Below are 115,343 nucleotides of genomic sequence, written 5' to 3' on the forward strand. Positions count from 1 at the left end.
ATCAACGTGAAACCATCAGCCATTTGCTGCAGGCAACCGCCTTCACCGGGTTGAGGTCTTGACGGCACGGCCGAATCTCGGATCTTGCGCCGGTGGCTTCGCCGTGACGAGGCGAGGCGAAGTGCCTGCTCGATCGATGCTGTCCCCGCTCACCCGGCGTCGCGTGACGGGCCGCTGCCGGGATGGAGTCAGCGCCTAGGTCCCGACGTTCAGAAGCCAGCGCCGGGGCCGCGGCTGCCAGCGGCTCATAGCGCCCGCCGGTCTCGGGTCACCCGACGCGCTCCCCTCGAAACTGTCGGCACGGTATGGGATCGTCTTGTGGTATGGAGCTCACGGGCCGAGACTTCGACCGGATTCGCCGGGAGAACCTGCATGTGCGGGTGAGCGAGTTTGCGCGGCTGTGGTTGACGGCTGAGCGGCGCGGCGATGCGCTGAACGCTGGGGGTCGGGGCGATTGGTACCTCGCGGGAGTGCAGGTGACATGCCAATGGTTGGCATGCGCGATCACGACCTTCAATCTTCCGAGCGGGCCGGTCCGTGAGCGAGCGTACGCGCCGATCACGCGCACGCGGGAGAAGGCATACGAGGAGCTGGTCGAGCAGGAGACGCAGGCTGCTGATCGGGCGGTTGCCCGGGGTGGGCTGCCAGGTCGGCCGGGCTTTGCGGAGGGTGCGCTGGCGACGTTGGCGTGGGCGTGGCGTCGGTCGGGCGTGCCCCCGATCGAGGTGGAGCAGACACACGCCAGGTGAGCAAAACCACGTGGGAAGGGCCTCAGGAGCCGCTATTGGCTTCCTGAGGCCCTTCTGGTCTCGGAGTTGATGGTGGGGGGCTAGGCGGGTCGTTGCCGGGGCTGGCGTGCGCCTGCGGTGAGCCCTGAGGTGATGGTGCGCCCGGCTTCGATGAGCGGTAGGCCGATGCGACCGGCGGCGGACAGGAGTTCGTCGCGGGCCGTTGCTTCGTCCAGGAGGTGCGCGCCGACGAGCTGGCCAAGCGCGAAGGCGGCACGGTTGAGGGTGTCGTTGCGCTGACCGGTGGTGGCGGCCAGGACTTTCTCGAGTTCCCCGGCGAGTGCGGCCAAGGTGTAGCCGCTGGTGTTCTTCAGCTCGGGAACGGTTCCCGTCGGCCCGGGGTACGGCGTGCTTGCGTCGAGTGCGTCGGTGATCCAGGTCGGCAGAGGTTGCGGTGCGGTGGTGCTGGTCGCCAGGTACCGGCCATGGGGGGTGATCGAGCCGGCGCCGACGACGTAGCCGCCGTGGCCGCGGGTGTCGATCTTCCATCCGATGCGGCCGGCGCTGTTGCCGAGCTGGCTGGTGATGGCTTGGCGGAAGTACAGGTGCTGCCCACGTGAGGGTGTGGTGACGGTGTAGGTGTCGGGCAGGTCCACCGCGTGGTCGGTGGCCACCAGTGCGAGTACGTCGGCTCCTGTGGTTGCTCCGCGTCTTCGCCATGGTTCGCGTGCCAGGTCGGTGGGGTTCTTGGGCTGGTCGAGGTCCACGACGAGGAGGTTGGAGGGTCCGGCGGCGACGCCGATGTTGTAGGGCGCTTCTCGCCAGGTGCGGGCGATCGCGAGGTGGTTGGTGGTTGCCGCGTGTTCCCAGTCCTTCTCCACGGCGGGTACCTTGCGGCCAGGGACCAGCGGGAAGACTGCCATGCCGTGGTCGGCGTGCCAGTGCGCGGCGCGGCTGAGCGCCTGGTGGTCCGTGTCCAGGACTGGCCTGGCGCGCCGCGTGGTGGTCACGGCTCGATTCCTGTCCGGTCGGGTTGTACTCGTTCGCTGCGGACTCGTTGCTTGTCCCGGGCTGCGGCGGGCTCGCGGAGTTCGAGGTAGACGCGGACGCCGAACGATCCGCGGTTCGAGTAGGCGCGGTCTGCGCCGGCCACCTGGAACTGGTGTCGCAGGTGCTCGACCAGTCGGGCGATGTCGTCGGGTTCTCCGGACAGCCGGACCTTGATCGTCATCAGTCGTTTCCTGTTCTCGAGTCGGCGTCAGTGCTCGGTGTGGTGGGTGGGGGAGCCGTAGTGGGCGAGGGTGGGGATGCGTAGATGCGGCCAGTGCCCGGCGGCGAGGAGCGTGTCGGCGTGGCGGTGGCCGGCCGCCCAGTCAGGTGCGGTGTCGCTGCCGGGCACTGGTGTGGTTTCGCGGGCGTGCTGGTAGAGCTGGCTGGCCAGGTCGCTGCCCCAGGCGTCGGTCAGGTCGTCGTTGTTGGCGTTGTCGTGGGCGAATCGGACCGTGATGGTCAGGTGTTCGGGGTGGGCGGCCCGGGTCTTCGGTGCGCAGCTGCTCGAACCGTGCCCGCACGGTGGCGGCGAACCGTTGCTGGTATGCGTCGCGGTCGTGTTTCTCCAGTTCGACAAGCTGTTCCTCGATGTCCTTGATCTGCTCCAGCTCGTCCACGGTCAACCTGCCGCGAGAGCGGCTCCATCGGTTACCGAACAGTGCGCGGCCGATGTGATCGCTGCTGGCCTCGTAGGTCTCGTACATGCCCAGGTCGTCCAGCTCGTAGACGCTGTTGACCACAACTTCGATCGGTTCGGTGCGATAGGTCAGCAGGTACTCGTCGTTGTGCCCGACGGTGCTGCGCAGCAGGTCGCCCACGCCGGCGGCTTCCCACGATCCTGGGCGCCCGGCGGTCAGTGCGTCGCTGCTGCCGAGGTTCGCGGCGACCGTGGCGAGCAGGTGCGCGATGAACTCGGCGCCCTCGCCGCGGCGCTGGTTGTTGTTGATGGCGCGGATCGCGCGGGTGACCGCAGTCACGGCCACCTGGAAATCGGCCTGCTCAGCGGCGGTGGCGATGTCGTTGGTTGGCGTGGTCATGAAGCTCTCCTTGCGATTTCGGGGGGATGAGGGGGCGGGCGGTGTCGCCCGCCCCCCGGGTGTGCATGCGGCGTGGAGGTCGGAGAGGTCGTGTCGGAGTGCTTCGGCGACGGCGGCGATCAGGTCGCGCGCGGCGGGTGGGGTGACGGCGTTGCCGAGCTGGCGGACCTTCTCGCGCTTGTTGCCCAGCACCACGGAGCCGTTCGTGAACGCCATTCCTGCCGCTACCTCGTGCGGCTCCAGCATCCGGAACAGGCAGTCCTCGACCGCGATGGTCTGCGGGTCGAGCAGCGACTGGTGCCCTGCGGTGGTGAGGGTGCGGAGTGTCTCGGTGGTGGTTGTGCACATCTCCGCACCGTCGTAGCGGGAGCCGTTGTTTCGCATGACCAGCGCGTACCGGTCGCGGGTAGTGAACGTGCCGTGCGGCTCGCTCGTGGCGCGGCTGGTGGCGTTGCCGTAGTACGGCATCAGCAGCCCATGGTGGTTTCCTGCGGCCGCGAACGTGTCGAACGGCTCAGTTGCCCGCTTGGTCGTGTTGTTGTTCCGCAGCGGCACCACCAGCGCCTCGGACTCCCGCGTGGTCCTGGTCCGCATCACCTCCGCCAGCGTGGTCGCGGTCTCGTTCCAGGTGCCACCGGCCGGGACCAGCAGCCCGGTCTCGTTGCGGGTCGTCATCGTGCGCATCGCCTCCGACAGCGGAGCGGCGGTCTTGCCGTCGCGGCCCTCGACCGGCACCAGCAGCTCGGGCTTCACGTAGCGGGCCAGCCCGGCCCGGATGCGCTGCATCGTCTTGTCGGCCAGCGGCCGGGCACGGTCCCCGATCCGTTCCCCGGTCAGGCTCCAGTCGATCGCGGCCGCCGCCGGGAGCCAGCCCGGCTCGACGACCTGGTTGCGGCAGGCAACGTTCGGGCAGCGCCACACGTACTGGGCGCGGTAGCGGCCCCAGGTCCGGTCCGGCTTCGTCCACGCCTGCATCGCCCGCACCAGCTGGCCGCAGCCCTTGCACCACGCACGCGGCCGGGTCCACCGGTTCAAGTCCGGGCAACCCGACGAGCGCAGGTGAGCCACGACGTACAGCCGGTCGCGTGACTGCGGCGCCGGGAGGCCACCGGCCTGCGCGTGCATGCTGTTCAGGTACACCACGTGCACGCAGTAGCCGAGCGCGTCCAGACCCGAGCGCCACACCGGCCACAGCACCCACAGCGCTGCGTCCACGACGTTCTCCACTACGATCGCGTCGTAGCGGTGGTGCTCGGCGAACCGCACTACATCCCACATCGTGGCCCGCGACCGCTCCGCCGCCTCGTCCGGCAGCGTGTCCCCGAACAGGTCCGGCATCGCGTCAACGTTGCGCTTCTTGCCCTTGGCCTGCGAGTGGTTCGTGCACTCCGGCGACGCCCACAACACATTGGTGCGCGGGTACCGGCGAGGCTCGACCTGGGACAGGTCCGCACAGTCGTGGTCGGTGGCCGGGTGGTTGCTGTTGTGCGTCTCGACGGCCAGCTTCCAATGGTTCGCGGCCAGCCGCACCGTCACCCCCGGGACCTGCACAGCGACGGTGCTCGATCCCCGGCACCGCAGAACAGATCAGTCATCGTCAACGTCATCGGTCCTCAACCCCTTACTCCTGGTTGGTGCGGGGAGGCGCCGCGGGTGCGTGATCCTTCACCACGGCCCTCCCCGAGTTCGATGTCAGCGTTGGGGCTTCGGCGAGCTGGACGGGCGTGCCGGCCGGCCGCATCCGACCTGGCGCCGCCGGGTGCACCACGCCGGGCAGTTGGTCTGTTGGGTGCTGGTGGTTGTGTTCGGCATCGTCGTCCCCTGTCGCTGGTGGGCTTTGTGTGACGGCAGCCCCTTGGGGCCTGCCGGCTACTGCCGTCTGCCGGGCCGCTAGAGGCTCCGAAGTCAACGGGTTCTCGGCTGGTGGACAAGGAAATACGCGAGCGCAGCGAGCGCCGCCGTCCTCCAGCCGAGAACCCCTTGACTTCGGAGGGGGCGGTCTGGCACCTGCCCACCAACCCCAGCCACAGAAGGGCTTTCGTCCCGGCCGGAGGCCGGGGTGCTCTCCCGCCCGCCAGGGGCGGGAGAGCCACCGCGTGGTTAGTCGTCGTCGCGGCCCAGCTCCATGACCGGGCCGGGATCGGCTACGTGCTCAGTCGCCGTGGTCGTTGTGATGTTCGCCTGGTCGGCGGCGGTGTCGTCGGCGTGCCATTGGGCGAGTTGTTCCTCGCGTGCGGCCTCGGCCGCTTCGTCGTCGGCGTGGCGTACTTCTGCTTCGCGGCGGTGCTGAATCTCGATCAGCGCCCGCTGCGCGCGGCGTACGGCTTCGGCGGTCTCGTCCGGGGACGGCACCCGCGGCGCGTCCGATTCCGCGACCGGCTCCTCCCCAGCAGCGATCTCGCGAATGTCGACCGGCGCCTGGCTCTCCAGCACCGCACGATCCTCGGCCGTACCGTCGGCGGCCTCCCGGGCCGTGGTGTTGTCGTCGGCAACGGTGTCCGCGTCGGGGATCTCGTCGGCGGCTTCGTCCACTGGCTTCTCGGTGGAACTGGTGAGCTGGTCGTTGACCAGTTCGGCATCCACGAACTCGTCACCTGGTACGGCTTCCACAGTGTCGGTGTCACGTTGCTCGGCGACGTCGGTGAGCTCGTGCTCGGCCGTGACCTCGCGGTGCTCGTCCTCAGCAAGCTCGTTCGCATCGAGGCTGTCGAGGCACTCCTCTGGAGTGGGGCCGTCGTCGCTGTTGTCGATGCCGCGGGCGTCGAGCTCGAACTCGGCGCGTTCGGCGGCGGCCCGGGTCTCGGCGGTGTGCGCCCACCAAACGGCGCGGGCGTCGTCGGCGATCAGGAGTTCGGCTGCGCGCGTGTCGAGCGCCTGCGCCAGCGCCGTGGCCTGTTCGGCCTCGGCGCGCAGCCGTTCGCGCGTGGCCTCGTCGCCGGTCGCGGCGGCTTCGGCAGCCCGCAGGGCGGCAGTGCGGCGTTCGCGCTCGGCGGCTTGCCGGGTGCCGGCTAGTTCTTCTCCGACGTAGGGCGGTGCCCACGCCTTCTCGCGTTCGTAGGCGCGGACCCGGACGCGGAGCTGGCCGGTGGACATCTCGGCCTCGGCGCGGTCGGCGTCCGGCCGTCCCAGGGCGCGCCAAGCGGCTCGCCACGAGGCGTACTGCTCTACCTGGCCGGGCTTGGGTGGTTTGCCCAGGGCGTCGTCGCTGGCTTCATGGCCGATGACCTCGCGGTGCGCGGCGACTGCTCCTGCCCGGGAAATCCAGGCATCGCGGTCGCGGCCGGCCTCGGTTGGTGGCTGACCGAGCGCCTCGATGGCCCACTGCGGCTGTTCCGCGGCAACCTTCGCGCCGAGCTCGTCGGCGCGGGTGTCGGCCTCGGCGGCGAGGTTTGCGAGGTACGCCGACCACTGCGGGTCGTCCACCTGTGGGAGTCGGGCGGTGTAGGTGTCACCCACCGAGTCGAGGTCCCCGATCCGCTTGATTCGGTCCTGGACGACGTGGCTGATCCGGCGTGCGTCGTGCAGGGAACGGCGCTGGATCGCGTCGGCGAGCACTTGGCGGGGGTCGTCCCCGGCCAGCTCGATCTGCCGTAGCAGGTTCGCGAGTGTCCCGGCGCCGTCCTCGACAGCCAGGGCGGTGCGCTGGTCCGGGGTGAGGACGCCGGTGTCGGTAAGTTCGTCCAGCCATCGGGCGGTGCGCCCGGCGGTGGCGAGCGCGATGCCGTCGGCGAGCAGTTCCGCAGGTGTACGGAGCCGGTTGGCTTCGGCGGCGGACTCGGCCGCGGCCTGCAACGCCGACAGTTGCGGGTCGTCCAGGTCGAACGCTGCGCGCAGCACTGACAGCGGCGAATGCTTCGCCGCGTCGGTGGTCTCGCCGTACTCGGCCACGGCGGCCAGTGACTGGGTGACGACGTGGGCGGTGTTCGCTGCCCGGCCGCGGGTCATCGCGACATACAGCGCATACACCGACGTGTTCTGGGTGGCGACCAGGTGGCTGGAGTCCACCGTCAGGCCTTGGGAGGAGTGGACGGTGGCGGCGTACCCGAGCGCGACCCACTCCCGCACGTAGCTGGCTGGCAGGACCATCGTCTCGCCCTCGACAGGCTGACGGGTGCCGCGGATCAGCGGCGCAACCCTCAGGCCGCCGTCGTCCAGGACCTCGGTCACGAGGAATTCGTCGCGGTTCAACGCGGCGCGTTTGTTGCCACGATAGCCGTGAAGGTGCCAGGCGTTGAGCCGGGTCTGGATCAGGTCACCACGACCGACGCGGTTGCCGGTCGAGGCAAGCCAGGCGGTGCGTTCGTCGTCAACCAGGCGGTAGTCGACCAGCCGAGCCCGCAGCTGCGCGGACAGTTCGGCGGCCTGATGATTGGTGTCCACGATCAGCAACGTGTGCAGCCCGGTGAGGTGGTCGGCCAGCCAGGCGTCGGCCGCGGAGCGCTGTGCGGCTTCGAGATGGCCGCCGTCGAGGATTCGGCCCTGCCGGTGGTACTCCTCGAGCACCGACTCGTCGCCGTCGCGGAGCCGCAGCGATGCCGGGCCTTCCCAACCGGCCTGGAAGCGCCGGGTCTCGGTGAGCTCGTGGGTCAGCGCGTTTGCGGTGACCAGTTCCATGCCGCCGCCGGCACCGACGGCGGCGAGCTGGCGGTGGTCACCGACCAGCAGCAGCTTTGCCCCGGCTTGGTCGCAGTAGGAGTGGATGTCGGCCAGGTCGCTGGTGTTGGCCATAGCCGACTCGTCCACCACGACGAGATCACCCTGGCGCAGCGCCCATGCTTGGTCCTCGGTCGAGGCGGTGCCGTCGGCGATGGATTGCTGGATCATCAGCCACCGGGTGATGTTCTTGGCCGTGACGCCGTCGGCGGCCAGGACTTCGGTGGCGACCTGCGATGCGGCCAGCCCGACCATGCGGTGTTGCTGCCCGTTCCACAGGTGAGGGTCTTGCCACGCCTTGGCCAGGGCACCGACGACGCGGGATTTGCCAGTGCCGGCCGGGCCGATCAGCGTCTCGACCTTCGCGCCGGAAGACAGGAGGCCGCGTACCGCCGCGGCCTGGTCGGCGCCGAGCTCCAGCCCGGCCGCGGCCAACTGCTTCACGAACGCGTCGGTGTCGGCGGCGGTCATTGCGACCGCGCCGCGAGCGTAGCCCGCGTTGGCGAGCTGACGCTCGGCCTTCAGGTGGTCCGGCGTGACGTACCGGGTGGCGCCGGGCGCGGAGTAGGCCGACGTGCCGTCGGCGCGTCGCAGATCGTCGGGCAGCACGGCAGTGTCGGCGCTGGTTTCGCCCAGGTGGCGGGAATCGACTCGTTGCGCCATGGCGACACCGCGCTCGGTCAGTTTGTCCAGCAGCCGGGCGATCTTCTCCGGCTTCATGTTGCCCAGGTTGTCGGGCAGGGCGTTGCTGACGGCGCGGGTCAGGTCCGCGGCGCGCCAAGTGGCGTGCTTGGCCTGCACTTCGGCCAGCGCCATCTCGAGCACCTTGGCCATGTTGACCCGGCCCGGAAGCCACTGACGCTGCTGCAAGGCGAGCACATCGCGGGCGACCTTGCCGAGGCCGCCGCGGACCTCGGCCCGCAGCTGCGCGTCCCACCGCTGCAATCGTTCGGCGACCGTCTCGCCATTGTGGGACTTGGCCTTGCGGGTTGCCAGCGTCGCGGTCTGCTGCAGCCGGGCGAGTTCCAGGTTGTTCGGCTCGCGGCCGAACTGGGCCTCGAACTCGCGCACCAGTACCGCGGTCTTCTTGGTGATCGCTCGCCGGCGCGACGAGAACAGGTCCATCGCGGCCTGGTCGATCCCGACGATCTCGCGGGACTTGCCGTCGGGGCGGGTCTTGAACTGCACCCCGAGACTCTTGACGAGGTGCTGTTCCATCACCCGCTCCCCGACCGACGCAGCGGCGGGCTGGACCCGGTGCAGCGCCTTGGAGTCGATCGTGCGCCACATGCCGTCCGGGGCTTGGACGCGGTTGAGGATCGCGTTGTGGATGTGCAACTGCGGGTCGTGCTCCCTGCTGTCGTGCTGGAAGAACGACGCGATCACCCACTCGTGGGTATCGGCCCACCGGCCAGCGGCACCGCCGTGATGACCGACGCGGGTGTAACCCGCCTCGTCCTGCAGGTAGTTCAGCGCGGCGTGGTTCCCGGCCCAGATCGCATCCTCGACCGCCTGCCGGTGCTTCGACCAGTGCACCGCCTCGGCCTCGGCGCGGTGCACCGCAGTGCGGTGCCGGTGCACCGCTGCGGCATCTCCGGTGCGGCGCGCCTCTTCGCGTGCATCGCGGGCCGCCTCGGCAGCGGTGCGGGCCTGCACCTCCTGGGCCTCGAACGCAGTGTGTAGCACCGTCACCGACTTCTGCGGGCTGAACGTGGCGTCGTGGAACGAAACGTTCTTGCGCACCGATCGCCCCGCTTCGGCGCGCAGTTCGGCCCGCCGCTCCGGCGATGCACCGGGCTCCTTGGCCAGCGCATCGGCATACACCTGCTCCTCGGTCTTGTACGCCCGCCCGGTGTGGCCGAGCGTGTCGGCCTCGTCCCACCGCGACGGATCGCGGAACGCCTCGTCGCGCGGGTCGATGAACCGCTCGTAGAGCGCGGTCATGTCCTGGGCATCGACCTCGCCGGACAGACCCAGCTGTTCGGCGCCCTTGCCGAACCAGCGGCCCGGCGGCTCGCCGGCCGCCACGGCGCCGGTGTAGTAGTTCTCCCGGCCGGACGCGACCGCGCCGGTCAAGTAGTCGGCCCGGTGGCCGCTGCGGATGCTCATCACCGCCATGCCGCACCCCCCACCGCGGCCCCGAAGCGCGCCCATCGGGGCGCATCAGCCGACCGACGACAAATGGAGTCGAGGCTCCACTTGATCGTGATGCCTGGGTGTGATCTGAGTTCTTTGATCCTGCTGCTGCCTACTGGCTGCTGCTGAATCATCAGATCGTTCGGCAACTGCATCGTGGTTGCTGCGAGTCGATTGTTGCTCTGGTTCCTGCTCGCTGAATTCGTACTGTGGATGCTCATCGGCTGCTGCTCGATTCGAGTTCGCTGCTAGTGGTGGTGTCGTCGGCGTTGTTGTCGGGGTTGTTTTCACCGGACTCGCTGACGAGTTGGAGTTGTCCCCGCACCTGCGGAGCAGGTGACCGAGTGTCGGTGTCCTCAGGGGCGGTGGACTCGGCCCACCCCGCCAGCTCCTGGAGGCGCTTGGCCCGGCCAAAGCCGACCGGCCGCCCGAACGCCTCCTCGGTAGCGCGGCGGATTTCGCGCTGCCCAAGGGGCGCACCGCCGTGCTCCGCTGCGTGGCGCACCACCGCATCGAGCAGTTCAGCGTCCGACGGTGCCGCTGTCTTGCCCGGTGCGGTGTCGGCGGCCTCCTTGCGCTGATCGGTGCAGTGCGGTGTGTGCACCGATGCGGGTGCAGCGTTCGGGGCGGTGCCGTGCACCGGTGCACCCGGCGCGGTGCGGGTCTGTCGGTGCACCGGTGCAGCAGCGTGTGCGGGTGCAGATGCGGTGCGAAGTGCACCGATCAGGTAGGCCAGGAGCCAGACCGGTGCACTCGGCTGGTCGGTGCGCGCGGCGGTGCTCGGTACCTCAGTGGCGGTGGCCTCATCCGCTGTGCTGGGGTCGGTGAGACCGAGAGCGGCGGAATCGACCAAGGCGAGCAGTTCGCCGGGCGTCACCCGTCCGCCGGCCGAGAGCAGCGCAGCGAGTTCGCCGGCCGACAGCAGTCCGTCGCGGATCGTCTGTAGCGCGGCCGTCCGGGCGGCCCGAGCGGCATCCAGTGGCCACACCCTGCGGCTCGGGCACAGCGTCGCGAGCCGCGACGCCATCCGCATCACCTGCTGGACCAGCGCCCGCGCGGCGACCGGGTCGTCGATACCGGTGCGTGACAGGTGCAGCCACACGCGGGTGGTGATCACCGGGGAGGTGATCCAGGTCAGCGCCGACAGCCGCGGCTTCGCGGGCTGCGCGAGCCGCAGGTGCAGCCGCAGCAGGTGGGCGAGCATCTCGACCAGAACGGCGTACGCGAGGGGCGCGAGCGCGTGCGCGACGGCGTCGGCTACGCCGTTGGCGGTGTCGATGTTCAGCCACACAGTGCCGCCGATAAACACGTACGTGGTGACCAGCGCGCCCGGAATTCGCCACCCTCGGGTCAGGGCGGCGAGCCGGAGCGCGGTGCAGGCGACGATCATGCCGTCGGCAACCAACGGCACCAACGGGCTGTGGAACCTGGTCGACACGGCACCGAACGAGCGGGCGCCACCGATCCCGGCCACGCCGAGCGCGGCGATGACCGCCACGGTAATCAGCACCCGTCGCGTCGTGAGCCGCCCGGCCTCGACGGCGGCCGTGACGCTGCGGACCGCTCGGCGGGCGGCCCAGATCAGGCCGGTGAGGACGGCGGCGAGGATGAGCAGCCCGGCGACGCCGGCGGCGATCATTGGCCAGGTGACCCTGCCGGGGTCGAAGACCTCGGGCAGGTTGATCGACAGGGTGGTCATCGCTGGCCACCAGCGGTGTCGGGTACGGCGGCCATGCCGCCACGGTCACCGCGGCGGCCGGCCTTGATCTGCTCGGGTGTCGGTGCCGGGCCGTTCTCGTCGCGGCCGGTGGCCCACCAGGTCACGAACGGATCGGCGTCGGCCGCGAGCGGCACCGTGATCGCGTGCTGCCCGGCGGCGTCGCGGTGGGCGAGCACGTCGCAGGCCGGGGCGTACTCGCCGATGCGGCGGGTGACGCCGGGGCGCTGCCTGTCGTGCCAGTCACCGACGAGCTTGTTCGACGCTTCATCGCCTTCGTAGGCGGCGGTCCAGGCGTCCATCAGCCACAGCAATTCCTCGACGATCTCGGGGTGCCACAGCCAGCACGGCGGCAGCGTCTCCCGCGCGGTCGCGTATCGCAGATAGGTGGATTCCATCCACGGGAGCAGTTCGCTCAGCACGGTCTGCGCCGCGGCCTCGTCCTGCTCCGGCATCCGGAGCCACGACCGCACAGGCTCCGCATCGGGCCCGCCGTCGGCGCCTGTCCCCTGGGCGCGGGCGGTGCTGGGCTTGGCCGCGAGCCGGGTCAGCAGATCTTCGAATGAGGCGACTGTGTTGCCGAGCGAGGCAACGGTGTCGTTTAGCCGTGCGACGGCGGTCTTGGAAGCGGTCTGCTTCAGACCCGCCTTCATCGCGGATACGTCGCGGGTCAGGGCCTCGACCGAGCGGGCGAGCCCGGCCACCGCGGCGAGCGCGGCGCTGCCGGGGTCCTTCTCGTCGTCGTACTGCATCAGTCATCTCCCTGGAGCAGCTCGTCCATGTAGTCGTCCAGCCAGTCGCAGAACTCGTCGGCGTTGATCGCGACCAGCCCGGTCGGGTGGCCGTGCTCGTCATAGGCGGGCACGGCGCTCAGGCCGCGTCCCTCGACCTCGGCGCAGCCGTAGTAGGCGCGCAGTTCGGCGGCCGGTGATCCGTTGGTTGCCGTTGGCCACTTCATCGACGGACCTGCCGATCGATCGGTCGCTGACCGCGGCCGGCGAGCCGGGCGCGGGCCTTGCGCATCGCGCCGGCCAAGCGGAGCCGGGCGACAAGCTCGCGAGCGGGGTCGTTGATCTCGAGCCAGGTCAGCGCGACGTCGAGCTGGGCGACGGCGCGGTGGGCAACAGGCCCGGTGATGCGGCGACGGGTAGTGCTTGCGCTGTCGACTGTCGCGATGAGCTGGTCACGTAGCCAGGCGGTGTCGGTGAGCAGCCGGGCACCGGCCCGGTTCTCGAGTGCGGCGACCTGGCGGGCCGTCCACCGGACGCTGCGGCGGTTGTGGAACCGTTCCATGCGCAGGTCGCGGCGGTTCCAGGCCATCTTCACGCGCCCGATCGCGGGCGGCATGCCGCGGGTGATGATCAGCGCCTGCCCGGCGCGTAGCTGCGCGACCTGGCCCGGGGTGAGGACCGGGACGCGGCGGTCGCTGATCGACACTCCGCCGGTGGTGCGGTCGCGGGTCGCGACCTGCTCGAGGCGTTCCCCGCACAGCGTGGACCAGAACTGCAGGTCGTCGTCGTCGCTGGTGCCGGCCAGCACGACCTTCGTGGTGACGTTGGTCAGCAGCGCCCCGGTTGCGGCCTCGCCGAACCGGTCCCGCAGCTGTGCGCGGGACTGCGCGGAGATGTGCAGCGTGATCCCCCGGGACCCGAAGTCTCCGGTCCACCGGTCCAGTGGGATGAGGCAGATCAGCGCTGCCTCGTCCAGCACCATCGTCAGCTGCGGGTCCAACCTGCGGCCAGGCGTACGGACGGCGAGGGTCTTGGCCTGGCGGGCGATGTGCGCGGTCAGGGCAGTGACCAGTGGCGCGGTCTTCTTGTCGTCCGCGCCGAGCAGGTACACGGTGCCGGTCTCGGCCAGCAGCCGCGCCACGTGGAACGGCACGCCACCCGGTGCCGCCGCAGCGGCCGCAGTCGGGACCGACAGCCACGACAGTGCGGGCATGATCGTGGTGGAGATGCTGGAGCGGGTGCGCTCGTTGTTGGTGAAGAACTGCAGCGCCTGCTGCTCGAACCCGGTCGCGTTCGCGGCCCGCAGCTCGTACAGCACGTCGTGCTTGGCGCGGTCGTCGGGGTGCGCGATCCACCGCTGAACGTCGGCCATCGTGTAGCCGCCGAGCGCGGCGGCGTGCATCAGCGCCGTCAACGCCTGCCGGGCCAGGTTCAGCCAGTGCTCGGCGTCGTCACTCTTGGCGCCGACCCCGTCGAGCAGGTCCGACGCACGATCCATCACCACGCCCGGGTCCGTGCAACCGGTCAGCGGGTCGAACGTGATCGTCGACCCGTCACCTGTCAGGCCGTCGGGGTCGAACACCCAGACCGGGCCATGCTTCGCACGCTGGCCGCGGGTGATGTCGAGAATGTCGGTCTTCGTGCTGGTGGCGATCACCGCGCCCGGCGCGTCCAGCAGGTGGTTCATCATCAGACCGGTCTTGCCTGCGCGCGGACCCGCGACCGTCAGCGTGTGGTCCTCCGCAGAGGACCGGACCTTGACCCAGCCGACCGTGGCCACGGTCGCGCCGATGTGCGTGAGTGGCACGAACCGCCGCTTCCACGCGGGCACCTCGGCCAGCGACGGGCGCACGATCTTGGCCTTCTTGCGCAGCATCCGCGCCGACGACACCCGCCGCACATCCCATCCCGACGCCAGCCCGTCGGTCAGCCGCCCGGCGCGGCCCAGGCGACGCAGCAGACCACGCGAGCTGGACCGCGACCGCAGCGTGAACCCCGCCGTACCGAGCAGCACCACGCCGGCGGCCACGAGGAGCTGCCACCAACGTTCCGAAGCCTCCACAGCCGGGGGCAGGGCGTGCAGCGCGACCCCGGTGTACGCGAGCCAGAGAGTCGCAGCGAGACCGCTGCCGACCGGGCGGTTCACCGCCACCAGGCCCAGGGTCACCAGCAGCAGAAGGCCGGCGCCGATCACCCAACCCGCCGCGTCGCCCGGCGCGCCGAGCCGCAGCCCGATCGCGCCGACGAGCAGCATCCACAGCGGCGTGGCGATGAGCGCACCGTGCATCAGTCTCCAGAACAGCAGCCCGGCGGTCGCCAGTCCGACCGCACCAGTCGCGGCGGTCCAGTAGCCCAGCTCAGTCAGCGCGGGCGTCTTGTTCCATGCGATCGCGGCAACGCCCGCGGCCAGCAGCGCCACCATCGCGAGCGTGAGGTTCGGAACCATCACACCCTCGGTCCGGGTCGGCCGCCGCATCATCGCGCACCACCGATCAGCACACCGGCCACAGCCAGCACAGCACCGATGCCCGCGGCGAGGACCGACACCCGCGCCAGGCGGTGCTTCGTCCACGCGATCTCCGCGAGCCGCTTGGAGTGATGCGCGATCGCCTCCAACGGCTCCGCTACGCCGTACCTGCTGCTCGCGTTGCCCTGGTTAACGATGTGCTTGCGCAGCTGCTCGATCGACCGCACCCGGACCGCGCCGAAGTACAAGAACTCCCCTGGCACCAGCGCATGAGCCGGGCGGTGCAGCCGCGGCACCACCACCAGCAGCGCCGAGCCCAACGCCACCGCGAGGGACACCAAGGCGACACCGAACGCCATCCGCGCGCCAAGCGGCGAGCCGTGCGATCGCGACACCAGCGTCAGCACCACCGCCGCCAGCGCGGTCTCCACCGTCGCCGCGAAACCTGCCTTCGTGTCAGCCTTGTCGATCGCCGCAGCGGCAGAATCGTGCATCCGCCACGCCAGATCCATCTCCATGCGCTCGCTCATCGCACTGCCCCCGCCACCGGAGCGGACGCGTCAAGCTCCGATACCTGTTCGGGCTGCACGTTGTTCGCGTACGACATGTGCGCGGTGTGCGCGGCCATGGTGTCCCTCGAGATCGCGAACGACGTGATTTCGACAGGACCGAACCCAGTGGCCACGGCGTAATGGCCGTTGTGCAACTCCGGCGCGACACCGAGCACGGCACCGAGCTGATCGACCTCGCGGCACGCCGCTTCAAAGTCCTCGTTCCGTCGCGGCCAGAACACAACCCGCACCGACGGCACCGGCAACTCCGGGTGATCCGCTACAAGCGCAGCCACCTCGAACAAGCCCCTGATCACCGCCGCCTGCTCCGACGGCAACTCCTCCAACATCCCAATCGCCGGCACCCACTCCGTGCCAGCCTGTACCGCGTCAGTCATGCTGTAGACCTCTCGAACTCGTTCCTGAGTGATGGGAGAACCGGCCCTGTTCTGGTTGGCGCCTGTGCGGGGCCGGTCTTGATTTGTTGCTCGGTTGTCGGGTCTTGCGCGATGAGCGGTCTCAAGAGGCCTCGATGTGGAACTCGCTCGCGGACACGACCCGCCCGGTCGTCACCGCGGCCTCGGCCATCTGGTCAAGGACCCTGGCCGGGATGATGAGGCGTCGGCCGATGCGCACGGCCGGAAACGCACCCGCCGCGATCGCTCGATAGAGAGTCATCTCGGCCATCCCCAGCTCCGTCGCAACCTCGGCGATCGAGAGCCACCGCCGCTTGAAATCCGTGGTGTTCTGCATTGCTGCTCCTTTCAGAAGTCTAGTCTTGACTAGACTAGACTAGCTAACTAGAACCTACAACAGTTTGCCGCTAGACATGACTAGCTGACCTAGCGCGGACTACCGTTCAGCTATGAAGTTGGAGGAGACCTCAACCAGCGCCCCCTATCTCCAAGTCGCGCACGCCATTCGCGAGTCGATCGCGTCCGGCGAGCTGAGACCGGGCGACAGACTTCCAACCGGCCCCAAACTCGCGAAGCAGCTCGGTGTGGCCACGATGACGGTGCGCCGAGCGATCGAACTGCTTCGCCGCGAAGGTCTGCTGCGGAGCACCCAGGGTGTTGGGGTCTTCGTTGCCACCTCAGATAGCAACGTTTCGGAACCGCCGGATCTGGAGCAGCAAGTCACGGACCTGCGTGAACGCGTTAGTCGGCTGGAACAGTTGGTAGCGGGAAAGGACGGTTCATCGGAACCTGAATGATCCGCAGGGGCTGTTGTCGCTCTCGTTTCCACGCGAACTAGTGAATACTGATGGTGACCAGTGAGGAACTGACTGCTAGTGCGGGTTTCAGGGCCTGCCAGCTCGACGGGGAGGCAGCGGACGCGGTGGTGAGATCGCGAACCCTGACCGGCATGCAGGGTTTCCCAGAAGGCCCGGAAATCGGGGTTGTTGCTGGGTTCCTGCTGAAGCTACTCCGAGGCTCGCTCGGGCTCACTCAGGTCGAGCTGGCCGAGGAGCTCGCCGTCGATGACAGCACCCTTCAAGGCTGGGAGAGCGGGCGCCGGCCGCTGTGCGCGCTAAGGGGATCCGAGCTGCTCCGGCTCGGACGCGCGCTGGCCGCGCTCGGCGCACCGGTGAGTGCTGTGTCGATGTTGTCGCTCGCGGTTGAGGCTGACGAACTCCTTGCCACGTGCATCAACGCCGCCGGTACACCGATGTCGGTTCGCGATAACCCGCTCGGCCACGCCGTACACCGACGGGACTTCGTCGCCTTCGCCACGTGGCCCTTCACTGGAGTCGCACCGTCCAGCGTCCGCGGCCTCCCCCTTCCGAGGTCCCGCGGCCCTGTTGCGGACAAGCCTCAGTTGACCGATGTGCAGCGGCAGTCATTCTTCGACCAGATGTTGGTCTCTGCCGAAGCCGCCGACGACGGAGCGCAGCTGATCCGTCGGCAAGCGACGTACATGCTGGGATTCGATACCCGATCGTCGTCGGCCATCTGGCTAGCAGACCAGCATCGGCGCATCGCTGTCCGAGCGCTCGACGTGCGCGACGTGCCAGGGGGTATCGCGACTCGATCTGCGAGCCTGGCTCTTGCCAGACAGGGAGACGTGGAACCAGTCCGCCACTTCATCCAAGGGACGCTCTCAGAGAACAATCAACTCCTGGGGGCGCTCACGTACTGGGCGTACTGGCTCGGCGAGATTCCGGAGACCTACCCCGACGATGAGGCGATGTTGACCTCCGGATCTGAACTTTGGTCAGGCCGCCGACTAATCGAGCATCTGATGAGCCACCTCACGGATCCGAAGAACGCCGAGATGAACGTCCATAGCCTCCTAGGTCTCGTCATGGCTCGCCGCGACCTCCTGGAAGCCAGTTCGGCCCTCCGCGCGCGGATGTTCGAGGTCCTCGACCAGGCCGACACCCCGGCCCTCAGCCGTCACGCTCGTACGGAACTGGCAAACTTACGATTCGCGGCACAGTTGGCTGGCCGCTAGCGACGAAGGGCGATCACATGAGCGAGTCGTACGACCAGGAAGCGACCGGCACCGCGGCGTTCGCCTACGAAATGGGCGTTCTCAAGCGACTGCGGCGCTCAGGCTGGTGGCACGCCGGCATCCGCGACCCCGAGTCAGTCGCGGAGCACAGCCTCCGGGTCGCCCAGCTCGCAGCGCTCATTGCTGCCGAGGAAGGAGGCGATCCGGCTCGGGCGGCGTACCTCGGGCTGTGGCATGACTCCCAGGAGACCCGGATCGGAGACATCCCCCACAGCGCAAAACCTTACGTGCGTGCTCAGCCGAACGAAGCGATCACGGCCGATCAAGTCGCCAGCCTGCCAAGCAGATCAGCGCAGTCCATCATTGATGCGGTTTCCGAGTACGAGGCCCAAGCAACGGTCGAGGCGATCTGCGCAAAGGACGCCGACAAGCTGGAGTGCCTGATCCAGGCCGTCGAGTACGGCGACATTGGCGCGAAGAAAATCCAGGACTGGATCGACTCATCACGCGCGGCACTCAAGACTGAGTTCGCAATGCGGGTTGCGGATGCAGCGTTGAACACCTCCACTCTGGCCTGGCGCGAACAGTAGGCCCGCGCCTGGCCACACCATCCCCAGAATGCCGAGGCGCTCGCGTGCGTGCCCACTTCGTTCCACAACCTCGCGGATCAGATCGATCTGGCCAAAGGTTCGACGCTGAGGCGACAGGTCGGGCCTGGCGGCCAGCTTCCATGCGCGGTAGACCTTCGGACAGGCCGTCGGGGCGCACTAGCTCTCGTATAGCGAACAAGTCGGAAGCTGCAGGCTGAGGGATGGGACCAGAATCTGAGGAAAATGGCGTCGCCCCGAGTACCGGCGAGCGAGCCGCCATGGTCGGATATTCCGGACAGTACTATCTTGCTGCACGGATCATTCATTCCCGGATCCCCGTTTTGGATTGGATACGGTGCGCCGATCCGAGCGCGGGCGTCGCTGACGACTTCCAGTTCAAGGCGGGGTCGCGACGACACGCGATACAAGTGAAATGGTCACAATACCCGACTTCTTTTCAATGGAGCTCCCTTGTCAATCCGGTCGGCGAGGCGCCGGCGCTGCTGACTGAACTGGCAAGGGCCTGGGTGCGTTTGCGCCAGGACTGGACGGGGCCACTAACGATTCACCTGTGCACCAATGACTATGCGTCCACAGCATCGCCTCCGAAAGGCACCCCCCTCTCGACCGCGAGTGTCGATCCACCGCGCCACTTCGCCGCCTTTATCTCGCGCTCGTGGGAGCCACTTAGGAGGCACCTCGCTGAACACGATGCGACCTGGTCGGAGTTACAGACGCTTCCCCTAGTCGGCCAATGGTCCGATGCCTGGGATTCATTACGCACCGCCAGCGCACTCTCGAACGAACAGTTCGTAGACTTTCTTCGGGACTTCTCCCTCAGCTTCGTTCCGCACACGGGAACGGGCCTTACGCAATTAGATACGGAAACGGCCGCTGACGTAGCGAGCTTAGCAGCGGAACTGCAGGCAATCGTCGCAGATCCATCGCGACCGGTGGAATTGTCGCGCGAGCAAGTCCTGGAGCGGCTCGGCTGGACAGACAGGCTTCGATATCGGCATCCTCACAGGTTTCCCGTACCCGAGACGTACACGGCCAACGCGATCGGGCGAACAGCTCTGGAGGAGCGTCTGCGGACCTTGGCGGGTGGCTATATCGCCTTGGTGGGACCAGCTGGCTCGGGCAAATCAACTCTGCTGGAGAGTTCTGATCTTCCGGGCCGGGTCGTGCATTACTACGCGTTCGTGCCAGACTCACCCGACCCGCTCAGCGGTCGCGGGGAGGCCGCAAGCTTCTTCCACGACCTCTCGCTGGCGCTCGAGGAAGGCGGTCTGCACCGGCAAGGCTACGGCAGCGACCTCCACGGCCAGCGAGCAGTGCTACTCGCCCAACTCGACCGAGCTGGCCGCAGGTTCGCGGAGCGCGGCGAGAAGACCATCATTGTGATTGACGGGCTCGACCACATACCACGAGAGCAGAGTCCGACAAGATCGCTGCTTGACGAGTTGCCATCACCAACCGCGCTGGACGACGGCGTGTACATCATCCTCGGCAGCCAGACGATTGACATCCTTCCTGCGCCGATCGAGACAGCGCTCAACGCTCAGAATCGCACGGTTGAGTTGCCCCCATTAGCCAGCGACGAAGTCCGGAAAATCGCGGAGATTGCTGGAGTGTCGGCCTGGTTGCTTCCGGGGCAAATCACGGCACTGGTAGCAGCAGCCGAGGGACACCCGCTCGCCCTAACGTATATTCTTCAAGATCTCTGCGCTTTGGAGAGTGAGCACGATGGAGGCGACCGGCGCCTGCTTGCCGACTCCACGCTTTCGGACGCATCCTCATATGGCGGCGACATCGAAGCGCGTTATCGCGGCTATCTCGGCTCCATACTGGGCGATTCGGACCTTGTAGCTCTGGTGGGCGCCGTCTCCCGGCTCCGCGGTCCTGTGAATCTGGATTGGCTCGCAACGTGGACTCAGCCTGCGGCTCTCACGAAGTTCACGGAAAGGGCGAGTACCTTTTTTCACCGTCACGGTCGGGAATGGCGATTCATTCATAACAGCTTCCGCAGATTTCTCGCGGATGAGACCGCGCGAATCGCGGGTCAGATTAGCCCAGCACATGACCAAGCCCTCCATGCAGACCTCGCGGATCGGTGCGCCGAGAGCGGCAACTGGCCCGCGTACCGCGATGAGGAGTTGGCACATCGCTTTCTCGCCGGCCAGTACGATCGCGTACTCGAGGCCGCCACTCCGCAGAGGCTCCGTGCAACGCTGGTCGACGCGCGACCGGCTGCCACCGTTCGAGAACACACGTCGCTCGCCTTACGAGCCGCCTCTGAGTCGGAGAACTATCCGGCGCTTCTAAGAGGGGTGCTCTTCACAAACGAGCTGGCACAACGGGAGCTCGTGCTAGAGCCGAAAGAACTAGCACGGGCCGTCGCAGCGACTAATCCCGAAGACGCGCTGGAGCATGTTGTCCGAGGCGGTGCGCTACGGCTCGAGAGCTCAGACGCGCTCGAGTTGGCCGCCAACTTTGCAGCCAGTGGCGACGTTGACGCGGCCGGTGAGATCGTCCGCGCCGCAGGCAGTCTGCGCGGACTAGTTGAGGAGCTCTCTACCAGTGGTCGAGCCGGCCATGAATGGGAGGGCAGCATCGCAGACTGGGCTGAGGTGACATGGCACCGATCCGGTCTGGATCGGGTGCTGGACGAACTGAATCATCTTCTGCCCCACCCGTCGTCAAATCCAGTCGAACCTGAAACACGGGAACACGTCCGCGACGGTCAGGAAGATCGTCAACGCGGGCGAAGACTGCGCGAAGCTGAGGAGAGAAGAGCATCTGTCATTGCAGCGCGAAATCTCGCCCACGCACGCTGTTTCGACCTTGCGGACGCCGTGCGTGACGACGAGACACAGGCCCAACTGGCAGAGGTGATTGACGCGGAAGCCCCTCTCGGGTGGCGCGCACGTGTTCGCGTGGTCCGCGCTGTGTCCGCCCTAGCCGATGGGCAGCCTGCGGAGGTCCTGCGTCAGGTGCAGGACATGCTCAGCCTCCAGCAAGCATCCAATCCTGCACAGGTCGAAGAAGAAGACGAGGACGACGCCCCTGTCGCGGCTGCAACAGAGGCTAGCTACCTTCCCCTGTCGCTGCGGTTACAGGCGGCGGAGGCGCTCATCCGCGCCGGCCTCAACGACGCTCCTGAAGTCGACGCGCTCGTTCCACCTGGAACCACTGCACCTTGGCCATCTGCACCGACCAGTCGGAAAGGACTAGAACCGTTCCTAAGCGCCCTCGCGCTTGACCGTCTGCGCCGTGTCCATCCGGATCACGTGAAACCGAACCCGGACACCACTCCTCCATCTCACTCAAATGACTTCGACCGAGGTGCAGGGACACGTCGATTCAAACAAGCACTGTCCGCACTCGCCGACCTTGAAGGACAGGCCGTTGCGGCGGCGATTGGTCAAGGCGAGCCTCCCACAGTCGCTGGCGGTGCCAACGTCATCGTGCGGTTGCTGGAAGTTCCACCGCAACAGACCCTGGACTGGACGGGCTGGCACGACATGCGCGAAGCGGCACCGGCCCTGTTCGCTCGATTGGTGCGGCTGTGCGCGCGATGTGGCCCCGACCAGTTTCGGAAGCTCATTGCCATGTTCGAGGAGGCCTGGCGAAGCCAGGATCGCGCGAAGTATTGGCCACCTTCGCGACGGCAAGCGGTATTGACCGCGATCCTCGAGGCCGACGCCACCTCTGCCGATTGGGTAGTCGCAGAACTCGGCCGGCTAGATGCAGAGATTGACCAACGCACCTTCGACCCTTACGACCGCGTCTCTACATGGCTGAAGCAGTCCGAAGCCTGGGGCCTCGCCAATAACCAGGCCAGTGCGCGCTCAGCACTCAAGCGCGCCGTGCAGGCATCGTGGGGCCCAGGCCAACATGACGACGACAGGCAGCTCGCGACCTGGCTCGACTGGTTACACGCCTCCGCGGATCACAAATACCTCGACACGGATCATTTCCTTGCGGAGTGCCGAGACTACGCATCACGGCTGTCCGTTGCTTCCAACGAAGCGGACCATCACGCCTCCACCGCCAGTCAGCAGCTAATCCAAATTGTCTTCAACAGCGACGCCGCACTGGCTTGTACTCTCGCAGAAAATCCCTGTGAGCGCGGTGTCATGGACGAAGCCCAAATGATCGAGTCCGTGCTGAGCGGCGCTATCCGCGACACACGAGTGGATCTCGGTCTGGTGGTGAAGCTCTATACGCAGCTTTTCATGCCTATAGTGCCGTCCACGTCGAGCGATCTCCGTGACGCAATCCGCGACCGCGATTCAACCGGCGAGATAGCAACGCTGATCGAACGCGCCGAACTCCTATGGGAGGTTCCGGCCGGCGATCGATCGGAATCCGGAACGTCGGGCAGTGACACAACTCCTGGCACTGCAGGAACGGCTGAAGAGGCGTCACCAACCAGCGCGGCACTGCTGCTAGCAGACATGCGCCAAGCATCCCCAGAGGACATCCCGGAAGGTAACTTGCGCCGTTGGACGCAAGCCGCCGACAGGGAACGCGGCCGTACGAGCAGAATCGTCGCCGCAGCCATTCTGAGCGAGGCCCGCCGTCTGCAACTGACCGGCGCGGCCATGGGCGCGGTTTGCGCTCTTGCCGCAGAGGCAGGCGACGTCGGCGGTGCCGAAATAGCAATTGGCGAGGTGCTGGCCCGAACACCTGCGTACGGATGGATTCGGCATTACGACGGCGGCACTCGATTCGAGCTGTTCCGGACCGCGCTAAGCGGACGCCACCCGGCGTTAATCAAACTTGCGGCCCGGGACCTGGCTGGCGCCATCAGTGGCGGATCACTCCTTGGTCAAATCTTCCCTACCGATCTGAGGCGGCTGACCGAGCTAATCGGCGGCGTCGACCTGGTGGCGAGTGCGTGGCCCGACATCAGGGCGTACCTGGACGAATACGCACCCGTTGGCCCCGAACATCTCGACCAAGGGTTACAGACTGCTGCGTCACCAGCCGAAGCCTTGCTGCGGTGGACCTGCACCCACCTCGGTCACCCAGTGAGGCCAATGGACTTTGGCGCACGAGAAGTCTTGCAAACTGCGCTGGAAATCTACCCTGAGGTATCTCAGCTTGTGCTGGGTGAGGCCATAGCCACTGGAGGTTGGACAGCTGAGGCCGCGCTGCTCACTCTAGTCACGGCATCCGGTCGCCCCGACGCGATGACCGTCGACCTGCGCGATGCCGTGGTCACGGCCGCGTCGGACGGTGATGCGATAAACCGGTCGATTGCGGCGAGGCTATTGAAGCTGTATGACACAACCCCGCCACGGCCACCCGCGCGCCCCCTTCTAAGTGCTTATCGGATCACCCTCCCGCCACTCGCAACCAGATCCGCCCCAGAACTCGACCGAGAGGGGGTTCCGCATCTGGACAGACACGACCCGCGACAGCTCGTTGCGCCGTTCGACTTACCACTCGTCTGGCTGGCAGAAGCGAGTGATCTGTCGCCCTCGGCACTGATCTACCACGCGGCCGCATTGGCAGCCGCAGATACAGGTCCTTGGACATCCGGCGGCCACCGAGCGCAGGCCAGCCGGCAGAAACGACGAGGAAACCGGCATAGCTACCGTCCGTGGGCCTACATGGCCGGCCGCCGAGCCCTGGCCCAGGTCCTCGGCGACCTCGTCGACGCGGAGTTGCTCACATATGGACCGTTCCCCGCCTACGAACTCGGATTCGTGGACGAGAAACTGGTAAACGTACAACTCGATCCGCTTGACGGCACCACGCCTCTACCATGGCGCCCTGAGGGGACGAGCTCGTATGATGTACGTGGATGGTCCGAGGAGACTCAGGACGCCGCGGATGCCTACGTAGCCGCACGACCGCAATCGCCCTACGTGCTCGCCGAACTGAGCGAATGGTGCTCGCTTGAGTGGGGGCGACCACGAGAAGTCCGGAAGGTCAAAACACGACATCCGCAGCATGCGGGGCCTATCGTCTCGCTCCCAGCGCCCGCCTGGGAAGATACCTACAGCGGCGCGATGAACTACCCCGCCCGGATGCACCTCGACTGGCACGCCGAGGAACTCGTGATTCATGCCTACGAGGCTGATACTGACTCGAGATTCCATGAATGGCTCGCGGTGCACCCACATGCCGCGATTCAACTTGGGTGGCAGACTGCCGACGATGAACCTTTCAAATGGATCGGTCCAGACGGAGCCTGGCGAGCACGGACGGTGCGAAGAGTACGCGGCCTACTGAGCCACCAACCGCCGGTTCACACGTACTGTGCCGAGGTCTGGCAGGTGGTCCTAAGCGACGTCGGCAGAGACGAACTAGTCGCGAGGTTTCCGTCAGTGACGCGAACACTGCACCTGGAGAGGACGCTTCCCGCGAGCCGACGTGAGTCGCGACCACATGATGAGGTTGCTAGCGCGCGAGTTCGGATCGATCCATAACGGCGTCGAGTTCCACTCGCAAGCTTCTGCCGTGCCGCCGCCTTGCCGCCTAGAGTGGTAAGCAGTTTGGAAGAACGGCAGACGCCCGCTCGGTGCTCCTCCCTGAGCGTGGATCGGTTATCCGTGGGTGACCGGGACCGACCCTCAGTTCAGCTGGGAACGGCCTGGGAACGAAGCTGTGTCGACTGGCGTCGCCTGGAGCTGGTAACGGCCGAACTCATGTTGCCCCGAGACGCCTGAAGGGGCGCATGTCGGCATGGCACGTCGGTTTTCTAAACCGCACGTCGTGCCCCAGGAAGGTCGGCGTCGCGACCCTTCGTCGTGCACGACTTCCCGCAGAGGCCCAGCCTCGATATCGCACCGCTGCGGCGCTCCTCGGCCGTGCGCTAGGAGCGTCGTCTAGCGAGTAGTGCCGGCCAACTGATTGGCGTATTGGTGCCTAACGACAAGCGGCGAGACACCGAAGTGCTGAGCAACAGACTCCAGTCCAAGGTCTCCGATTTCGCCAACGGCATCCAAGGTCTCGCGTATGCCCGCCGCGGGTGCGAGCAGCTCTGCCGCAAACGCTCCTGCCACTCGCTCGCTGTATCCGCGCGCTGCTGACAACACAAAGGAGTGCTGATCTGGCCGTGCCAGCGCGTGTCCAAGCGCACGGGCGCGACGAAAAGCAGCTCCAGTCCTGCCGATAGGCGGTCCCCCGAGGGCAACTCCACAATGATCATTTTGGACTGCGACAACGCCCTGCAGACCATACGACGGGGAGGTCGTGACGCTGGATCCAACCCACGGGAGCGTGTCGAACGGCTCCGTGGGCGGACTGTTGAGTTGCTCCCGCACACTGCGGGCTAGGGCGTACCCAACCTGCCACGGTCGTTCGAAGACGTCCGTTGACGTAGCGGATGCCACCTCGTACAGCGGAATGAGGCTTGCATCGGCTTTCTTGGAAGCCCGGGTGGCGAGGCCGAGAGCGCGTGACGTCCACCGCGCGGCATCATTTAGCGCGTCCACGTCCGCGCTGTCAAAGAAATCGGCGACCAACTCAACAGGTAGGTCGGATGCGACGCGCACAACGTCCGCAGCCAGCTCGTCCGAGACCGAGTACGGGTCCCGGCCCAGCCGGGCGACGGCGCGACAGAACTCCTGTTCCTCCGCGCTTGTAGATGCGATCGCTTGCCACTCTTCCGCGAGCCACGTCTTAGGGAGCCCCGCCTCTGTCAACCGCTGTAATACGTTGTCAACAAGCCTTGCTAAGCCTTCGATTGCTTCATCGCCGGGAAGGAACGCACTTCCGCCAGACACGAACCGAATCGACCCATAAACCTGATCAACGTCCGGTGCCCAGACCGCGTGCGCCACCGCTCCTTCGAGGACGAGAGTGAGGTTTGGCCATGCCATGCCATCGCCGGCACCCCTGAAGTTGTGTGAGCGGAGCCAGTTGTGGACTCGAACATTGCTCCAAGTCCAATATTCCGACTCGATCGCCGACGGTCGAACGTGGGAGGTCAATACCCACCAGTTCGACGCTATCCACTCGGCCAGCGGGTAGAGGGAGCCGAAGACAGACCGTCGAAAGGTGCCGTCAGCCGCCTCAAGCTGAGTTGCGCATCGGTTTCCAACCCAAACCTCGTATCGCGCCCACGTCGCAGCAAGTTCCGGGGTGCTCACCTTCGGTGCGTCGAGCCACTCGATACGAATCTCAACGCCGCCGCTCACGGCAGCCACCCCGGAGCCTCGACGTCCAGAATCGGATACCCCTTGTATTCGCCTGAGCCAGAATTGCTCAGTCGAGCCTCGTAGACCTGACCCTCAATCCTCGCCCACGCATACCGAGGGTAGTCGCCGTCGAGTGTTGCACTGACGCAACCCTTGCGAACGGCCTCGCGCAACCAATCCTCAACTAGCCCAAAATCGAGCCCTCTAGGACAGGCCGTAGCATCGCTACGAAGTCGCCCCGGGCCTGCGCTAGTCATGTAATCCTTATGCTCAGGACTGATTGTGTACCTGACCCTGTCAGCCATGACAGACAAGGCTCCCTCAGTTACTCCTTGCAGGCGGTCGTCCTTACGGGGGCGCCGACGTGACGTAGCTCTCATCACACCGCCCGAACGATTCTGGGAGGCGACGGTCGATCGGTCACCCTACGAGGGTAACCCGGCGGCCTCGACATGACTGCTCCAGGCCGTGTCTCAGAATGTCGTGGATGACCTCGCAACCCTCAGAAATGTCAGCTGGAAGCTAGGAGAGCCGGCAAGGCCCGCAAGCTCTTCGAGCGCGCACTGGCGGCTGTTGATGCTGAGGGGCGGCGAGCTCGCCCGGCGTGCGTTCGCGTGCCATGGTTCGTGCCATGAAACAGCGTCTAGGAGAGTTGCGTGAGTCGCTCAGAGGGGCCGCAACAGCAAGTCGTGCCGACTGGAGTCGGCCAGTGTGGCAAGTGGCATGGCTCTCATAATCCCTGGGTCGCGGGTTCGAGTCCCGCCCGCCCTACAAGAAGAACATGCAGGTCAGCGCCATGATTGGGTCATGAGCTGAGGGTCGAAACGAAGGGCGTGGGGCCACTCGTGGTGCCGCGCCCGAAAAATCGCCACCGTGGGGCCATGGGGAACAAGCCTGTCGGCAAGCAGCGCGGCGAACTGGAGACGCTTCCATCCGGCTCCATCCGAGTGAAGGTGTACGCCGGCAGGGACCCCGTGACCAAGCGCCGGCTCTACCTCACCGAGACCATCGCGCCCGGCCCGAAGCAGGAGAAACTGGCCGAGCAGCTTCGGACGAGGTTCTTGAACGAGGTCGACGAGAAGCGCAACCCCAGGACACGAGCAACGGTCGACCAACTAATGACGAAGTACTTCGATGTGCTTGACGTCGACGCATCAACCAAGCGCGGCTATCGCTCGAAGTACAACATCCACATCAAGCCGCTCCTCGGCACGACGAAGCTGACGAGACTGGATGTCGAAGTGCTGGATTCGTTCTACGCCGAACTCCGGCGCTGCCGGTTGCACTGCCGAGGGAACAAGTTCATTCAGCATCGAACCACACGCCCCCACCAATGCGACGAGCACGAAGGCAGCCGATGCCTGCGCAACAATCCGCAAGGCTGCCGGCGATGCCGACGGATGTGTAAGCCCCACGTTTGCAAGGGCCTCGCCGACTCCACAGTCCGACAGATCCACTGGATCATCAGCGGCGCTCTTGGGCGCGCCGTTGTCTGGAAGTGGATCTCCATAAACCCAGCGGAGCACGCCGACAAGCCTGGCCTGCCGGCACCAGACCCACGGCCGCCGACTGTGGACGAAGTCGGTCGGTTGATCACAGCAGCGTGGGAGGAGGACGACTAGGGAGCCTTCCTCTCAACAAAGACGACGACTGGCAGTAGGCGCGGCGAAATGTGCGCACTGCGGTGGAGCGATCGCGATCGCGGAGAAGGCGCAACGTCCGTCCTCGGCATCAGACGCTCCATCTTCGTAAACGATGCTGGCCAGCTCGAGGAGAAGGACACCAAGACGCACCAGCAGCGTCGCGTTGTCATCGACTCGGAGTCTGACGCGGTACTGGACGAGCACGAAGGGCGCTGCCGCCAGCGAGCGTCGGACGGAGGAGTCGCGTTCGACCCGAACAGCTACATGTTCTCGCCCGTTCCCGATGGAAGCGTTCCACACCATCCCGACACCATCACGAAGCGGTACACGCGACTCGCGGCACGTCTCGGCATCCACACCACCCTCAAGAACCACCGTCACTACAATGCAACTGAGCTGATATACAACGTGCGCGCCGCGGCCGGGCGCCTGGGTCACTCTGGCGACGGGACAACAACGCTGCGGGTATACACGGCCTGGTGGTCGGAGGCCGACCAACGAGCCGCAGGGTCGACGCCCACCCGAATGCCTCCCAGACCGGCAAACACGACGACAAGCCAGATGGCATCGTCTCAGGCGCCCAGCGCCACAGACGAAGACCTCCAGCCGTATCAGCGGATTGCCGCAGACCTACGGGGCGCGATCGACTCCGGCATCCTGTGCCCCGGCGATCCCCTGCCGAGCGAGAAGTCTCTGGCTGAGCGGTACGCCGTAGCGCCGAGCACCGCGCACCGCGCTGTGGCTCTGCTCGTCGCAGCAGGATTGGTCACTGCCTCGCGCGGCCGTCGCGCGACCGTGCATCTCGGCGGCGAGGCACCGCTTGCCGCCGCCGTGATCGAGCTTGTGCGATCCACCCAGTCATAGCCTTTGACCGCCGGACCCGGCCGCTAGGCTCTCGTGGGCAACCTTTGTCAGCTAGGCCGCAGGTCTCTCCCGCCTGAACCCATCCGACCTTGTTACCGCGTTGCGGACCTAGGGCTGGAGTCCATCGAGAGCCCTCCGCGCCCTCTCTACGAGCGGTAGAGGACTCGATTTCGCGTTGCGAACCGTGTCACCCCGCAGCAGTGCCGCCGATGCTGAAAACCCACTGTGCGAACTCAGTCAGGGCCGCCGGCTGCGGTTCGCGCACCGTCGGATAGTACGGCTTGTCAGAGATACCGGGGAATAAGTCGGCAAGTCGCCGGTCCATTTCGGCCACGAGAGTGTCATCGATGACGCTCTCACGCAGGTAGCCCCGGTTGACGGTCATGTGTCGTTGTTGTAGACGACATACAGCGAGCGGTGTCCGGTCCTGGGCGAGTATGGGTAGTCGAGCGAGACCGACGCCGAGTTCGGGTTGAGCCGGATCGACGCTCCTGGTGTTCTCGTCCAGTTGTCGAGGATCTCCGCGAGGCGATCCCTTGACTCGGGTGGGCACGACTCCAGAAACCCAGTGACGGTCCGTGTGCTCACGTTGCCGACGACCTGGATCTCCGCAAGCCAGGTGTTCGGTCGCGATACGACCTCGGACCTGGGCACATAGTGGCCACCGACCTTCTCGACGGCCAGATTCACGAGGAAAACGGCGATGCCCTTGTTAGGCCCGAGTTCTTCGTACGCGCTATTGAGGTAGTCGGCGACCGCCACGAACTCGCGGCGGTGATCCTCGGCGATCACAACGAGCGCGCCAGCCTCAAGCCCTACGGCGTAAGCCAGGCCGCGCGTGAGGTGATCATGGTCGGTCTTGCTGAACTGATTCTCGATCGCAACAAGGGTGTTGGCCGGCGTGCGGGCAAGAATGTCGAGGCTCCGCCCCACATCCGGGATCGGCACTTCCACACCAACCAACTCCAGGGGCCCTAGCCCCAGGACGTCGAGCCAGTCGAGGTTGTCCTTCAGCCAAGGAGTGAAGTCCGTCGCCTCGCCAATCCATACAGAACGGACAGCGGCGGCCTCAGGACGGACAATGAGATCGATTGGCCGCGGCTCCGTGGTCATGGCACCATCATCGCCCATACCACCGCTGCGCAGGATGGAGAACTCACCGGCGCGCGATGCAACCGCACTTCGCCGGCCGGGTCGGAGCCTAGGTCAGGACTCCGACCGCCGGTCGTCTGCGGAGCGCGAGCGCTTATCACGAGCCCTTGCGAGTTGGAGTTGGCGACCTTCTCATTACGAGGAAGAACGACAGCGTCGCATCCGCTCTCTACCAGCGCTTCTAGCAACACGGCCGCCCCCAGCGAGCGCGAGATTCCCCACGCGTATCCGATGTTTCGTGCCGCGGGTGACGCCACATCGTGGACTGCAAATCGATGCGCGGCGCCACCGGCGAGGCTGAACAATCGATCAGGGGACGTCATGACTCACGTAGCTGAGGTGCCACCGCCGTTCTCTCCCGGCCGGCCGCGTTCACAGCGGTTGCTTGTCAACCTGTGGCCCAAGGGAGTAGGTCAGTCCTATGTATGCGGTCCGCGCGGGTGCCTGCTTCGACGGTGAACGGTTCGTGGCGGGAGGCGCCACCGTGCTGGTCGACCGCGGCCGCATCCTCGGGGTCGAGGCCGCGGCGTACGACCTCCCCGACGGCTGCGCGCTGCACGACCACGGCGACGCGACGCTGCTACCCGGCCTGATCGACACTCACGTGCACCTGGTTGCCGACAGCGGGCCGATGGCACTGGACCGGGTGGCCGGTTACAGCGACGAGGAGATCGAGGCCGTGGTGACCGAGGCGCTGCGCCGGCAGCTGGCCGCCGGGGTGACCATGGTGCGCGACCTGGGCGACCGGAACTTCAACGTCGTCGACAGGCGCGACGCGCAACGCGCCCGCGACGATCGAGCGCCGTGGATCGTCGCCTCGGGCCCGCCGGTCACGACACCCCGCGGGCATTGCTGGTACCTCGGCGGGGAGGCGGCCGGGGCCGACCAGCTGCTCGCCGCGATCCGGGAGCGGGTCGAGCGGCGGGTCGATGTGGTCAAGGTGATGGCCAGCGGGGGCATCAACACGGCCGACACCGACATTTATGCGCCCCAGTTCGCTCTCGAGGACCTGCAGCTGCTCGTGGACGCGGCCCACCGCGCGGGGCTGCCGGTGACCGCCCACGCACACGCGGCCCTGGCCATCGATCAGGCGGTCGCGGTCGGCGCCGACGGGCTCGAACACGCCGGCTATCTCGTGCGGTTGGGCGACGCCGCCGCACCGGGACTGGCCGCGCTGCGCGACATCTCTGCCTCCGCCGCGCAACTCCAGGCGTTGGCGGAGAGCGGGATGGCCGTGTGCCCCACCGTCGGTGGCTTCACGGTCGCGGCACTACGCCGCGCGCCGGAGGCGTTGCAGCAGCGGATGCGCGAGGCCGGCGTTACCCCCGAGGAGTTGGTCGAGAAGCGCCAGAGTCTGGTCCAGCGGATGCATGCGGCCGGGGTCCGGCTGGTCGGCGGCGCTGACGCCGGGATCGGCCCGAACAAGGCCCACGGACTGTACGCCGAGTCGGTGGTCGAGCTAGCCGCGGTGGCTGGTGTGGTCGACTCACTGACTGCGTCTACCAGCATCGCGGCCCAGGTCTGCGGACTCGGAGAGCGCAAAGGGAGACTCGCCCCCGGCTACGACGCGGACCTGGTCGTCGTCGCCGGCGACCTGGCCCGGGACGTGACCGGGCTGCGAGAAGTACGCCAGGTCGTGCTGCGCGGCCAACCGGACGGGTGATCAGCACGGCAGGCCGATCGCGCGCGTCGACATCTTCCTGATCAGTGAGGAGGGCGATGCGGTACGGCGGCTTCTGACGGGATCGAGAGCTGAAAGCGGCCAGGTCATGTGTTGCCTGACCTGGGGTTTCTTGGTGCCGCGGAGTGGAGCCGCCTGTCGGAATCGAACCGACGACCTTCTCATTGCGAGGAGGAAGGTCAGCGTCACGTCTGCCGTCTTCAGGCGTGATTCGTTGCAAGGAACCTATCTCCGGTGCCCGTATTTTTCATCCGTATCGGGCAGTTCGCTCCACGAATGGCTCCACGCCGCCGCTACAATTCCCCCGTCCGCTGGCCCACTCCGACCCACGATCAGGGGCGGTTTGCACCGCCGCCGGTGTCAACCCCGACCACTACCGGGTCTGGGTGCACGAGGGCCGGAGGCGATCGCGCCGGCCACCGCCGGCTCCCAGTCGCAGTGACGAGTTGGGCGGTGTACCGGCTGCCACCCCGCAACCTGGAGGCGGTCCTGGCGCGCGAGTTGGCGCACCGCCTGGCAATGCCCCGTACGCCGTCGCTGCTGCTGTCCTGGCTCGCTGTGCCCGCCCGCATGATGGGTCGGGCGATCGACTTCTGTCTGAAGCATCGGGTGTTGTCGATCTTGGCCAAGATCGTGATCGGGTTCCTGCTAATCGGTGTGCTCGGAGTGTGGATGTTCCTCGGCTTCAGCCACTACGTGGTGTTCATGTTGAGCCCTTCCTCGCGCCGTTCGTGGTGCCGTGGGCCGCCCGCACTCAGGAACGACTCGCCGATCGTGCCGCCGCCGAACTCGGGTACGGCGTGCTGCTCGCGGAGGTGTTCACGGGTAGGGAGTTCGACAGAGCTCAGCAGTGGCAGGCTGCCCTTCGCCAGGACCTGAAGGCGTCACAACAGTCGGATTCGACGCGCCTGCGGGCACTGGAGAAGTACCTCGAGTCGTCGCCTGCGGTTCTCGTTGAGTGAGTGACCACCAGCTTCCGCCCGGCGAGCCCGAGGACGACGCCCCAGCCCGCCCGCAGCTGTTCGCCCACCGCTCGGCCCGGCGACAACAACACCAACACCGCGCCAAGAGATGCCACTTCCAGCGACGACTAAACCGCGACGGATTCGGCGGGTTGCGTCCCGCGGAGTGGCGCCAACCGAACTCCTCACGGCATGATCAGCACCACTCGCTGACCCGCACACGGTGACGACCAACTTCCACCACTCCGCGGGACGCAACCGGAGGCGCTGGTGGTCGAGTTCCTCGCGGAGTTCGGCCAGCGGGATCCATCGCGGCGCCGGGTTGCCATGATCGGCGAACATGACCCGCATGTCATAGGCGTCGCGCATCGCTCGATGAAGACTCGCCTCGAACTGCGCCCGTGACGTCTCGTCGGTATTGCTCTCGCGGTCGGCGTCGCGCCCCGCGACGGTCTGAGGCTTCTCGTCGAACGAACCTGTCGGCAGCTCGATGTCGTACAGCAAGGCGTGTTTGCGGATCCTTTTGTGCAGTTGCGGCCGGTGCCAGAGCCCTTTGATCTGGCTCCTCGCGAGCAACAACTCCGCGCCCACCTCGGCGACCCCTTCGCGTCGCTGACACCGCCTCGGGTGGCAACCGCGTCACCCTCGCGGACTCCACCCACCACGCCGAGGACGCCTACGCCACTGCTGTGATACCTCTTGGGTGCTTTGACCTACCCGAAAGTGAAAACGTAGACCTCCGCCCCGGGTTCGAGAAACATGATCTCCAGCGTCCGCTCACGAACCTCACCCTGCTCCCGCACGAGCTGGTAAAGGCGCCCGTCCTCGAGCTCCCCCTGACCGTCCGCGGACACATCTACTCCGTGCGACGCCCCAGGCGCCCGCCCATCCACGAGGACCCGGAACGGAATCGGCCCACCCTGTCCCCCGGCGAGCACCACGTTCGCATCGCGAGCGTGGAAACGGAAGGCGATCCGGCCACGCGGTCCCGCGAGCACGGCCCGCTCCTGCTCGATCGTCCATTCGCCGGCAAGCGCCCAGTGGTTGAGGCGCAGCCGTTCGGGGAGTTCATAGGTGCTGCGGCCGAACGTGGTTCCACCTGGTGAGGCGAAGTGAGCGCTTTGGCCGTCGCCGACGTAGGTCTCGGGTGACCGGAGGTGTGTCCAGTCGGCGGGTGCCTCGATGCCGACGCTGTCGATCGTTGCCTGGTCGCGTTCGATGTCGAGGAGGCGCTGGATCACGTGTTCGGATTGTTCGTAGCGGCCTTCGCCGAAGTGGGTGTCGCGGATCTGTCCGGTCTTGTCGACGAAATACAGGGCGGGCCAGTAGTGGTTGGCGAACGCGCGCCAGACCGCGTAGTCGTTGTCGACCACGATCGGGTAGTCGAGCCGGCGTACCTTTGTAGCCCTACGTATCCCCGCGGTCTCGTGCTCGAAGGTGAACTCGGGGGTGTGCACCCCGATCACGATCAGGCCGTCGTCTCGGTAGGCCTCCGACCACGCGCGGACATACGGCGCCTGGCGTAGCCAATTGATGCAGGTCAACGTCCAGAAGTTCACCAGGACGACGTGATCCCGTAGCTCGCCGGGACCGAGTGGGGCCGAGTTGAGCCATTCGGCCCCGGCGAGCGAGGGCATCGTTGGATGTGTGGTCATGGGCTAGTCGCGCAGCGAGCGGAAGCCCGTGCGAACCTCGTCGCAGAACAGCGCGGGCTGCTCCCAGGCTGCGAAGTGGCCACCCTTGTCGACCCGGTTGTAGTGGATCAGCTTGGGGTACGCGCGTTCTGCCCAGCTGCGTGGGGCTTGGTACAGCTCGTTGGGGAAGACGCTGACGGCGACCGGGACGTTGACGCCCCGGGCGGAGAAGAACGCGCCCTTGTTCTCCCAGTACAGCCGCGCGGCCGACACTCCGGTGTTGGTCAGCCAAAAGTGGGTGAGGTTGTCGAGGACGTCGTCCGGGCTCAGGCCTTCCGGTACTCCGTCGACGCTGCGGGCGATCATCGCCAGCGACGCCGCGTCGTGGTCGAGCATGAAGGCTGCCAGACCGGCCGGCGAGTCCGCGATGCCGGTCAGCGACTGCGGGCGGTCACCCATGAAGTAGGCGTAGAAGACGTGCTTGTAGAAGAAGCCGAGCTGGTCGCACGCTGCCTGCTCCTCCTCGGACAGACCGGCGGGTGCCTCTCCCCCGCCGGCCAGCGCCGCGTCGATCTCGGGCGGGAACACCCCGGCCATGTTGACGTGGATGCCGGCCAGCTCCGGCGGCGCGTCGACGCCCATCAGTTCGACGACGACGGCACCCCAGTCGCCGCCCTGTGCCACGAATTTCGTGTAGCCGAGCTGGCGCATCAGTTCGATGTACGCGCGGGCGATTCGCTCGGCGCCCCAGCCGGTGCCGGTCGGCTTGCCCGAGTAGCCATAGCCGGGCATCGACGGAATCACGAGGTGGAAGGCGTCCGTTGCGTTCCCGCCGTGCGCGGTCGGGTCCGTCAGCGGTTCGACGATCTTCAGCTGCTCAACCACGGAGCCTGGCCAGCCGTGGCAGACGATGAGCGGCAGCGCATCCTCATGCTTCGACCGGACGTGCAGGAAGTGGATGTCCAGTCCGTCGATCTCGGTGAGGTACTGCGGGAACGCGTTCAGCCGCGCCTCGCACCGGCGCCAGTCGTACTCCGTGGCCCAGCGATCGGCGAGCGCCCGAACAGTCGCCAGCGGGGTGCCCTGCGATTGGTCGTCGACGGTCTCCTTGTCCGGCCAGCGGGTGGCCCGGAGACGGGCCCGCAGATCCTCCAGCTCCGCGTCGGAGACCTCGATCCGGAACGGCCGGATCGCAGTGCCGGGTTCAACGGTGATAGCCATGGTGTGCCTCCTGGAGGGGTTGGGGTGACACCCAAAGCCTTCTCCGCGCGGCCCACCGGCACGCCGGTCGAAACCCTGGCCCTGTCCCTGGTCTCTACGGCTCGTACCCGGGCATGACGGTGTGCAGGGCGGTCCGCGAGGTGATCCCGAGCTTGTCAAACACCTTGCGCAGGTGCCATTCGACCGTCCGCGGGCTGAGGAACAGCTCCGCGCCGATCTCCTGATTAGTGCGCCCGTCCCGGGCCAGCCGTGCGATCTGCTCCTCCTGCGGGGTGAGTTCGGCGCGCTGCTCGCCGGCTCTCCTGCGCAGCTTCTCGCCCGTCGCGGCCAGTTCACGGCGTGCTCGCTCCGCGAACGCCGTCATCCCGATCGTCGTGAGCAGTTCCTCGGCCGTCCGCAACTGCTTGCGCGCATCGGTACGACGACCCGCGCGCCGCAACCACTCGCCGTACAGCAGATGGGCGCGGGCGAGTTCCGGCCGGAGGCGGGTGCGCCCCAGCCGTTCGATCGCCTCCTGGTACAGGTCGTCGGCGGCTGCTCCATCGCTCAGCAGCGCCGAGGCGCGCGCTCGGATGCCGAGTGCCCAGTCGGTGCCGCACGGACGCGTCGCCTCGTCCAGGCGTTCGAACGCGTCGATTGCGAGCGCGATGTCGTCGGTCCGCACCGCGGCCTCGACAAGTTCGGGCAGGACCCACATCGAGATCCACAGCTCGAAGGTGTGCGACGCGGCCTCCCGGGCCTCCGCCACCGCCTCCGCGTATCGGCCCAGCCCGTTGTGCAGCACCGCGAGTCCCCAGAGCCCCGCGGTGACCGCGATGCCCTGCCCCCACTCCTCGGCCTGCCGCATCGTGGCCGCGATCACCGCGACGGCCTCGTCCTCCTTGCCCTGCCACGCAAGGAGTCTGGTCAGCCCGTGACCAGCGAACCGGGTCCCGGTCGCCGCCGCCACGCTATCCGACTCCGCCATCAGCGCGGCGGCCCCGACGAAGTCACCTGTGAACATGATCGCCAGGCTTAGTGACGTGAGGTGGATCGGTAGCTCCGCGAGTGCGCCGGCCGCCCGGGTCAGCTCAAGCTGCCGGGTCGAGACGGCGAACATGCCTTCCTCGTCCCAGACAGCGTTGGGGGCGCACGTGGCGGCCCAGCCCCAGCGCAGGACGTCGGTCACTGGAAGGTCGCTGACCGCCTTGGTCGCCGTCTGGAGCGCCGGGATCGCGGCTGCCCGGCCGTCGGTGGTGTACCGGGCGAGGCCATCGAGCAGCAGATCGAAGGGGCGGGGCGACTCCGGGGGTGGAAGAGCGCGAATGGCGCGACCGATCCGCATCAACGCATTCGACTGCTCGAAATGCCCGCGGCTCGTCGCGGCGCTCCACGCGTACAGGTAGGTCTCGCGGGCCAACTCCAGGTCGAACGCCTCGAGCCGCCCCGCCACATCCAGCAACCTCGCCGGGGCGTCGACGAGGCTTCCGGATGTGTAGCCGGCTGTAACCCGCACGAGCTCGGCCCTGGCGCGCTGGAAGTCGTCGAGTGGTCCGCCCTCCGCCACTCCCAGCATTCGGAGAGCGGCGTCGAATGCGCCCGCCGTCAGACTCAGCTGCGCCGCGCTCAACGCGCGTTCCGACCGGCGCGCGGGGTCGACCGTGAGCGCGACGGCACGTCGCAGAAAGGCGGATGCCGCGGCAAAGCCGCCGCGGGCCTGCGCCCGGCCGGCCGAGCGTTCCAACTCGGCGGCCACCTCCTCGTCGGGACCCGCCGCCGCAGAGGCCAGATGCCAGGCGCGCCGGTCCGGGTCCAACTCGACATTGGTGGCAACCGCGAGAGCGCGATGGACGCGACGTCGATCGTCGGCCGTGGCCGACCGATATGCGGCGGCCCGAGCAAGCGGATGCGCGAACTCCACGCGCTCGTCGACCTTGAGCAGCCGGACGTCCGCCGCGAGATCGAGCGCAGCCAGGTCGAGGCCGAGGCCTTTGGCCACGGTCTTGAGCAACACCGAATCACCCGTTGGGTCAGCGGCCGCGACGAGGAGAAGTAGCTGGGTGTCGGGGGGCAACCGCAGCAGGCGGCGTACGTAGCTGTGCTCGATCTTGCCAATCACCGCGGTGCTGTCCGGCAAGCCGTATCCGCCCGCCAGATCCGCCGAAGTCCAGGTTCGCGGAAGCTCGAGCAGCGCCAGAGGGTTGCCATGACTCTCGGCGATGATCCGGTCGAGAACCGCGGCATCCAGGGAGCCGTGCATGGTACCCAGAAGCAGGGCGCGTGAGTCGCTCTCACCGAGCCCACGGACGACCAGGGCGGGAAGACCGGACACCATCTCGTCGCCGACAGGTGAGCGGGCCGCACACACGACGGCGACACGTTCGGCGAGCAGGCGCCGGAAGACGAACCCCATGACCTGCGCCGATACCTCGTCGAGCCACTGGGCATCGTCGACGACACAGATCACAGGGCGCCGCTCGGCAAACTCGGCGAGCAGCGACAAGACCGCGAGCCCGACCAGAAAACGGTCCGGCGGAGCGCCCGAGCTGCGGCCGAATACAGTCGCAAGGGCTTCGCGCTGCGGCGCAGGCAGCCGATCCATGCGCTCAAGCATCGGAGCGCAGAGCTGATGCAGTCCGCTGTAGGCCAGCTCCATCTCCGACTCGACGCCGGTGGCTCGGGCGATCTGCCAGCCCTCGAGCTTGCCATCCAGGTACCCCAACAGTGCGGTCTTTCCGACGCCGGCCTCACCGCGCAGCACGACCACCTGGCTGCGACCGGCGCGCGCGTTGGACAAAGTGAGGTCGAGCGCCGCACATTCTGCTTCGCGCCCGAAGAGTCCGGGCGATCGTCCTGCAGCGGTATCAGCCACGCCGGCTCCCAGCTTGTCAGCGCGATCCTACTCTCAGACCGCGACGCCGATGATCCCCTCGTCGAACGCCGTACTGCCTCTTCTTGTTGTTCCTTCACGGGTGTCGCGGACCCTGATGATCTCGTCGCGAAGGTCTGCCTGCCCATATCCGTTTGGCCGAAGGCCTTCGCGCGGGCATTTTGAGGACGACGTTCAGCGCGGGTGGAGATCCGGCTCGTCCTCGATCCGACCGCCAGCCCGATCAGCGGCAAGGTCGCAGTTGTCGCTGATGGTGGCGCCGTAACTGAGGCAGAGCTCCCTCCGACCCTTGAGAGCGGCCCGCCGGTCGGCGGCGGTGATCCGCCGCGGTCGAGGTCGTCAGCGATGAACCCGACTTCCTCCCCAATGGTGCGCCACAAGCAGTCATAGGTGTCGGCGCGCACCGGGTCGGAGACGGTCTCGGCGAGAACGCGAACCCGGTCGAGCCGCACATGGAACTGTGCGAGCTCCAAGGTCCACCCGCCGCGCCTCGACCGGCCGGGTCGAGGCGCTCGACAAGAGCCTAGATCCCCGGCTCGCTGGCCCAGAGCACCGCGATCGCCTCGGGCACCTCACGCAACTGCCGGGTGATCAACGCCGACATGACCCCACGCCGACGATGCGTCGCCTTCACCCCGACCCCGGTCACGTGCGCGGCCGCCACCACCCCACCCGGCACGGACAGCTCCCGCGTCAGCGCCCTGGTGGTGCCGACAGCCTCCGCACCGTCCGTCGCCACCAGGGCCCGCTCAGGCTCGAACAGTTGCCGCCCCAGCTCACTCGGCGACGGATCGAACATCATCGCGCCCCCGAACAGCGCGGTCAGCTCCTCGTAGTCCCCGGAACCCCCACACGAACCCCGATCTCGGTCACAGTCGCATCCTCACACGCCCCACCGACAAACGGTCAACAACAAACCCGCACCGATCGCCATCATGCGTAGTGGGAGGGATGGTGCGAAATGATCAAGGCACTCGGAACGACAGCGGCAGCTCTGCTCGTGGCAGGGGCTCTGGTACCGACCACGGCGACGGCCGCACCAACCGCGAGTTGCGCCCTGGGAGCAGGATCGGTGACCGCCGGCGGTGATCATCACGCGCGGATCGTCTTCGCGACCAGGCCGCCGACCGCAAGCGGGGTCGGCGTCTACGCGAGCCGCTTCTACGGTCCGGGGCAGGTGAAGGTCAGTAGCTCGATGGAGGTCATGGACGACGGCTTCAGCGGGGTCGCTGTCTCTGGTTACGTCATCATCGGCGATGGACTGTACCTGACCGGATACACCGCGGCGAACAACACCGTGAACGGCGGAAACACCCGGATCGGGGGCGGTTGGGCGACCTTCGTCGCGTTGGAGGGGGCGGAGTATCAGGGCCCGACCGAGGCAGGCATCTCGCGACGGAACACCTACGGGCTCCGCAGTGACGGCACGCTCTTCCGCTGGACCGTCGACACCAGGGGCGTCTGGCGGAACAGGGCATCCGCGCCGGGGTTCGCGGCGGTGAAGTCGATGGCGTTGATCAGCAAGTCCCGCACCTACGACACGTTCCTCGCGAACACTCGCGGCGGCGCGCTCTACACCATCCACATCCCGACGACGGCGCCGATGAAGCCGGTGGTGAAGCAGGTTCGGGCGAAGACCTGGCAGGGGTTCGAGGCGCTGCTGGCGCAGAAGTGCGGTCAGTACGGCACGATCCTGCTCGGCATCGACAAGGACACCGGTAGCGGCTACATGTACGCCGTTGGCCGCGCCAACGGCACGGCCACCGTCATCCAGTCGCAGGGCAAGGTGCCGGTGAGTTTCGGCGACCCGGTCTACTTCCGCTGGAAGGATGATCCGGGGTCCCCGCTCACCGGCGAGTGAGCGGCTGGAGTGCAACCGCTGAAACCCCGCAGGGGCCGCCGTAGGTGGGCGGTTGCGCGGAGGGCGTGTCGGGTCAGAGTGGAGTGCCAGGAGGGGGAGAGAGCCCTTGAGCAGCGCCGACGTACGTCGGCTCGTTCCCGCGGCCGCAGGCCGGCTCGATCGTGTCGGTGACCTCGGCTCTCGATCCTGCGGCGGCCGGAGTCGGGTTCCCTGATTCCGACCCCGGTCGCCACCGCGGCCGGACACCGGTGATCAGTCGAGGCCGGGAGATTCGTCCGGCTCGACTGTGGGCTGCGCGAGCTGCTCGGGAGAGACGGCCGGCTGGCCGGTGATCCTCAGCACGGCCGTGCTGGGTGGGACGCGGCCCGTGTCGTGCACGCGTCCGTCCCCCTCTCATATGGGTCGGTTGCGTTTGGAATTCAACCCCCTCTCGAGCCCTCACCCCAGGGTCAGTGGGAGGTGGACCCAGTCGTGCTCACTGCTGCTGGCGGAGGTGTGTCAGCCAGCCGGTTCCTGCTCGCCGGTCGCCCGCAGGTCACACCGAAGACGGGTTTTCCGGTTCCGGTCGGCCGCGCCGCGAGCGGCCGGACTTGTAGTCCGGCCGGCAACGGATCAACCCGACTGTCATCGACCGTGAACGCGGACATGCGGCGGATCTCGTCCTGGGAGATGATGCTGGCCGTACCGACAGGTGGTGGTCTCGAAGCGCTGCACGAAAGCGCGCGGGCCTGGGTGCGTGGGTTGATTCCGGCGGCATCGCTGCTGGTGTCCGTAGGCCGTGGCAGGCTGGCAGGCATGTGTGGTCGATACGCCTCAGTGGCCAGCCGCGACGATCTGCTCGAGCGGTTCGTCGTCGACGAGAGCAGCGCCGACGAGCTACGGGGTCAGGACTTCAACGTGACGCCGACGAAGGACAACCCGGTGGTGATCGCCCGGGTTCCTGATGACGCCGGCGAGGACGCTGAACCGGTGCGGGAGCTCCGGGCGTTTCGCTGGGGTTTGCTGCCGTTCTGGGCGAAGGAGATCAAGGTCGGCGCGAAGATGATCAATGCGCGTGCGGAGACGGTCCACGAGAAGCCGGCCTACCGCCGCGCGTTCAAGTCGCAGCGGGCGCTGATCCCGGTCGACGCGTTCTACGAGTGGCTCGAGACCGACGAGGTCGGCAAGTCGGGCAAGAAGCTGAAGCAGCCGTTCGCGCTACCAGTTAACTGCACCAAGCGCGCCCAGCCGGGGCGGTCGGTGAGCGAGGGGACTTGGTGTGATGCCGGACTGGGGACGGTTGTTGGTGGAGGGACGAGTCGATCCGCCCAGGATCGGTGAGGTCGTCGCCACTGATCTGAATCATCCGCCGTACGTGGTGTTCGACCGCGACGGTCGCGAGGTCGAGCCGGCGAGCGTGTTTCTGCGTGACTTGTCGCTGAGCGACGTAAGCGTCTTGACATGCCGGAGCTACGGCTTCGACCTTCTGCGTTGGTTCCGGGTGCTGTGGCTGTTGGACGTGGTGTGGGATCGCGCCACGGCCTATGAGGTCCAGGTCCTGGTGGGGTGGATGCGATCTGGGCGCAATCCGCAACGCGGCCGCGCCGAGTCGTCGTCCAGTCGACCTGGCGCCGTCAACGGCCGCACGGGCAAGGCCTACCTGTCGGCTGGATACGCCCCACGGACCATCAACCACACCCTCAGCGTGATCGGCCGCTTCTACAGCTTCCACGCTCAGTACGGACGGGGACCGGTGGTGAGTCCGGTGCCGGCGGCGCGGGAGCGGCGCGCGGTGGTGGCGCACCGCAACCCGATGGAGCCGCCGAGGACGGGGCGGCGGGCGCCGTTGCGGCAGAAGGTTCCGAAGCTGGAGCCGCGGGCGCTCTCGGATCGTTGCTGGGACGAGTTGTTCGCCGTGTTGCGCTGCGATCGCGACAGGGCCCTGCTGGCTTGCTACGTGTCGAGTGGTGCGCGTGCGTCGGAGCTGCTTGGCATCGGTTTGGAGGATGTCGACTGGGCGCGGCAGGTGATCTTTGTGGTTTCGAAGGGCAGCCGGTTGCGGCAGGCGGTGCCTGTGTCGCCGGAGGCGCTGCGCTACCTCGTGTCGTACTTGGCCGAGGCTGGTCCGCCGGCGCCGGGTGAGCCGTTGTGGAGGACTCGGCGGGGTGATCCTCGGCCGGTGACGTACTGGGCGATGCGGCGGGTGCTGCAGCGCGCGAACGATGCGCTGGGGACGAACTGGACCCTGCACGACCTGCGGCATACCGCGGCGACGCGTTTGGCGCAGGATCCGTCGATCACGTTGCCGGAGGTGCGGGCGATCCTTCGGCATGCCGACATCAACACCACCGGCATCTACACCGCCACCCGTGTGGAGGACCTGTTCGACAAACTGCAGCAACACTTCTCCGCGCAGCGCCCGGCGCAGCGGCTGGCCACCGGGTACGACCCGGCTGACGCTGCGGTGGTGTTCGGTGCCTAGGCCGCCACTGGTCGACTTGCTCCAGGAGCCCTCGGCGTTGCTGCCTGGCGGCATCATGCCCGCTCCGGCGTCGACGTCTGGGTCACCGCCGGGACGGTTCGGTGATCTGTCCAGGGCGAGTGCAGCCGACCTGGTTGGCATGGCCGGGACGGTGTGGGACACCGATCCAGATCAGCAGTCGATGCGACGAGTTGGAGTACGGCTGCTGCTTGAGCACCTGGAGCAGTACGACGGCGACACCTGGACCGACCGGTGGAAGTCCGGAGGGTTCGACGGCGGCGGACGACCGATCGCGGACATAGGTGGCGCTGCTGGTGGTAAGAGCACGCGCCGGATGCGGATCGCATCAGGCTTTCGCAGCCTGGTGTGTCTGCGAGTGATCCAGCCGACGCTGGTGGCGTTGCGGTCCAACAAGGTAGTTGACCTGGCTCACGCGCTGCAGGTTGCGGAGAACGATCCGCTGCTGAACCGCTTCGTTGCCGAGGTCAACAGGATTGGGCGGAGCTACTCGCTGCGCAAGGCCGCCTTGTATGACGTCGCCTGTATGCTGCTCAGTCAGCGAATTGCCCTGCGGGACGTGACCCCGGAGGCGTTGTTGCACTTCTCGATCGACTCCGCCCGCTACCGGTCCGCGGTCGTGAAGGCCGGTACGCCGGGCCGCCATCGGGGGCGGCTGGTGTGGGACGTGCTGCACGGGATGGGGCATTTTCCGCCCGGTGCGCCGCACTCGCTGCAGGCCTGCCTGAACGGGGCCACACTCAGCGCGGCTGAGCTGGTCGATCGCCACGAGCTGCGCAACCGGGGTGTCAGGGATCTGCTGGTCGACTACCTGAGCAGGCGGCAGCCGGAGGTCGACTACACGACGCTGACCGGCCTGGCCTACAACCTGGCCGCGGTCTTCTGGAAAGCCGTAGAGCAGATCAACCCAGGGCAGCGGGACCTGCGGCTGGGACAAGACACCTACGCGCAGTGGCGCGCCGGGCTCAACGTCTGCGCCGACGGCAGGGTCCGCCGGCACCCCGAAGATGTGCTCAGCCTGGTACGCAGCTTCTACCTGGACCTGCAGAGCTGGGCGATCGAGGAGCCCGAACGCTGGGCGCACTGGGTCGTACCCTGTCCCATCTCACCTGTGGACGTGCGCGGGGAGCGGGCCCGCAAGCGGCGGGTCAACGAGAAGATCACTGACCGGATCAGGGTCCGCAAACCGCTGCTGCCGATCCTCGTCGACCACCTCGAGCAGCGCCGTACCGAACTCGGTGAGCTGCTCGACCTAGCTGGTCGCACGGCGCTCGGGCAGGCGTTCACCCATCGCGGGCGGCGGTACCGGCGCACCGGTACCAGCTACGACCAGCAACTGGTCGCCGCCGGCCAGCCCACTGTCCGGGTAGTCGACGAGGCCACCGGGCGGATCACGAGCCTCACGCTGGAAGAGGACCCGGCGTTCTGGCTGTGGGCGTGCGTGGAGACGATGCGCCACACCGGGTCCGGATCGAGGAACTGCTGGAACTCACCCAGCTGAGCATCCGCCAGTTCGAACGCCCAGGCGGCGAGCTGATCGGGCTGCTGGTGATCGCGCCGTCGAAGACCGACCGCGAGCGGGTGGTGCCAATGTCGGCCGAGCTGCTGCACGTCCTCGCCGCCGTCATCTTGCGTCTGACCGCCGGCGGCCGACCAATCCGGCTGGTCCGCCGCTACGACCCATACGAGCGGGTGTGGTCGCCGCCGATGCCGTTCCTGTTCCAGCGCAGCATCAGCGGAGACGGCGTGATGGGAGCGGCGACCGTGCGGGAGATGCTGCAGCGGGCCTGCGCCGACCTCGCCGCTACTCATCGAGCCTTCGCCGGCGTGACCTTCACCCCGCACGACTTTCGGCGGCTGTTTGCCACCGAGCTGGTCAACAACGGCCTCCCGATCCACATCGGCGCGAAGCTGCTCGGGCACCTCGACCTGCAGACCACTCAGGGCTACGTCGCGGTGTTCGAGGAGGACATGGTCCAGCACTACCAGGATTTCCTGGCCCGGCGCCGCGAGCTGCGGCCAGCCGACGAGTACATCTACGTGACGCCCCGGGAATGGACTGACTTCGAGGAGCACTTCGACAAGCGCAAGGTCGAACTCGGCTCCTGCGCCCGCCCCTACGGGACACCATGCCAGCACGAGCACGCCTGCGTGCGATGCCCGATGCTGCACGTCGACCCGCGCATGCTGCCCAGACTGCAAGAGCTCGAGGACGATCTCATGGTGCGGCGCCGCCGCGCCGTCGACGAAGGCTGGCTCGGTGAGATCGAAGGCATCGATCTGACCCTGCGGCTGCTGCGCGAGAAGCAGGCCGGTGCCGACAAGCTCACACGCCGCACGGTCGAGCTTGGGATGCCTGGCTTGCGGCCCAGCTGAGCCCAGTAAGGGAACAGATCGTCCAGATACAGAGCCAGAGCCCCCGAGACGGGTGCGCATCAGGTCCGCGTAGCTCATGTGGGCTGCTGCGGCGACGGCTTGGCCGGCGATGGCCGAACCCAGCGTGGAGTACGCGTAGTGGCCGCGTCCGCTCAGGGTCTGGTTCGTGGCTTCCTTGGTCAGCTGCGCGCCGTCGGCGGTCAAGAAGTTGTGGCCCAGCGGCGCTTTCCAGACAGCGCGGCGCACGGTTGCGGCACCGAACTCGGCGTACCCAGAGGTGTGAGTGACGAGCTCGTGCATCGTGGCGGTGCCGGCGAGCGAGCCCGCTAGCTGGGGAAGATAGGTGGAGACGGCCGCGTCCATCCGGATCTCTCCGCGGCGTACGGCGTCTGCGATGACCAGCCCCGTCATCGCCTTAGTCATCGACCGACCTCCATCGAGGTGGTCTCGTCGGCGCCGATCCCGGCCAGCTGCACCGGCTGGGCCGCGTTCAGGTCGACCTCGGCGACCGCGACGCTGTGGTAGCCGGCGAGCATGCCCAGGCCGGCTTGGTGGTCCAAATGGGCCAGGACCGTCGCGTCTCCGTTGCGGGCATCTGCCAGGTTCGGGGACAACACCCACGACACGACCGCGACGGTCAACGCTCCGATGAGCACGGTGATGACCAGGCGGCGCGAGGCGAGGTAGCTCACGGCCAGGACGACCAGCATGAGCAGCGCTTTCCAACCGTCCTCGGCGTACCGCCCGTACCGGCCGCCGAGACGCCGCAGCCCTCGGTGCGCGACAAGACCGGTGCAGCATGTTCGGGGCCCTGCCTTCGCCGCGATACGTGATTCCGCCGGGATGGAGCCGAGGGCCGCGCGGTAGGCAGGAGGCGGTGGAGCAGGAGCCCAGTCAGTACGGAGAAGGCCAGGGGGCAGTGACCTCAGGCTCACGTCTGCTGGCGCAGAGGGAGCCTGCGGGTCATGTTCAGCCGCACCTCGCCGTAGGGGGCGACGTGGGTCCAGAACAGCGGGGTGAGGCAGCGGTGATCGACATCGGTCATCTTCTCGGCCCACTTGTCGTCGGCCAGGACGTCTTGCACCATCAGGGTGTTGACGTACACCAGTGCTGACTGCAGCACCCGCAGGCACAGCACCGACAGTTCCTGTTCTTCGCGACGGTTGGAGGCGATGTCGCTGCCTTTGCCGAAGAAGATGACCGAGTTGCCGCCGTTCCAGGACTCGACCACGTTGAGGCCTTCGTTGATCTCGCGCTGCAGGTCCCGGTCGCGCGGGTAGCGGGCGACGAAGAGGGTCTTCTGGGCGCGGCCGAGCTCGATCATCGCCTGGTAGGTGGGATGGATGGAGTTGGCCTTGGTGAAGCGGCGCAGGATCGCCTCGGTCGAGGCGGTGCCGGAGCGGATCGCGGTGGCGTACTGATCATCTGGTCGTACTGCTCGCCGATCACGTCCCACCGGATCGGGCGGGTCAGCGCCGCCGCCAGCCGCGGGTAGGCATCGGGTTCGCCGGCGGCCGGCCGATACAGCTTGACCACGTCGTATCTGTAGGGGTCACGCTCGGCATCAACTGAACGGGCAGGCAGTGACCTTAGCGGCATGCCGATCACGTGTCGCGTTTGGGATCCGCATGCGGGACGGAATGGACCAGAGCATCGAGCGCAGGGCGGCCAGCGCTTGACAGTCATACGCGGCGGTATGGGCCCGAGCGACCGGATCGCGGCTGAGCATGCGTTAGCAAAGGTTGCCGCGACCCGATTACGCGTCGAGCAGGACGCTCAAATCGGACCATGGGTCCGTCACGACCTTCACCTGCTCCGCGACGTGAACGCCATCGGGAAGCGTGACATGGACGTGCGTGTACCGAGTCTGATAGCGCGTCGTCGTACCCCTGCGCCGCACTCAGCGGCGGGCCGTGCGGCTCCGCTTCAGGCCGATCATGAGGACTGCTAGGCCGACCAGCAAGGCTGTGAAGACCGCAGAGTCGGCGCCTTGCTCCAAGCCGAACCCGATGAGTAGCGCGAGGGCGAACGCGACGACCGCGCCGACTGCCGCCTGAGTTTTGGTGCTGGCGGGTCCGAAGATGCTGGCGCGCAGATTCATGACCACATCATCACAGAGGTAGGGGAAGCGGTGCTGGCGGGTTTCGGACGTGCAGTTGGCGGTAACAGCTGGCCCCTCGCGGTGGACTCTTCCCGAGCGCTACTTGATGGATGGGATGCCGGACCGAAGCCTTTGACCAAGAGCCAGACAGCCAAGGCCATCTCGTGGAGAGCGATGGGCAGGATAACGAGCGTGTAGCCGGTGACCGGATTGTCGCTGAACAACGCCAGCAGGCAGGCAGTCATGAGCAGAACCACGCCTGCCATGCCCCAGCCCGAGAGCCACCGGGGAACGAGTCTTGATCGGTAGAACAACGCGTAGTAGCTCAGAGCGCCCACGTTGAAGGCAAAGACCGCTGCCAGAGTGGCATGGTCGCGGATGCTGAGGAGTGAGTCCGCAATTGCCTGGATCGGCGCAAGACTGTCGCCTGGGCCCGCCGCAAAGTGTTGAGCGAGGGGCATGAGAGACAGCAGACTCACGACGGCGGTCGTGAAAAGAACCGCTTCGATGGCTCTGAACACAACTGCTCCCAGTGCCAGGCCAGCGTTGAGCTTTCTGAGTAGTGGGTAGAGCGCGATGGCGATGCCGACGCTTGTGCCTGCCGCCACGAGGTAGAGGAGCGCTGAGACGGCGAGTCGGTTGGGATGGTTCGACGACTGCGGTCAGGTAGCCCGTTCCGGTGAGGGTCGGGTCGAGCGCAGCTGCGCCGAGTGCCGCGATGGTGGCCAGGACGAGGACTACTCCCGTTGCGGTCGAGGTTCTTCGAGTTGAGTAAGCGCGGATCTTCCGAAAGGCACGTGCAGGCCTCCACTCGCTCCGACTACGCGGACTCACGCAAGGGGATCCCGCTCGCGGGACGAATGGGACAAGTGCGTCGAGCGCGGCGGCCCGAGCTTGACAGTCATACGCGGAAAGACTCACTACGCGGCCAGCCTCATGTCGGCTGCCGACCAACAGATCCCCGACGACACCCGCGTGGTGTTGGAGGAACTGATCCCGGAAACCGGGCGTTGACTGGCGAATATCGGGATGGACAACGGCACCCAGCTCACCGCACACGCGATGCGCGGCTGGCGCCGCATCTCCTTGACGAGACCGCGTTCATCGAATCCTGCTTGCTTGGCGAACGGCTTCTCCGAGTCCTTGGACGGCGGCTTCAGTCCCCCACCCGGCCGGTGTCGTAGGCCCACATCGCGATCTCGACCCTGTTCCGGGCGCCGATCTTGGCCAGCAGGCTGGCGACGTGGGTCTTGGCGGTCGTCAGGCCGATGAAGAGCGCGTCGGCGATCTCGGCGTTCGTGCGGCCACGGGCGACCAGCGCCAGCACCTCCTCCTCGCGGTCGGTGAGCGGCTCGATCGGTTGGGTACGTCGTTTCGACGGTTCCCTGGCGGCCAGGGTGGACAGCAGCCGCCGGGTGATGTTCGGCGCGATCATGGCATCGCCGACGGCGGCGGCATGCACGGCCTGGACGAGCAGCTCCGGCCCGGCGTCCTTGAGTAGAAAGCCTCGGGCGCCAGCACGAAGCGCGCCGTGGACGTACTCGTCCAGATCGAAGGTCGTGATCACCACCACCGCCATCGGGTCCGGGACGCCCCGCCCTGCGAGGAGCTCGGTCACCTCGATGCCGTCGAGCCCGGGCATCCGGATGTCGACCAGGCACACGTCGGGGTTGAGCCGACGCGCCAGCTCGACAGCGGCGTGGCCGTCGGCGGCCTGACCGACGACCTCGATGCCAGGCTGCGCGTCAAGGATCATGGACAGGCCGGTACGCACCAGATCCTGGTCGTCGGCCACCAGCACGCGCACCGTCATCGGCGTACCTTCGTCGGCAGCTCGGCGTCGACCGCCCACCCGCCCCCAGGCGCCGGCCCCGCGAGCAGCGTGCCTCCCAGCAGCTGCACCCGCTCGGTCATCCCCAGCAGCCCGAAGCCGTGGCTCGCCGGCCGCACCGGGTCGATCTGTCCGTCGTCGGTCACGCGCAGCCGCAGCCTTCCTCCACCCTCGACGACCCGGATCTCCACACGCGAGGCGTTGCGGGCGTGCCGCAGCGCGTTGGTCAGCGCCTCTTGCGCCAGCCGGTAGACCGCCGCGTCGACCTGGAGCGGAAGTTCGTCCAGGTCACCCGGCACCTCCACGTCGACGACCGGGACCGGGTCGCGGCGGGCGAGGGACACCAGGTCGGCAACGCCGGGCTGGGGGGTGTACTCCGCCGGCGCTCCGTCGCGCAGCACCCGGACCATCGCCCGCATCTCCGCCAGCGTCCGCGACGCCTCCCCCTCGATGACCGCCAGCGCCTCGAGCCCCGCTTCGGGTCGCTGCCCGGCCATCGCCCGGCCCGCCTGCGCCTGCACCGCGATCGCCGAGACGTGGTGGGCGACCATGTCGTGCAGCTCGCGCGCGAGGCCAACCCGCTCCTGGCTGCGGATCTGGTCCAACGCCCGCCGCCAGCTCTCGGCGCGGTAGCGGAACGCCGCTCCGCCCGCCGCCGCCGCCGCGGTGATGCCGAACCCGCCGATGACGTCGGACGGGCCGGTGTAGTCGGCGACCGTACCGATAACCGCAGCGACCAGCACCACCGCCAGCCCGATCACGATCTCGCGCCCTGAGCCCCAGCGGACCAGCGCGTAGACGAGCACCAGGACGTAGATCATCGTGGTGAGGCCGATATGGGTGGGCCCGCCCACCAGGGTCGCCAGCCCCAACCCCATCGCGGTACCCCAGGCCACCACGACACAGGCCAACGGCCGGGTACGCCGCCAGAGCAGCACGGGCGCGAGCCCGACCGCCACGATCGTCGCGACCGGCCGCCAGGCGACGTCGGCCCGGAGGACTCCCTCGAGCAGCGCCGTCACCATCAACACCCCGACCAGCACCCAGTCGCGCGACACCCGTTCGGGAACGTCGGTGGCGCGGGGCTCGGCCCACAGCGAGCGCAGGGCGTTGGTGATCACACACCCAGCCTAGGGACCGCCGAGGCCTCGGGGACCGACCGAAAGAACGAGACCCCGCTCCTCCCAACGGCCGAGGCGGGTCCGGCCTCGACGCCGATGTGCGCACGCCGCGACGCGGCGAGGGTTGTCACATGATCACTGTTGAGTCACTGACCCGGAGGTACGCCGGCGTCACCGCCGTCGACAACGTCTCCTTCACCGCCAAGTCCGGTCGCGTCACCGGTTTCCTCGGCCCGAACGGCGCCGGCAAGTCCACCACGATGCGCGTGATGGTCGGCCTGACCGCCCCGACGTCCGGCACCGCGACCATCAACGGAGAACGGTTCGCCGACCTCCCCAACCCCGGCCTCGAGGTGGGCGTCCTGCTCGACGCCTCCGCCCAGCACGCCGGCCGCACCGGACGCGAGATCCTCACCATTGCCTCCGACACCATGGGTCTGCCCCGCACCCGGGTCGACGAGATGATCGAGCTGGTGAGCCTGACCCCCACCGAGGCCAAGCGCCGGGTGCGCAACTACTCCCTCGGGATGCGCCAGCGGCTCGGCATCGCCACCGCACTCCTCGGGGACCCCAAGGTGCTGATCCTCGACGAGCCCGCCAACGGGCTCGACCCCGCGGGGATCCGGTGGATGCGCGACCTGCTGACGGGCTTCGCCAGCCAGGGCGGCACCGTGCTGCTGTCCTCGCATCTGCTCCACGAGATCGAGGTCATCGCCGACGACCTGGTCGTGATCGGCAACGGCAAGATCGTCGCGTCCGGCACCAAGGAAGAGCTGCTGGCCGCGGCCGGGACGCTCGCCCGCTCGACGTCACCGCGCGACCTCGCGCACGCCCTCGAACAGGCCGGGATCCCCAGCACGCTCGCCGGGGACGGCTCGGTCCGCACCGATGCCGACCCCGATCGGGTCGGGGCCGTGGCCTTGACCGCCGGCATCGCCCTCACCGAGCTCCGGTCTGCCGAGGGCGCCGGGCTCGAAGACATGTTCCTGTCGCTCACTGCCGACACCCAACGCGAAGGAGTTGCGGCATGACCGCCACGATCGTCCCGCCGGCCACCACCACGGAGGCCGCACCGGTCCGCCGGACCGCCCGTCCCATCCAGAGCACTCGGCTCGTCAAGGTCGAGCTGCGCAAGATGTTCAACACCCGCTCGGGATTCTGGATGCTCATCAGCATCGGCGCCCTGTCGCCCATCTCGGCCGGGTCGCTCCTCGTCCTCGGCCACAACAGCGACGTCACCTACCAGAACTTCGTGAGGGCGAGCGGGTTCCCGATGTCAGTGATCTTGCCGATCATCGCGATCCTGGCCGTCACCAGTGAGTGGAACCAGCGAAGTGGGCTAACCACGTTCACGCTGGTGCCTAGCCGCGGACGCGTGATCGGCGCCAAGGCGATCGCGACCCTCCTGGTGGGCCTCGGCGCCGTCACCGTCGCCTTTGCGGTTGGCGCCCTCGGCAACCTGGCCGGGTCAGCACTCGCAGGCGTCGACACCGCGTGGGACATTTCGTTGTCCATGGCACTCCAGACGGTGCTCTACAACCTGGTCGGCATGGCCTTCGGCTTCGCACTCGGTGTCGTGCTGCGCAACTCCGCGACCGCGATCGTGGGCTACTTCGTCGCTTCACTAGTCATGCCCGGCATCCTCGCGCTCCTGGCTCAGGTGCGTTCCTGGTTCGAGGACCTGCAGCCGTGGATCGACTGGCACTACACGCAGGTGGCGCTCCTCGATGGCGCCACGAACACCGGTAAGGAGTGGGCGATGCTCGGCTCGACCACGATGATCTGGATCGTCATTCCCCTCGCCGTCGGGCTGCTGTTCCTGCGCCGCTCCGAGGTCAAGTAGTCACACACACGGGCGGCGGTATCCGGAACTCATCTGTGCGTTCCGGATACCGCCGTTTCGTGGTGGATCGGCTCAGCTCCCGCGGTCATGACGTCGCCTGGCGACGGGAAAGGAGACCACAACCATGACCACCTACATCCCACCAGCTGAACCAGGCCGCACCGCTTCACGCAGGAGCCGCCCGGTCCCCCTCGTCATCGGCATCCTGCTCGCGCTCGTGGGCTTCCCGCTGCTGCTCGGAGGCCTGGGCCTCGGCTGGGCGATGGGCACCCAGCGCGACGACGCCGGGTTCTTCAGCACCGCGACCGAGCGGCTCACCACCGAGACGGTGGCCCTCTCCAGCGAGGTCGTGAAGTTCGGCGAATCCGGCCCCGACGACTGGTGGGCCGACCGTGACCTCGCCACCGTGCGGCTGAGCGCCCGGTCCGCGGACGCATCGGCCGTCTTCATCGGGATCGCACCGAGCGCCGACGTCGCGGGCTACCTGGGTAGCGCGTCCTACGACGAGATCAGCGACCTGCGCACCGACCCGTTCGACTACGCGCTGACCCGGCGTGGCACCGGCGGTGACCTGAGCGCGGCTCCCACGGACCAGGGGTTCTGGACCGCGCAGAGCAGCGGCCCCGGCACCCAGGCGCTGACCTGGGACCTCGAGCCCGGCACCTACACCGCCGTGGTCATGAACGTCGACGGCTCCCCGGGGGTCGCGGTCGACCTGTCCGCGGGCGGACGCCTCGGCTGGCTCACACCTCTGGCATGGAGCCTCGGCCTGCTGGGCGGCGCCCTGATCCTCGGCGGCGCACTGCTCGTCGTGTACGGCGCCCTGCCGCAGGGACCGCGGGTCCCCCGCCAGGCCACGCCCGGTCAGCCCCCGGAAGCCGTCCGGCCCGACACCCCGGTGACCCTGGTCGGCGCGAAGGACCCGCAGCTGAACCGTGGGCTCTGGCTGGTCAAGTGGTTCCTGGCGATCCCGCACTTCGTCGTGCTCGCGCTGCTGTAGCTGGTCTTCGTGGTGCTCACCGTGGTGGCGTTCTTCGCGATCCTGGTCACCGGCCGCTACCCGCGTGGCCTGTTCGACCTCAACGTCGGCATCCTGCGATGGACCTGGCGGGTGCAGTTCTACGCGACGGCTGCGATCGGCACCGACCGCTACCCGCCGTTCACCCTCGACCACACCGACTACCCGGCCGACCTCGACATCGCCTACCCCGAGCGGCTCTCGCGCGGGCTGGTGCTGGTCAAGTCGTGGCTGCTGGCGCTGCCGCACCTGATCGTGCTGGGCGTGGTCGCGGGCACGTGGCAGTTCGGTGACGCGGACGGCTTCCAGTTCGCCGTCGGCGGTCTGATCGGCGCGCTGACGTTGGCTGCCGGACTGCTGTTGCTGTTCACCGGCCGCTACCCGGCGCCGTTGTTCGACCTGCTGGTCGGCCTGAACCGGTGGGTCTACCGGGTGACCGCGTACGTCGCCCTGATGACCGACACCTACCCGCCGTTCCGGCTGGACCAGAGCCCGGCGGACCCCGGTGGCGTCGCGCCCACGCCGAGCACCCCCGACGCGCCGGCCACGACCGGTCTCGGCTGGCCGGCCGAGGAGCGTCGTCCTGACCGTGAGGTGGAGGTGTGACGATGCCTGCCGTCTCCGCGCTCCCCGCGAGCACCCGGCCGAGCGGTGCCGGGTCGACGGAGTCGTCGCGGCCCTCGTCAGTGCTGGCGATCCTGCTGGCCCTGCTGGTGCTCGGCGCGATGGCCACGCGTGGATGATCCGTCGCTCGGTGAAGCGTCCTTTCTTGCGGCCGGACTTCGCTGCCACGACCCGACGCCTGCCCCTCAGTTCAGGCTCGTCGAGGACCTCGACCGAGACGACCGGCGGTTCCCTTTGGCCGGCCCTGCCCCCGGTTGGTGGTGGACACCAAGACGGAGAGGATGGTCATCATGGGAAGGCAGCGGAGGGCGTTCACGACTCGTTACACGGACGAGGCCGTGTAGTTGGTGATCACCACCGGCCGCCCGGTGGGCAACGTGGTCCGTGAGCTCGGCGTTGGCGAGCAGACCCCTGTTCTTTGTGGGCCACACCCGGCGGTAGTTGAAGTCGGAGTTCAGGGGTCGCGACGAACGACTCGGCCATCGCGTCGTCCCTGCAGCACCTGGTTGACCCGCTCCGCGATCGGACAGATCAGCCCAGCCTGCTTAACACCAGAGACCTGGAGGCGCTGGATCCCCACTCCCGCTGTACCCGCTTCTAAACGTTGGACGTCTGCCGCACAACCGTCATCCCGCTCCGGTGCAGCGAGCGCTCCTGCCTGCAGGCTGCGAACTACTGGCCTCACTGCTCCAACCCCGGACGTACACAACCATCACCACCACTGCGACCGACGCCGCCGACCTGCAGCTCGTCCGGGCAGCGGCATCCAGCTCGCTCAACGCGTGACGGCGCTCGCACCTATCATCCAGAGCTTCGTCTTCAAGGTCGACTGATCATCGCAACCTTCCAGCGACTGGCAACGTCCGTACCTGCCAGCCCACTGCCCGCGCCGCGGCTGAGACCGCGTGAACTGAGCCGGTCGCGATGGGGCAACCAACGCCCCGACGACCCGGGCTACAACTTGACTTGGTGCAGAGAATCCGGCCGGTCGACGGGTCGACGCTGGCGCTGGCTGGGTTGTACGAGGTCTGGTACGACAAGTCGCTTCGCGACGACGACCCGCACCGGGTCGTGCCGACGTACACGATCATCACGACCACCGCGACCGACAGCGTCGGCCGGATCCACGACCGCATGCCGATGGCGATCACCCCGGACGCGTGGGCAAAGTGGCTCGACCCTCGCAACCACGACATCCACGAGCTCCGCTCGATGATGGCGCCGCCAGTCGACGGCAGCCTCGACATGTACGCCGTCTCGAAAGCCGTGAACAACGTCAAGAACAACGGCCCGGAGCTGCTCGAATCTCTGCCTGCCGAGCACTGACCTACGACACGCTGCCTGGCCTTCGCGTACGCCGGGTCGGTCACTCGGGCCTGTCGCGTTGTAACTGCGTGAGGTTCAGCGAGGAGCCTTGCCCAGCGACCACACGCGCACGGTGTCCTCGGTAACCTCGTACAGGACGCGGTAGTCGCCGAGGTGGAACCGGTGGAACGAGCTTCCGCTGAGGTGGACACTGCCCGGTGGTTCCGGGTCGGGTCTCACCCGGTCTTTGCTGGGATTTGACCCTCCGAGGACTGTGCCCTGGCCTTGGGCGTACCTCGAACCTATTCCGGGCCCCCTGTTCGCGCAGGGGGCCCGTGGTCGTTCTCCCGCTCGCTCTTGTGGAACTTGAGCGAGTTGGTCAGTTCGGTGACCTGATCGAGACGCCACGACGTGACAGATCTTCCGTCCGGCATGGATCACGCCGAACCGGGAGCCGGGCTCCCTGCGGGCCGCCAGTTCCGCTACGGCCGACCGACGGCCGCGCGATCGAACAGCTCGTCGTCGCGGCGTACCGCGGGCCGGCCTCTGCACCGGAGGACCGGCGACGAGCGCCAGCAGCCCGCGGAGCTGCCGGACCAGGTCCGCGCCGTACGGATTTGGTTCGGCGTCGGGCAGGTACGTCTCGTCGGGCTGGTACCTGCAGCGTCGTGTCACGGATCCACTCCTCCTCTGAGGGGAATCGGGGTCACCTCCGCGGCTGTTACAAGCGCCTGGGCGAGACGACGATCGGGTCCGGTTACGGACCTTTCTTGCGCGGTTGCTTCCTCGCGACGGCGCGGGACGAGAACGCTCGCCAGGCGGGTCATTTCCGCCACGAGCTGCAGCGAGTGCTTGCGCCCGGCCGCGTCGAGCTTCTGCGACCGTACGGCGACGACCAGGACCGCGAAGACGAGCAGAAGCATTGGAAGGGCGACGATCGCCAACGCGATCAGCCCGACGGTCAGCACGATGACACCCGGTAGAGTGCGGCGGGATCCTCCTGGATGGCCGGGCGTCGCCGGCACGTCGTACTCTTCACTTGAGTTGCAGCCTCCCATGGCGTTGCGCTTCCGAACGGCTCTCTGCTGGCACAGGGGGCCGTTCCTCGTTGGTGGGCGCTGGCACGTCCCACGTAGAAGACAGTAGGAAGAAGCGCCCCCAATTCCCCAGCCGCAAACCTGCAGGTCAGACCGCAAATGGGTGTATAGCCATAAACCGCGTTCGAGGTAGCGTCAAGGAATGCTTGACGGCGAGATCCGCGACATTCAGCGGCAGCTCCGGACCGCGATCGACAAGGCCGGCCGCGCCATCGCACGCGACAGCGGAGCTTCACAGGCCCCGTCGAGGCACCTGCAGAACGTCGCGGGCGCCCGCCTGGTCCTCGATCTTTTGGAGGACGAGGTCGCCCGGTACGTCGAGGAAGCGCGATCCGCCGGCGCTTCCTGGGCCGCGATCGGCAAGCAGTTCGGCGGCGTGAGCAAGCAGGCAGTCCACGAGAGGTTCGGCGCGGGCAGGGGTACGGCTCGTCGTCGAGCCCGGTAGATCGCGCGCACAGGTATACGGCCTGGCGGTGTGCGGGCAGGGCATGGCCCGGCCACGCGGTTCCTACGTTCATGGGTGAATTGCCTTTCCTTCGATGCATCTGATGTTGTTGTCGGCCGGCGGACCGACCTCCGGTCCCGCGGGACTGTCCCGTCCCTAGAAGGCATAAATCTGGGGTGGTTTGTGACGATCTCGCCCCGAGTTTCCGGGGCGCTCTCGTACAACAAGCCGCGCTTCGTGAACCGCCGACTGGCAGCCTGCATCAGCCGCGCGGTTAACGTCGCGTCGAGCGCGCTGAAGATTTTTCGTCAGACCGGCCGTAGTCGTGTGGGACGCGGCCCGTGTCGCGAACACGGGCCGCCCCCTTTCCATATGGGTCGGTGGCACTTGGAATTCAACCCCCGACCCGCGGCGCCCCAGGTTCAGTCGAGATGTCTGCGAGCCGACGCAGTCGTGCTCGCTGGTGCCGAGCAGGTATGTCCGCCGGGCGACTCCTGCTCGCTTGCGTAAGGCGTCTAGCCCACCTGCTCGACCGACCGCTGCCCGCTCGCCTGGCGCCGACACCGGTCGCGTCGCCTCGGCCAGGCCGCTCTCGCTGCGGACAGATCCTGCCCTCGCAGGACTAGATGCCGTCGATCAGTAGGGCGCCGCCATACAGTCGCCGTACAGCGGCGTCGGAGTCTGCACGTTGGCCGTGGCGCCCGTCTGCTGGGAGTTGGGTCAGCCGTGCCCTGCGTGCTCACCTGCAACAGAGGCGACCTGGCACTGGTCGCGCAGAACGGTCACCGTTCTCTTAATAGGAGTGTCAGCAGAGCCGTTCGTGCTCACCGCCGACTCCGGTGACCGAAGACTGCTCGTGTCACCAGGCCGTCGCGCCGGGTAGGACCTAGGGTCGATGATCGTGAACGACTACATGCGCGAGGTCAGTTCCGCCGCCCGGGCCTGGAGCGACAGCTTCGACCAGGGCAGCGCCGGCATGAATGTCACTGACCTGGTGGTGCGAGACCCGTACGACGAGGAACCCCCGCTGGAATTGCAGCTGAGGGAACTGGTCAGCAGCGAGCTGCGGTACGTGCTGCGCGCGGACGCCGCGGCCCGCGCCGGCGCCGACCCGGTCACCCGGGACAGCCACTACGCTGCCGAGCCTGATGCTGGCGAAGAACTCCGTCATGCCGCGACCCGGCTGGACCAGTTGACCAACTCGGGCGAGTTCTTGTTGAGCGGCATCGACCGGGGCTGGCCGGCCGACGCGGCCGCCGCCCTGCATGAGGCCTCCCGGGTCAGCGAGCTGCTAGCCGACCTCGTCACGTCCGCGGTCGGGCCCGTGACCGACAACCTCAGCCAGGGCAGCGTCGTCGCTCTACCCGCAGCCGGCGCCAAGGATGTCCCGAACCAGGCCGCGGTCGCCGCCAATCACCGAGGGGCGGCCGAGACGATCGCAGGACTGCTCGGTGAGGCCGCCACGAAGCTTCAGGAACTGTCGGGGCAGATCGCGCAACTGCAGCACACGACTACCGCCGTACCGGGGGCCAGTCAGCACGATGGCCCGACCCTGCACTCTGAGGTCGTCTTGGAGTGGCGGATGCCGGACAAATTCAACGAGAGCCGGTTCCACATCCGGGTGTTCCGTCCCGCCGGCGAACTGCCGGTCGTGGTGATGGGCGACATGGGCGACAACCACTCCCAGTCGATCACTAACGCCGTCGAGGAAGTCGCTGCTGTCGTGGCCGAGGAGCTGCTCGACGGCGCGGCCCACGACGCGTTCCGGTGGGTCCAGTTGTACCCGCCGGGCCAGTTTCACGGTCTTGATTCGGAGTCCGGCCAGATCCGGGCTGTCAGGTTCGAAAGGCCGTACGGGGCGCCAAAGTGGCGGTACCGCACCCATGCCGAAACTCGAGGAACTCGTCGGCGGCGAAGTACGCAGCTGGCATTCCCGGGACTACACCGTCCCGGTCATGACCAAGCGAGGTATCCCGATCATCCATCCCGAGACCAAGCGCTACCGCCCATGGCCGGACGACCCTCAACCCGACACGAGCCGCCCTTCGCCGGCCCCACCATCACCTAGCGGCGAGCCGCCCAGCAAGAAGGACCCTTGGTGGCGCCGCTGGCGCGACCGGTAGAAGGCGCCCGCGAAGCCAGGCGATCGAGCAGCCCGTCGTCACGGCGTCCCGCGCCCGTCCCACGGGCAGGAGGCCGCCGCGGACTCATTCCGGGTTCTCGGTCATGGCACCAGCGTGCGCTGGAGACCTAGCTCATGTCGCCGTACGGCGGTCGCGGCCGCCTGCTGGACTTTGATTGCGTCCCCGGATCACTTCACCCTGCGGCTGGTCACAGCGTTCTTACTAACACCCCTTCTCCTGCGCCCACGGCTTCACCGTCCTGCCGAACGGGCACCCCTAGACCTGTACGTCGTCTTCGGCATCGGTAGCGGCGTACTCCCGGAGCCGGGCGAACAGACCTTCTACTACAACCGCAGGGACTGAGCGACGGGGAGCTGTCGGACAGACGTGGCAGGCTGGCGGCATGGATGGACTCTGCGGCCAGGGCTCTCGCGTGCCGACGGACGCCGGCCTAATCGGCTGGCCGGTCATGCGAGCTGTGATGTGAGCGGCGTCGATTGGCAAGGTGTCGGACGTGACACCTTCAACGAGATCGTGGACATCCTGCTCGGGCGTGAGTTCGGTAACCGGGGCCACGCTGTGAACGGTCGAGGCGGGGACGAGGGGATCGACTATGACGTCGACGACTCGAGGATCATCTTTCAGTACAAGTACTTCTGCGACGGCTTCCCTGGCAACGGCTCCCGGCGCACCCAGATCAAGAGGTCGTTCAAGAAGGCGATGACCCACGATCCGGAGCAGTGGATCCTCGTAGTGCCGGCCACGGTCACACCGCACGAACGGCTCTTCGTCACCGGCCTGGGCAAGGGCAAGCGGGTCCAGATCTCGATCCGCGACCAGGTTTGGCTCAACAACCAGCTGATCGAGAACCGGGATGTGGCCGAGCACTACCGCTTCAACTCCGACATCGACTACATCTACGCGAAGGGCGAACGGTTCAAGCACAACCCGATCGTCCGCGACACCAACGACGTGGCCGAACGCATCCGCGGCTTGCAGGACTCCATCGAAACCGCAGACCCGAACTGGACTCTCGACTTCTACTCGACCGGCGACCAGATCACCCAGGTCGTGCGGCCCAAGGACCCCGGCGCCCCAGACCGGTCGCCGATCAAGATTTCCTTCACCACCGAACTTCGGACCGACAGCCCGGAGGCGCACGAATTTGAGCAAGCCGACGCCTTCGGCTACACCAAGCCCATCGTGTTGCCGGGTGACATGGTCAAGGACTTCACGGTGACCGGCCCACGCCTACTGAGCCACGACGGCGGCCCTATCGACCGACTGGTGATCCACCCTCTACCCGACGGCGACGTCCCCTGGACACCGTCCGAACTGATCGTGAACGACGACCAAGGCGAGCAACTGGGCATCTACCTCGCCGAGACACGGCTGCTCGGTGAAGGCCGAAAAGGCTTCACCCTGCAGGTCAAGGTGGGGCGCCACATCGAGATCACCTTCCGATGCCCCACCGAGGGCGGTACCGGTGGAGCCGACTTCATCACCCATGACGTCAGTGGCGCATCGGCAAGCGAGGTCTTCGAGACCGCCGACTTTATGGTCCAGCTCGCCGAAGCCTCGACACTCGAGATTCGCGCGGAGGAGAACCGCATCGCCCTCATGGACGTCAGCGGACGTATGTCCGAAAGCCAGTTGGCGGAGGGCTTCGACGAGATCCGGGCCACCGCCGAGGACCTGCGGGCCATCGAGACCGCCACGAGAGCGAGATTTCGGTATCCCCGTGAGCTAGACGTTGTCGAGCGCATCATGATCCGCAACCTCCGACTGATGCTGGAGGGCCACTGCGTCGTGCATCCAACCGCCACCCGCTTCACAGTGACGCTTATGGGCGACTGGGACGACAAACTCGATCAGGTCCTCACCACCCAGCTCGGCTGGATGATGTGCGTCCAAGAGCGCGGAGAGCTGACGATCCTCGGCCGAACCATCCGCCTCCCCAACCTGGGCGCGGCCGCCGCCGTGTACCTCGAACAGGCCGACGTCGACGACCTGAGAGCTGCCTTCGCGAATGGAACAGCAGCAGGGAAGGTAGCCAACTTCCAAGTCCGCCCTGGCGATCGGGTACGGCTGTACTTGGCCGACCGGATCGCCGTCGACCAGCCGGTCGACGTCACACCCTGGAACCTCAACGGCGTGCCCCAGAAAGGTCTCGGACCTGACGGTGAACCGCTGAGCGCCTGATCTAGCACGCGAAGGACCCCGGGCACGTTTGCCCCGTGTCTGGTAATTCGCCGGACCCGGATCGAGACTGAGCCCGGGGGTGGGTTCGGATGGACGTAGTGGGGGCCGTGTCCGGGGATGCAGTCATCGTCATCCCGGGCATCATGGGGAGTTCACTGGTCGACGTCGAGACGCGGGATGTCCTGTGGGGGCTCGACGACGCGAGTTGGTGGGTCAGCGCGTGGACGACGGGGAGAGCGCTCAAACGCCTCGCGGTCACGGATGAGGAGCGGGCCGGCCGGACCGGCCGCGTTCGCGCCTCCGGGCTGTTGCGGTTTCCGGCGTTCGCGCCGGTGCTGAAGGGCTTCGAGCCCTACACGAAGCTGCTGACCGGGATCGGACCGGTACTCGCACATCCGGACGCCTTGCGCGAGTTCCCGTACGACTGGCGGCTGTCCGTCGAGCACAACGCGGCGGAACTCGGCCGGGTGGTCGACCGGCACCTGTCCCAGTGGCGTGCGCACCCCGCGGGCAGCGCGGACGCGAAGGTCGTGCTGGTCGCGCACTCCATGGGCGGACTGGTCGCCCGGTACTTCAACCACGTGCTCGGCGGCGCATCCGACGTCCGTACGACAGTCACCCTCGGCACGCCGTACTACGGCTCCGTCAAGTCTGCGTACATCCTGAGCTCGGGACAGGGCATACCGATTCCCCGCAAGCGGCTGCGCAAGCTGGTCCAGCACATGCCCGGGTTGTACGACCTGCTGCCGTTCTACCGATGTGTCGACGACGGTGCGTCCGCCCGCTGGCTCCAGCCCGGCGACATCGCGGCGATCGACGGCGACCGGGAGCTCGCGAGCGAGTCGCTCGAGCGGCACAACCGGCTGATGGCTGGGGAGGCCGGCAGTCTGCGGCTGCTTATCGGCGTCGAACAGCCGACGATGCAGAGTCTGTCGGTGCGCGACGGCGTACTGACACCTCTTATGCACACGTGCATCACCGATGAGGCCGGAGTGGTCAAGGAGCGGGTGGATCTGGGTGGCGACGGCACAGTGTTCCGCCGGTCGGCCGCCGGGTTCGGCCTCTCCCCCGGCACGCTCCCGCAATCGCATGGCGCGGTCGCCGCGACCGAGGAGGCCATTTCGCATGTGCGCGACGTCCTGACCAACGACACCGCCGGACCGCCGCTGGGACCCGGGGAGATCGGGATCGACGTACCCGACATCGTCTCGGCGGACGCGCCGCTCACGATCACGGTGACCGGTGCGGACGCGATCGGTACGACGTGCCGGGTCGTCGACGCGTTCACCCGTTGGCAGGTCGCGGTGCCGCCGTTGCAGCGTCGCGACGGGGTGCTGACCGCATCGGTCGTGCTCGGCGAACCAGGGGTCTACCGGGTCGAAGTGAAGGGCGGTGGCGCGTCGGCGGTCACCGAACAGGTGCTGGCGGTCCCTCCTGAGGAGGCCGGCCAATGACGGATGCGACTTTCACCATCTACCCAATCCCGATCGCCGCCTACAGCACCGAAGTACGACGGCCGTTCGCACCGATCCCGGCCGACGACGACGCGCAGGCGATCGCCGACCTGCTCACGCCGTACGGCGGGGTCGTGCATCACTGGACTGAAGGTCAGCCGGACGCCGCCTGGGTGCAGCGGGAGCTGGGCGCCTGGGCCGATCGGGACGGGCCGCGGAGTTCGGTCCTGGTCTGGGTCGGCCACGGCGAGTCGGACACGGAGGATGCCTGGCTGGCGTCGTACAACAGCGCCCAGCGAAAGAAGGGCACCGGCCACCACGCGCAGGAACTGGCGAACCACGTGGCCGACGAATGGGCCAGCAGGAGCGATGACCCCGGGGCGTGGACCTTGGTCGTGATCGAGGCCTGCGGCGCCGAGCGGTTCGTCCAGCGGCTCGCGATCGAGGTCCTGTCCAGGTCGAATCCGGCCGGGTCCTTCGCCCTGCTCGGCGGTGGCGGCACCGGATCGACCTTTCTGAAGGCGGTGCCAAAGGCTCTCGACGAGGCGCTGAAGTCCTTTGCGCCCAACGACGAGGTGATCCGGGTGGACGACCTGGTCGGCCGGCTGGAGAACCGGCTGGCGTTCGGCCAGTCGATCCGGGTCGGGCTCGGACGGGCCCGGCCGTTGACCCCGCCGCCGCGGCCGCTCGGTGCGGGCGTCACCGCCCCACAGGACGTCTATGTCGAACTGGAGGAGTTCCTTGCCGGTCTGCCGAAGGACCAGCGCAAGTTCTTCGTGCCCAAGGCGCAGGGAGCGGAGCTCGGTGAGCCGGCCTGGTACTTCGAGGGGCGTGGCCGGGAGCGTCGGGAGATCACCGAGTGGCTGCGCGCGAACAGCTCCGGACTGCTCGCCGTCACCGGGCCGGCCGGCTCGGGTAAGTCCGCTGTGCTGGGCAACCTCGTTGTGCACACCAACCCCTCACTGCGCGAACTGCTGATCCGCGCCGGCCGGGTCGAGCGGCTGGCCGCGCCGGAGCAGCCGCCGGACGACGTGTTCGACACCTCGGTCCTGCTCACCGGTCTGACGACCACCGACGTGATCAACCGGCTCGCGTCCGACCTCCAGGGGGAGCCGGATGTCTCGTCGACACTCGACGGTTTGCGCACCGCAGCCGAGGGCCGGACAGTCATGGTCGATGCGCTGGACGAGGCCCAGGATCCGCTCGGGACCGCCGACGTACTGCGGCAGCTGGCCGAGGTCGGCGGATGCCGGGTCGTTGTCGGGACCCGTCGTTCGACCAACGAAGGCCCCGACATGCTGAAACCCCTCGACACCGACCTGCTCGACGCGCTCGAACCAACCACCACTGTGACGGTGGACCTCGATGCCGAAGCGGTGACGAGGTACGTCGAGCATCGGTTGAGCTCGCTGCCGATCGACGCCGAAACCGCGGCCGCGGCCGCCCGGAGCGTCGGCGCGCACAACCGGCACTTCCTGTACGCGCGGCTGGCAGTGCACGAGATCCTGGCCCGTCCCGAGTTGCTCGCCCCGGAGGCGCAGCCTCAGCTCGCCGCACTGCTGGAGCAGGACCACCGCGGCCTGTTCGCCATGGCAGTCAGCCGGCTGACCGTTGCCGACCGCAACTTCCGTCCGTTGCTGGAGGCCCTTGCCCATGCCCGGGGCCGGGGCCTGCCGCGCGCCGACGGCATCTGGGCCACGGCCGCCCGCGCGCTCGCGGCCGTCAGCCCCGGCGAGGCCGACCTGGACAACCTGCTGGTCGCGGCGGCGCCGTACGTCATGCTCGACGGGGAGCACGGCCAGAGCACGTACCGGCTTGCGCACCAGACCTTCGTCGAGCACTTCCATGCGCGTCCGGACTACGCCGCCGGCCATCGACGGATCGCGGAAGCGCTGACCCCGCGGCAGCGGACGGCCGGCTGGGCGGACGCCAACTTCTACGTCGTTCGCTACCTCGCCGAACACCTGGTCGCCGAACCCGACCGGATCGCGCCGGCGGCCGCGGCGGTCGTCGAGCTGGTGACCGATGCCGGCTGGCTGACTCGTGCGGTCGACCTGCTGGGCGTCGACCAGACCGACGCGGTGATCACGATCTTGGTCGACGTGATCGTGCGGGACGTTTGGCACGACGATGTCGACTCGACGGTCCAGTGGGTGACCACGTTCCAGGCTATCGACGTGATGGGACGGGCCCTGCGCCGGAGCCGGACCGCTCTCACCCGCGATCCCACCCAGCTCGCGGGTCAGCTGCACGCCCGGCTGAAGGAGTACCCCAGCGCCTCGATGACCGGGCTGGGCGACGCGATCGGGCGGCTCACGACCGTTCCCTGGCTGCGGATGGTGGAGGGCAGCCTCGACTGGAGAGCGGATCTCGAGTCGACGTACCGGACGACGGGCAAGGTCCGTGGTCTCGGCTTCGGCCACGTCGACGAACTCCCCGTGGTCGCCATCGCGGTCGACACCCGGATCGAGTTGTGGGATCCGCGGACCGGTGTACCGGATGTCACGTCGATGATCACGCTCGGCCACCGGGCGACCGCCGTCGCGATGTCGGTCATCGACGGACGCCCCGTCGTCGTGACCACGGCCGGGTACGACGGATTGCTCGAGGTGTGGGACGCCCGTAACAAGGAACGGCTCGCCGCGGCGGACATCGGCTTCGGCCATGTCATCGGCATCGGCCGGATCGGCGGACGGCAGGTTATCGCCGGCGTGCCGTTGGAGGGCGTGCTGAAGCTGGTCGACGCCGTGACTTTGGAGCCGCTCGCGGTCCCGGCGGCGATCGCGGCCCTGGACATTCGCGGTTTCGGGGTCGAGAACGACGAGGCCCTGCTGCTCCTGGCCGTGCAGCACGAGCCCGGGCCGGTCCGGGCCCGGGCTCGTCGCATCCTGCTGATCGACCCCGCCGACGGCCGGGAGATCTGGCGGACCGATCCGATCGCATCCGAATTCGGCAGTCTGGACGTGATGACCGCGGCGCGGATCGGGTCGCAGTTCGTGGTCGCGGCCGGGATCGAAAACCGGTTGTGGTGGTTCACCGGACACGCGAAGGTGCAGGTATCTCCGTACAGTGAGCGCACCCGGGCTATCGCGGTCGGCCTGGTCGGCGGACGCGCGATCGTCGCGCTGTCGCCCGACTACGACAACACCGCCTTGGTGCAGTTGCAGCAGATCGAGGACGACGCCGACGGCCACGGCGTCTTGCTCTCGCGGACCGTCGGTGCCAGCGCGGCGCAGCCGTGGTTCGAGCAGTTCGCACCGGTACCGGTTCCGAAGGGGCTCGGCGACCCGCCGCCGTGGGGCCAGGGCAATCCCCGGCCGCTTGACCTGGACCGGCCCGAGAGCTGGCCGCAGACGGTCGCGGCGACGGGCGAGGTGGACGGCGTGCCGGTTGTTGCGACCGGATCGGTCGACGGCGCCGTGTGGATCTGGGACCAGCGGACGCTGGCTCCGGCGCAACGCCCGCGCGCCGTCGCCGGCCCGTTCGTCCAGCTGCCGCCGTACGTTCTCGAGCAGGGCTGGGACCTGCTGCACGTCAAGCCGAGCCTCGACCTTGCGACATCGGTGGCCTTGGGCAACCTTCCTGGGCACGGCGCGGTCGTCGCCGCGGCGTGCGGCGGACAGGCGCGGCTGTACACGATCGCGGACGGGACGCGGATCGAGAACCCGGCGGACCGCGCCTCAGCGGTCCAGTGTGTGGCAATCGGATCGCTCAACAGGCGGACCGTGCTGGTCACCGGATCGACTGGCGGCAACGTCGCAGCGTGGGATCCGGCGGCTGGCACCCGGGTGGCCGGGCTGTACATCGACGACCCGATCACGAATGTGGCCGTCGAATCCGACCGCGTGCTGGTCCGGACGGCCACCCACGGCGACTACGCCCTCGAGCTTAAGGAGCCGTGACCATCCAGAGGTGTCCGTCGGGATCCCGAATCTCGTCCCGGCCACGGACGTCGCCACCATCAGCAGCTGCACCCGGGGAGTCACGGCGTCGTACGAGGCGAGTCGTCCGAGTGGTCTCCGCATGCCCATTGGCCGCGGACGTAGATCCAGCCATGGTCAGCGAGCCACCGATCAGCAGCGTCGGGGACGTGCGCAAAATCGTCGGATGCGAGCTCCTCGCCGAGCATCACCGTTGCACCGCACAGGCCGCACATGACGATCCGCGCCTGGTGAGGCTGGCAGCGTTCGCAATGCCACCGCTCCACCACGGCTTCTGAGCTGTCTGGGTCCGGCAGTAGCCAGACGGTTTCGAGGCCTTCGCGATGCAGCTGCAGTTCGTGCTTGCTCGTCGGCCGGTTGCCGCAGGTCGGGCACGCCGTCGCCCTTGGCGGGGCCGGCATCGGCCGCGGGCCTGTCACCGCGGACCGATCTTCAAGCACGACACCGGGCAGCGCCGCCGGAGCGGCCGCGAGAGTGAGGGTCGGCTTGGCGAGCCCAGGGACGTACTTGTAGATCGTCGAGCGACTGACGCCGAGCAGCTTGGCGACCGAGGTCACCGAGTGATCGGGCTCGGCGAGGAGTGTTCGAGCCGAGCGCACCTGATCTGGTGTCATCGCCGGAGGCCGGCCGAGCCGTGTGCCCCGCGCTCTCGCCGCAGCGAGGCCTTCGTGTGTGCCTTCCACGATGAGCTCGCGGATGAATTCGGCGAGCGCGGCGAAGATGTGAAACACGAGCCGGCCGCCGGGAGTCGTGGTGTCGATCGCCTCGTGCACGGATCGGAACCCGACACCGCTGCGCCGAAGGTCCCCGACGATGGTGAGGAGGTCCTGCAGCGACCGGGCCAGCCGGTCGAGGCTCGGTACGACGAGCGTGTCGCCCGGGCGCAGGTACGCCAGACAGGCGATGAGCTCGGGCCGGTCGGCATCGCGGCCCGACTGCTTGTCGGCGAACACCTTGATGCACCCCGCCTCGTTCAGCGTTCGAAGCTGCCGGTCGAGAAGCTGACCGTGGGTCGACACCCTGGCATATCCAACCGAGGCGCCGGTGAGCACCGCGGGTTCAGCTGCGAGCAGGTCGGGTGCGGTCACAGAGGTCGCCATGACCGCGACTGTAGGAGAAAGGGGTAGCGACAAGTTGTTGGACACTCCGACTTCGCAACACGTTTCTCGACACTCAGAGCCTGCGTGTCGGCTGCCGAGCCGACGCAGGCGGGTGGTGTCGAGAAAACGATCGATTCTCAACACCCTCTCGGCGACTGGCTGGCCCATGATGTGTGCTTCAGCCGTGTATCACCCAGTTGCATAGTCGGCCATAGGTTCAGTAAGGATTTCGAGACACACGAGGTAAGACTGATGTGTACGGGACTGTGCGCCAGGCCGTGGGACCGCCGGTCGAGGAGGGCCGATTGATCCTCGACGCCGCCACCATTGGCGTAGTAGGCCTGTTCGGATGCGCCAGCCACACACTGATGAGCCCGGTCGTACGACGCTGGCGGATCAAAGCGAACCAGGCGCTCGAAGAGGAAGGGCCGGTGACGCTGGAAGAGAACCAGCGCGAGCGCGAGCTGGTATGGATGACCGTCGGCATGAACATCACGGCTGTCGTGGCCGGCGCATACGCCGGTATCGGTGGCGCGCTTTTCGTCGATAACGGCACGCTCCATTGGCCAAAAGGGTCCGACGGCATAGCCATGATCGCCGGCGCCGCGATGCTGGTCCTACTCGTCGGGATCATCGGTCTCGACCATCTGACGCGCCCCTGGCACCGTTGGATCGACGAAGCGGGCGCCCTGCGACAGCGACTGCGGCAGATGTCGACCAATCCCGAGCTGGACCCGCACGAACTCCAGATGGCTGAGGCGACCCTCCGGCGGCTACGGCATAAGCACTTCCACAGTCGTCGGTTTCGACTGCTACTCCGTCTTGGCGTAATCGACCCCGAAGCCGCCCGGGACTGGCGCCGCTCCGACGGCCGCAGGTGGGATCCTGCTCGACTGAGCAGAGGGCAGGTTCTCCGCTTCTCCCTTGTGGGCGGGACATCGTCCGGGTACCTCGTCTTCGCCCTACTCTGGCTAGCCGCAGAGAGCTGGTATGCATTTCACAACCTGGGAGACCACTGGTGGATAGCCTCCGTGGCATTTCTCGTGTTCCTCGCCGTGCCTTGGTCAATCACCCTGATATCGGTGTGGCCAGAGCTCGTTCTAGAGAACCGTCGATTCGCACGCGAGCGAGTGTGGCTCGCTGAGTGTCGCCAACGGCTACACGCGTTGCAGGTCCAGGCAGCTGGGCCAGCGCCAGCGCCACCAGCACCCACCGATCGTGTCTGGATCCAGGTTGGGTCGTGGCTATTGGTTCGACGGAGAGGAAGCAACCGCAACACCTAACAGCCCCGCGGGAGCGATGGATCTCGGTTACGTGTTGCCGCGCATCCCGGCGACAGGGGCGACCGATCATCACCGAACTAAAGTAAGTAGTGAAATCTCCGGTGATGCCTGACATAAGGTGCGCTATCGGCGCCGGTCGGAGGTGCCAACGTCGGTGGGAGAGCCTTCGCCAGTGCAGATGGCGTGGGGCCAGTCGTGGGGCCACCTGGAGTCAAATACTGTTGGCAGAGGGGGCAGATCGGGTCGGAATACGAACTCCCGGAGCCTGAAGTCGGCCCGTGTGGCAACGGCCGCCGGACTCATAATCCCTGGGTCGCGGGTTCGAGTCCCGCCCGCCCTACTGTGTATCTCCGCAGGTCACAGCCGCATTCGGCTGTGACCTGCGCCTGATCCAGCACCGCTCGCGACATGTCCCCCTCGTGATCGATGTTCAGGCTGTAGAGCCGGTCGTTTTGGGGCAGCTCCAGCGGTGCGAAGGTGTGGTGCGTCCAGTTTTCGATGTTGCCGCTTACGGTGCGGTAGTGGTGGGCGACCGCGGGAAGCTGAGTGATGGTGTCGCGGGATGCCCGCCAACACAGACATCCGTCGCCGGCGACGGCATTCGGGGAGTCGGTCGCAACGTCATCGAGTCCGGCACCGAGTCGTACCGGCTCACACATCCCCTGACCTGACCGCTTCGGGCGGGTCTACCCCGCCCTGCCTCCCGCGAATCCGTAGCTCTCGTGACCTCGCGGCTTGACCTGGAGCGCGCTCCAGCAACGAGGCTGGAGCGATGAACACACCCACGATGGCCCTCGGGACGATGTACTTCGGCACCAGGGTGGACGATCGGAGCGCCTTCTCGATCCTCGACCGGTACGCCGAACTGGGCGGAGACTTCATCGACACCTCCGACAACTACAGCTTCTGGACCTCCGAGACCGGCTTCGGCGGCCAGAGCGAGGCGCTGCTGGGCCGCTGGCTGGCGTCCAACTCCGGGGTCCGCGTCCGCCTCAGTACCAAGGTCGGCGCCCAGCCCACGCGGGTCGGCGGGTTCCCCGACCACCTCGAAGGGCTGAGCGAGGACGTCGTGCGCGGAGCCATGGCACAGAGCTTGGAGCGGCTGGGCGTCGACGGTGTGAACCTGTACTGGGCGCACGTCGAAGACCCGACCGTTCCGGTGGAGGACCTGGTCGAGACGTTCGGCGGCCTGGTCCGTGACGGCCTGACCGCTCGCTGGGGCGTGTCGAACCACCCGTCCTGGCTTCTCGAGCGGATCCGGGCCACCGCCGAACGCACCGGCCACCCGCAGCCAAACGCGTACCAGGAGCGCTACTCCTACCTTCAGCCCGCCGGCGGCATGGCCGTGGAGGGCCAACCGATCCCGCTGGGAATGCTGTCACCGGACGGCCTCGACTTCCTGCGGCGCAACCCGTCGTTCGACGGCTGGGTCTACACCGCCACCCTCCAGGGCCGATACGACCGCAACGACCGCCCACTCGAGACCGAGTACCGCCACCCCGGCACCGAACGACGGCTGGCGGCGCTGACCCGCATCGCCACTGCGCGCGGACTCCGACCGGGCCAGGTGGTACTCGCGTGGCTGGCCTCCGGGAGCCCGGCGCTGACCCCGATCGTCGGAGCCAGCAGCGTCGAACAGATCGAGCAGGCCGTGGTAGGCGCGTCCACCATCCTCACCGAGGATGAACTGGCGGCGCTGGACGGCGCATAGGCGACGACGCGCGGACAGCCCCAATGCCGGAGTGGGTCAGGACGTCGCATCCCCCATCCGGCGGAGTTCCCCGCGGTACCAGTCCGTCTTCTCCTCAACCCGGGTGAGGATCGCATCGAGCTCGGCCATCCGCGCCCGGATCGAGGCGGCGTGCTCCTCGAGCAAAGCGACTCGCTCCGGCATCGTGGTGTCATCACGGCTCAACTCGCCGTACCGACGCAGCTGCTCGATCGACATACCTGTGTCCCGCAGGCAACGCAGGAATCCGAGCATCCAGAGATCGCCGTCGCTGTACACACGCCGCCCACCAGCGCTGCGCTCGATGCGCGGCAGAATACCTTCGCGCTCGTAATAGCGCAGCGTATCGATGCTGAACCCGGATTGTGCGGCTGCCTCGGCCGGCGAGTAGGTCGCCATCACGAGAACCTAACAGCTTGCCTGGAGCCAGCTCCAGATCAGACCACACAAGCTCGCCGGTCAACCACCGCACCGTAGCTCGGAGCCATCGTCGATCAACCGGCCACAGGCAAGGCCCCTACTTCACAACTGCCGTCCGACACTCAGGCTTGGACCGTGCACAGCATCGCCAAGGCAACCTCCGTGCGCAGGTTGTCGAGCGCGCTGGCGTGCAGTGCTCCAACGCACCTCGACAGCGATGATGCTGGCATGGCTCGCCGCGACCTCCTGGTCGCCGCTTAAGGCGGGTGTGGTTGTGGCTGCGCCTCGCGGTTTGCGGGAGGCTGGGGCTGCCGCCGTCGGCGGGCGTGGGGGCGACGCCCGGGTTGGCGGTCATGGAGGCACGTGGATGTCTGAGGATCGTTCGTCGGCCGAGGCGTTCGGCCGGCTGTACATGGAGTTACAGGACGTCGACGGGGTCGAGGAGACCCGTCGATGACGCGGTTCAGTTGGCGTTGGAGCGGTCTGGTGGAAGTACGCCTCGGTCATGCTGGCCACACACGGCCGCCCGGAGATCATGGCGCGCACCAATCCAAAGCTGTACCAGGAACAGATCTGCGCCGATGCACGCCGCTGAGATCGCGATCCAGCAGGACCGGCACTGTTGATTCCGGACGTGGTCAGGTGGCGTTCAGGAGAGTGGTGAGGTAGGCGTCGAGGCGTCGTTCGGCGGCTTGGGTTGTCAGGTCGGGTCTGCCTGCTGCGCGCCAGGCTTGGGAGATCAGGTCGATGTCTTCGGACAAGGCGAGGGCGTCGCGTACGAGCCAGTACTGGCGTTCGGCCGGATCTGCCGCGAGGGTGCCGCCGGCGGCTTCGTAGGCGGTGACGAACTCGAGGCCCCAAGCAGCGCCGTGGAGTACGGCGAGGTTGGTGGCGCAATGCGCGACGTCCAGGTCGGCCGGACCCCAGCAGGGACTTGCCCAGTCGACCACGCCCGTGAGGGCTGTGATCGGTCCGTCGAACAGGACGTTGCCGGGTTGGAAATCCCGGTGCAGGTAGCGGCCTTCGTACGACGGCGCCGGCCGGCGGATGATCTCGATCGCGTCGGACCATGCCTGAGCGTTGATGCCGGGCGGAGTGACGACCGTGTCGGCGGTCGTCAGAGTCCCGTAGACGGGAGGCTGTTCGATGGGCTGGATGGTATGGATCGCCACGAGTTCACGGGCCAGCAGCGGGATACGCGCCTCCACTCCCTTGTCCTCGAGGACTGCCCGACCCGGCAGATGCGTCATCAGCAGCGACGGGTACTCGCACTCCGCAGCGAGGGGATCGACCCCGACCAACTCGGGAGCCGTCACCTCTGTTGCCGCAAGCATCGTCAGTGCGGCGGCTTCTCTTGTCAGTGCTTCGTTGGCATTGCCCACGCCGACGTACGAACGCAGGACCAAGGTGCGGGTGTTTCCGTTCAGACTGCCGATGGTCAACCGTCGCATCTCGGCGGTAATGCCGCCAAGCAGAACATCGGCGCGAACGATCCGCTCACCGGCGGCGAGGTAACTGGCCGCCCAGGCGAGAGTGTTCGGTCGGACAGCGGTGTGGTCGCTCACGCCACCACCTCATCATTCGCGCGGTCCTGCGCGGAAACGGTTTTCGGTTCACCCGCGGCTCCTCCGCCGAACGGACAACGCCAACTCGTCGTGGTGAGGTGGCGTCTGCTCGGGTGAAATTCCGTCGGCTTGCGTCGATGGATCGCCTATTGTCACGTGTCATGACCGAGACGTTCGTGACCTCCGGTCCGCTGCGCTTGTGGACCGAGCGGATCGGAAACCCCGATCATCCCGCCGTTCTGCTGATCGCGGGCGCGTCGGCTCAGGGCATCACCTTCCCCGACGCGCTGGTCGACCGCCTCGTCGTTCGCGGCGTGCAGGTGATCCGGTTCGACCATCGCGACACCGGCCGCTCGAGCATCATCGACTTCGACCGGCATCCGTACGGCCTGTCCGACCTGGCCGTCGACGCGCTGGCCATCCTGGACGCCTATGAGCTGCCGTCCGCCCACGTCGCCGGGGCATCGATGGGCGGCGTGATCGCGCAGTGGCTGGCCGTTCACGAACCGGCCCGCGTACGCTCCATGACCCTGCTCTCCACCACCCCCATGAGCCACGATCCCGGTCCGGTTTGGCAACGAGCCATGGCCGGGCAACCCGCCAACCCTGACGACCTGCCTCCGCCGACCTCGCGTTTCCTGCAGCACGTGGCCGCCTCGGACGGCACCCCGCCGGGCGTGGAAGCCGACATAGCCATCTTCCGGGTCATGAACGGCGACGTCCGCCCCTTCGACGAACCGGCCGTCAGAGCGATGCTCCAGCGCTGCTGGGCGAGGGCCACCGACCCGTCCGCCGCCGCCCACCACGGCTTGATCGGCCGGAAGAAGGGCCCGGACCTGCTCATCCCCCTGTCGACGATCACCGCCCCGACCACGATCGTCCACGGTGACCAGGACCCGATCTTCACGCTGGCCCACGGCGAGGCTCTGGCCGCTGCCATCCCGGATGCACACCTGCACGTCATCCCTGGCATGGGCCACGTCTACTTCTCCCCCGGCCTCCCGGAGCAGCTCGCCGACCTGATCTCCGTGGATACCCCGTAGCCCGGCCACTAGGTGCCCGAGCTGTAGGCCTTCGCGGCGACCGCCGGCGTGCTCGCCCGGAGCGGCGCGCACTGGATCACCCGCGAGACGGCTGGCCGGGTGGTTTCCTGATCGACAACCCCGCTGGGCCGGCGGCCGACCAGAATTTCTGGGACGGTCGCCTGCCCAGCGCCCTCCGCGCCGTCGCGGAGCGGCTCCCTCGCGGTGCTGCTGCCCTGATCAGGTGCTGATCTTGAACTTCGCCGACGTCACCAGCTCGGCCAGCTGGCGGGGGGTGAACACCGGTTGTGTCAGCGGCGATCGCTTCGGGTGGTCGCTCTGCTTGGCCTGTGCGAAAATCACGACCGTGCCGTCGTCGTGCCGGTAGGTGGCCCACTGGTCGTAGCTGCCGTGCCCATTGGTGGTCACCACGCCGACCTTCTTGCCGCCAACGTCCACGATGGTGCAGCGACCGGTCCCACCCCAGAACGTCTGCGCCAACTTGCACGGGGCCATCGCCGGTTTCCCGTCGGGCGTGGTCGACTGCACCAGCAACTGGCCGACCCGGTCGTCCTTCTGCACCGGAATGGAGGCCTTGTACTCCCAATAGTCCTGTTCCCCGGCATTGGACGCGTACTGGCTCTGCGGCCATCTCATCGAGCGACCGTCCGGGTACTTCAGGTTCGGCGTGCTGAACCCCGGCGGCACCGACGAGCTCAGTTCGTTCATCAGAGTCACGGACCGAGCGGCGCGAGGACCCGCGGACGCCGTGCGGTCTACCTGGCCCTCCGGCCACGGGTCGCCTGTCTTCCGCGTCGTCGGCGTCGTCGGCGTCGTCGTGGAGACCGGCGACGGCGTAGACACTGGCTGCGTCGTCGGGCTGGTGCCGCCCGCCACCATCTGGCCCGCCGACCGGTTACCGGTGTAGTTCGCGATCAGTGCGGGACCGGCCCCGACGCCAACCACCAGCGGCACGACCGCGACCGCGGCCCACGCCACCCTGCGCCGCCTGCGCGCCCGGCGGCCCTGGTCAAGCGCGAGCGCAGGATCCATCGACGGCGGCGGACTGCTGCGCACCATCACGTCATGCAATGCCTCGTTGAGATCCTCTTCGTTCATCGAACCCTCTCCTCTTCAAGCAGACCGCGCAGCGTCGCCAGCCCGCGCGCGGCCTGGCTCTTGACAGTTCCCGCCGAGCATTCGAGCAGCGCGGCCGTCTGCTCGACGGACGCGTCCTCCCAGTACCGCAGGACCAGAACGGCGCGTTGCCTCGGCGGCACCTTCGCGAGGGCCTCCAACAACACGAGCCGTTCGTCGGCATGGCCGGACGACGGCGCCTCCCGATCGGTCGGCCGAGACCCGACCGACTCGTACCGGAACCACCCCCGACGCCGCTCAGACAGGAACGTGCGTACGAGCGTCTGCCTCGTGTAGCTGTCCATTGCCTCGTGCCGCTGGATCCGGCGCCACACCAGGTAGATCTTCGTGAACGTCTGCTGGACCAGGTCTTCCGCGCGATGCCAGTCGCCACACAACAGGTACGCCGTGCCGCGCATGGCGTCGGAACGTGCAGCGAAGTACGCCTCGAACGCTGCGTCCCGATCACTCATCTGTCCTCCTCATCCTCGGTACCGGGTTAGACACGCCTACGAGGGTGAAGTTGGTTGCATCCGCGTTGGAGCGCGCCCTAGCAGTAGTCGGCGGTGAGTGTCGGCCATCGGTCGACGGCCCAGGCCAACCAGGTCGTCCACTGTTCGGGCGGACAGGGACTGTCCACGCCGGCGAGCTCGGCGGCATCGGGTGCTTCGAACTGGGTACGCCACGTGGCAACGTCGGCCTCGGGCATCGGGAAGGTCTGGGGGGTGGTGGCCTGGCGATGCGCGATACGGGCGAGTTGGGCGTCCAGGTCGACGGGCAGATAGACCACCTGGCACGACACCCCGGCTTGGCCGGCCAGCCAGCGCAGCGCCGACCGCTCGTCTCGGCTCCAGAGCCCGAAGTCGAGGACCACGCTGGTCCCCAGCCGCAGAGTCCGCAGCGCCATCGTGATCAGCCAGCCTTCCAAGAGGTCACGCTTGCCGTCGGCCCTCAGCGAGGTGCCGAACAAGGAAAGGTGCCACTCGTCCGGAGTCAACCGCAGCGCATCGTGTGACCTCGCCAGCTCTTGAGCCCGGGTGGTCTTGCCGGCGCCGGGAAGCCCGACCATCAAGAACAGCGTGGCGACAGACATCGTTAGGTCTCCTCGAACATGACGCGGGCGTGAGCCTCCGCGACACCGAGACCGTGTCCGGCCCCAGCGCAGCAGCAGTCACCGTACTTCGAGACTCGGCGCAGCAAGCATTGGCGGCTGGTCGAGATGGACACCGGCCACTGGCCGATGTTCTCTCAGCCGCGCGAACTGGCGCAGATCTTCCTCGAAGCAGCCGGGGACTGACCGCAGTCCCTCCGCGCCCAGGTGGCCCCTCGAAAGCGCCGCCGAATGGCCCACCGATCGCGGGCCACGACTGCGTAGGGTCGAGTCGAACCAGCACAACAATCACTGCGAAGGATCTTCATGCGTGCCATCACTGTCCGGGACCGCGAGGCCGACGGCTTCGGGCTGTCCCTGACCGAGCTGCCCTACCCCTCCGCCGCCGAGAACGACGTCATCGTGCAGGTCCACGCCGCCGGCTTCCTCCGCGGCGAGCCGGACTGGCCCGGGACCTGGATCGACCGCGCCGGCCGCGACCGCACGCCAAGTGTCCTCGGCCACGAGCTGTCCGGTGTCGTCGTCGAGCTCGGCTACGGCACCACCGGTCTCACCGTCGGTCAGCGGGTCTTCGGGCTGACCGACTGGCGCCGCAATGGTTCGCTCGCCGAGTACGCCGCGGTGGAGGCCCGGAACCTGGCTCCGCTCCCCGCCGGCGTCGACCACGTCACCGGGGCCGCTGCGGTGATGCCCGGTCTGACCGCCTGGCAAGCGCTGTTCGACCACGCTCACCTGCAAGCAGGCCAAACCGTCCTCATCCACGGCGCCGGCGGCTCCGTCGGCTCGGTCGCTGTCCAACTGGCCCGCGAGACCGGAGCCCACATCATCGGCACCGGCCGGGCCTCCGACCGGGACCTGGCCGGCACCCTGGGCGTCCACGAGTTCCTCGACCTGGACAGCGACCAGCTCGAGGACGCCGGCGAGGTCGACGTCGTGTTCGACGTCATCGGCGGCGAGATCCGCGACCGCTCCACCACGCTGTTACGCCCCGGCGGCACCCTCGTCACCGTCGCCGATCCGACGACCATCCAGCCCCGCGACGGCCGGGCAATCTTCTTCGTTGTCGAGCCCAACCGCGAACAGTCCGCGCAGTTGGCCGCTCGCCTCCGCGATGGGCGGCTCACGCCGCTCGTCACGGCCGTCCGCGACCTGGCTGTCGCCCCCGCCGCCTTCACAGAGCACACGCGCGGCAGGATCATCATCACGCTGAAATGACACGGCTTGTCGGCACCCCCGGGATATACCGGCGGGGCCTGGTCTGAGTCAGCGCAGCGGGACCAGGCCGTACTGCGTCTGGTCGACCGAGTTCCCGTCACTGTCCGCCGCGCGCACCCGCACACCGACGGCCGTTGCCTTGCGCAACTGCTTGGCCGGAACGCTGACCGCGTAGGCGCCGTCGTGCCCCTGGTGGACCTTCGCCGGATGCCACGAGTGACCGTCGTCGCTCGTCCACGACACCACGGGTACGCCGATGTGCGCCGTACTGCTCGATCCGGCGAGATGACTCACCGTCAGGTCGAAATGCAGGTCGCGCCAGCGGGACGCCGTACCGGATCCGTCGACGTCCGGACCGTAGTCGACGGCCAGCGCCGGCGGGGTCAGACCGTAGTGGATGCCGTCGTTCGGAGGCTCCGAGGCGAACGTCCAGACCGTGTTCGTGTCGGCCCGGATCGCTCCCACGTGGCGACCGATCTGACTGACGACCCGGAAGTCGGCACGCTCGTCGGACACCTCGAAGTCCCAGGCCGCGGTCTTGGCCGTCCCGACCTGGACACCGTTGCGGTACAGGGTGGTGCGGACCGAGTCGAGCTTGTGGTCGTCGACACGTCCGGACTGGTAGCCGTCGCTCAGGCCCGTGGTCACGGAGATCAGGCCCCGCGCCTGGTACGTCTCCCCCGCAACCATGTCCCCGTGCAGGCCGCGACCCTCGTACATGTCGACGTGCTCGCCGGGGTGGTACGACCGATCCGGCTGGCAGATCACCGCTGCCGCTTCGTTCGGCGGTACGACGCACTCCCGGAACGTGCTCCGTGGATCCGCGGTCACCAGTTCGGTCTCGTTCGACCCGCGCTCGACCTCCCTCCAGATGACCGAACCGTCGGGGTTGTACTGCGTGGACGCCGCGACCTGGATCCCGACCTTGCCGGCCGACGACGCGTAGCGATGATGCACCACCTGTGCCATCCGGTGCAGCTCGCTGTTCGTCAGGATCTTCGGGCCTGCGGGCACGTGGTCCTGGACGTCGAAGACCAGATAGGAGTCCGGCGCGGAACGACCCCCGAGTCCGGTCGGCTCGAGTCGCCACAGTGTCGCCGTCTCCAGGACACCGGTGGAGACCTTCGAGGTGGGCGTGACATACACGTCACCGGACCTGACCTGCTCCGCGGTCGCCTGCATCTGGTTCTGCCAGCCGACCACACCGGTGTTGGTCCGCGAGACGGTCAGCGTGAAGTCCACTGCCTGCGTCCGCCGCCCTTGGACGACCGGCGGCGTCACCCGCCGCCCGGCCCGCGCGTCCAGCACGAGCGTCCTGTCGCCGGCGAGCACGAAGTCAGGCTCGACCACCATCGTGATGGTCTCGCGGCGACCGGGCGCGGGCGGTGTCACGACGCGCACCAGCGCCGACCAGTGCCCGTTCGGCAGCGTCAGCTCGCCGCGCCCGTCGCCGTCCGTCGTCACCTGCGGAGATCCACCGGTCACCGGGTCGACCAGGAGGACTTCGCTTCCGGGCAAGGGCGCGCCGGTCCGGTCGAGCACGGTGATCCGCACGGCACTGGACTGTGGCTGATCTGCCTGCGCCGGGGCAGCGGCGACGGTCACCAGCACAGCGGCGGTCGCAGCCGCGGCGAAACGTCTGAGCACGAAGAGTCCTTTCGGCAAGGCGGTAGAGGTCACCTGCGGGTCAGCGTGACCGCCACCGGTGTCACGTCGTACGGCGTATCGGTCGCGAACGCGAAGCGGGCGGCGTAGGCACCGGCCGTCGAGGTGGCAGCGGGATCGAATCGCACGCGAACTGTCACCGACCTGCCGGGCGGCACCGTGAGCTGCGTGCGGTCAGTCGAAAGCCATCCCACATCGGAGCCGGTCACGCAGGCATCCTGGCCGGGCAACTGCTCGGCGTACGGCGATGCGGTGAAGGAACCGATCGAACCGCCGATCCGGCTCAGCCCACACGCTGCACCGCCACGGAACATGGTGTAGGTCGCGTTGGGCAGAGCCGACCACGCACCGCTCGCGGGGTCGAGTTCGACGGCCTGGTTGGTGATCGAACCGCTGGTGATGCCGCCGACGAGCTGCAGCTTGCCGCCGCTGCCCGAGGATGCCATTCCCCAGACGGGATAGGGCAGGTCGGCGATCCGGGTCCAGGTGTCCGAGCCGGCGACGTACTCATACGCGCTGGCAACCGGGAACTCGTGCCACGGGTCGTCCGACGGCACCAGACCGCCGGCGCAGATCACACTGTCGGCCGAGCCGGTGCAGCCCTGCATCACCACGTGCTCGGGGTACTCCGCCAGCCGCGTCCAGGCGTCATGGCCGGGGTCGTAGCGGTACGTGGGAGCCGTCTCGGCGCAGGCCACGGTTTCGCAGCCTGCGACGACGTACAGCTTCCCGCCGGCGACGGCGCCTGCCGCCGCACTGCTCGGCGACGGCAGATCCGCGACGCGCGACCACCGGTTCGCCGCCGGGTCGTAGACGTAGGTCGTCGAGGTCAGGTTGCCCTGCACGTCCCAGCCTCCGGCGACGTACAGCTTGCCGCCGGCGAAGCCGCCGACGGCGTTCTCGCGCGGCTCAGGTAGGTCGGCGATCCGCCGCCAGGACTTGGCCGTCGCGTCGTACGCGTGCCCGGCACCGGTCAGGCCGTTGTCGGTTGCTCCGGCGACCGAGTAGACGATGCCGTCGTACGCGGCGACGACGTTGTCCATGATCGGTGTCGGGTAGTCCGGGAGAGCGGACCACGCCGGGTTCTCCGAGACGTCGCGCGACGGTGCGGGTTCGTGTCCTTTCCCGTGCTGCTGGGCGAACGAGAGCGGCGCAGCGTCCACCTTCTCCCGCCGCAGCGGTGCACCGGGCGACGCCGTACGGCGCTGACCGCCGGCCGGCGTGAATCCGCGGTCCTGTTCGACGATGGTCACCTCGGCCGGCTCGGTGCCGTGGTTGGTGAACGTCACGGTGCGCGAATCCACCGGCCGTCCGCCGGTGCTGACCGACATCGAGTGTGGGGTGACAGTCACCTGCCCCGCCCGCAGCGACCAGTCCTGGCGGGTCGTCCGATGCGCTGCGACGGCCGCAGTGGCGGCAGCCGACGCATAGCGACGCCCCGAAGCGGTCAGCGGGACCCGGCCGGCGTGATTGCTGAACAGCCAGTAGTAGCCGTCGCCGAGCTGCGCGTCCTCGGGTGTCGACTGGCTCACGGCCGGCGTCCCACCGGAGATCTGTACGCCGGTCAACGCCGCGCCGGTGTTGTGGTCGCGCACGAAGCCGGCGACGAGTCCACCGGGCGTCGCCTCGCACGAGCGAGTGCCGACGTACACGTTGTCCAACTCCCAGTAGTTGTCGTTCTCACCACTGAAGCGGAACCGAACCCGGACGTCCTTCGCGTTCGCGGCTTGCGGAACCGGGACCTCGACATGGCCCTGGACGAACGCATCTGGCGCGCGCCAGACGGTCGCCCAGGTCGCCCCGCCGTCGAGGCTCAGGTCGACGTACCCGTCCTGCGTGCCGAACCCGTAGTCGTAGTAATAGGTGTCGAAACCAATCACAGGCTTCGACTGCCCGGCCAGGTCGACGGCCGGACTGGTCAGACTGGTGTCGTTCCGATCGACGGGCGACGTCCAGTTGTCGACGACGGCGAACTGGCCGCTGCCCCCGGTGAGGTTGCCCTTGGCACCGGGATCGCCGAAGGTCCAGGTCTTGCCGGTCCCCGCGGCGTCGCTCACCTGCCAGTTGTCCTGGGCGTCCGACCATCCCTCGAAGCCGGTGCCGGCGCCGTGGTAGGAGTACGCGTACCCCGCCGCGGTACAGGACGAACCGTCGACGGACAATGCGACGTCCTGCACCAGCGATCCTCGCCCGTTGCTGACGGCAACGGTGCTGTCCGCCGGCGCGTAGCCTGGCATGTCGACCGCCTCGACGTGCAGCTTGTACGTCGTACCGACCGGGAGGTCGACGCGGTAGCGGCCGGTGAACGGGTCGGTGTGGACGGCTCCGTTCGGATCGCCGTCGACGGAGATCTTCGCGTACACCGGCCAGCCCTGGCCCGACCCGTCGGTCACGGTGCCGGTGACGGTCCGGCTGGCGAGGGCGGGCAGCGTGAGGTTCTTGCTGGTCGTGGCGCCCGCGGACACGGTGACCTGATCGACGGTCGCGTCGGCGTACCCGAACTTCGAGGCAACGATCCGGTAGGTCCCCGCCGCCACAGCGAGGCTGTAGCGACCGTGGTCGTCGGCCACGGTGTGTGTGGCATAGCCGCTCGCGTCGGTGAAGGTGACGGTCGCGCCGTCGAGGGCGTGCTTGCCCGATCGCACCGAGCCGGCGATCTGCCCGTGGGCACCGAGAGTCAGTGCCGAGACACCGTTGGGCGTACCAACGCCGGTCGGACCGTCCCAGCCCGGACCAGCCGTGCACCGGATGTCGCCACAGGTGCCGTCGGCTCCTTCGGTGACGTCGTGCAGCGAGATGTTCTTGCGGTAAAGGTACGTCGCTGGATTGCTCCCAGGGACCGGGGTCCCGGCGAGCGCGTACATCGCCGCGACGAGCGGTGAGGACAGGGACGTCCCACCCCACTGCGCCCAACCGTCTTGCCCGAGGGTGTTGTAGACGGCGAGCCCGGTCTCGCTGTCGGCGTCGGCCGCGACATCGGCAGTGGCTCGCTTGCCGGCGCAACCGGTGTCGAGATGTTCCTGGAACTCGGGTCGCGACTCGTAGAGCGAGCAGCCGCTGCCACCATCCACCCAGGCGGTCTCGCGCCAGCCGCGCGTCGTGGACTTGTCCCGGGTGAGCGTCGTACCGCCGACGGCGATCACGTTCGGCGAGGTAGCCGGGTAGCTCTGCACGTTGCCGAGGTCTCCGGACGACACTGTGACCGCGACGCCGGGGTGGTCGTAGTAGTGGTCGTAGTACGACTCGAACGGCAGCTCGCCGTCGATGCCGTACGAGTTGGAGATGGCGACCGCGCCCAGCGACGCCGCAGTGTCGACGGCCTGGCCCAGATCCGGCGAACTGTTGCTGTCGGCCTGGACGAGCAGCATATGGCAACCGGGACAGGCCGACGAGACCGCGTCGAGGTCGAGGGCCGTCTCGATGGACCAGTCGGGATCCTCCCGCGGAAAGCCGGAGCCGCCGCGCTGGTCGACCTTGGTGAAGCAGCCGTTCTCCGTCGTACAGGGCGCGAGGCCGTAGTGCGCCCGGAAGACGGCGAGGTCGGACTCGGCGTTGTTGTAGCCGAAGGCATCGACAATCGCCACCGTCCGGCCTTCGCCGCCCTCGGGCAGGTCATACGCATCCTGGATCTGCGCCGGTCCCAGCGAGGTCGGCAGCGGCCCGTCCTGCTGCTGCAGCAACGCCCCCCGCTGGTCGGCGCGACCTACCGCGTAGCAGCGAGCCAGCGGCGTGGTCGCGTCGGACGAGATCTCACCGACGTTGCATCCGGCCGGAACGGAGTAGCTCCCGTGCGGGGCACCCGCCGTGTCTGCCGTTGGTAGAACCGCCGCTACCGCCGTGGTCGCTGTCGCTGTCGCGGTCGAGATCGCGAGCACGATGACCGCACACGCCCGGAACGCCCGCCCTCTGTGGATCCTGCGTAGCACGCACTCGCCCCTTCAGCCACTGCCCCGACACGACAAACCGCTGGATCATGTCACCCGGTCCGGCCGGTGACAATGCAGTTCCAGGCGCCTGTTCCTGCCACCTGTCACCTTCCTGACAGGCGATTCCCGCGTCTCCCTCGAGCTCATTGGTGCCCGGCGGCCGACGGGCGGTCGCCGGGCGGGCATGGCTCAGACCAGCACGTTCTTGTAGAAGATGCTGGAGCGCCGGTGGTCCTTCTTGCCGGTGGCGAAGCCAATGAAGAGGCGGACCTCGCCACCATCGGTTTTATAGATCGCCAGGCCCTCGGGCTCGCGGTACCAGAGCTTGCCGCCGGCCTTGGTGAGGACCGGCTGTTCCTTCACGGTGCCGGTGTTGATGTTGATGCTGCTGATCTTCGCGTTGCCGTCGCCGTTGGGGTGGCCGTCGCCGGGGTACGGGTTGCCCGTCAGGTAGTACATGTACGAGCCGTAGAGGGCGTAACCCTGCGGAGTGCCGGAGATGCTCGGCTGCTTGAAGTCGACCAGCGGCACACCGAACTTGCGCGAATTGAAGGCGGAGAGGGGAAACACGGCGATGCGCTTGCCGTCGTAGCTCTGGTAGCGCACGATCATGCGCTGGTAGACCGGATCGACGGAGCAGGTGTACTCGCTGGCCCCGGGGATCGGGTGGTAGGCGCCCGAGCCAGTCGGCCAGCTGAGGGTGGCGTTGGCGACGTAAGCGATGGGGGTGAGCCCGGTGCCGAACCCGTTCTTGTTCTTGGCGCACTCGATCCACAGCTCGGTGCCATTACCGCGCGGCAGCGCGGCGAAGGCGACGCCGTGGCCGAAGCCATTGAGGTGCATGTACGACTTGTAGTTCCCTTGGAAGTCCATCTTGCTGATGCACAGGTTGCCGTCGGACTCGGCGGCTCCGACCCGCTTGGTTGCCACGAACAAGTACTTGTGCACCCAGTCGAAGGCGAAGCTCTGCTGGACCCGCGGACCGTGCGTCCGCGCGGACCGGAACAGGTCGTACGACGGCTGCGTGAGATCGAACCGCTTGGTGGTAGTCACCGCCGCGGAGGCGGCGTGCGCGCCGGCGCCGATCCCGAGCGCGGCGAGCGAGGCGCCGGCGCCCGCGCGGATGAGGCCACGGCGGGAGAGGAGGAAGCCAGGGGCGTGGTTCATGCGGACTCCAAGGGTGTAGATGGGGGGACACATGACGCTATCCATCGCAGGGGGCGGCAGGCGGTCGCCGTTCGCCCCCGTCTGCCTTGGGCAGAAAGTCAACCGGCTCGAGCGCAGCCGCAGCTACCTACGCGCATCTGTGAGCCGCACCCGAATGTGATCTACGTCTCCCGCCTATGCCTTCAAGTAGACGTCGACCTCGGGCAGTAGCTCGGAGAGCGGTCGGTGCATGTCCAGCTGGAGGTAGTCGTCCAAGGGACGTTGAACACGGTCCATCGAATCGCGGAACAGCGCCTCCCCGTCCACCGGCTGGTCACCGAGGTCCAGCGACGGAAGGTCCACGCCGCGACGGTGGCTTCTCAGCCGCGGCCGCCGACCGAGCCTCTCGTCGAGGAGTTTCAGATCACGAACCTGGCACTCGATGTATCTGTACCTCGCATCGTGCGCCCTGGCGATTTCCATGCCCTCGTTCAGGATCCTCGGCCAAAAACACGGACTGTCCATGACCACTGGATGACCCTGGCCGAGCACATCACGAGCCAGCGCGTACATGACCTCGTACGCCGCCTTGGCACTAGCGGCGACGTCGAAGCCCGCATCGAGAACAGCGCTCCTGATGACGTCGTAGTCAACGGCAACCGCACCATGCGTGTCTGCGACGTGGGCGGCGACAGTGGACTTCCCGGAACCCGGAACGCCCGACATCTGAAGCAGGAACATCGCTTCCAAGCCTCCACTCGTCGCTGCTGCAGCGCCCTACATGCCTTGTGGCGAGCCACCCTAACAATGCGGTAGCCGCGGCCCATCTGCCTGCGGATGCTCAGATCGCGTCAGGACAAGGGCAAGGACGTCCGGCATGCCTCGATGTTGTGGAGCCGGATGTTGTCTCTGCGTCGCTGTTCCCAGTTGTCCCGGGTCAGTCGCCACCGGTTGAGCAGGGCGGGTTCGCCCTGCCGTGTGGCCCAGTCTGAACCATTGGGCTCGTAGCCGAGAGCTCGCGAGATCGCATTGGAGCCATGGTTGTCCACGAAGGCGTCGCTGCTCGCTTCCTTCGCCCCGAGCCCGTCGAACGCCAGGTGCAGGATCGCTGCTCGCATCTCATGTCCGAGCCCGCGCCCGCGCTGATCGTCAACCAGCCACGAGAAGCTTGTGACTGTGCCGAGCGTGGAGAAGTTGACCCCGATGAGGTCCTGCATCCCGACCGCGCGCCCATCCACGACGACCACGAAGTAAAGCCGCCAGGCGTCGGGCTCGACCTTCCCTCTGCCGCGCCAGATCGCCCGTAGCCACTTGGCCACGCGCACGTCAGGATCTGGCTCGTAGAACGAGATCGGGTCGTCGTACGGCGCCGGATCGGCGTGCATCTTGCCATCGCGCACCGCATCCGCGAGCTCGTCCAACAGGTTGTCGGTGGCGCCTCGCAGCTCCAGAGTCGGCGTACTGACGCGCACATCAAGAAGTGGATAGCTCTTCATGCTGCAGTGCTCCTGCCTTCCGGGCTTGGTGGTGGCCGACGAGGTCAGCTCGTACGGCGGAAGTCGGTGACGTCCGGAAGCTTTCGGAAGCCGGCCGAGGCGTACGCCGCTACGGCGCCGACGTTGCTGCTCGGTGTGCACACGGTCGCGCTGGAAGCCCCCAGCTCTCGCAAGGCGGCGGCCGCCGCCAGGGAGATGGCGGTGCCGTACCCGTGGCCGCGGTGATCCCGGTGGACACCCAATGGCTCGAGCAGGCCAGGCCGTCCGCGCCCGGCCGACCAGACCGTCACCACGGCGACCGCGGTCTCGTGCGCGTCGTACCCGATCAGGCACCGGGCCCGGCGGTACGGCGAACTGGCGGCCATCGTGTTCCAGCGCTCGAGGGTGTATGTCGAGTTGACGAACACCGCTCGCTGTACGGCGACCCGCACCGGCGCGGTGCGCACGTCGACGACCTCTACCCGGAGGTCGAAGTCCTCCACCTTGTCGGTGAGGTCACGGCGCAGCGGCGTCCACGGCTCGTCCGCGACCCAACCGCTCTGGCGTAGGAGTTCTCGAAAGGCAGTGCCGGACCTGGCCTCGACACTCGCGTTGCCGGCGGGCAGCACTCCACGCACCGGGTCCGACAGATCGGCTAGAAGCTGGGCGGCGAACGGATCGTCTCGATCGACGCTTGGTGCGATGCCCATACGGATCAGCCCCGCATCCTCGACGAGGCCAACGGCCAAGATCTGCCGGTCGCGACGCCACACCCGAACGGCCTCGGCCAGCGCCTCGGCGCCCATGCTCCAATTCCATCCAAGGTCACCCGGATGAAGCTGGACCGATCCGCCATCCTGCTGCCAGGACGCTACCGCCTCGGCCACCTCGTCCAACGAGGCGACAGTCGCGGTCTGCAGCGTGATCGCCATGCGCCGATCTAACTCCACCCGCCCGCGACGGCGCACATGGTTTTCACCACCATGCTGCCCGCCCTCCGCCGAGTGCGGCACGGTCGCCTTCACCGTGCCGCACTTCGGCCAGTTCGACTGGCTACGCCTCAGGTGCCGCTGATGATGTCGAAGGCACAGTTCCAGGGCTGCCCGGACTGGCCGTCCTGGAGGCAGTTCACGATCTTGACGTCCGCGCTCTCGCGCACGACGTCCTGAGTGACGATGACCAGGGTGCCCACACCGGTGCCCACGTAAATCTTCGGGAACTTCTTCCAGGACCCGTTGGCCTGCTTGACCTCGATCCACCCCGCGACACCGTGCGAGTCCTTCTCGGTGTCGTAGACCTGAACCTTGTCACCATCGTCGTGGTAGCTGGTAAAACCTCCCGCGCCGAAGACAACGCCGGTGTCCGCCTGGGAGGACGGTGCGGCGACGGTGATGGCGCACGCCGCCGCTGCCATGGTGGTGATGGCCGTGAGGATTCGTCGCTTGGACAAGAGAAAGCCCCCCTGCAACTATGCGATGAACGGCGCCCGATCTGGACCGCCCGTGCGCTGACGAGTCAGGAGCATACGGGGCTTCGAGCGGTCGGCGTCGCCGCCAGGCCGTCCGCCGCACGCAATCCAACTAGCAGATCGAGCTCCTCCCGCGGTCCGGGCCGACCCGCCTCACGCCGTACACCCTCACCAACCCAGGCACAAAGGAGAGGCAGTCCCCAGCCGAGTGCTACAGGCTGAAGGCGATTGAGCGGAGGATCAGGGCAGCGATGAAGACCGCTGTGAAGGCCAGGTCGATGGCCAGCCCGCCGACGCGTACCGGGCGCAGGACCCGCCGCACGCGCCCGATCACCGGCTCCGTCCAGGCATGCGTCAACTCGCGGGCCCGACTCGCCCACTGAGGTCCGTTTGCCAAGACACCCGACCAGTCCAGCACCATCCGGGCCAGCAACACCAAAATGAACGCCGACAGGGCGTACCCGACCAGGGCTCCGATCAGGCTCATGATCAACTCCTCCTTGGCGGCCACACTGGCCGTCTTGCCAGTATCAACGTTGCCGCCCACCTAGGAATGTCCGCGCCGCCATCTTCTTAGCGGACTATCAGGCAACCAGGGCCACGCCGTAGATGTCCGACTACCTGATGCGCACCCAATCGTCCTCAGCGTCCGTCCGGTGCGCACCGACGATCATCGTCGGCGGTACGTCGGCCGCATCGAGGGACCCGCCCCACTGCGAGATCGGCTGACCGTCACCGTCGAACAAGACCGCCTCCGGCGGATCCGGCGGCACGTACACCGTGACCTGTCGAAATGCTCTGTGGGGCAGAAAGGACGAGCGGGGTCAGGTTTGGTTCAGGGGGGTGGCGTAGAGGACCAGGTTTTGGGTGTAGTGGTGGGTTTTGTGGTTGTAGGGGCCGGTGCAGGTTATTAGGGCCAGGCGGGGTTTTGCGGCGCCGTGGAAGAGGTCGGCGGGTAAGGCCTCCTGGTTGTAGATGCGGCGGGCGACTACCTGGTAGCGGTGGGGGCGGCCGTCGCCGGCTGTGACGGTGACCTTGGTGCCGATCGGGACGTTCCACAACGGGGCGAAGACGCCGTTGCCTTGGCGGGCGGTGTCTACGTGGCCGACGAGGACGACGGTGCCGCCGGCTGAGCCGGGGCCGGCGCCTGGAGCCCACCAGCCCACAGAGGTTGGGGACTTCGGGACCTGGAGTTGGCCGTCGGGGGCGGTTGCGACGGGGGTTACCGAGGCGTTGACGAAGCCGGGGAGGGTCAGGTGGGTTGGCGGGATGGCGGCTTCGCGTTCTGCGGCTGCGGGAGCGGCTTGCGGGACCTTGCCGGCGTCGCCGGGCGGCCCACTGAGGAGCAGGGCGGCGCCGACGACGAACACCGAGAGGCCCAGGAGGTGCCGGCGGGCTCGGATCGGTTTGCCGGCGAGGAGGAGGATCCCGAGGCCGAGCAGGACCAGACCTGCCAGCGAGCGTATCGCCTGATTGTCAGCCATTTGCCCACCGTCGCCGGTGGGCACTGTCGGGGACTGGGTCCCGACGTGGCAGGGACCTTTCACCATGTCCTGATGCATCTGGATCACCGGCTGGGCGCCTTTGGCCACTGACTTGACGGCGGGCTGGGTGCCGTTCGCCAGCTCGGCCGTGATCAGCGTCTGGTACTGCTGGTGCCACTCGCGCTGCAACGCCAGCCAGGCGTCGTCGTACCCAGAGGTCCCGGCCTTGGCCGCGAGGGCGTCGAGTTGTTGGCGCTGTGCCAGCGAAGGGATGGGGACCAGCCCGACCCCGAGTTGGCTTGCGGCCTCGAGCTCCTGCGCGGCCAGCTTGCGATGGTCGCGTTCCAGGATGGCGCCCGCCTGCCGCACGCACGCACTCTTGCCTTGGGTCTTGGCAGCCACGCTGGCCTGGATGATCGTCAGATTGATCTGGTGGGCAGAGTTGAGGTAGGTGACATCTTGTTGCGTCGTCGTCGCAATCGCCGCCTGCGCCGTTCCGAGCACGCTCGCCACGACAAGCAGCAGGAACGCCGACACGCGGGCGATCGCCAGCCGTCGGGAAGAAGCCGAGCCTGCGTCCTGCCGCTGAGGCACCCCTACCTCCCAGCGCACTCAGACGTCGGCGCCTGGGCCGACACCTCCAGCGTGATTCGTCGTACCCAAGACAGTAAGGCGGTGCGCAGTCCCGGTCCAGCTATCCGCGAGCCAACGGCCTCATTCCACGGTGCGCAGAGCGCCTGGGGATGAGCCGGTGGCGGCCTTGATGTGGCGGCTCAGGTGGCTGACCGAGTCGTAGCCTGTGAGGTCTGCGATCGCCTGCAGGGGCAGAGTCGAGTTACGGATGTGGCCCAGGGCGTGGCGCAGGCGAACGTGCTGGAGTGCTGCGCGCGGGCTCGTGCCGCGGAGCCGGGCGAAGGACGCCCGCAGGCCGGACGGCGAGATGCCGAGTTCGGCGGCGACAGTGGCGATCCGGATCCGCGAGGCGAAGCGTTCCTCGAAGATCCGTTCGGCTTGTGCGATGAGTTGCTCCGCCGCGGTCACCGGCGACGTCGCCGCGCGGCGCAGGAGGAGGTCGAGTTCGGCGAGCAGCAGCGTGCAGAGCCGGTCGCTGTCGTCGGATGGCTGAGTACTTTCGCGTACGAGTGTGTCGAAGACCCGGCCGAGACTGCGGTCGCCGTCGTCGAAGCAGATGCGTGGCCACGGCGAGTCGGCGGCGGCGTCGACCTGCAGGAAGCGATTGGCGTAGCCGGTGCGGCTCAGCTCGGCGTGCCACGTCCGCGGAGGGGTGAGCAGTACGGTCCCCGGCGTGGCGGCGTACGTCGCGTCGCCGACCGGGCAGGTGATCTGCCCGCGCACGTAGTAGACGAGCTCCCACGAGGTGTGCGCGTGCGACGGGTAGTCCTTGCCCGGCCCGGCGGTATGGATGCCGGCGCCGAGCAGCTGAAGCGATTCGTGCATAACCACTGTCGCCTTCTGCATTGTTTCGCGGGCACGTCGCATCGATGCTGGCATCGATTCGTGCATCTGTGAAGGAGTGCTTGGATGGATATGACGACCGCATTGCGCGACCTCGGCGTGACCGGCGACGTACTCACGCAAGACGAGAAGGACCGTCTGGATCGCGACGGATTCCTCCCGCTCGAGGGTGTCCTCACGCCGGAGGAGGTGTCCGGATTCAACAAGCGGCTGGCAGAGCTCACCGCCGCCGAGGGCGACCGGGCCGGCCTGGAGGTGCACCAGGAGAACGGCACCGACCGGCTCGCCGACCTGGTCAACAAGGATCCGAAGTTCGAGGTGTGCTTCAGCCACCCACGCGTGCTGGCCGCGATGAAGCACGTGCTCGGCGAGTTCAAGTTGTCATCCCTCAACAGCCGCGCGGCACATCCGGGTCAAGGGCACCAGGGCCTGCACGCCGACTTCGGTCACCCGGTCGAGCCCGGCGCGTACGAGGTGTGCAACTCGATCTGGCTGCTCGACGACTTCACGCCGGAGAACGGCGCGACGCGCGTCGTACCCGGGTCACACCGGCGCGGGACCATGCCCGGCGACGAGATGGCTGACCCGGCCGACGAGCACCCGGACCAGATCCAGCTGACCGGCAAGGCCGGAACGGTCGTGGTGTTCAACAGCCACTTGTGGCACGGCGGCACCCAGAACCGCACCGACAAGCCGCGCCGGGCGATGCACTCCTATTTCGCCCTGCGTCACCTGCCACAGCAGCTCGACCAGCAGGCCTACCTCCGGGTCGAGACCTACAAGCGGTTGAGTCCCGCACAGCGCTTCCTCCTCGACGTCACCGGCACCGGCTGAGCACCCAGGCATTTCCAACCGGGTACCTCCGGCGTAGCGTCCCGAATAGCTGCGTGTTCCCGCTGAATGAGGCAGACATGAAAACCTCGGGACGACCACTCTTCGTCCTCGTCGCGGTGCTGGCGTTACTCGCCCTGGCGACCGGCTGCGGCGGCTCGGACAGCGGCGCGAGTCCATCGGCAACCGCGGCGCCGCCGGCGACCAGTGGTTCGGCCACGACCAGCGGTTCGGCCACGACCAGCGGCGGATCGACGGTTGAGATCAACAACTTCATGTTCACGCCGATGAGCCTGACCGTCCCGGTCGGCGCCACGGTGACCTGGAAGTTCGACGACTCGACACAACACACCGTCACGGCCGATGACAACTCGTTCGCTTCGGCGCCGATGGGGAGCGGTCAGACCTTCACTCACACCTTCACCACCGCCGGCACGGTGCCGTATCACTGCTCCATCCACCCGTCCATGACCGCCACCATCATCGTGAAGTAGGCGGACCTGCCTGGGTGGCAGGATGCGCCTATGCGACTGTCTGTTCGGACCCATGGACCGCTCGACGCTCAGGCGATGGTGCTGTTGCATGGCCTGACATCGGATGGATCGTCGTTCGACGCGGTCGTCGGGACGCTTGCTCAGAATTGGCGGGTGTATGTGCCCGACCAGCGGGGGCACGGTACGACGGGGCCGGCGGACGCGTATGCGTTCGAGCTACTGGCTGCGGACCTGGATGAGTTCCTCCAGGAGCGCGGACTCACTGCGCCGGTTGTGGTCGGGCACTCGATGGGCGCGGTCGCGGCGTACCTGCACGCGGCTCGGCGTCCGGACCGAATCGGCCCGCTCGTGCTCGTCGAACCACCGCCGCCGTTCCCGCAGCGCCGGCCCGTGCCCGAGCGGCCGGACGAACCGCTCGGGTACGACTGGGACGCACGGGTCGCCCTTGTCGGACAGGTGAACTCGCCCGGTCCCGGCTGGCTCGGTGAGCTCGCCGAGATCCGCGTCCCCACGCTGGTGCTCGGTGGCGGGCCGGCCAGCCCTTTCCCGCAGGATCAGATGCGCGCGATGGCTGACCGGATGCCTCGCGGTTCTTTCCAAGAGATCCCGGTCGGTCATAGCGTCCATCGAGAGGCACCTACGGCCTTCCTGGCGGCCGTCACCACGTTCCTCAACACTGCGATCTGATGATGACGTTCTCGGTAGCCGAAGTGAGCCAGGCACTGGGTGTTCCGGTGGTCGGCGTCGACGTGGTCGAGACGTTCACGGCGTCGTCGGCCGAGGTTGCCCGGCTGCGCCTCCGGTTCGCGGACCGCCCGGACCTCAGCGTGATCGGTAAGCACGCGACCGGTGCCGGTGCGGTCGGAGCCCGTCGCGAGGTCCGGTTCTTCGAGCAACTCGCGCCGCGCTGGGATCATCCAGCACCTCAACTGGTAGGCGTCAATGACGCCGGCGAGGGTGGACGCATCCTGCTGCTGAGCGAGGACCTGACCGCGGCCGGCTATCGCCTGCCAGGCGTGACCGTGTCAGAGGCGCAACTGCGCGGCACGATCGAAGCGCTGGTCGATCTGCACGCGCGATTCTGGAACGACGTCCCCTTCGACGTGCTCGACGCCGCGCATCCCGAGCCGTCCGCGACCAGTGTGGCGCAGGCCTGGCCGCCCGAGGTGATCACGCAGCATGCGGCAGCCGTGCGGGCCGAAGCTACGAGCTTCTTTGCCTCGACCAATGAGCTCGGCGCCGCCGACCACTCACGGCTCGACGAGGTTCTCGACGCCTGGGTGCGGCAGTTCCACGCGCGGGTGGCCGACGGCCGCGCGATCACGCTGATCCACGGCGACTTCCACTTCCTCGGCAACGTCTTCTTCGCGCCGAACGACGTACGCCCGAAGGTGATCGACTGGTCGGAGGCGAAGCCGGGCCTCGGGCCGCATGATCTCGCGTACTGCCTCACCGTGGTGCCCGCCGACGACCGGCTGGCACGGGATCGGGTCCTGCTGCGGCGCTACTGGGAAGGCCTGCGCGGTGCGGGTGTCGACGACTACAGCTGGGAGCTCTGTGAGTGGGACTTCCGGTTCTCGGTGTTCTGCAATCTCTTCCAGTCGGTCTTCCAGCGCAGCGTGAAGTGGTACCGCAAGTCGCTGGCCGCGATCGACGCACTCGAGGCCCGCGCAGCGCTGGCCGAACCGCCCCCGGTGGGCTGACCCCCGGGGGCGGCTCGCAGCTGTCGCTACGGCTGAGTGACTGTGTCGACGATCAGAGAGCCGCTGCCGACGGTGACGCCGGCGTCGGTTTGGACGGACAGGGTTCCGGTGAGCTTCCGCCCGGCGCCCGGCTCCGCGCCGACGATCAGGGTCGCGGTCGGCGACCAGGACGAGCCGGATGGGTGGCTGGCGTCGACGTCGTTGCTCGTCAGCGAGCCGAGGGCCGGCTGCACATACGAGTCGACGAGGTCGTACGCCGTACTGCCGCTCGGCACCGAGAACCCGTCGACCTCGATCCGGTACAGCGCCGCCACCGGGTTGGTGAGCGTCACCTGCTCGACAGCCGTCGACCCACCACTGGCTCCCACCAGCACGCACGCCGGCGCGCAGCGGAAGACGAGCAGGTCGATGTCCGCGCGCAGGTCGGCCGCGTTCCCGGTCCGGACCGTGTACGACGTGACGCCCGCCGGCACCGTGACATCGAACGTCTGCGATGCCAGGTTTCCGATCGTCGGCCGCTGGGTCTGCGTACTGGCCAGCGCTCCGCCACCGACGAGCCGGCCCGTGAATCCAGCAAGCTGGTTCGAGACCGTGTAGTTGCGGGTCAGCGGCGTACCGATGGTCGCGGACGACACGACGTCCGGGTTCGGCGTGATCGCCGTACCGAGGACCGTCGCCGTCAGGCCGAACCGCGCCTCCTTCACGTCAGAGGTACGGCGTGCCTCCATCACGAGCTCCCAGACACCCGGCTCCGGGTTCACGATCGTGCGGCTGTGCGCCGTTCCACCGACGCAGCCGGCACCCGCGTCCGGGTCGTAGCAGCTCGTGCTGGCGTTGCTGTCCAGCGGCAGACCCTGAGGGGTGTACCGGATGAACCGGATCTGCCCGGCCCCGGCCTGGTCGCCGCCGCCGGTCATGTCCACCTTGAGCGCGCTCGCGCCGACCGGCACCCGGACGAAGTAGCTGCGGGTGGCGTCCCGGCCGACCTTGCCGCTCGCCTGGAACGTGTACGCGTTGGCCGCCGTGAGGTCGGTCGGTACGAACACCGCGTTCATCGTCATCAGATCGACGCCGGGTGTCTTCGGGTCGTCGAACCGCAGCACCGCGGAGTGTGCGCCAGCGCGGGACGGATTGACCTGTACGGCGAACGAGACCGGCACGTTCAACGGCAGCTTGACCGTGTGCGCGGACTTGAATGTCCCGTCGTTGCCGGTCCACCGCACGGTGTGCGTCACCGTCTTGGTCGACCCGCTGGTCCGGGTCAGGGTGTACGTACGGGTGTACTTCACCCCGCGTACGACGCCTTCGCGATCGTGAATGCCGACACCGACGTTCGGCGCGGCCAGCTGGTCGCTGAGCACCGTGCTCACCGGCACGCTGGCGACGATCGTGTTCGGCCGCTGTCCGGCGCGAAGCTCCTTCCAGGCCGAGCTCACCTGCACCAGACCCGCGCCCTGCTCGTACGCGCCGACACCACGCAGGTACGACGCGCTCGACCGGATCGCACTCCGCAGCGCGGCCGCGGTCGGCCGGACACCGAAGGTCGCCTTGTACGCACTGACCAGCAGTGCACCGGCGCCGGTGGTCTCCGGGGCGGCCATCGAGGTGCCGTTCAGCATCGAGTAGCCGGGCGGCAAGGTGTAGGTGCCGGTCACCGGACCACCGGGCTGCCAGAGCGGCGTGGTGGAGATCGCCGCGCCGGGCGCGACGACGTCGGGCTTGAAGCCGCCGTCCTCTCGTGGACCGCGCGAGGAGAACGGGTGCAGGCCCTTGCTGTTCAGCGGGTCGGAGCCGTAATTCGCCAGCCAGGTCGCCCGGGTGATGTACGACCCGACGGCGATCGAGTTGGTGGCCACGGCGGGATCGCCGACCGAGTTCGCCCCGGCGCCGCTGTTGCCGGCCGAGAGGAAGATCTGCATGTTGAACTCGTCGATCGTGCGGTTGTAGAGCAGTGCCCGCGCGTTGTTGCCGTCGTTGAGCCCCGGCAGACCGCCGATCGAGATGTTCACGACGTCGGCGCCGTTGTTCGCGGCGTACAGCACGCCGTCGATCAGGCCGCTGCTGGTGCACGAGGTGGTGGTCAGGCAGACCTTGACCGCCATCAGTTGCGCGCCCGGTGCCGCACCGCTCATCTTGCCGCCGAACAGGCCGTTGGCGGAGGTGATGCCGGCGACGTGGGTGCCGTGCTGCGCGCCGGCGATGCCGATGTTGACGACCGAGCCCGCATCCGAGGCCGGGTCGTACACCGATCGGTCGGTCACCACGACGAACGGGACGCTCTCCGTGACCGGGGTCGCCGGGTTGTCGGTGCCGAGGTGGCCCTCGTCCCGCTTCACCTTGAAGTCGATCATCGGGGTCTGGTCGGTGAAGTCGCCGTCCTGGTCGGTGTCGACGTACACCTGCTTGGTGGTGCGGTCCTGCAGGACGCCGATCGATTCGCCGGTCACGCCGTCCCGGTCGATGTCGCCGCCGAGCTCGCCCTGGGCCAGCTCGCCAGCCGCCTCACGGAGCAGACCGAGGGCGTACGGCCCGCCGGTCGCGGGTGCGGTCCAGGTCCGGCCGCCGGATGTGAAGGAACCGGTGAAGCGTCCGGTGGTGCTGATCCAGGTCGCGTCACCCGAGGTCGGGGAGTTCGCGTTGTACCAGTCGACGACCTTCGGCAGACCCGTCGTCGTCTTCTGCAAGGCAGGTACGTCGAGGTCGATCCCGGAGTCCAGGATCGCGATCTTGGTGCCGCGGCCGTCCCACTTCGGGTTGGCCAGGGCGAATTGGGCGGCCTGGGTGTCGCCGGTGGGCAGGTACGGATTGATCCGCGGCGTACTCGCACTGGGCGGCGTCTGCGGGATCGGCAGCTGGGCGCCCTGCGGCTGTGGATCGTCCATCGGAATCAGGCCGTCGACGTCCACTGCCTCGACCGCGCTCAGCTTGGCGGCCTGCTCGGCCTTGCCGGTGGGCATCTCCACCTTGAGGTAGTCGACGGCCGCGTCGGACTTCAGCACCACTCCCCCGAGAGCGCGGAGCTGATCCGCGGCGGCCGACGACCGGTCGCGCTCGGCCGCGACCAGCAACGTCACGGTCTTCTTGCCCGCGGCCTGCGCCGCGGCGATTCTCGACCGGTCGGCGTCGCCGAGGTCCTGATCGGATTTCGGATGTGGTTGGGTCGCTGCCGCGGCGGCGCGGTCGGTGTTCCCCGGTTGGGCGGAAGCCCCCGGCACTGCGGTGACGGTGGCAGTCGCCAGCCCGAGCACCGCGGCGAACACGGCCGCGAGCCGCGCCTTTCGGCGATGCGCAGGCGTCGTCGACAAGGTCATGATTTCGGTCCCTCCCCTGGCCCGATGAATGTAGGAAGCAGTGCACTCTGTCGCGCCAATCAGCGCAATAGCCCAACACCGACGAACCGCCGGCGGGTGCTCACTGCACCCACCGGCGGTCCGCCCTGCGATCACTGGACGACGCGGAAGCCGTTGCGCTTGCCCAGCCTGGTCAGGCTCTCCATGCCTGGGATCCCGTCGAACGGCGGTGGGACCGTCGCCTTCTGGAAGAGGGCGTAGGCCTTGCGGAACTCGGTGCCGGCGTAGCCGTCGACGAACTCGGGCGGCTTGAGTCCCTGGTGCCGCAGCGCCTTCTCCACGATCAGCACGTCGTGCTCGTGCAACCCCTGTCCCGACGGACGGAACTGGTCACGACGGGCGGCGTCGATGACGTTGCTGAGGTCGACGGCCGGCAACTGCGGGGCCATCGGCCGCCAGATCCGGACTCCGTTCACGTCCTCGCTCCAGCCGCGGTACTGGTGTCCCCAGGTGCGGGTGATGAACGAGATCGCGACCTTGTCGATCTTGCCGTGCCGCTTGATGTCGTTGCTGAAGCAGTTCCCGTCGCCGGTACTGATGGCGACGTGCCCGTCACCTCCGTTGGTCCACCAGACGGGCACACCGAGCGGCGGCGTACCCGTGGTGCCGTGCCTGAAGTCGGTCCCGAAGAAGCCCTTCTCGGCCGACCCGTACAGCGGCCCGACGTTGAAGCACTTCCGGACGAAGACCAGACACTGGCGGAACCAATCCTGGCTCGGGTTGGTCACTTGGCCCTTCGCGAAGTCGATCGCGGCCTGCCCGGTGCGGATCGCCATCTCACTGCCCCCCGTCCGGATCGACCTCGTCGGCCGACTTCACGGCATCGTCGGGCCGAGTCTCCTGACCCGGCTCCTCGCCCGGTTCCAAGGTGACCTCATCGCTGTTGCCGACCGGCTCGGCGAACTCGCTGTCGAGCGCCGGGTCATCGGCCAGCACCCCCGCCGACTCGCCCAACGGCAGCAACGTACCTTCGTCCAACACCTCGACAGATTGCGAACTGTCGACCACTACTTCGCTCATCGCGAAACCTCCCCTGTTTGCTGTTACTCCCACTAATACGCTCACACCACCCTTGCCGCATCCGAGGGAAACCCTCAGATCCGCGGCACGAACCCTCAGATTCTCAGCCGGCCTTCACCGCTCAGACGGTCACGCTGAAGAGGCGTTGCGCGTTCCCGAGCGATTCGGTGACCGCGGCCTGACCGTGCGGAGTCACGTCCCGCTGGTACGACGTGAGCGCCTCGAGCACCGGGGTACGCCGAGCAAGCCGCCCGGCTCGTGTCGCACCTGGCCGGCGAGGATTAGAGCGCGCCGGAGATGGCCTTCTTGCGGAGGTCGGCGCGATACGCCTCGAGCGCGATCAGCTCGCCGAACATCTTGTTGTAGTCGTCTGCGCGGTCGATCGGATTCGTCCGCTGGAGCTTGGACTTCAGGTCCTGGATCCGCCGCGCACACGTCAGCTCCTGCAGCCGGGCGAGCAGAGCCTGCGCGTACTGTTCGTCGGGCTCACGCCCCAGCCGCAACGGATCCACGGCCAGCGCGCTGACCACCGCGGACGCCGGATCGTTGCCGATGGCATCGCGTACGGCGACCACCCACGCCTCACCGGGAGGAGCGGCCGCCGGACCACCGGCCTTCGCCATGCCGGCACGAACCGCGGCCAGCCAGGGATGCGTGAAGTCGTGGTCGTCGAGCTCGTCGAAGTCGACGCCGACCAGCAGCGGATGCTGCATCGCGATCTTCAGCGCGTCCCACTCGATCACGAACCGCTGGTCCCGCGGCGACGGGATGTCCACTCGCGGCGGAGGCGCCGGAGTATCGGTCTGTACGACGACCGGACCGCGATCACCGGATGGCGCGGCCGCGGGCGCCGGCCGGGATGCCGCCCGATAGACCTCGGAGCGGACCTGGTCGACCTCCATGCCGAGCTGCCCGGCCAGCTCGCGGGTGAAGGCGTCCACCTTCGACCGGTCGCGGATGCTGATCACCAGCCGGGCCGCCTCGCGCAGCGCGTCGATCCGCGTGTCCGCACGATCCAGGTCGTACTTCGACAGCACGTTGGTGAGCACGAAGCGGTACAGCGGGACCCGCCGGCCGATCAGCTCACGGACCGCGGCATCGCCCTTCTGCAACCGCAGATCGCACGGGTCCAGGCCGTCCGGCTCGACCGCGACGTACGTCTGTGACGCGAACGCCTGGTCGCCCGCGAACGCCTTCAGCGCCGCCCGCTGGCCGGCCTCGTCACCGTCGAAGGTGAAGATCACCTCGCCGCGGAACTGGTCGTGGTCGAGCAGCAGTTGCCGCAGGACCCGCGCGTGATCCTCGCCGAACGACGTCCCACAGGTGGCGACCGCCGTCTGCACCCCGGCCAGGTGACAGGCCATCACGTCGGTGTAGCCCTCGACGACCACGGCCTGCCGGCCCTTCGCGATCTCGCGGCGGGCGACGTCGACGCCGTACAGGACCTTGGACTTCTTGTAGATCGGGGTCTCGGGGGTGTTCAGGTACTTCGCTTCGATCCGGTCGTCGTCGAACAGCCGGCGGGCGCCGAACCCGATCACGTCCGCGGACGCGTCCCGGATCGGCCACATCAGCCGGCCGCGAAACCGGTCGTACAGTCCGCGCTGCCCCTCGGCGGACAGACCGGACGCGACCAGCTCGGCATTCGTGAAGCCGCGGCCGCGCAGGTGGTTGGTCAGCGCCTCACCGCCACGCGGCGCGAACCCGACGCCGAAGTGGACCGCGGCGTCCTTGTCGAAGCCGCGCTTGTCCAGGAACTGCCGGCCGAGCGACGCGTCGGCGGCACCGAAGAGCTGCTCGACGTAGTACTCCGCGGCGACCTTGTGCGCTTCGACAAGCCGCGGACGCTGGTTGCCCGGGCCACGCTGCAGCGGCGCGCCGGACTCGTCGTACCGCAGCTGGATGCCGACCTTCGCGGCCAGCGTCTCGACCGCCTCGTGGAAGGTGATCTGATCGATCTTCTGGATGAAGTCGATGACGTCGCCGCCCTCTTGGCAGCCGAAGCAGTAGAAGAACCCGCGCGCGGGGGTGACGTTGAACGACGGCGACTTCTCGTCGTGGAACGGGCACAATCCCTTGAGCGAACCACCGCCGGCGTTCTTCAAGGTCACGTACGAGCCGACGATGTCGTCGATCCGGGCCCGCTCGCGCACCAGCGCGATGTCCTCGTCCTTGATCCGGCCTGCCACCCCGCGAGTCTACGACGCCGCTGCGGTGGACTTAACCTGGATGCCGTGCCGCGAACTCTTCGTCCTGGTCAACTGTCCGAGCTCTACGTCGTGGAGGTGGACACCGGCGAGAGCCGGCTGGTGTACAGCTCGTCCACGGTGCTGTTCGAGGCGCCCAACTGGACGCCCTCCGGCGACCTGCTGGTCAACGGTGACGGGCGGCTGTTCCGGGTCGGCGACGGGCTCGAGGAGATCGACCTCGGCGGGGTGCCGGCGATCAACAACGATCACGTGGTGAGTCCGGACGGCAGGACGGTCTATGTGTCGGCCGACGATGGCCATCTGTACGCCGTCTCGCTCGACGACGGCACGCCTCGACGCGTGACCAACGACCGTGGACCGGGCTACCACCACTACCTGCACGGGGTCTCGCCGGACGGCACCACCCTGGCGTACATCGGGTTGGAGCACGTCGACGGTCGCCGGATCACCAACGTGTGGACGATTCCGGCCGCCGGTGGGAACGACGTACAGGTCACCGACGACGAGCACGCGGACGACGGGTCGGAGTACAGCCCGGACGGGAAGTGGATCTACTTCAACTCCGAGCGAGCCGGGCACGCGCAGTTGTTCCGGATCCCGGCCGGCGGCGGCGAGGCCGAGCAGTTGACGTTCGACGAGCGGGTCAACTGGTTCCCGCACCCGGCACCGGACGGGTCGGCGATCGCCTACGTGAGCTTCCCGCACGGAACCGAAGGGCATCCGGCGGACGTCGACGACGTACGGCTCCGGCTGCTCACCGCCGACGGCGAGATCCGGGAGCTCGCGACGCTGTTCGGCGGCCAGGGCACGATGAACGTGCCGAGCTGGTCGCCGGACAGCACCCGCTTCGCGTACGTCGTCTACCCGCTCTAGACTTCGGACAGTTCGACCGAGGTGTCGGCCAGGCGGGCCGGGTCGACCTGCTTGCCGGAGCGGATCAGCTCCTGGATGGTGTCGGTCGCGCCCCAGGTGTTGACGTGCATTCCGGCCAGCACGTGCCGGTCGTCGTCCAGCCAGAACGCGACATAGGCGCCGGACTTCGGGTCGCCGCGCAGCACCACCTGGTACGACGTCCCGCGCGGAACGTCGCCGGCATACTCCATGCCGAGGTCGAACTGGTCGGTGAAGAAGAACGGGATCGCGTCGTGCGCGACGTCCTGACCGAGCATCGCCTTCGCGGCGGACTTGGCGGTGTCCTTCGCGTTCTGCCAGTGCTCGACCCGGACCGGGCGCCCGAACAGCGGGTGATCCCACCGCACCACGTCGCCGGCGGCGTACACGTCCTCGGCCGACGTGCGCAGATCCGGACCGGTGACGATGCCCGAGCCGTTCTCCCGGGTCGCGACCTCGATGCCGGCGTCCGCGGCGAGTTCGATGTTCGGCTGGACGCCGACGCCGACGACCACCAGGTCCGCCGGAATCACCTCGCCGCCGGTGACCCGCACCCCGGTCACCTTGTCGGTGCCCTCGAACCCTTCGACTCCGGTGCCGAACCGGAACTGAACCCCGTGCTGCCGGTGGAACTCGGCGAACAGCTCACCGATCTCTTCCCCGAGTACGGCGGCCAGTGCGGTCGACTGCGGTTCGACGACGGTGACCTCACACCCGCGTTCGCGCGCGGCCGACGCCGACTCCAGCCCGATCCAGCCCGCGCCGACCACGACCACCCGCGGCTTGGCGGCGTACGCGTCGGTCAGCGATTGTGCTTCCTCGGCCGTCCGCAGGTAGTGGACGCCGGGAAGGTCGGCACCCGGTACGTCGATCCGCCGGACCCGGCTGCCCGTCGCGATCAGCAGCTTGCCGTAGGACACCTGCGAACCGTCGTCCACGGTGACGGAGTGGGCCTTGGGGTCGATCGCGGTGACGGTCTTCCCGAGGCGCAGCTCGATGCTGTTGTCGTCGTACCACTGCTGGTCGTGCAGCTGGGCCACTTCGGGCTGATCCTTGCCGAGCAGCACCCCCTTGGACAGCGGCGGTCGCTCGTACGGCAGTGAGGTCTCGCTGCCGATCAGGACGATGCCGCCGCTCCACCCTTCGGTTCGAAGCGTCTCCGCCGCGGTCGCACCCGCGAGGCTCGCACCGACGACGACAATGGGCTGCTGGTCTGCATCAGTCATGCCTCCGACTCTAGTGCTCAAGGCCTTGTCGCGCTGTCGCCGAGTCATTACCGTGACGCAGGACATCATACGTCCTATGTCTTCTGGGAGTCCCATGCCCGCCCGCACTCCCGGCCGCCTCATGGCCGCCGCCCTCCTCGCCATCGGTGCAGTGTTGACAGCCCTCGTCTCCGCCCCGCCGGCCACCGCCGCCCAGCCGACGATCGCCGCCGGCCCGGCCGCAGCTCAACCTCCGGCGCCTGGCGCGGCGCCGTTCGTGGAAGACAACGTGCTGTTCCAGCAGAAGACCGACGGCTACTCGTGCTTCCGCATCCCGGCGATCGTCCGCGCGGCCAACGGCCTGGTGCTCGCGTTCGCCGAGGGCCGGGTCGCGGACTGCGGCGACGACGGCGACATCGACATCGTCCTGCGCAGGTCGTCCGACGGCGGCAAGACCTGGGGACCGCTCCAGGTGGTGTCGGACGGCAACGGCAGTACGCACGGCAACCCCGTGCCGATTGTCGACAATCGGACTGGTCGGATTGTCCTCATTACTACGCACAACAGTCCCGAGCCGTGCACCAACGGCTGCGACCGCGACCCGTACGTCCAGACCAGCGACGACGCCGGGGCGACCTGGACGGCGCCGCACGAACTCACCGACGCGAAGCTGCCCAGCTGGAACTTCTGGTACGCGACCGGCCCGATGCACGGCATCCAGCTCGAACACGGCAACCACGCCGGCCGGCTGATCGTCGGCGCCAACTTCGAGACGTACGACGGAGTCGGCAAGCACGTCTACGGCACCCACCTGCTCTACAGCGACGACTCCGGCGAGAGCTGGCACATCGGCGCGACCACCTCCCGTGACGACGGGAAGGTGATCGCGCAGGAGGTCACGGTGATCGAGCTGACCGACGGCCGGATCTACGCGCTGGCGCGCGAACGCGGCACCGACCCAGGGAGCCGTGCCTTCGCGATCAGCAGTGACGGCGGCGACACGTTCGACGCACCGTTCCGCACGCTGCCGCAGCTCGTGATGCCCGACGTCCAGGGCTCGTTGCTTCGCTTCAGTGCGCGCGATGACGGCGATCGGCGCAACAGGATCCTGTTCTCCGCGCCGGCTCATCCGGCGGCGCGCGAGGTGATGACGGTCCGTTCGTCGTACGACGAGGCGCGGACCTGGGGCACCTGGCAGCAGGGCAAGGTCTTCTACTGGGGACCGACGGCGTACTCCGACCTGGTCCGGCTCGACGGCGATCAGGCCGGCCTGCTCTACGAGGCGGGCGTCGCCACCCCGTACGAGACGATCCGGTACGCGCGGTTCAACGAGGCCTACCTGGCGACGCCGAACGGGACTCCCCCGGGCATTCCCGGACCACCCGCGCCCGGCCCGCTGACACCTGACACCGGTCCGGCGCACAACCCGGCGTACGTGCGGGGTGGAGCGACTGTTGCCCCCGGCAAGTTCGGGACCGGGCTCGCGCTCGACGGGGTGGACGATCGGGTCGAGGTCCCGTTCGACCGATCGATCGACCTCGGCGCCGACGACTTCACGCTGATGACCTGGATCAAGTACGGCGCGACCACCGGCTCCCACGCGATCCTCTGGGCCTATCGGACCGGTTCGGGTACGACACCTCAGGTCTGGTTGCGGGCCGAGCCGGAGAGCAACCGGATCCGGGCGCTCCTCGCGGTCGACCGCTTCAACATCACCGTGCAGTCGACGTCGGCGTACAACGACGACCAATGGCACCACGTGGTACTGCAACGTGCCGAGGGGAAGTTGAAGCTGCTGATCGATGGCGTCGACGTGAGCTCGGCGACCGCACCGCCCGGGTCGGTCACGGCGGGCAAGGAGTTCGGTGTCCAAGGCATCCAGGTCGGACAGCGAGTCGACGGCGCCAACCGCTTCCAAGGCACAGTCGACGAGATCCGCGTCTACCGCCGCGCCCTCTCCTCCACCGAACTCAACCAGATCCGCCTGACGAACAAGCCCATCCCCTCCCACCTAGGCCTATCCCTCCCCTTCACCACAATCAGCTAACCCTCGAGTCGTGACCCACGGTCGCCACACCCCCTTCCCCACAACCCCTTTCCACGACTCACCGACCCGAGCCACCCACGCTCTGGGAAGCCGAGGTGAGCGTTCAAGAGCGCCGACCACCTGAACCATTTGGGGGTCGCCCCCGGAACTGGTGGGTTGCCCCCTCGGATAACCAGGAGGCAACCCACCACCTGAGGGGTTGGCCCCTGAAATGGCGACGGCACTGCCGGGATGCCAGCGTCTTGCGAAGCCAGCGTGCCCGGGATCCGGCGCGCCCGGGGATCCGACGTACCCGGGATCCGGCGCGCCCGGGGATCCGGCGGGTCCGGGATCCCGGACCCGAGGACCCGGGTGCGGGAGGAGAGTCGTGGATCGCGGTTGCCACAAACTCCTTCCCCACAACCACATTCCACGACTCAGCGATCACCTGGCCGCTGACACGGTCGCGGTCAGGTGCCCGGGCCGGCGTACCGAACGCTCCCCGGAGTGACGGGCGTCGGCGGATGCGCGTGGTGGACGGAGCCCGAGGATCGGGGTGCCGGAGTACCGGGTGCCGGAGGGCGAGCATCTGGCCGCTGACACGGCCGCGGTCAGGTGCCCGGGCCGGCGTACCGAACGCTCCCCGGAGTGACGGGCGTCGGCGGATGAGCCTGGTCGACGGGGCCCGAGGATCGGGGTGCCGGGGTGCCGGAGGGCGAGTCGTGGATTGGGGCTGGCGAGACCGGATTCCCGGCAACCGCGGTCCACGACTCAACGATCGAGTCACCCAACGCCCTGGGCCGGAGGGCATCGGCATCGTCGACATGCCCTCCCGGCTCCGGACGTGCTCGTTGATGATGCGAGGTGAGCGTTCGGGAGCGCTGACCGCCTGATCATTCCAGGGGTTGACCCCCGAGCTGGTGGGTTGCCCCCTCGGATAACCAGGAGGCAACCCACCACCTGAGGGGGCAACCCCTGAAATGGGGACGGCAGTCGCGGGATGCCAGTGTCTTGGGAAGCCGGCCTGCCGGGGATCCGGCCTGCCGGGGATCCGACGTGCCGGGATCCGACGTGCCGGGATCCGACGTGCCGGGATCCGACGTGCCGGGATCCGGCGTGCCGGGGATCGGGGGGCCTGCGGAGCCGGGTGCGGGAGGCGAGTCGTGGATCGCGGTTGCCGCAACCCCTGAGCCCAAGCCCTTCCCCACAACCACATCCCACGGCTGACCGGGCACCTGGCCGCTGACACCGCCGCGAGACCGTGACGATGCCGTGGTCTCCCAGCTCTTGGTCGACTGGGGTACGGCGGGCGGTCAGGTGCACAGGCCGACGTACCGAACGTGCCATGCGGTCCGGGAGATCGGGCGGATGACTTGGCCGGTCCTCGGGGTGACGACGGGCAAGGCAACGTGGTGGTCACCGCCCGGGCGTCGGCGAATGGGCGTGGTCGACGAGCGCGAGGCTCGGAGCAGACGTCGAGCGCTGCAACGCGCGATCCGGGACTCGACGTCGGGCAGCTGGATGTCGGCGTCCGACAACGCCGTCGGGCAGATGTGTCGGAGGGGCTGCGGGTGCGGTGGGTGGGTCAGCGGACTAGTTGGGTGTGCCAGGCCTGGGCTGACGGGTCGGTGAGGGAGGCGACCTGGTCGACGATGACGCGGAGGCGCGCGTTGTCGTCGGCTGCCTCCGCGAAATCGGCTCGGAAGGCGGCGTCCAAGTGGAGCGGCGCCGTCTTCCACAGGACTTCGACGAGGTCTGTCAGCAACTGACGCTGGGAGGCCCGGCGGGCCTGGCGTTCGGGTGAGTTGAGCACGTGGAATATCCCGACGCCCTTGAGCAGTCCGATCTCGACGCGGACACCGTCGGGGATCACCAGATCAGCCTCGTAGCGGATCAGCCGCGACCGGCCGAAGACCGCATGCGTCGCCTGCTCGGCCGCGGTCGCGAAGCGGCCGATCAGCTGGCTGGTCAGATCCTTCAGTCCACCGAGCGCCCGCCGGCTGTCGTCGAACGGACCACCCGGCCAGTAGTTCAGCGACGTCAGCCGCTGCCAGCCCTCGTCCAGCTCGGCATCGGTTGCCTCCGGCAAGTACAACTGGCGGACGATCTCCCAGTACGGCGCGCGGTCGGCGTCGAACGCGGCGAGATCGATGTGGTGGGCAACGATCCCGTCCTCGACGTCGTGCACCGAGTAGGCGACGTCGTCGGCGAAGTCCATCACCTGCGCCTCCAGGCAGCGCCGCTCGCCGATGCCCTGGCGCAACCACGTGAAGACCGCGAGATCGTCGTCGTACACTCCGAACTTGCGCTCGCCCGGACGCCGGGGCCACGGGTACTTGGTGGCGGCGTCGAGGGTGGCGCGGCTGAGGTTGAGGCCGACGCTGCGGCCGTCTGCGTCGAACGTCTTGGACTCCAGCCGGGTCAACAGGCGCAGGGTCTGTGCGTTGCCCTCGAAGCCGCCGATGTCCGCGGCGAGCTGGTCGAGCGCCCGCTCTCCGTTGTGCCCGAACGGCGGATGACCGAGGTCGTGGGACAGACAGGCCGCGTCCACGATGTCCGGATCGCACCCGATGGTCGCGGCCAGCTCGCGGCCGATCTGCGCGACCTCGAGGCTGTGGGTCAGCCGGTTGCGGACGAAGTCGTCGCTACCGGCCGTCACGACCTGCGTCTTGGCCGCGAGCCGCCGCAACGCCGCGCTGTGCAGTACGCGCGCACGATCACGCGCGAACGCGGTCCGCCCCGGCCGCTTGACCGGCTCGGCGACCCATCGCTCGGCGTCATGCTCGTCGTACCACTCATGCTGCTTCCTCATCACTGCTCACAGTAGCGGCCGCTACCGACAGTTCGGTGAACAACCGGAGCGTGCATACTGCTGGGCTGACTGGGAACCAGAGGTACATCAAGGCAACGACGGGACCAGTCATGAAGGACAGCACAACCGCCGCCCTGCCTCCGGTCGTCGATCGCGACGCCTACCAGGCAGAGGTGGACGCACTGCGGATCCGCGAGAAGGCCCACACCCACGAGGGCGACGCGATCGCGGCGGCCCGGCGGCGACTGCCCATGGTTGAGGTGGAAGCCGGCCTCACGCTGACCGGACCCAACGGACCGCTCACCCTGCTCGACGCCTTCGAAGGGCGCAAGCAGCTCATCGCGTACTACTTCATGTGGCACCACGGCCACCCCGCGGCCGAGCAGTGCCAGGGCTGCACCTGGTGCAACGGCGACGTCGGAGAACTGTCCTACCTGCACTCCCGCGACATCACGTACGCCGTTTTCTGTCAGGGTCCGTACGCCGAAAGCGTCCGCTACCGCGACTTCATGGGCTGGCCGATGCCGTGGTACTCGGCCGTCGACTCCCTCAACGAGCTCCTGGTCGGGCGGAAGATCAACATGATGCACATCGTGTGTTACGTCCGCGACGACGACCGGGTGTTCGAGACCTGGTGGACCACCATCCGCGGCGTCGAGGCGATGGACAACAGCTACTCGCTGATGGACCTCACCGTGTACGGACGCCAGGAGGCACACGAAGACTCCCCCGCCGGCTGGCCACAACAGTGGGAGGTCGGCGGGCTGACCGCCGACGGCCGTCCCATCTCTCAGTGGTCACGCCTCGAAGCCGGCCGCTCTGACGACCTCACCTGAGGGGCGTGAATCGCCAGAGCGGTCTTCACGTCGAGACGCAGTAGCGAAGCCAGACAACGCCTCCTTCGAAGACCTCGGTGTTGGCGTGACGCAGCGGCAGCCGGCGCGTGTCACACCAGGGTCGGCCGATCCCGACGAGCACCGGATGCACCAGGAGGGCGAGCTCGTCGAGCAGGTCGAGGTCGAGCAGCGCGTTGACGAGCGCGCCGTCGGAGTCGACGCGGACCGTCTGGACTCCGCGGTCGCCGAGGACGTCGAGCGCCTCGGCCAGGTCGACCTGCTCGTACCCGGTGACGAGCTCGCGGGTCGTCGCGTCCGGCGGTCGCGCGGGCGTCTGGTCGGCGTACAGGGCGAGGACGTCGGACCAGTAGCCGAGCTGCCGTAGCGCCTCCCACTCCCGGACCCGCGCCCGGCTGTCGACGACCGCGAGCAGCGGACCATCCGCCCGCGGACCCGGCCGGGGAGCAGCCCGTACGGCGGTCTCCTGAGCGAGGATCGTGTCCGCGCCGACCAGCGTGACGTCCTCCTGCCACAAGGTCGCGAGCGCGTAGAACCGCGCGAGGTCGACGTCGAATCCCGACGTCACCCCGTCCAGCGAGACCGCCAGCTGAGCCACCACATGAGGCCGCATGCGCCACAAGCTACGGGCGGCCACCGACAGTTACCGAAATCGCTTGCAGAGACTCCTCTGCAGAGATTACTCTGCAAGCATGCGACGGATCGACGCGCGCAGTCTGCGCGGACTGGCACACCCACTCCGGATGAGCATCCTGGAGGCGGTCGAGCTCGACGGGCCGGCCACGGCGACCACGCTGGCGGCACGACTCGGCGAGAACACCGGGACGATCAGCTGGCACCTCCGGCTGCTCGCCGAGCACGGCTATCTCGAGGAGGACGTCGAGCGCGGGACCAAGCGCGAGCGCTGGTGGCGGATCCCGGGTCCGACCGTGCTCGATCCGGCCGAGTTCCGTGACGATCCGGAGACCAGCCGCGCGCTGGACGTCTACCTGCGCGGCCTGGTCGAACGGTACTTCGACCGCGTCCGCGCGTACGTCGACGAGAACTGGCCGGGCGAGTGGCAGCACGCGGCCGCACTGTCCGACTGGCGCGATCTCCACCTCACCCCGGAGCAGTTGCACCGGCTCAACGAGGAGATCGGTGCCGTCATCGAGCGCTACACCGGGGCGGAACCCGCCGGCGACAACGCCGAACGGGTGATCGTCCAGCTGCAGTCGTTCCCGCGCCGATCGTGAGCCTGCTGCGGCGGCATCGGGACTTCCGGCTGCTCTGGATCGGCGAGACGATCAGCCGGTTCGGCAGCGCGACCTCGTCGGTGGCGCTGCCGCTGATCGCGATCTCGATGCTTCAGGCAACTACCTTCCAGGTCGGCCTGCTGACCGCGGCCGCCTGGGCGCCGTGGCTGCTGATCGGGCTTCCGGCCGGCGCATGGGTCGACCGCGTACGCCGTCGCCCGGTCATGCTCGCCTCGTCCATCGCCTCGCTCGCGCTCTTCGCCGCGGTACCGATCGCAGCGCTCGCCGACCTGTTGACGATCCGCTTCCTGCTGGCCGTGGCGCTCCTCGCTGGAGCTTCCACAGTCCTCTTCCAGACCGCGTACACCGCCTATCTGCCCAGGCTGATCGACCCGGCCGATCACGCGGAGGGCAACACGAAGTTGCACGGCAGCGCGTCCGCCGCACAGATCGCCGGACTCGGCTGCGGCGGGCTGGTGGTCCAACTCGCCGGCCCGGCGAACGCGCTGTTCATCGACGCCGCCACCTTCCTCGTCGCACTCGCCTGCCTGTCAGCGATCCGGCACCGGGAGCAAGCCCCGGCGTTCGACCGCCAAGCCGGCCTGTGGATCGGGATCAAGCTGGGGATCGGCTACGTCGCGAAGGACGTCTGGCTGCGTACCCTCACCCTCTTCGGCGCGGTCTCGAATCTCGCGCTGATGGGCTATCAGGCGATCGTCGCCGTCTTCCTCGTCCGTGAAGCGAGCCTATCCGCCGGCACGGTCGGCGCCCTGGTGGCCGCCGCCACGAGCGGTGGCGTCGCAGGCGCCTTCGCCGGCCGTCGCCTGGCCGCACGCTTCGGCACCGCCCGAGCGCTTCTGCTGTGCGAACTCGGCCTGCCGACCCTCGCACTGCTCATCCCGCTGAGCACGGTGAGCCCCTGGCTCTACCTCGCCGACGGGTTCGGCGTCAGCCTCGGCGTTGTCGGCGGCAACGTCGTCAAAGCAACCTTCCAGCAGTCCTACTGCCCACCGGAACTGCTCGGCCGCCTTGCTGCGACAACGTCGTTCGTCAACTACGGAACGATCCCGATCGGCGCACTCCTCGGCGGAACGCTCGGCCAAACCCTCGGTCTCGGCCCGGCACTCTGGATCACCACCGCCGGCGTACCCCTCGCCGGACTGGTCCTCATCGCGTCACCGATCCGGCGGCGCCGGGATCTCCCGAGTCACCAGGGCAGCGTCGTACCGGCGACAGCCGCCGACTCCAGCCGGGCCTGGACGGCCTGACGGGCCTGGTCGTACGTCGTGTCGTCGTTGAGCAGGATCGATGCGAGATTCGCAGCCTCGTAGTACGCGTTGAGATCGAAGGCCAACAGCTTGGGATCTGCGGCCAACTCACCCCGCTCGACCGCTTCACCGATGGCGGTCGCGATCAGATCCATCCACTCGCGATGCACGCCGGCGAGCGCATCGTGTACCGCTCCTTCGCGGGCGGCGTACTCGTGCGAGACCTTCTGGAAGAAGCACCCGCCCGGGAACACCCGGCGCTGCGAGTACTCCAGCCAGTGCGTGCTCAACGCCCAGACCCGCCCGAGCCCGGGCTCGACCTCGAACGCCGGCGTCACCACGTTGTCGGCGTAGATCCGGCGCGCGGCCCGGATCGTCGCGAGTTGCAACTCCTCCTTCGACCCGAAGTGCGCGAACAGGCCGCTCTTGCTGATTCCGAGCTCGGTCGCGAGCCGCCCGATCGACAGCCCCTCGAGCCCGTCGACCGACGCGATGTCGACCGACCGCCGCAGCACCGCGCGGCGGGTCTGATCACCCCGCACCAAGCGTCCGTCGACCTTCTCCACGACTACCGATCCTAAGGCTGTTGACGTCCAGGCCCTGACAAACTAATAATACGACCGTTCGTATAGTTTGCCAGTCGAGGAGCGTCATGAAGAAGCTGATCAGCACCGGATTGTCGACAATCGGATCGTTGTCACCCCGACTGGCCGGACGCCTCGCGTTCGAGCTGTGGCGCCGCCCGATGGCCCGCGGCCAGGTCCGCGACTCCGAACGCACGATCCACGAGGCCGCGGGGGTCGAGGTCGTCGAAGGGGTCGTCAGCTATGCGTGGGGCGACGGCCGCCGCCCGGTCCTGCTCGTGCACGGCTGGCGTTCCCGCGCATCCCGGTACGCCGGTTTCGTCACCAGGCTGCTCGAGCTCGGCTACAGCCCGATCGCGTACGACGCTCCCGGCCACGGCGACTCCCCCGGGCCGATCGTCTCGATCCTCGGCCACCAGCGGATCATCCGCCGGCTCGAGGAGCGCCACGGCCCGTTCGAGGGCGTGATCGCCCACTCCCTCGGCGTCCCGTTCGCCCTGTACGCCGTCCGCGAGGGGGTCGCGGCCAAGCGGCTGGTGATGATCAGCGGGGTCGCCGACTTCGGCTACCTGGCCGACGCGTTCTGCCATGAGCTCGGACTGGGGCCGAAGATCAACAAGGTGCTCCGGCGGTCGATCGAGCGCCGCTACTTCGACGGCGACGACCAGATCTGGACCAGGTTCTCGGTGGCTACCGGCGACATCGACCTACTCGTGATCCACAACGACGAGGACGATGTGGTGGACCCCCGGCAGGCCCGCGTGCTGCTGCGGGCCTACGGGCCGCAGGCCCACTTCCTCGCGACGAGCGGCCTCGGTCACCGCCGGATCATGATCGATCCGGAGGTGATCACCGAGGCCGTCGCCTTCCTTCAAGACCGGCAGAGCCTGCAGGACCAGCAGAGCCTGCAGGACTCAGATGTCCCTGAACGTCTCGATCTGGGCGCCTAGCGAGTTCAGCCGGGTAGCCAGGTCCTCGTAGCCGCGGTTGATCACGTAGACGCTGCGCAGGACCGACGTACCCTTCGCGGCCATCATCGCGATCAGCGTGACCACGGCCGGGCGGAGCGCCGGCGGGCACATCATCTCGGTGCCGGAGAAGTGCGTCGGGCCCTCGACCATGACCCGGTGCGGGTCGAGCAGCTTGACCCGGCCGCCGAGCTTGTTCAGGTCGGTCAGGTAGATCGCGCGGTTCTCGTACACCCAGTCGTGGATCAGCGTCTGCCCGGTCGCCTTCGCCGCGATCACCGCGAAGAACGGCAGGTTGTCGATGTTCAGGCCGGGGAACGGCATCGGGTGGATCTTGTCGATCGGCGCGTGCAACTTCGACGGCCGGGTGGTCAGGTCGACCAGCCGGGTCCGGCCGTTCTCGGCCAGGTACTCGGCGCTGCGGCTGTAGTCGAGCCCCATCTCCTCCAGCAGCGCGAGCTCGATCTCGAGGAACTCGACCGGCGCCCGCCGGATGGTGATCTCCGAGCCGGTCACGATCGCCGCGGTGAGCAGGGACATCGCCTCGATCGGGTCCTCGGACGGGGCGTAGTCGACGTCCACGTCGATCTCGGCCTTGCCGTGCACGGTCAGCGTGGTGGTACCGATGCCGTCGATCTGCACGCCGAGCAGATCGAGGTAGAAGCACAGGTCCTGGACCATGTAGTTCGAGCTCGCGTTGCGGATCACCGTGACGCCGTCGTAGCGGGCCGCGGCCATGATCGCGTTCTCGGTCACGGTGTCGCCGCGCTCGGTCAGCACGATCGGCTTGCCCGGGGTGATCGCCCGGTTCACCACCGCGTGGTACTCACCACCGGTCGCCTTCACCTCCAGGCCGAACGGCCGCAGCGCGGCCATGTGCGGCTCGACGGTCCGCGTGCCCAGGTCGCAGCCACCGGCGTACGGCAGCTGGAAGGTGTCCTCGCGGTGCAGCAGCGGACCGAGGAACATGATGATCGAGCGGGTCCGGCGGGCAGCCTCGGCGTCCATCGCGCCCAGGTCGAGGTGGGCCGGCGGGACGATCTCCAGGTCGCCGGCGTCGTTCAGCCAGGTGGTCCGGACACCGATCGAGTTCAGCACCTCGAGCAGCCGGTTGACCTCTTCGATCCGCGCGACCTTGCGCAGGGTGGTGCGGCCCTTGTTCAGCAGGCTGGCGCAGAGCAGCGCGACCCCGGCGTTCTTGCTGGACTTCACGTCGATCGATCCGGACAACCGCAGGCCGCCGACGACACGGAGGTGGACCGGACCTCCACCGAGAGAGACAATTTCGGAGTCGAGTGCCTCGCCGATCCGGGCGAGCATCTCGAGGGTGAGGTTCTGATGACCCTTTTCGATCCTGTTCACCGCGCTCTGGCTGGTGTTCAGTACTTCCGCGAGTTGCGTCTGCGTCCAGCCGCGGTGCTTGCGGGCGTCCCGGATGAGGTTTCCGATCCGGCTCAGGTAGTCATCGGTCATGCGCCGGACCTTATCTCACATGTGAGATACCTATGCATCGACCCGCCGGTGCCAGCGTAGCCAATGTCACGTCGGCCCGCACACCGGGCCCCGGTCGACCCCCTCACCGTCCGTCGAACCAACAGCCGCCTACAGTTACTCCAACTCCCGCCGCCACTCGGAGAGGATCAGCAGATGCCCGACGACACCTCCGCCGCGGTGGTGACCGAGTTCGAGGCGGAGTCCTGGCCGCTCGAGGCTGCGGCCGACAGCCTGCACCAGGTGGTCGACGGGTTCCAGAACGGCGACACCCGCCCGCTGGTGATCGGCGACGGCGACCAGCCGGTGCTGGTGGTGCTGGCGATCGCGGACCTGGCCGACTTCCGGGCTCGGGTCGCCGAGCTGCTGTCCAGCCCGGTCGACGCCGGCTGGCTGCGGTACTACCTCCGATCGAACTTCGACATGAGCTCCGAGCGGCTGGTCGAGCTCCTCGGAGTCGACAGCGACCACGGGCTGTCCTCGCTGGCGAGTCAGGTGAACGTCGAGCAGGCCGCCGTACTGATGCCCGATCACCTGCGCCGGACCGAAGCCGGTGGGAACCCGCTGATGCTGATCGGCGACGGGATGATGGCGACCGCGGCGCTGGTGGCGTTCCCGGCGTTCCAGGTGCTGGTCGCGATGGAGGGCGGGGGCAAAGGCGAGGACGACTCCTGCGCCCACGACGACGAGGAGAAGCCGACCACGCCGCTGGAGGTGCTGGCCGAGCGGCTCGGGCCGGTGTCGACCCAGCTGGTCGCGCAGCTCAACGCCGGCCGCGCGCCCGGCCTGCCGCGGTACGAGCTGCACTTCGAGGACGACCTGGTCGACCACCTGCGGGACCTGGAGGCGCGAGCGCAGAAGGCACCGGGCGGCGGGGCGTACGACGAGCTGAACGGGCTGCTGCATCAGTTCGACCAGATGCGCAGCGGGCTGACCGAGGTCGACGAGGAGGAGCCGGCGGAAGCGCCGTACCTCGAAGCCTCGGACCTGAAGGCCGCGCTGCCGGATCTCCGGGACAACTACCGCGAGGGCGGCGACGACCCGTACCTGATCGGCCTCGACGGCCGTCCGCTCGCCGGACTCATCACCTTCGACCTCTACGAGGAGCTGCAGAAGGTGTCGGTCGAGCTGGACGGGACCGACGAGGCGCCGGTGCTCCCACTCCCCCAGCCACGCTGGGAGAACGGGCCGCCGCTGCTGCCGTTCGAGGTCGCGCTCGAGACCTGCGACGCGGTGATCGAGGACATCTCCAACGGCGAGGCGTCGATGATCTTCATCGCCGACGAAGACGGCGAGCCGGAACTGGTCCTCGCGCCACTCGTTTGGCTCTGGGCGTACGTCGACCACCTGGACCTGGAAGCCGCCGACGTCTGATGCGCCGGTGAACCGGAGCAGCGCGACCATTGAGGTATGCACCGGATCTATTTGAGCGCCGCAGTTGTCTGCCTGGTCGCGGCCGGGTGTTCGTCCGGTGCCGACCACCCAGCCATTCACGTCGATCACGCGTTAGCCCTCGCCGACCAGGCCGTCCACCTGACGGTGACTGACCTCGAGCCCCACGCGAAGGTCAGGGTCGGCGCCGAAGCGGTCGACCGCGACGGCAAGAAATGGCACGCCGAGGCGACCTTCACCGCCGATGACCACGGCACCGTCGACCTCGACCGCGCCGAACCCTCCGGCGGCAGCTACCAGAACACCGACGGCATGGGCCTGTTCTGGTCGATGAACCCACCGAACGGCGATCCCGACCAGCAGACGTTCAGCCCACCGACCGTGGACGATCGCCCGGTCGAACAGGTCGACGTCCTGGTCCGCAAGGACGGCCGCGAGGTGGCGCGCACGACCTTGACCCGAGAGTGGTTGAGCCGCGGCGTCACGACGAGACCCGTCACCCTGACCAAGGACAAAATCAGCGGCCTGTACGTCGCTCCGCCCGCCGGTCGGGCCAAGCACCCCGCAGTCGTGCTGATCGGCGGGTCCGAAGGCGGAGTGGCCTCACCGTCCTTGACGGACCTGCTGGCATCGCACGGGTATCCCACACTGGCCTTGGCCTACTTCCACGCGCCGGGTCTGCCGACCGATCTGCGCAATATCCCCCTGGAGTACTTCGCGTCCGCTGCCCACTGGCTGGCCCGTCAACCCGGTGTCGATCCCGCGCACGTCGTCGCCGCAGGCGGGTTCCGAGGGACCGAGGCCGCGCTCCTCCTGAGCCAGAACTTCCCGAACCTGGTTCACGGCGCCCTGCTCTACGCACCGAGCGCGAAGATCAACGGTTCGTTCCCGGATAACCGGGGCGCGCCCTGGACGCTGCACGGCCGACCGCTGCCAGTCGGCGACCAGCCGATACCGGTCGACCACATCAGCGGCCCGGTGCTGGCGATCGCCGGCACAGGTGATCTCGTGTGGGAGTCGCAGTACGCGGCAACGCAGATCGTCCGTGAGCTCGACAGCGCACACGACCGGTTCCCGCATCAGGCCCTGATCGCGCAGGGCGCCGGGCACGGGGTCAGCGGAGCGCCGTACCTTCCGCATGGGACGACGCTCGTGCATCCGGTGCTCATGCGCCCGCTCCACCTCGGCGGAAATCGGGCCGCCAACGAGTCCGCGCTCCGGCAGGGGTGGGCCAGGACCCTCGCCCTGCTGGGCTCGCTCAGCTGATCGGGAAGAGCGGCTGCCACTCCGCGAGGGTCGCGAGCTCGTAGACGTTGGCCGGGGTGTAGGGGTCCTTCGCGAGGATGTCGCGGAGCTCGGCTTCGTCGGCGACGTCGTACACGAGGAGGGCGCCGGTCTGGTCGGTGAAGGGTCCGGCGGCGACGAGCTTGCCGGCCGCCTTCAGCTCGGTGAGGTACTCGCGGTGTGCCGGACGGACCTCCATCCGGCGGTCGGACTCGGCAAGATCGAAGCGCAGCTGAACGACATAGAGGGCCATGGCGAAACCCTACAACGGCCTTGAAAACAAGAGGATTTGGTGCGGGAAGGGAGTCACGAGCCGCCACAGCGGCTGGTTCAGGTCAGACCCGAAAGTCGACGAGTGATCGCCCTTCCCGCCCGGTCATTCTCAC

94 protein-coding genes and 7 pseudogenes are annotated in these 115,343 nt (G+C 67.9%); 45 read left to right on the forward strand and 56 right to left on the reverse strand.

The window, feature by feature from the left end:
• Positions 1-323: 323 nt before the first annotated feature.
• A complete protein-coding gene (locus tag ACXC9Q_RS25590; protein WP_457059193.1) occupies positions 324-749 on the forward strand; it encodes a hypothetical protein in 426 nt (141 codons plus the stop codon).
• Between the two features lie 80 nt (positions 750-829).
• Here the strand turns inward: ACXC9Q_RS25590 and ACXC9Q_RS25595 are convergent, their stop codons facing one another.
• The 12 genes and pseudogenes from ACXC9Q_RS25595 to ACXC9Q_RS25650 form a co-directional block, all read right to left on the reverse strand.
• A complete protein-coding gene (locus tag ACXC9Q_RS25595; RefSeq protein WP_457059194.1) occupies positions 830-1,738 on the reverse strand; it encodes a bifunctional DNA primase/polymerase in 909 nt (302 codons plus the stop codon).
• Entirely contained in the window at positions 1,735-1,959 is a 225-nt protein-coding gene (locus ACXC9Q_RS25600; RefSeq protein ID WP_457059195.1) for a hypothetical protein, read from the reverse strand. The genes ACXC9Q_RS25595 and ACXC9Q_RS25600 overlap by 4 nt, the downstream gene beginning before the upstream one ends.
• A gap of 27 nt (positions 1,960-1,986) precedes the next feature.
• Entirely contained in the window at positions 1,987-2,127 is a 141-nt protein-coding gene (locus tag ACXC9Q_RS25605) for a hypothetical protein (RefSeq protein ID WP_457059196.1), read from the reverse strand.
• A gap of 784 nt (positions 2,128-2,911) precedes the next feature.
• Positions 2,912-4,422: pseudogene (locus tag ACXC9Q_RS25610) on the reverse strand (DNA cytosine methyltransferase); the annotation flags it as partial.
• Between the two features lie 493 nt (positions 4,423-4,915).
• The gene (gene mobF / locus ACXC9Q_RS25615) at positions 4,916-9,586 is read right to left on the reverse strand and encodes a MobF family relaxase (protein ID WP_457059197.1); all 4,671 of its coding nucleotides are present in this window, start codon (positions 9,584-9,586) and stop codon (positions 4,916-4,918) included.
• 235 nt (positions 9,587-9,821) lie between these two features.
• On the reverse strand, positions 9,822-11,303 hold the full coding sequence (locus ACXC9Q_RS25620) for a DUF2637 domain-containing protein (RefSeq protein ID WP_457059198.1): 1,482 nt from the start codon (positions 11,301-11,303) through the stop codon (positions 9,822-9,824).
• A complete protein-coding gene (locus ACXC9Q_RS25625; protein ID WP_457059199.1) occupies positions 11,300-12,073 on the reverse strand; it encodes a hypothetical protein in 774 nt (257 codons plus the stop codon). Before ACXC9Q_RS25625 ends, ACXC9Q_RS25620 begins: the two co-directional genes overlap by 4 nt.
• Positions 12,073-12,279, reverse strand: coding sequence for a hypothetical protein (locus ACXC9Q_RS25630; protein WP_457059200.1), 207 nt, complete (start codon positions 12,277-12,279; stop codon positions 12,073-12,075). The genes ACXC9Q_RS25625 and ACXC9Q_RS25630 overlap by 1 nt, the downstream gene beginning before the upstream one ends.
• Positions 12,276-14,498, reverse strand: coding sequence for a type IV secretory system conjugative DNA transfer family protein (locus ACXC9Q_RS25635; protein ID WP_457059201.1), 2,223 nt, complete (start codon positions 14,496-14,498; stop codon positions 12,276-12,278). Before ACXC9Q_RS25635 ends, ACXC9Q_RS25630 begins: the two co-directional genes overlap by 4 nt.
• 29 nt (positions 14,499-14,527) lie before the next feature.
• Positions 14,528-15,049, reverse strand: a complete 522-nt coding sequence (locus ACXC9Q_RS25640) for a Pycsar system effector family protein (RefSeq protein WP_457059202.1) — start codon at positions 15,047-15,049, stop codon at positions 14,528-14,530.
• A complete protein-coding gene (locus tag ACXC9Q_RS25645) occupies positions 15,046-15,468 on the reverse strand; it encodes a hypothetical protein (RefSeq protein WP_457059203.1) in 423 nt (140 codons plus the stop codon). Before ACXC9Q_RS25645 ends, ACXC9Q_RS25640 begins: the two co-directional genes overlap by 4 nt.
• 121 nt (positions 15,469-15,589) lie before the next feature.
• Entirely contained in the window at positions 15,590-15,823 is a 234-nt protein-coding gene (locus tag ACXC9Q_RS25650; RefSeq protein ID WP_457059204.1) for a helix-turn-helix domain-containing protein, read from the reverse strand.
• A gap of 112 nt (positions 15,824-15,935) precedes the next feature.
• On the opposite strand from ACXC9Q_RS25650, the gene ACXC9Q_RS25655 reads away from it, so the two are divergent.
• The 4 genes from ACXC9Q_RS25655 (at position 15,936) to ACXC9Q_RS25670 (ending at position 24,557) form a co-directional block, all read left to right on the forward strand.
• A complete protein-coding gene (locus tag ACXC9Q_RS25655; RefSeq protein WP_457059205.1) occupies positions 15,936-16,283 on the forward strand; it encodes a GntR family transcriptional regulator in 348 nt (115 codons plus the stop codon).
• A gap of 50 nt (positions 16,284-16,333) precedes the next feature.
• Positions 16,334-17,524, forward strand: coding sequence for a helix-turn-helix domain-containing protein (locus ACXC9Q_RS25660; protein ID WP_457059206.1), 1,191 nt, complete (start codon positions 16,334-16,336; stop codon positions 17,522-17,524).
• 17 nt (positions 17,525-17,541) lie between these two features.
• Complete coding sequence (locus ACXC9Q_RS25665) at positions 17,542-18,114, forward strand: HD domain-containing protein (RefSeq protein WP_457059207.1); 573 nt, start codon at positions 17,542-17,544, stop codon at positions 18,112-18,114.
• 278 nt (positions 18,115-18,392) lie between these two features.
• Entirely contained in the window at positions 18,393-24,557 is a 6,165-nt protein-coding gene (locus tag ACXC9Q_RS25670) for a hypothetical protein (protein WP_457059208.1), read from the forward strand.
• A 399-nt stretch (positions 24,558-24,956) separates the two neighbouring features.
• Here the strand turns inward: ACXC9Q_RS25670 and ACXC9Q_RS25675 are convergent, their stop codons facing one another.
• Positions 24,957-26,270 carry an ImmA/IrrE family metallo-endopeptidase gene (locus ACXC9Q_RS25675; RefSeq protein ID WP_457059209.1) on the reverse strand — a complete coding sequence of 438 codons (1,314 nt, stop codon included), beginning with the start codon at positions 26,268-26,270 and terminating at the stop codon, positions 24,957-24,959.
• Positions 26,271-27,151: 881 nt separating this feature from the next.
• On the opposite strand from ACXC9Q_RS25675, the gene ACXC9Q_RS25680 reads away from it, so the two are divergent.
• From ACXC9Q_RS25680 to ACXC9Q_RS25690, 3 genes and pseudogenes are all read left to right on the forward strand, one after another.
• Entirely contained in the window at positions 27,152-27,892 is a 741-nt protein-coding gene (locus tag ACXC9Q_RS25680) for a hypothetical protein (RefSeq protein ID WP_457059210.1), read from the forward strand.
• Positions 27,893-27,925: 33 nt separating this feature from the next.
• A pseudogene (locus tag ACXC9Q_RS25685) lies at positions 27,926-28,378 on the forward strand (site-specific integrase); the annotation flags it as partial.
• 96 nt (positions 28,379-28,474) lie between these two features.
• Positions 28,475-28,777 carry a winged helix-turn-helix domain-containing protein gene (locus ACXC9Q_RS25690; RefSeq protein ID WP_457059350.1) on the forward strand — a complete coding sequence of 101 codons (303 nt, stop codon included), beginning with the start codon at positions 28,475-28,477 and terminating at the stop codon, positions 28,775-28,777.
• Between the two features lie 187 nt (positions 28,778-28,964).
• Here ACXC9Q_RS25690 and ACXC9Q_RS25695 read toward each other — a convergent pair whose 3' ends face one another.
• Together ACXC9Q_RS25695 and ACXC9Q_RS25700 are read right to left on the reverse strand one after the other, a co-directional pair.
• The gene (locus ACXC9Q_RS25695; RefSeq protein ID WP_457059211.1) at positions 28,965-29,162 is read right to left on the reverse strand and encodes a hypothetical protein; all 198 of its coding nucleotides are present in this window, start codon (positions 29,160-29,162) and stop codon (positions 28,965-28,967) included.
• Complete coding sequence (locus tag ACXC9Q_RS25700; RefSeq protein ID WP_457059212.1) at positions 29,159-29,890, reverse strand: hypothetical protein; 732 nt, start codon at positions 29,888-29,890, stop codon at positions 29,159-29,161. The genes ACXC9Q_RS25695 and ACXC9Q_RS25700 overlap by 4 nt, the downstream gene beginning before the upstream one ends.
• 460 nt (positions 29,891-30,350) lie before the next feature.
• Between ACXC9Q_RS25700 and ACXC9Q_RS25705 the strand changes: the two genes are divergently transcribed.
• From ACXC9Q_RS25705 to ACXC9Q_RS25715, 3 genes are all read left to right on the forward strand, one after another.
• Positions 30,351-31,592, forward strand: coding sequence for an amidohydrolase family protein (locus tag ACXC9Q_RS25705; protein WP_457059213.1), 1,242 nt, complete (start codon positions 30,351-30,353; stop codon positions 31,590-31,592).
• Positions 31,593-32,063: 471 nt separating this feature from the next.
• Positions 32,064-32,489 (forward strand): hypothetical protein, encoded by a 426-nt coding sequence (locus ACXC9Q_RS25710; RefSeq protein WP_457059214.1) that lies wholly within the window; start codon positions 32,064-32,066, stop codon positions 32,487-32,489.
• A gap of 353 nt (positions 32,490-32,842) precedes the next feature.
• Complete coding sequence (locus ACXC9Q_RS25715; protein ID WP_457059215.1) at positions 32,843-32,977, forward strand: hypothetical protein; 135 nt, start codon at positions 32,843-32,845, stop codon at positions 32,975-32,977.
• 308 nt (positions 32,978-33,285) lie between these two features.
• On the opposite strand, the gene ACXC9Q_RS25720 is transcribed toward ACXC9Q_RS25715, so the two are convergent.
• From ACXC9Q_RS25720 to ACXC9Q_RS25735, 4 genes are all read right to left on the reverse strand, one after another.
• Positions 33,286-34,227, reverse strand: a complete 942-nt coding sequence (locus ACXC9Q_RS25720; protein WP_457059216.1) for a redoxin domain-containing protein — start codon at positions 34,225-34,227, stop codon at positions 33,286-33,288.
• Positions 34,228-34,230: 3 nt separating this feature from the next.
• Positions 34,231-35,427, reverse strand: coding sequence for an epoxide hydrolase family protein (locus tag ACXC9Q_RS25725; protein WP_457059217.1), 1,197 nt, complete (start codon positions 35,425-35,427; stop codon positions 34,231-34,233).
• Positions 35,428-35,521: 94 nt separating this feature from the next.
• Positions 35,522-38,278, reverse strand: coding sequence for an ATP-binding protein (locus tag ACXC9Q_RS25730; RefSeq protein WP_457059218.1), 2,757 nt, complete (start codon positions 38,276-38,278; stop codon positions 35,522-35,524).
• Between the two features lie 541 nt (positions 38,279-38,819).
• Positions 38,820-39,098, reverse strand: a complete 279-nt coding sequence (locus ACXC9Q_RS25735; protein WP_457059219.1) for a GNAT family N-acetyltransferase — start codon at positions 39,096-39,098, stop codon at positions 38,820-38,822.
• A 159-nt stretch (positions 39,099-39,257) separates the two neighbouring features.
• On the opposite strand from ACXC9Q_RS25735, the gene ACXC9Q_RS25740 reads away from it, so the two are divergent.
• Positions 39,258-40,157, forward strand: coding sequence for a hypothetical protein (locus ACXC9Q_RS25740; RefSeq protein WP_457059220.1), 900 nt, complete (start codon positions 39,258-39,260; stop codon positions 40,155-40,157).
• 252 nt (positions 40,158-40,409) lie between these two features.
• Here the strand turns inward: ACXC9Q_RS25740 and ACXC9Q_RS25745 are convergent, their stop codons facing one another.
• Complete coding sequence (locus tag ACXC9Q_RS25745) at positions 40,410-40,535, reverse strand: hypothetical protein (RefSeq protein WP_457059221.1); 126 nt, start codon at positions 40,533-40,535, stop codon at positions 40,410-40,412.
• Positions 40,536-40,790: 255 nt separating this feature from the next.
• On the opposite strand from ACXC9Q_RS25745, the gene ACXC9Q_RS25750 reads away from it, so the two are divergent.
• The 4 genes from ACXC9Q_RS25750 to ACXC9Q_RS25765 are packed head-to-tail and all read left to right on the forward strand — an operon-like array spanning position 40,791 to position 45,012.
• Positions 40,791-41,477, forward strand: coding sequence for an SOS response-associated peptidase family protein (locus ACXC9Q_RS25750; protein WP_457059222.1), 687 nt, complete (start codon positions 40,791-40,793; stop codon positions 41,475-41,477).
• Positions 41,443-42,618 carry a tyrosine-type recombinase/integrase gene (locus tag ACXC9Q_RS25755; RefSeq protein WP_457059223.1) on the forward strand — a complete coding sequence of 392 codons (1,176 nt, stop codon included), beginning with the start codon at positions 41,443-41,445 and terminating at the stop codon, positions 42,616-42,618. Before ACXC9Q_RS25750 ends, ACXC9Q_RS25755 begins: the two co-directional genes overlap by 35 nt.
• On the forward strand, positions 42,611-44,137 hold the full coding sequence (locus ACXC9Q_RS25760; protein WP_457059224.1) for a hypothetical protein: 1,527 nt from the start codon (positions 42,611-42,613) through the stop codon (positions 44,135-44,137). The genes ACXC9Q_RS25755 and ACXC9Q_RS25760 overlap by 8 nt, the downstream gene beginning before the upstream one ends.
• The gene (locus ACXC9Q_RS25765; protein WP_457059225.1) at positions 44,074-45,012 is read left to right on the forward strand and encodes a tyrosine-type recombinase/integrase; all 939 of its coding nucleotides are present in this window, start codon (positions 44,074-44,076) and stop codon (positions 45,010-45,012) included. Before ACXC9Q_RS25760 ends, ACXC9Q_RS25765 begins: the two co-directional genes overlap by 64 nt.
• A gap of 105 nt (positions 45,013-45,117) precedes the next feature.
• On the opposite strand, the pseudogene ACXC9Q_RS25770 reads toward ACXC9Q_RS25765, so the two are convergent.
• The 7 genes and pseudogenes from ACXC9Q_RS25770 to ACXC9Q_RS25800 all read right to left on the reverse strand — a co-directional run.
• Positions 45,118-45,435 (reverse strand): annotated as a pseudogene (locus ACXC9Q_RS25770) (serine hydrolase domain-containing protein); the annotation flags it as partial.
• Positions 45,432-45,722: a hypothetical protein gene (locus tag ACXC9Q_RS25775; RefSeq protein WP_457059226.1), complete on the reverse strand. Its 291-nt coding sequence runs from the start codon at positions 45,720-45,722 to the stop codon at positions 45,432-45,434. The gene ACXC9Q_RS25775 and the pseudogene ACXC9Q_RS25770, both read right to left, overlap by 4 nt.
• Before the next feature lie 221 nt (positions 45,723-45,943).
• Positions 45,944-46,545: pseudogene (locus tag ACXC9Q_RS25780) on the reverse strand (Tn3 family transposase); the annotation flags it as partial.
• 367 nt (positions 46,546-46,912) lie between these two features.
• Positions 46,913-47,113, reverse strand: a complete 201-nt coding sequence (locus ACXC9Q_RS25785) for a hypothetical protein (protein ID WP_457059227.1) — start codon at positions 47,111-47,113, stop codon at positions 46,913-46,915.
• Positions 47,110-47,754: pseudogene (locus tag ACXC9Q_RS25790) on the reverse strand (DUF4386 domain-containing protein); the annotation flags it as partial. The gene ACXC9Q_RS25785 and the pseudogene ACXC9Q_RS25790, both read right to left, overlap by 4 nt.
• Before the next feature lie 515 nt (positions 47,755-48,269).
• On the reverse strand, positions 48,270-48,926 hold the full coding sequence (locus tag ACXC9Q_RS25795; protein WP_457059228.1) for a response regulator: 657 nt from the start codon (positions 48,924-48,926) through the stop codon (positions 48,270-48,272).
• Positions 48,923-50,065, reverse strand: coding sequence for a sensor histidine kinase (locus ACXC9Q_RS25800; protein ID WP_457059229.1), 1,143 nt, complete (start codon positions 50,063-50,065; stop codon positions 48,923-48,925). The genes ACXC9Q_RS25795 and ACXC9Q_RS25800 overlap by 4 nt, the downstream gene beginning before the upstream one ends.
• A 131-nt stretch (positions 50,066-50,196) precedes the next feature.
• Between ACXC9Q_RS25800 and ACXC9Q_RS25805 the strand changes: the two genes are divergently transcribed.
• The 7 genes from ACXC9Q_RS25805 to ACXC9Q_RS25835 all read left to right on the forward strand — a co-directional run bounded on the left by ACXC9Q_RS25805 (position 50,197) and on the right by ACXC9Q_RS25835 (position 54,876).
• Positions 50,197-51,096 (forward strand): ABC transporter ATP-binding protein, encoded by a 900-nt coding sequence (locus ACXC9Q_RS25805; RefSeq protein WP_457059230.1) that lies wholly within the window; start codon positions 50,197-50,199, stop codon positions 51,094-51,096.
• On the forward strand, positions 51,093-51,908 hold the full coding sequence (locus ACXC9Q_RS25810) for an ABC transporter permease subunit (protein ID WP_457059231.1): 816 nt from the start codon (positions 51,093-51,095) through the stop codon (positions 51,906-51,908). Before ACXC9Q_RS25805 ends, ACXC9Q_RS25810 begins: the two co-directional genes overlap by 4 nt.
• 124 nt (positions 51,909-52,032) lie before the next feature.
• Positions 52,033-52,908 (forward strand): hypothetical protein, encoded by an 876-nt coding sequence (locus ACXC9Q_RS25815; RefSeq protein ID WP_457059232.1) that lies wholly within the window; start codon positions 52,033-52,035, stop codon positions 52,906-52,908.
• A gap of 9 nt (positions 52,909-52,917) precedes the next feature.
• Positions 52,918-53,532, forward strand: a complete 615-nt coding sequence (locus ACXC9Q_RS25820) for a DUF4389 domain-containing protein (RefSeq protein WP_457059233.1) — start codon at positions 52,918-52,920, stop codon at positions 53,530-53,532.
• Between the two features lie 2 nt (positions 53,533-53,534).
• Positions 53,535-53,669: a hypothetical protein gene (locus ACXC9Q_RS25825; protein ID WP_457059234.1), complete on the forward strand. Its 135-nt coding sequence runs from the start codon at positions 53,535-53,537 to the stop codon at positions 53,667-53,669.
• A gap of 520 nt (positions 53,670-54,189) precedes the next feature.
• The gene (locus ACXC9Q_RS25830; RefSeq protein ID WP_329474955.1) at positions 54,190-54,336 is read left to right on the forward strand and encodes a hypothetical protein; all 147 of its coding nucleotides are present in this window, start codon (positions 54,190-54,192) and stop codon (positions 54,334-54,336) included.
• A 183-nt stretch (positions 54,337-54,519) separates the two neighbouring features.
• Positions 54,520-54,876, forward strand: coding sequence for an SOS response-associated peptidase family protein (locus ACXC9Q_RS25835; protein ID WP_457059235.1), 357 nt, complete (start codon positions 54,520-54,522; stop codon positions 54,874-54,876).
• A gap of 650 nt (positions 54,877-55,526) precedes the next feature.
• On the opposite strand, the gene ACXC9Q_RS25840 is transcribed toward ACXC9Q_RS25835, so the two are convergent.
• Positions 55,527-55,823: a hypothetical protein gene (locus tag ACXC9Q_RS25840; RefSeq protein ID WP_457059236.1), complete on the reverse strand. Its 297-nt coding sequence runs from the start codon at positions 55,821-55,823 to the stop codon at positions 55,527-55,529.
• A 271-nt stretch (positions 55,824-56,094) separates the two neighbouring features.
• On the opposite strand from ACXC9Q_RS25840, the gene ACXC9Q_RS25845 reads away from it, so the two are divergent.
• Both ACXC9Q_RS25845 and ACXC9Q_RS25850 read left to right on the forward strand, forming a co-directional pair.
• The gene (locus ACXC9Q_RS25845) at positions 56,095-56,397 is read left to right on the forward strand and encodes a hypothetical protein (RefSeq protein WP_457059237.1); all 303 of its coding nucleotides are present in this window, start codon (positions 56,095-56,097) and stop codon (positions 56,395-56,397) included.
• 901 nt (positions 56,398-57,298) lie between these two features.
• Positions 57,299-58,465 carry a hypothetical protein gene (locus tag ACXC9Q_RS25850; protein WP_457059238.1) on the forward strand — a complete coding sequence of 389 codons (1,167 nt, stop codon included), beginning with the start codon at positions 57,299-57,301 and terminating at the stop codon, positions 58,463-58,465.
• Positions 58,466-58,796: 331 nt separating this feature from the next.
• Here the strand turns inward: ACXC9Q_RS25850 and ACXC9Q_RS25855 are convergent, their stop codons facing one another.
• Positions 58,797-59,408 carry a hypothetical protein gene (locus ACXC9Q_RS25855; RefSeq protein WP_457059239.1) on the reverse strand — a complete coding sequence of 204 codons (612 nt, stop codon included), beginning with the start codon at positions 59,406-59,408 and terminating at the stop codon, positions 58,797-58,799.
• Between ACXC9Q_RS25855 and ACXC9Q_RS25860 the strand changes: the two genes are divergently transcribed.
• From ACXC9Q_RS25860 to ACXC9Q_RS25870, 3 genes are all read left to right on the forward strand, one after another.
• The gene (locus ACXC9Q_RS25860) at positions 59,397-60,722 is read left to right on the forward strand and encodes a hypothetical protein (RefSeq protein ID WP_457059240.1); all 1,326 of its coding nucleotides are present in this window, start codon (positions 59,397-59,399) and stop codon (positions 60,720-60,722) included. The two genes, ACXC9Q_RS25855 and ACXC9Q_RS25860, sit on opposite strands and share 12 nt — an antisense overlap.
• 89 nt (positions 60,723-60,811) lie before the next feature.
• A complete protein-coding gene (locus ACXC9Q_RS25865; RefSeq protein WP_457059241.1) occupies positions 60,812-62,176 on the forward strand; it encodes an esterase/lipase family protein in 1,365 nt (454 codons plus the stop codon).
• The gene (locus ACXC9Q_RS25870) at positions 62,173-66,078 is read left to right on the forward strand and encodes a hypothetical protein (RefSeq protein WP_457059242.1); all 3,906 of its coding nucleotides are present in this window, start codon (positions 62,173-62,175) and stop codon (positions 66,076-66,078) included. Before ACXC9Q_RS25865 ends, ACXC9Q_RS25870 begins: the two co-directional genes overlap by 4 nt.
• Before the next feature lie 527 nt (positions 66,079-66,605).
• Here ACXC9Q_RS25870 and ACXC9Q_RS25875 read toward each other — a convergent pair.
• Positions 66,606-67,217, reverse strand: a pseudogene (locus ACXC9Q_RS25875) (recombinase family protein); the annotation flags it as partial.
• A 305-nt stretch (positions 67,218-67,522) separates the two neighbouring features.
• Between ACXC9Q_RS25875 and ACXC9Q_RS25880 the strand changes: the two are divergent.
• On the forward strand, positions 67,523-68,500 hold the full coding sequence (locus ACXC9Q_RS25880) for a hypothetical protein (RefSeq protein ID WP_457059243.1): 978 nt from the start codon (positions 67,523-67,525) through the stop codon (positions 68,498-68,500).
• 772 nt (positions 68,501-69,272) lie between these two features.
• Positions 69,273-70,211, forward strand: coding sequence for an aldo/keto reductase (locus ACXC9Q_RS25885; protein ID WP_457059244.1), 939 nt, complete (start codon positions 69,273-69,275; stop codon positions 70,209-70,211).
• Between the two features lie 36 nt (positions 70,212-70,247).
• On the opposite strand, the gene ACXC9Q_RS25890 is transcribed toward ACXC9Q_RS25885, so the two are convergent.
• Both ACXC9Q_RS25890 and ACXC9Q_RS25895 read right to left on the reverse strand, forming a co-directional pair.
• Positions 70,248-70,628, reverse strand: coding sequence for a MerR family transcriptional regulator (locus tag ACXC9Q_RS25890; RefSeq protein WP_457059245.1), 381 nt, complete (start codon positions 70,626-70,628; stop codon positions 70,248-70,250).
• 659 nt (positions 70,629-71,287) lie between these two features.
• Positions 71,288-72,214, reverse strand: a complete 927-nt coding sequence (locus tag ACXC9Q_RS25895) for a phosphotransferase family protein (protein WP_457059246.1) — start codon at positions 72,212-72,214, stop codon at positions 71,288-71,290.
• A 161-nt stretch (positions 72,215-72,375) separates the two neighbouring features.
• Between ACXC9Q_RS25895 and ACXC9Q_RS25900 the strand changes: the two genes are divergently transcribed.
• Positions 72,376-73,257 carry an alpha/beta fold hydrolase gene (locus tag ACXC9Q_RS25900; protein WP_457059247.1) on the forward strand — a complete coding sequence of 294 codons (882 nt, stop codon included), beginning with the start codon at positions 72,376-72,378 and terminating at the stop codon, positions 73,255-73,257.
• A gap of 219 nt (positions 73,258-73,476) precedes the next feature.
• Here ACXC9Q_RS25900 and ACXC9Q_RS25905 read toward each other — a convergent pair whose 3' ends face one another.
• The 3 genes from ACXC9Q_RS25905 to ACXC9Q_RS25915 all read right to left on the reverse strand — a co-directional run bounded on the left by ACXC9Q_RS25905 (position 73,477) and on the right by ACXC9Q_RS25915 (position 75,466).
• Positions 73,477-74,355: a hypothetical protein gene (locus ACXC9Q_RS25905; protein WP_457059248.1), complete on the reverse strand. Its 879-nt coding sequence runs from the start codon at positions 74,353-74,355 to the stop codon at positions 73,477-73,479.
• A complete protein-coding gene (locus ACXC9Q_RS25910) occupies positions 74,352-74,846 on the reverse strand; it encodes a SigE family RNA polymerase sigma factor (RefSeq protein ID WP_457059249.1) in 495 nt (164 codons plus the stop codon). The genes ACXC9Q_RS25905 and ACXC9Q_RS25910 overlap by 4 nt, the downstream gene beginning before the upstream one ends.
• 77 nt (positions 74,847-74,923) lie before the next feature.
• Positions 74,924-75,466, reverse strand: a complete 543-nt coding sequence (locus ACXC9Q_RS25915) for an AAA family ATPase (RefSeq protein ID WP_457059250.1) — start codon at positions 75,464-75,466, stop codon at positions 74,924-74,926.
• Between the two features lie 108 nt (positions 75,467-75,574).
• Here ACXC9Q_RS25915 and ACXC9Q_RS25920 point away from each other — a divergent pair.
• Together ACXC9Q_RS25920 and ACXC9Q_RS25925 are read left to right on the forward strand one after the other, a co-directional pair.
• A pseudogene (locus tag ACXC9Q_RS25920) lies at positions 75,575-75,670 on the forward strand (alpha/beta fold hydrolase); the annotation flags it as partial.
• A gap of 120 nt (positions 75,671-75,790) precedes the next feature.
• Positions 75,791-76,699 (forward strand): NADP-dependent oxidoreductase, encoded by a 909-nt coding sequence (locus ACXC9Q_RS25925; protein ID WP_457059251.1) that lies wholly within the window; start codon positions 75,791-75,793, stop codon positions 76,697-76,699.
• Between the two features lie 48 nt (positions 76,700-76,747).
• Here ACXC9Q_RS25925 and ACXC9Q_RS25930 read toward each other — a convergent pair whose 3' ends face one another.
• The 11 genes from ACXC9Q_RS25930 to ACXC9Q_RS25980 all read right to left on the reverse strand — a co-directional run bounded on the left by ACXC9Q_RS25930 (position 76,748) and on the right by ACXC9Q_RS25980 (position 89,321).
• Positions 76,748-78,346 (reverse strand): carboxypeptidase-like regulatory domain-containing protein, encoded by a 1,599-nt coding sequence (locus ACXC9Q_RS25930; RefSeq protein WP_457059252.1) that lies wholly within the window; start codon positions 78,344-78,346, stop codon positions 76,748-76,750.
• Positions 78,347-78,375: 29 nt separating this feature from the next.
• Positions 78,376-82,290, reverse strand: coding sequence for a carboxypeptidase regulatory-like domain-containing protein (locus ACXC9Q_RS25935; protein ID WP_457059253.1), 3,915 nt, complete (start codon positions 82,288-82,290; stop codon positions 78,376-78,378).
• Positions 82,291-82,479: 189 nt separating this feature from the next.
• Positions 82,480-83,457, reverse strand: coding sequence for a phage baseplate protein (locus ACXC9Q_RS25940; RefSeq protein WP_457059254.1), 978 nt, complete (start codon positions 83,455-83,457; stop codon positions 82,480-82,482).
• 174 nt (positions 83,458-83,631) lie between these two features.
• Positions 83,632-84,177 carry an AAA family ATPase gene (locus tag ACXC9Q_RS25945; RefSeq protein ID WP_457059255.1) on the reverse strand — a complete coding sequence of 182 codons (546 nt, stop codon included), beginning with the start codon at positions 84,175-84,177 and terminating at the stop codon, positions 83,632-83,634.
• Between the two features lie 110 nt (positions 84,178-84,287).
• A complete protein-coding gene (locus ACXC9Q_RS25950; protein WP_457059256.1) occupies positions 84,288-84,932 on the reverse strand; it encodes a GNAT family N-acetyltransferase in 645 nt (214 codons plus the stop codon).
• A gap of 44 nt (positions 84,933-84,976) precedes the next feature.
• Entirely contained in the window at positions 84,977-85,843 is an 867-nt protein-coding gene (locus ACXC9Q_RS25955; protein WP_457059257.1) for a GNAT family N-acetyltransferase, read from the reverse strand.
• A 128-nt stretch (positions 85,844-85,971) separates the two neighbouring features.
• Positions 85,972-86,361 (reverse strand): hypothetical protein, encoded by a 390-nt coding sequence (locus ACXC9Q_RS25960; RefSeq protein WP_457059258.1) that lies wholly within the window; start codon positions 86,359-86,361, stop codon positions 85,972-85,974.
• Between the two features lie 229 nt (positions 86,362-86,590).
• The gene (locus ACXC9Q_RS25965; protein WP_457059259.1) at positions 86,591-86,866 is read right to left on the reverse strand and encodes a YggT family protein; all 276 of its coding nucleotides are present in this window, start codon (positions 86,864-86,866) and stop codon (positions 86,591-86,593) included.
• Positions 86,867-86,996: 130 nt separating this feature from the next.
• Positions 86,997-87,158, reverse strand: coding sequence for a hypothetical protein (locus tag ACXC9Q_RS25970; protein ID WP_457059260.1), 162 nt, complete (start codon positions 87,156-87,158; stop codon positions 86,997-86,999).
• Positions 87,159-87,203: 45 nt separating this feature from the next.
• Positions 87,204-88,457 (reverse strand): DUF4142 domain-containing protein, encoded by a 1,254-nt coding sequence (locus tag ACXC9Q_RS25975; protein WP_457059261.1) that lies wholly within the window; start codon positions 88,455-88,457, stop codon positions 87,204-87,206.
• 120 nt (positions 88,458-88,577) lie between these two features.
• Positions 88,578-89,321: an AraC family transcriptional regulator gene (locus ACXC9Q_RS25980; protein WP_457059262.1), complete on the reverse strand. Its 744-nt coding sequence runs from the start codon at positions 89,319-89,321 to the stop codon at positions 88,578-88,580.
• An 84-nt stretch (positions 89,322-89,405) separates the two neighbouring features.
• Between ACXC9Q_RS25980 and ACXC9Q_RS25985 the strand changes: the two genes are divergently transcribed.
• The 4 genes from ACXC9Q_RS25985 (at position 89,406) to ACXC9Q_RS26000 (ending at position 92,367) form a co-directional block, all read left to right on the forward strand.
• The gene (locus ACXC9Q_RS25985) at positions 89,406-90,173 is read left to right on the forward strand and encodes a phytanoyl-CoA dioxygenase family protein (RefSeq protein WP_457059263.1); all 768 of its coding nucleotides are present in this window, start codon (positions 89,406-89,408) and stop codon (positions 90,171-90,173) included.
• A 77-nt stretch (positions 90,174-90,250) separates the two neighbouring features.
• On the forward strand, positions 90,251-90,664 hold the full coding sequence (locus ACXC9Q_RS25990; RefSeq protein WP_457059264.1) for a plastocyanin/azurin family copper-binding protein: 414 nt from the start codon (positions 90,251-90,253) through the stop codon (positions 90,662-90,664).
• Positions 90,665-90,694: 30 nt separating this feature from the next.
• On the forward strand, positions 90,695-91,351 hold the full coding sequence (locus ACXC9Q_RS25995; RefSeq protein WP_457059265.1) for an alpha/beta fold hydrolase: 657 nt from the start codon (positions 90,695-90,697) through the stop codon (positions 91,349-91,351).
• A gap of 2 nt (positions 91,352-91,353) precedes the next feature.
• Complete coding sequence (locus tag ACXC9Q_RS26000; RefSeq protein ID WP_457059266.1) at positions 91,354-92,367, forward strand: phosphotransferase family protein; 1,014 nt, start codon at positions 91,354-91,356, stop codon at positions 92,365-92,367.
• Between the two features lie 26 nt (positions 92,368-92,393).
• On the opposite strand, the gene ACXC9Q_RS26005 is transcribed toward ACXC9Q_RS26000, so the two are convergent.
• The 4 genes from ACXC9Q_RS26005 to dnaG form a co-directional block, all read right to left on the reverse strand.
• Entirely contained in the window at positions 92,394-95,678 is a 3,285-nt protein-coding gene (locus ACXC9Q_RS26005) for a S8 family serine peptidase (RefSeq protein WP_457059267.1), read from the reverse strand.
• Between the two features lie 131 nt (positions 95,679-95,809).
• Positions 95,810-96,493: a peptidoglycan-binding domain-containing protein gene (locus ACXC9Q_RS26010; protein WP_457059268.1), complete on the reverse strand. Its 684-nt coding sequence runs from the start codon at positions 96,491-96,493 to the stop codon at positions 95,810-95,812.
• A 1-nt stretch (position 96,494) separates the two neighbouring features.
• A complete protein-coding gene (locus ACXC9Q_RS26015; protein ID WP_457059269.1) occupies positions 96,495-96,737 on the reverse strand; it encodes a hypothetical protein in 243 nt (80 codons plus the stop codon).
• Between the two features lie 281 nt (positions 96,738-97,018).
• Positions 97,019-98,926, reverse strand: a complete 1,908-nt coding sequence (dnaG, locus tag ACXC9Q_RS26020) for a DNA primase (protein WP_457059270.1) — start codon at positions 98,924-98,926, stop codon at positions 97,019-97,021.
• Positions 98,927-98,971: 45 nt separating this feature from the next.
• Here dnaG and ACXC9Q_RS26025 point away from each other — a divergent pair, with 45 nt between their 5' ends.
• Positions 98,972-99,820 (forward strand): TolB family protein, encoded by an 849-nt coding sequence (locus tag ACXC9Q_RS26025; RefSeq protein WP_457059271.1) that lies wholly within the window; start codon positions 98,972-98,974, stop codon positions 99,818-99,820.
• Here ACXC9Q_RS26025 and ACXC9Q_RS26030 read toward each other — a convergent pair.
• Complete coding sequence (locus tag ACXC9Q_RS26030; RefSeq protein ID WP_457059272.1) at positions 99,817-101,064, reverse strand: NAD(P)/FAD-dependent oxidoreductase; 1,248 nt, start codon at positions 101,062-101,064, stop codon at positions 99,817-99,819. The genes ACXC9Q_RS26025 and ACXC9Q_RS26030 overlap by 4 nt on opposite strands.
• Before the next feature lie 94 nt (positions 101,065-101,158).
• Here ACXC9Q_RS26030 and ACXC9Q_RS26035 point away from each other — a divergent pair, with 94 nt between their 5' ends.
• Positions 101,159-103,090, forward strand: coding sequence for an exo-alpha-sialidase (locus tag ACXC9Q_RS26035; RefSeq protein ID WP_457059273.1), 1,932 nt, complete (start codon positions 101,159-101,161; stop codon positions 103,088-103,090).
• A gap of 1,564 nt (positions 103,091-104,654) precedes the next feature.
• On the opposite strand, the gene ACXC9Q_RS26040 is transcribed toward ACXC9Q_RS26035, so the two are convergent.
• On the reverse strand, positions 104,655-105,881 hold the full coding sequence (locus ACXC9Q_RS26040) for a deoxyguanosinetriphosphate triphosphohydrolase (protein WP_457059274.1): 1,227 nt from the start codon (positions 105,879-105,881) through the stop codon (positions 104,655-104,657).
• 110 nt (positions 105,882-105,991) lie between these two features.
• Here ACXC9Q_RS26040 and ACXC9Q_RS26045 point away from each other — a divergent pair, with 110 nt between their 5' ends.
• Entirely contained in the window at positions 105,992-106,717 is a 726-nt protein-coding gene (locus tag ACXC9Q_RS26045) for a DUF899 family protein (RefSeq protein ID WP_457059275.1), read from the forward strand.
• Between the two features lie 25 nt (positions 106,718-106,742).
• On the opposite strand, the gene ACXC9Q_RS26050 is transcribed toward ACXC9Q_RS26045, so the two are convergent.
• Entirely contained in the window at positions 106,743-107,348 is a 606-nt protein-coding gene (locus ACXC9Q_RS26050) for a dihydrofolate reductase family protein (protein WP_457059276.1), read from the reverse strand.
• Between the two features lie 79 nt (positions 107,349-107,427).
• On the opposite strand from ACXC9Q_RS26050, the gene ACXC9Q_RS26055 reads away from it, so the two are divergent.
• Together ACXC9Q_RS26055 and ACXC9Q_RS26060 are read left to right on the forward strand one after the other, a co-directional pair.
• Positions 107,428-107,970: a helix-turn-helix domain-containing protein gene (locus ACXC9Q_RS26055; protein WP_457059277.1), complete on the forward strand. Its 543-nt coding sequence runs from the start codon at positions 107,428-107,430 to the stop codon at positions 107,968-107,970.
• Complete coding sequence (locus tag ACXC9Q_RS26060) at positions 107,964-109,238, forward strand: MFS transporter (RefSeq protein WP_457059351.1); 1,275 nt, start codon at positions 107,964-107,966, stop codon at positions 109,236-109,238. Before ACXC9Q_RS26055 ends, ACXC9Q_RS26060 begins: the two co-directional genes overlap by 7 nt.
• On the opposite strand, the gene ACXC9Q_RS26065 is transcribed toward ACXC9Q_RS26060, so the two are convergent.
• Entirely contained in the window at positions 109,178-109,804 is a 627-nt protein-coding gene (locus ACXC9Q_RS26065; RefSeq protein ID WP_457059278.1) for a TetR/AcrR family transcriptional regulator, read from the reverse strand. The two genes, ACXC9Q_RS26060 and ACXC9Q_RS26065, sit on opposite strands and share 61 nt — an antisense overlap.
• Positions 109,805-109,890: 86 nt before the next feature.
• Here ACXC9Q_RS26065 and ACXC9Q_RS26070 point away from each other — a divergent pair, with 86 nt between their 5' ends.
• A complete protein-coding gene (locus ACXC9Q_RS26070) occupies positions 109,891-110,772 on the forward strand; it encodes an alpha/beta hydrolase (RefSeq protein ID WP_457059279.1) in 882 nt (293 codons plus the stop codon).
• Here ACXC9Q_RS26070 and ACXC9Q_RS26075 read toward each other — a convergent pair.
• Positions 110,737-112,263: a helix-turn-helix domain-containing protein gene (locus tag ACXC9Q_RS26075; protein ID WP_328522255.1), complete on the reverse strand. Its 1,527-nt coding sequence runs from the start codon at positions 112,261-112,263 to the stop codon at positions 110,737-110,739. The two genes, ACXC9Q_RS26070 and ACXC9Q_RS26075, sit on opposite strands and share 36 nt — an antisense overlap.
• Before the next feature lie 174 nt (positions 112,264-112,437).
• On the opposite strand from ACXC9Q_RS26075, the gene ACXC9Q_RS26080 reads away from it, so the two are divergent.
• Positions 112,438-113,655, forward strand: coding sequence for a hypothetical protein (locus ACXC9Q_RS26080; protein ID WP_457059280.1), 1,218 nt, complete (start codon positions 112,438-112,440; stop codon positions 113,653-113,655).
• 36 nt (positions 113,656-113,691) lie between these two features.
• Complete coding sequence (locus ACXC9Q_RS26085) at positions 113,692-114,939, forward strand: acyl-CoA thioesterase/BAAT N-terminal domain-containing protein (protein ID WP_457059281.1); 1,248 nt, start codon at positions 113,692-113,694, stop codon at positions 114,937-114,939.
• On the opposite strand, the gene ACXC9Q_RS26090 is transcribed toward ACXC9Q_RS26085, so the two are convergent.
• Positions 114,932-115,210, reverse strand: a complete 279-nt coding sequence (locus ACXC9Q_RS26090) for a YciI family protein (protein ID WP_457059282.1) — start codon at positions 115,208-115,210, stop codon at positions 114,932-114,934. The two genes, ACXC9Q_RS26085 and ACXC9Q_RS26090, sit on opposite strands and share 8 nt — an antisense overlap.
• Positions 115,211-115,343 lie beyond the last annotated feature (133 nt).

The sequence above is a fragment of the Kribbella sp. CWNU-51 genome (genome assembly GCF_054073265.1).

Coding starts and splice junctions, on each gene's coding strand:
- ACXC9Q_RS25590 (WP_457059193.1), top strand. CDS start 324: ATGGAGCTCACGGGCCGAGACTTCGACCGGATTCGCCGGGAGAACCTG.
- ACXC9Q_RS25600 (WP_457059195.1), bottom strand. CDS start 1,959: ATGACGATCAAGGTCCGGCTGTCCGGAGAACCCGACGACATCGCCCGA.
- mobF (WP_457059197.1), bottom strand. CDS start 9,586: ATGGCGGTGATGAGCATCCGCAGCGGCCACCGGGCCGACTACTTGACC.
- ACXC9Q_RS25620 (WP_457059198.1), bottom strand. CDS start 11,303: ATGACCACCCTGTCGATCAACCTGCCCGAGGTCTTCGACCCCGGCAGG.
- ACXC9Q_RS25625 (WP_457059199.1), bottom strand. CDS start 12,073: ATGCAGTACGACGACGAGAAGGACCCCGGCAGCGCCGCGCTCGCCGCG.
- ACXC9Q_RS25630 (WP_457059200.1), bottom strand. CDS start 12,279: ATGAAGTGGCCAACGGCAACCAACGGATCACCGGCCGCCGAACTGCGC.
- ACXC9Q_RS25635 (WP_457059201.1), bottom strand. CDS start 14,498: ATGGTTCCGAACCTCACGCTCGCGATGGTGGCGCTGCTGGCCGCGGGC.
- ACXC9Q_RS25640 (WP_457059202.1), bottom strand. CDS start 15,049: ATGAGCGAGCGCATGGAGATGGATCTGGCGTGGCGGATGCACGATTCT.
- ACXC9Q_RS25645 (WP_457059203.1), bottom strand. CDS start 15,468: ATGACTGACGCGGTACAGGCTGGCACGGAGTGGGTGCCGGCGATTGGG.
- ACXC9Q_RS25650 (WP_457059204.1), bottom strand. CDS start 15,823: ATGCAGAACACCACGGATTTCAAGCGGCGGTGGCTCTCGATCGCCGAG.
- ACXC9Q_RS25655 (WP_457059205.1), top strand. CDS start 15,936: ATGAAGTTGGAGGAGACCTCAACCAGCGCCCCCTATCTCCAAGTCGCG.
- ACXC9Q_RS25660 (WP_457059206.1), top strand. CDS start 16,334: ATGGTGACCAGTGAGGAACTGACTGCTAGTGCGGGTTTCAGGGCCTGC.
- ACXC9Q_RS25665 (WP_457059207.1), top strand. CDS start 17,542: ATGAGCGAGTCGTACGACCAGGAAGCGACCGGCACCGCGGCGTTCGCC.
- ACXC9Q_RS25670 (WP_457059208.1), top strand. CDS start 18,393: ATGGTCGGATATTCCGGACAGTACTATCTTGCTGCACGGATCATTCAT.
- ACXC9Q_RS25680 (WP_457059210.1), top strand. CDS start 27,152: ATGGGGAACAAGCCTGTCGGCAAGCAGCGCGGCGAACTGGAGACGCTT.
- ACXC9Q_RS25690 (WP_457059350.1), top strand. CDS start 28,475: ATGGCATCGTCTCAGGCGCCCAGCGCCACAGACGAAGACCTCCAGCCG.
- ACXC9Q_RS25695 (WP_457059211.1), bottom strand. CDS start 29,162: ATGACCGTCAACCGGGGCTACCTGCGTGAGAGCGTCATCGATGACACT.
- ACXC9Q_RS25700 (WP_457059212.1), bottom strand. CDS start 29,890: ATGACCACGGAGCCGCGGCCAATCGATCTCATTGTCCGTCCTGAGGCC.
- ACXC9Q_RS25705 (WP_457059213.1), top strand. CDS start 30,351: ATGTATGCGGTCCGCGCGGGTGCCTGCTTCGACGGTGAACGGTTCGTG.
- ACXC9Q_RS25720 (WP_457059216.1), bottom strand. CDS start 34,227: ATGACCACACATCCAACGATGCCCTCGCTCGCCGGGGCCGAATGGCTC.
- ACXC9Q_RS25725 (WP_457059217.1), bottom strand. CDS start 35,427: ATGGCTATCACCGTTGAACCCGGCACTGCGATCCGGCCGTTCCGGATC.
- ACXC9Q_RS25735 (WP_457059219.1), bottom strand. CDS start 39,098: ATGATGTTCGATCCGTCGCCGAGTGAGCTGGGGCGGCAACTGTTCGAG.
- ACXC9Q_RS25740 (WP_457059220.1), top strand. CDS start 39,258: ATGATCAAGGCACTCGGAACGACAGCGGCAGCTCTGCTCGTGGCAGGG.
- ACXC9Q_RS25775 (WP_457059226.1), bottom strand. CDS start 45,722: ATGCTGGTCGTCCTGGCCGTGAGCTACCTCGCCTCGCGCCGCCTGGTC.
- ACXC9Q_RS25785 (WP_457059227.1), bottom strand. CDS start 47,113: ATGAATCTGCGCGCCAGCATCTTCGGACCCGCCAGCACCAAAACTCAG.
- ACXC9Q_RS25795 (WP_457059228.1), bottom strand. CDS start 48,926: ATGACGGTGCGCGTGCTGGTGGCCGACGACCAGGATCTGGTGCGTACC.
- ACXC9Q_RS25805 (WP_457059230.1), top strand. CDS start 50,197: ATGATCACTGTTGAGTCACTGACCCGGAGGTACGCCGGCGTCACCGCC.
- ACXC9Q_RS25810 (WP_457059231.1), top strand. CDS start 51,093: ATGACCGCCACGATCGTCCCGCCGGCCACCACCACGGAGGCCGCACCG.
- ACXC9Q_RS25815 (WP_457059232.1), top strand. CDS start 52,033: ATGACCACCTACATCCCACCAGCTGAACCAGGCCGCACCGCTTCACGC.
- ACXC9Q_RS25825 (WP_457059234.1), top strand. CDS start 53,535: ATGCCTGCCGTCTCCGCGCTCCCCGCGAGCACCCGGCCGAGCGGTGCC.
- ACXC9Q_RS25845 (WP_457059237.1), top strand. CDS start 56,095: ATGCTTGACGGCGAGATCCGCGACATTCAGCGGCAGCTCCGGACCGCG.
- ACXC9Q_RS25865 (WP_457059241.1), top strand. CDS start 60,812: ATGGACGTAGTGGGGGCCGTGTCCGGGGATGCAGTCATCGTCATCCCG.
- ACXC9Q_RS25870 (WP_457059242.1), top strand. CDS start 62,173: ATGACGGATGCGACTTTCACCATCTACCCAATCCCGATCGCCGCCTAC.
- ACXC9Q_RS25885 (WP_457059244.1), top strand. CDS start 69,273: ATGAACACACCCACGATGGCCCTCGGGACGATGTACTTCGGCACCAGG.
- ACXC9Q_RS25890 (WP_457059245.1), bottom strand. CDS start 70,628: ATGGCGACCTACTCGCCGGCCGAGGCAGCCGCACAATCCGGGTTCAGC.
- ACXC9Q_RS25900 (WP_457059247.1), top strand. CDS start 72,376: ATGACCGAGACGTTCGTGACCTCCGGTCCGCTGCGCTTGTGGACCGAG.
- ACXC9Q_RS25905 (WP_457059248.1), bottom strand. CDS start 74,355: ATGAACGAAGAGGATCTCAACGAGGCATTGCATGACGTGATGGTGCGC.
- ACXC9Q_RS25910 (WP_457059249.1), bottom strand. CDS start 74,846: ATGAGTGATCGGGACGCAGCGTTCGAGGCGTACTTCGCTGCACGTTCC.
- ACXC9Q_RS25915 (WP_457059250.1), bottom strand. CDS start 75,466: ATGTCTGTCGCCACGCTGTTCTTGATGGTCGGGCTTCCCGGCGCCGGC.
- ACXC9Q_RS25925 (WP_457059251.1), top strand. CDS start 75,791: ATGCGTGCCATCACTGTCCGGGACCGCGAGGCCGACGGCTTCGGGCTG.
- ACXC9Q_RS25940 (WP_457059254.1), bottom strand. CDS start 83,457: ATGAACCACGCCCCTGGCTTCCTCCTCTCCCGCCGTGGCCTCATCCGC.
- ACXC9Q_RS25945 (WP_457059255.1), bottom strand. CDS start 84,177: ATGTTCCTGCTTCAGATGTCGGGCGTTCCGGGTTCCGGGAAGTCCACT.
- ACXC9Q_RS25950 (WP_457059256.1), bottom strand. CDS start 84,932: ATGAAGAGCTATCCACTTCTTGATGTGCGCGTCAGTACGCCGACTCTG.
- ACXC9Q_RS25955 (WP_457059257.1), bottom strand. CDS start 85,843: ATGGCGATCACGCTGCAGACCGCGACTGTCGCCTCGTTGGACGAGGTG.
- ACXC9Q_RS25965 (WP_457059259.1), bottom strand. CDS start 86,866: ATGAGCCTGATCGGAGCCCTGGTCGGGTACGCCCTGTCGGCGTTCATT.
- ACXC9Q_RS25980 (WP_457059262.1), bottom strand. CDS start 89,321: ATGCACGAATCGCTTCAGCTGCTCGGCGCCGGCATCCATACCGCCGGG.
- ACXC9Q_RS25985 (WP_457059263.1), top strand. CDS start 89,406: ATGGATATGACGACCGCATTGCGCGACCTCGGCGTGACCGGCGACGTA.
- ACXC9Q_RS25990 (WP_457059264.1), top strand. CDS start 90,251: ATGAAAACCTCGGGACGACCACTCTTCGTCCTCGTCGCGGTGCTGGCG.
- ACXC9Q_RS25995 (WP_457059265.1), top strand. CDS start 90,695: ATGCGACTGTCTGTTCGGACCCATGGACCGCTCGACGCTCAGGCGATG.
- ACXC9Q_RS26000 (WP_457059266.1), top strand. CDS start 91,354: ATGACGTTCTCGGTAGCCGAAGTGAGCCAGGCACTGGGTGTTCCGGTG.
- ACXC9Q_RS26005 (WP_457059267.1), bottom strand. CDS start 95,678: ATGACCTTGTCGACGACGCCTGCGCATCGCCGAAAGGCGCGGCTCGCG.
- ACXC9Q_RS26010 (WP_457059268.1), bottom strand. CDS start 96,493: ATGGCGATCCGCACCGGGCAGGCCGCGATCGACTTCGCGAAGGGCCAA.
- ACXC9Q_RS26015 (WP_457059269.1), bottom strand. CDS start 96,737: ATGAGCGAAGTAGTGGTCGACAGTTCGCAATCTGTCGAGGTGTTGGAC.
- ACXC9Q_RS26030 (WP_457059272.1), bottom strand. CDS start 101,064: ATGACTGATGCAGACCAGCAGCCCATTGTCGTCGTCGGTGCGAGCCTC.
- ACXC9Q_RS26035 (WP_457059273.1), top strand. CDS start 101,159: ATGCCCGCCCGCACTCCCGGCCGCCTCATGGCCGCCGCCCTCCTCGCC.
- ACXC9Q_RS26040 (WP_457059274.1), bottom strand. CDS start 105,881: ATGAGGAAGCAGCATGAGTGGTACGACGAGCATGACGCCGAGCGATGG.
- ACXC9Q_RS26045 (WP_457059275.1), top strand. CDS start 105,992: ATGAAGGACAGCACAACCGCCGCCCTGCCTCCGGTCGTCGATCGCGAC.
- ACXC9Q_RS26050 (WP_457059276.1), bottom strand. CDS start 107,348: ATGCGGCCTCATGTGGTGGCTCAGCTGGCGGTCTCGCTGGACGGGGTG.
- ACXC9Q_RS26055 (WP_457059277.1), top strand. CDS start 107,428: ATGCGACGGATCGACGCGCGCAGTCTGCGCGGACTGGCACACCCACTC.
- ACXC9Q_RS26070 (WP_457059279.1), top strand. CDS start 109,891: ATGAAGAAGCTGATCAGCACCGGATTGTCGACAATCGGATCGTTGTCA.
- ACXC9Q_RS26075 (WP_328522255.1), bottom strand. CDS start 112,263: ATGACCGATGACTACCTGAGCCGGATCGGAAACCTCATCCGGGACGCC.
- ACXC9Q_RS26080 (WP_457059280.1), top strand. CDS start 112,438: ATGCCCGACGACACCTCCGCCGCGGTGGTGACCGAGTTCGAGGCGGAG.
- ACXC9Q_RS26085 (WP_457059281.1), top strand. CDS start 113,692: ATGCACCGGATCTATTTGAGCGCCGCAGTTGTCTGCCTGGTCGCGGCC.
- ACXC9Q_RS26090 (WP_457059282.1), bottom strand. CDS start 115,210: ATGGCCCTCTATGTCGTTCAGCTGCGCTTCGATCTTGCCGAGTCCGAC.